Source organism: Klebsiella sp. BIGb0149, assembly GCF_004362605.1.
In the GTDB taxonomy this organism is placed as follows: domain Bacteria; phylum Pseudomonadota; class Gammaproteobacteria; order Enterobacterales; family Enterobacteriaceae; genus Klebsiella; species Klebsiella terrigena.
Genome location: NZ_SNYG01000002.1, coordinates 397,952 through 510,698, shown reverse-complemented (window position 1 = coordinate 510,698; position 112,747 = coordinate 397,952). Strand labels below are relative to the sequence as shown.

Annotated in this window: 109 protein-coding genes, 6 tRNA genes and 5 pseudogenes (1 of these 120 only partly in view); 80 read left to right on the top strand and 40 right to left on the bottom strand. The window is 53.5% G+C overall.

Features of this window, described 5'->3' with window-relative positions; translation table 11 throughout:
* Positions 1-111: 111 nt before the first annotated feature.
* The gene (locus EDF75_RS09245; RefSeq protein WP_133598697.1) at positions 112-357 is read right to left on the bottom strand and encodes a histidine kinase; all 246 of its coding nucleotides are present in this window, start codon (positions 355-357) and stop codon (positions 112-114) included.
* A 182-nt stretch (positions 358-539) separates the two neighbouring features.
* Between EDF75_RS09245 and EDF75_RS09240 the strand changes: the two genes are divergently transcribed.
* On the top strand, positions 540-2,087 hold the full coding sequence (locus EDF75_RS09240; protein ID WP_133599428.1) for an alpha/beta hydrolase: 1,548 nt from the start codon (positions 540-542) through the stop codon (positions 2,085-2,087).
* Here EDF75_RS09240 and EDF75_RS09235 read toward each other — a convergent pair.
* Positions 2,079-3,011 carry a nucleoside recognition domain-containing protein gene (locus tag EDF75_RS09235; protein ID WP_133598695.1) on the bottom strand — a complete coding sequence of 311 codons (933 nt, stop codon included), beginning with the start codon at positions 3,009-3,011 and terminating at the stop codon, positions 2,079-2,081. The genes EDF75_RS09240 and EDF75_RS09235 overlap by 9 nt on opposite strands.
* A gap of 225 nt (positions 3,012-3,236) precedes the next feature.
* On the opposite strand from EDF75_RS09235, the gene pagP reads away from it, so the two are divergent.
* Positions 3,237-3,812, top strand: coding sequence for a lipid IV(A) palmitoyltransferase PagP (pagP, locus tag EDF75_RS09230; protein WP_133598693.1), 576 nt, complete (start codon positions 3,237-3,239; stop codon positions 3,810-3,812).
* Between the two features lie 27 nt (positions 3,813-3,839).
* On the opposite strand, the gene EDF75_RS09225 is transcribed toward pagP, so the two are convergent.
* The 3 genes and pseudogenes from EDF75_RS09225 to EDF75_RS09215 form a co-directional block, all read right to left on the bottom strand.
* Complete coding sequence (locus EDF75_RS09225) at positions 3,840-4,805, bottom strand: acyltransferase (RefSeq protein ID WP_133598691.1); 966 nt, start codon at positions 4,803-4,805, stop codon at positions 3,840-3,842.
* A complete protein-coding gene (locus EDF75_RS09220) occupies positions 4,802-7,864 on the bottom strand; it encodes an efflux RND transporter permease subunit (protein ID WP_133598689.1) in 3,063 nt (1,020 codons plus the stop codon). Before EDF75_RS09220 ends, EDF75_RS09225 begins: the two co-directional genes overlap by 4 nt.
* Positions 7,864-8,933 (bottom strand): annotated as a pseudogene (locus EDF75_RS09215) (efflux RND transporter periplasmic adaptor subunit). Before EDF75_RS09215 ends, EDF75_RS09220 begins: the two are co-directional and overlap by 1 nt.
* A gap of 532 nt (positions 8,934-9,465) precedes the next feature.
* On the opposite strand from EDF75_RS09215, the gene EDF75_RS09210 reads away from it, so the two are divergent.
* Entirely contained in the window at positions 9,466-9,897 is a 432-nt protein-coding gene (locus EDF75_RS09210; protein WP_045859401.1) for a universal stress protein, read from the top strand.
* A 50-nt stretch (positions 9,898-9,947) separates the two neighbouring features.
* Positions 9,948-12,635 carry a cation-transporting P-type ATPase gene (locus EDF75_RS09205; protein ID WP_133598687.1) on the top strand — a complete coding sequence of 896 codons (2,688 nt, stop codon included), beginning with the start codon at positions 9,948-9,950 and terminating at the stop codon, positions 12,633-12,635.
* Between the two features lie 30 nt (positions 12,636-12,665).
* On the opposite strand, the gene EDF75_RS09200 is transcribed toward EDF75_RS09205, so the two are convergent.
* The gene (locus EDF75_RS09200; protein ID WP_133598685.1) at positions 12,666-13,583 is read right to left on the bottom strand and encodes a LysR family transcriptional regulator; all 918 of its coding nucleotides are present in this window, start codon (positions 13,581-13,583) and stop codon (positions 12,666-12,668) included.
* Positions 13,584-13,687: 104 nt separating this feature from the next.
* Between EDF75_RS09200 and EDF75_RS09195 the strand changes: the two genes are divergently transcribed.
* The gene (locus EDF75_RS09195; protein ID WP_133598683.1) at positions 13,688-14,788 is read left to right on the top strand and encodes an aldo/keto reductase; all 1,101 of its coding nucleotides are present in this window, start codon (positions 13,688-13,690) and stop codon (positions 14,786-14,788) included.
* Between the two features lie 91 nt (positions 14,789-14,879).
* On the opposite strand, the gene otnI is transcribed toward EDF75_RS09195, so the two are convergent.
* The 3 genes from otnI to otnK are packed head-to-tail and all read right to left on the bottom strand — an operon-like array spanning position 14,880 to position 17,549.
* Positions 14,880-15,662 carry a 2-oxo-tetronate isomerase gene (gene otnI, locus EDF75_RS09190; RefSeq protein ID WP_133598681.1) on the bottom strand — a complete coding sequence of 261 codons (783 nt, stop codon included), beginning with the start codon at positions 15,660-15,662 and terminating at the stop codon, positions 14,880-14,882.
* Between the two features lie 2 nt (positions 15,663-15,664).
* A complete protein-coding gene (gene otnC, locus EDF75_RS09185) occupies positions 15,665-16,288 on the bottom strand; it encodes a 3-oxo-tetronate 4-phosphate decarboxylase (RefSeq protein WP_133598679.1) in 624 nt (207 codons plus the stop codon).
* Positions 16,281-17,549, bottom strand: coding sequence for a 3-oxo-tetronate kinase (otnK, locus tag EDF75_RS09180; RefSeq protein ID WP_133598677.1), 1,269 nt, complete (start codon positions 17,547-17,549; stop codon positions 16,281-16,283). The genes otnC and otnK overlap by 8 nt, the downstream gene beginning before the upstream one ends.
* 276 nt (positions 17,550-17,825) lie before the next feature.
* Here otnK and EDF75_RS09175 point away from each other — a divergent pair, with 276 nt between their 5' ends.
* From EDF75_RS09175 to EDF75_RS09160, 4 genes are all read left to right on the top strand, one after another.
* Positions 17,826-18,590: a DeoR/GlpR family DNA-binding transcription regulator gene (locus tag EDF75_RS09175; RefSeq protein ID WP_133598675.1), complete on the top strand. Its 765-nt coding sequence runs from the start codon at positions 17,826-17,828 to the stop codon at positions 18,588-18,590.
* Between the two features lie 58 nt (positions 18,591-18,648).
* Positions 18,649-19,623: a LysR family transcriptional regulator gene (locus EDF75_RS09170; protein ID WP_133598673.1), complete on the top strand. Its 975-nt coding sequence runs from the start codon at positions 18,649-18,651 to the stop codon at positions 19,621-19,623.
* A gap of 123 nt (positions 19,624-19,746) precedes the next feature.
* Positions 19,747-21,042 (top strand): MFS transporter, encoded by a 1,296-nt coding sequence (locus EDF75_RS09165; RefSeq protein WP_241723315.1) that lies wholly within the window; start codon positions 19,747-19,749, stop codon positions 21,040-21,042.
* Between the two features lie 102 nt (positions 21,043-21,144).
* A complete protein-coding gene (locus tag EDF75_RS09160; protein ID WP_133598671.1) occupies positions 21,145-22,155 on the top strand; it encodes a 4-hydroxythreonine-4-phosphate dehydrogenase PdxA in 1,011 nt (336 codons plus the stop codon).
* Positions 22,156-22,292: 137 nt separating this feature from the next.
* Here EDF75_RS09160 and EDF75_RS09155 read toward each other — a convergent pair whose 3' ends face one another.
* From EDF75_RS09155 to EDF75_RS09145, 3 genes are all read right to left on the bottom strand, one after another.
* Positions 22,293-22,553 carry a hypothetical protein gene (locus EDF75_RS09155; protein ID WP_133598669.1) on the bottom strand — a complete coding sequence of 87 codons (261 nt, stop codon included), beginning with the start codon at positions 22,551-22,553 and terminating at the stop codon, positions 22,293-22,295.
* 61 nt (positions 22,554-22,614) lie between these two features.
* On the bottom strand, positions 22,615-23,517 hold the full coding sequence (locus EDF75_RS09150; RefSeq protein ID WP_133598667.1) for an SDR family NAD(P)-dependent oxidoreductase: 903 nt from the start codon (positions 23,515-23,517) through the stop codon (positions 22,615-22,617).
* Positions 23,518-23,579: 62 nt separating this feature from the next.
* Positions 23,580-24,317, bottom strand: coding sequence for an SDR family oxidoreductase (locus tag EDF75_RS09145; RefSeq protein ID WP_133598665.1), 738 nt, complete (start codon positions 24,315-24,317; stop codon positions 23,580-23,582).
* Between the two features lie 141 nt (positions 24,318-24,458).
* On the opposite strand from EDF75_RS09145, the gene EDF75_RS09140 reads away from it, so the two are divergent.
* Positions 24,459-25,370, top strand: coding sequence for a LysR family transcriptional regulator (locus EDF75_RS09140; protein ID WP_133598663.1), 912 nt, complete (start codon positions 24,459-24,461; stop codon positions 25,368-25,370).
* A gap of 60 nt (positions 25,371-25,430) precedes the next feature.
* Here EDF75_RS09140 and EDF75_RS09135 read toward each other — a convergent pair.
* Positions 25,431-25,555: pseudogene (locus EDF75_RS09135) on the bottom strand (IS30 family transposase); the annotation flags it as partial.
* Between the two features lie 67 nt (positions 25,556-25,622).
* Here EDF75_RS09135 and EDF75_RS09130 point away from each other — a divergent pair.
* Positions 25,623-26,606 (top strand): alpha/beta hydrolase, encoded by a 984-nt coding sequence (locus EDF75_RS09130; RefSeq protein WP_133598661.1) that lies wholly within the window; start codon positions 25,623-25,625, stop codon positions 26,604-26,606.
* A 395-nt stretch (positions 26,607-27,001) separates the two neighbouring features.
* On the opposite strand, the gene EDF75_RS09125 is transcribed toward EDF75_RS09130, so the two are convergent.
* Together EDF75_RS09125 and EDF75_RS09120 are read right to left on the bottom strand one after the other, a co-directional pair.
* Complete coding sequence (locus tag EDF75_RS09125) at positions 27,002-27,652, bottom strand: hypothetical protein (RefSeq protein ID WP_133598659.1); 651 nt, start codon at positions 27,650-27,652, stop codon at positions 27,002-27,004.
* A gap of 70 nt (positions 27,653-27,722) precedes the next feature.
* Entirely contained in the window at positions 27,723-28,079 is a 357-nt protein-coding gene (locus EDF75_RS09120) for a hypothetical protein (protein WP_133598657.1), read from the bottom strand.
* Positions 28,080-28,700: 621 nt separating this feature from the next.
* Here EDF75_RS09120 and EDF75_RS09110 point away from each other — a divergent pair.
* The 7 genes from EDF75_RS09110 (at position 28,701) to EDF75_RS09080 (ending at position 32,452) form a co-directional block, all read left to right on the top strand.
* Positions 28,701-29,318, top strand: a complete 618-nt coding sequence (locus EDF75_RS09110; protein ID WP_133598655.1) for a dTMP kinase — start codon at positions 28,701-28,703, stop codon at positions 29,316-29,318.
* 447 nt (positions 29,319-29,765) lie between these two features.
* The gene (locus tag EDF75_RS09105; protein ID WP_133598653.1) at positions 29,766-30,617 is read left to right on the top strand and encodes a DUF6387 family protein; all 852 of its coding nucleotides are present in this window, start codon (positions 29,766-29,768) and stop codon (positions 30,615-30,617) included.
* 179 nt (positions 30,618-30,796) lie between these two features.
* Complete coding sequence (locus tag EDF75_RS09100; protein WP_133598651.1) at positions 30,797-31,009, top strand: helix-turn-helix transcriptional regulator; 213 nt, start codon at positions 30,797-30,799, stop codon at positions 31,007-31,009.
* Between the two features lie 35 nt (positions 31,010-31,044).
* A complete protein-coding gene (locus tag EDF75_RS09095; protein ID WP_133598649.1) occupies positions 31,045-31,380 on the top strand; it encodes a hypothetical protein in 336 nt (111 codons plus the stop codon).
* Positions 31,377-31,661 carry a hypothetical protein gene (locus tag EDF75_RS09090; protein WP_133598647.1) on the top strand — a complete coding sequence of 95 codons (285 nt, stop codon included), beginning with the start codon at positions 31,377-31,379 and terminating at the stop codon, positions 31,659-31,661. The genes EDF75_RS09095 and EDF75_RS09090 overlap by 4 nt, the downstream gene beginning before the upstream one ends.
* A 91-nt stretch (positions 31,662-31,752) precedes the next feature.
* Complete coding sequence (locus EDF75_RS09085) at positions 31,753-32,046, top strand: hypothetical protein (RefSeq protein ID WP_133598645.1); 294 nt, start codon at positions 31,753-31,755, stop codon at positions 32,044-32,046.
* Positions 32,047-32,188: 142 nt separating this feature from the next.
* Complete coding sequence (locus tag EDF75_RS09080) at positions 32,189-32,452, top strand: hypothetical protein (protein WP_133598644.1); 264 nt, start codon at positions 32,189-32,191, stop codon at positions 32,450-32,452.
* Between the two features lie 106 nt (positions 32,453-32,558).
* On the opposite strand, the gene EDF75_RS09075 is transcribed toward EDF75_RS09080, so the two are convergent.
* Positions 32,559-33,122, bottom strand: coding sequence for a hypothetical protein (locus EDF75_RS09075; protein ID WP_133598643.1), 564 nt, complete (start codon positions 33,120-33,122; stop codon positions 32,559-32,561).
* 382 nt (positions 33,123-33,504) lie between these two features.
* Here EDF75_RS09075 and EDF75_RS09070 point away from each other — a divergent pair, with 382 nt between their 5' ends.
* The 10 genes and pseudogenes from EDF75_RS09070 (at position 33,505) to EDF75_RS09030 (ending at position 39,565) form a co-directional block, all read left to right on the top strand.
* On the top strand, positions 33,505-34,068 hold the full coding sequence (locus EDF75_RS09070) for a hypothetical protein (protein ID WP_463671423.1): 564 nt from the start codon (positions 33,505-33,507) through the stop codon (positions 34,066-34,068).
* Positions 34,069-34,078: 10 nt separating this feature from the next.
* Positions 34,079-34,372, top strand: a complete 294-nt coding sequence (locus EDF75_RS09065; protein WP_243733522.1) for a hypothetical protein — start codon at positions 34,079-34,081, stop codon at positions 34,370-34,372.
* 3 nt (positions 34,373-34,375) lie between these two features.
* A complete protein-coding gene (locus EDF75_RS09060) occupies positions 34,376-34,651 on the top strand; it encodes a hypothetical protein (RefSeq protein ID WP_133598641.1) in 276 nt (91 codons plus the stop codon).
* Positions 34,652-34,814: 163 nt separating this feature from the next.
* A complete protein-coding gene (locus tag EDF75_RS09055) occupies positions 34,815-35,276 on the top strand; it encodes a DUF4756 family protein (protein ID WP_133598640.1) in 462 nt (153 codons plus the stop codon).
* A gap of 740 nt (positions 35,277-36,016) precedes the next feature.
* Positions 36,017-36,796 carry a hypothetical protein gene (locus EDF75_RS09050; RefSeq protein WP_133598639.1) on the top strand — a complete coding sequence of 260 codons (780 nt, stop codon included), beginning with the start codon at positions 36,017-36,019 and terminating at the stop codon, positions 36,794-36,796.
* A 62-nt stretch (positions 36,797-36,858) separates the two neighbouring features.
* Positions 36,859-37,140 (top strand): annotated as a pseudogene (locus EDF75_RS27575) (hypothetical protein); the annotation flags it as partial.
* 10 nt (positions 37,141-37,150) lie between these two features.
* Positions 37,151-37,426, top strand: a pseudogene (locus EDF75_RS09045) (hypothetical protein).
* A gap of 458 nt (positions 37,427-37,884) precedes the next feature.
* Positions 37,885-38,100, top strand: coding sequence for a hypothetical protein (locus tag EDF75_RS09040; RefSeq protein ID WP_043015951.1), 216 nt, complete (start codon positions 37,885-37,887; stop codon positions 38,098-38,100).
* A 90-nt stretch (positions 38,101-38,190) separates the two neighbouring features.
* Positions 38,191-38,472 carry a helix-turn-helix domain-containing protein gene (locus EDF75_RS09035; protein WP_133598637.1) on the top strand — a complete coding sequence of 94 codons (282 nt, stop codon included), beginning with the start codon at positions 38,191-38,193 and terminating at the stop codon, positions 38,470-38,472.
* Positions 38,465-39,565 (top strand): reverse transcriptase family protein, encoded by a 1,101-nt coding sequence (locus EDF75_RS09030; RefSeq protein WP_133598635.1) that lies wholly within the window; start codon positions 38,465-38,467, stop codon positions 39,563-39,565. The genes EDF75_RS09035 and EDF75_RS09030 overlap by 8 nt, the downstream gene beginning before the upstream one ends.
* Before the next feature lie 76 nt (positions 39,566-39,641).
* Here the strand turns inward: EDF75_RS09030 and mobQ are convergent.
* Positions 39,642-41,143 (bottom strand): annotated as a pseudogene (mobQ, locus tag EDF75_RS09025) (MobQ family relaxase).
* A gap of 818 nt (positions 41,144-41,961) precedes the next feature.
* On the opposite strand from mobQ, the gene EDF75_RS09020 reads away from it, so the two are divergent.
* The 4 genes from EDF75_RS09020 (at position 41,962) to EDF75_RS09005 (ending at position 45,832) form a co-directional block, all read left to right on the top strand.
* The gene (locus EDF75_RS09020) at positions 41,962-42,273 is read left to right on the top strand and encodes a conjugal transfer protein TraD (RefSeq protein WP_133598633.1); all 312 of its coding nucleotides are present in this window, start codon (positions 41,962-41,964) and stop codon (positions 42,271-42,273) included.
* A gap of 248 nt (positions 42,274-42,521) precedes the next feature.
* Positions 42,522-44,033 (top strand): recombinase family protein, encoded by a 1,512-nt coding sequence (locus EDF75_RS09015; RefSeq protein ID WP_133598632.1) that lies wholly within the window; start codon positions 42,522-42,524, stop codon positions 44,031-44,033.
* A 13-nt stretch (positions 44,034-44,046) separates the two neighbouring features.
* Positions 44,047-44,949, top strand: coding sequence for a ParB/RepB/Spo0J family partition protein (locus EDF75_RS09010; RefSeq protein WP_166646152.1), 903 nt, complete (start codon positions 44,047-44,049; stop codon positions 44,947-44,949).
* Complete coding sequence (locus tag EDF75_RS09005; protein WP_133598628.1) at positions 44,942-45,832, top strand: plasmid partitioning protein RepB C-terminal domain-containing protein; 891 nt, start codon at positions 44,942-44,944, stop codon at positions 45,830-45,832. The genes EDF75_RS09010 and EDF75_RS09005 overlap by 8 nt, the downstream gene beginning before the upstream one ends.
* Positions 45,833-46,157: 325 nt before the next feature.
* On the opposite strand, the gene EDF75_RS09000 is transcribed toward EDF75_RS09005, so the two are convergent.
* The 3 genes from EDF75_RS09000 to EDF75_RS08990 form a co-directional block, all read right to left on the bottom strand.
* Positions 46,158-48,122 carry an ATP-binding protein gene (locus EDF75_RS09000; RefSeq protein WP_133598626.1) on the bottom strand — a complete coding sequence of 655 codons (1,965 nt, stop codon included), beginning with the start codon at positions 48,120-48,122 and terminating at the stop codon, positions 46,158-46,160.
* Positions 48,123-48,202: 80 nt separating this feature from the next.
* Positions 48,203-49,477, bottom strand: coding sequence for a tyrosine-type recombinase/integrase (locus EDF75_RS08995; protein WP_130955376.1), 1,275 nt, complete (start codon positions 49,475-49,477; stop codon positions 48,203-48,205).
* 179 nt (positions 49,478-49,656) lie between these two features.
* Positions 49,657-49,732, bottom strand: a tRNA-Asn gene (locus EDF75_RS08990).
* 331 nt (positions 49,733-50,063) lie between these two features.
* Between EDF75_RS08990 and nac the strand changes: the two genes are divergently transcribed.
* The 10 genes from nac to EDF75_RS08940 all read left to right on the top strand — a co-directional run bounded on the left by nac (position 50,064) and on the right by EDF75_RS08940 (position 59,938).
* On the top strand, positions 50,064-50,981 hold the full coding sequence (gene nac, locus EDF75_RS08985) for a nitrogen assimilation transcriptional regulator NAC (RefSeq protein ID WP_045859342.1): 918 nt from the start codon (positions 50,064-50,066) through the stop codon (positions 50,979-50,981).
* A gap of 106 nt (positions 50,982-51,087) precedes the next feature.
* Complete coding sequence (gene cbl, locus EDF75_RS08980) at positions 51,088-52,038, top strand: HTH-type transcriptional regulator Cbl (RefSeq protein WP_041146296.1); 951 nt, start codon at positions 51,088-51,090, stop codon at positions 52,036-52,038.
* 111 nt (positions 52,039-52,149) lie between these two features.
* Positions 52,150-53,094: a L,D-transpeptidase gene (gene ldtA, locus EDF75_RS08975; RefSeq protein ID WP_133598623.1), complete on the top strand. Its 945-nt coding sequence runs from the start codon at positions 52,150-52,152 to the stop codon at positions 53,092-53,094.
* A 505-nt stretch (positions 53,095-53,599) separates the two neighbouring features.
* Positions 53,600-54,565: a serine O-acetyltransferase EpsC gene (epsC, locus tag EDF75_RS08970; protein ID WP_133598621.1), complete on the top strand. Its 966-nt coding sequence runs from the start codon at positions 53,600-53,602 to the stop codon at positions 54,563-54,565.
* Between the two features lie 68 nt (positions 54,566-54,633).
* Positions 54,634-55,539, top strand: coding sequence for a PLP-dependent cysteine synthase family protein (locus EDF75_RS08965; RefSeq protein ID WP_133598620.1), 906 nt, complete (start codon positions 54,634-54,636; stop codon positions 55,537-55,539).
* Entirely contained in the window at positions 55,532-55,960 is a 429-nt protein-coding gene (locus tag EDF75_RS08960) for a M67 family metallopeptidase (RefSeq protein WP_133598617.1), read from the top strand. The genes EDF75_RS08965 and EDF75_RS08960 overlap by 8 nt, the downstream gene beginning before the upstream one ends.
* A 59-nt stretch (positions 55,961-56,019) precedes the next feature.
* Complete coding sequence (locus tag EDF75_RS08955) at positions 56,020-56,310, top strand: MoaD/ThiS family protein (protein ID WP_133598615.1); 291 nt, start codon at positions 56,020-56,022, stop codon at positions 56,308-56,310.
* The gene (gene moeB / locus EDF75_RS08950) at positions 56,307-57,482 is read left to right on the top strand and encodes a molybdopterin-synthase adenylyltransferase MoeB (RefSeq protein ID WP_045859333.1); all 1,176 of its coding nucleotides are present in this window, start codon (positions 56,307-56,309) and stop codon (positions 57,480-57,482) included. The genes EDF75_RS08955 and moeB overlap by 4 nt, the downstream gene beginning before the upstream one ends.
* A 37-nt stretch (positions 57,483-57,519) precedes the next feature.
* The gene (locus tag EDF75_RS08945) at positions 57,520-58,464 is read left to right on the top strand and encodes a family 2A encapsulin nanocompartment shell protein (protein ID WP_041146290.1); all 945 of its coding nucleotides are present in this window, start codon (positions 57,520-57,522) and stop codon (positions 58,462-58,464) included.
* Positions 58,451-59,938 carry a cysteine desulfurase gene (locus tag EDF75_RS08940; protein ID WP_133598613.1) on the top strand — a complete coding sequence of 496 codons (1,488 nt, stop codon included), beginning with the start codon at positions 58,451-58,453 and terminating at the stop codon, positions 59,936-59,938. The genes EDF75_RS08945 and EDF75_RS08940 overlap by 14 nt, the downstream gene beginning before the upstream one ends.
* A 158-nt stretch (positions 59,939-60,096) precedes the next feature.
* Here the strand turns inward: EDF75_RS08940 and EDF75_RS08935 are convergent.
* Positions 60,097-60,172, bottom strand: a tRNA-Asn gene (locus EDF75_RS08935).
* Positions 60,173-60,272: 100 nt separating this feature from the next.
* Entirely contained in the window at positions 60,273-61,073 is an 801-nt protein-coding gene (gene mtfA, locus EDF75_RS08930; RefSeq protein WP_166646151.1) for a DgsA anti-repressor MtfA, read from the bottom strand.
* Between the two features lie 87 nt (positions 61,074-61,160).
* Here mtfA and EDF75_RS08925 point away from each other — a divergent pair.
* Positions 61,161-61,250 (top strand) — tRNA-Ser (locus tag EDF75_RS08925).
* Positions 61,251-61,584: 334 nt separating this feature from the next.
* Here EDF75_RS08925 and EDF75_RS08920 read toward each other — a convergent pair.
* Positions 61,585-62,649 (bottom strand): porin, encoded by a 1,065-nt coding sequence (locus EDF75_RS08920; RefSeq protein WP_133598609.1) that lies wholly within the window; start codon positions 62,647-62,649, stop codon positions 61,585-61,587.
* Between the two features lie 570 nt (positions 62,650-63,219).
* Here EDF75_RS08920 and drpB point away from each other — a divergent pair.
* From drpB to EDF75_RS08900, 4 genes are read left to right on the top strand one after another with little or no spacing between them, the layout of a single operon-like run.
* Positions 63,220-63,501 (top strand): cell division protein DrpB, encoded by a 282-nt coding sequence (gene drpB, locus EDF75_RS08915; protein WP_133598607.1) that lies wholly within the window; start codon positions 63,220-63,222, stop codon positions 63,499-63,501.
* 42 nt (positions 63,502-63,543) lie between these two features.
* Positions 63,544-64,239, top strand: a complete 696-nt coding sequence (locus tag EDF75_RS08910) for a phosphohydrolase (RefSeq protein ID WP_133598605.1) — start codon at positions 63,544-63,546, stop codon at positions 64,237-64,239.
* Positions 64,240-64,295: 56 nt separating this feature from the next.
* Positions 64,296-65,726: a DNA cytosine methyltransferase gene (locus tag EDF75_RS08905; RefSeq protein ID WP_133598603.1), complete on the top strand. Its 1,431-nt coding sequence runs from the start codon at positions 64,296-64,298 to the stop codon at positions 65,724-65,726.
* Positions 65,707-66,171 (top strand): very short patch repair endonuclease, encoded by a 465-nt coding sequence (locus tag EDF75_RS08900; protein WP_133599422.1) that lies wholly within the window; start codon positions 65,707-65,709, stop codon positions 66,169-66,171. The genes EDF75_RS08905 and EDF75_RS08900 overlap by 20 nt, the downstream gene beginning before the upstream one ends.
* A gap of 1 nt (position 66,172) precedes the next feature.
* Here EDF75_RS08900 and yedA read toward each other — a convergent pair whose 3' ends face one another.
* Positions 66,173-67,084: a drug/metabolite exporter YedA gene (yedA, locus tag EDF75_RS08895; RefSeq protein WP_133598601.1), complete on the bottom strand. Its 912-nt coding sequence runs from the start codon at positions 67,082-67,084 to the stop codon at positions 66,173-66,175.
* Positions 67,085-67,268: 184 nt separating this feature from the next.
* On the opposite strand from yedA, the gene EDF75_RS08890 reads away from it, so the two are divergent.
* The 3 genes from EDF75_RS08890 to dgcQ all read left to right on the top strand — a co-directional run bounded on the left by EDF75_RS08890 (position 67,269) and on the right by dgcQ (position 70,209).
* On the top strand, positions 67,269-68,180 hold the full coding sequence (locus EDF75_RS08890) for a DUF808 family protein (protein WP_133598599.1): 912 nt from the start codon (positions 67,269-67,271) through the stop codon (positions 68,178-68,180).
* A 74-nt stretch (positions 68,181-68,254) separates the two neighbouring features.
* A complete protein-coding gene (locus EDF75_RS08885) occupies positions 68,255-68,425 on the top strand; it encodes a YodC family protein (protein ID WP_133598597.1) in 171 nt (56 codons plus the stop codon).
* 116 nt (positions 68,426-68,541) lie between these two features.
* Positions 68,542-70,209, top strand: coding sequence for a cellulose biosynthesis regulator diguanylate cyclase DgcQ (dgcQ, locus tag EDF75_RS08880; RefSeq protein ID WP_133598595.1), 1,668 nt, complete (start codon positions 68,542-68,544; stop codon positions 70,207-70,209).
* Positions 70,210-70,534: 325 nt separating this feature from the next.
* On the opposite strand, the gene yodD is transcribed toward dgcQ, so the two are convergent.
* Positions 70,535-70,759 (bottom strand): YodD family peroxide/acid resistance protein, encoded by a 225-nt coding sequence (yodD, locus tag EDF75_RS08875; RefSeq protein ID WP_045859646.1) that lies wholly within the window; start codon positions 70,757-70,759, stop codon positions 70,535-70,537.
* A gap of 133 nt (positions 70,760-70,892) precedes the next feature.
* Here yodD and dsrB point away from each other — a divergent pair, with 133 nt between their 5' ends.
* Positions 70,893-71,081, top strand: a complete 189-nt coding sequence (gene dsrB, locus EDF75_RS08870; protein ID WP_041146281.1) for a protein DsrB — start codon at positions 70,893-70,895, stop codon at positions 71,079-71,081.
* A gap of 42 nt (positions 71,082-71,123) precedes the next feature.
* On the opposite strand, the gene rcsA is transcribed toward dsrB, so the two are convergent.
* On the bottom strand, positions 71,124-71,747 hold the full coding sequence (rcsA, locus tag EDF75_RS08865; RefSeq protein ID WP_133598593.1) for a transcriptional regulator RcsA: 624 nt from the start codon (positions 71,745-71,747) through the stop codon (positions 71,124-71,126).
* A gap of 468 nt (positions 71,748-72,215) precedes the next feature.
* On the opposite strand from rcsA, the gene yedD reads away from it, so the two are divergent.
* Positions 72,216-72,635, top strand: a complete 420-nt coding sequence (gene yedD / locus EDF75_RS08860; RefSeq protein ID WP_166646150.1) for a lipoprotein YedD — start codon at positions 72,216-72,218, stop codon at positions 72,633-72,635.
* Positions 72,636-72,682: 47 nt separating this feature from the next.
* On the opposite strand, the gene amyA is transcribed toward yedD, so the two are convergent.
* Positions 72,683-74,170: an alpha-amylase gene (gene amyA, locus EDF75_RS08855; RefSeq protein WP_076947299.1), complete on the bottom strand. Its 1,488-nt coding sequence runs from the start codon at positions 74,168-74,170 to the stop codon at positions 72,683-72,685.
* Positions 74,171-74,370: 200 nt separating this feature from the next.
* On the opposite strand from amyA, the gene tcyJ reads away from it, so the two are divergent.
* The 5 genes from tcyJ (at position 74,371) to sdiA (ending at position 79,042) form a co-directional block, all read left to right on the top strand.
* Positions 74,371-75,171, top strand: coding sequence for a cystine ABC transporter substrate-binding protein (tcyJ, locus tag EDF75_RS08850; protein ID WP_041146277.1), 801 nt, complete (start codon positions 74,371-74,373; stop codon positions 75,169-75,171).
* A 162-nt stretch (positions 75,172-75,333) separates the two neighbouring features.
* Entirely contained in the window at positions 75,334-76,320 is a 987-nt protein-coding gene (gene dcyD, locus EDF75_RS08845) for a D-cysteine desulfhydrase (protein WP_133598589.1), read from the top strand.
* 15 nt (positions 76,321-76,335) lie between these two features.
* Positions 76,336-77,004 (top strand): cystine ABC transporter permease, encoded by a 669-nt coding sequence (gene tcyL / locus EDF75_RS08840; protein ID WP_045859290.1) that lies wholly within the window; start codon positions 76,336-76,338, stop codon positions 77,002-77,004.
* Complete coding sequence (tcyN, locus tag EDF75_RS08835) at positions 77,001-77,753, top strand: L-cystine ABC transporter ATP-binding protein TcyN (protein WP_133598587.1); 753 nt, start codon at positions 77,001-77,003, stop codon at positions 77,751-77,753. Before tcyL ends, tcyN begins: the two co-directional genes overlap by 4 nt.
* Before the next feature lie 566 nt (positions 77,754-78,319).
* Positions 78,320-79,042 (top strand): transcriptional regulator SdiA, encoded by a 723-nt coding sequence (gene sdiA, locus EDF75_RS08825; RefSeq protein ID WP_133598583.1) that lies wholly within the window; start codon positions 78,320-78,322, stop codon positions 79,040-79,042.
* Positions 79,043-79,109: 67 nt separating this feature from the next.
* On the opposite strand, the gene EDF75_RS08820 is transcribed toward sdiA, so the two are convergent.
* Positions 79,110-79,334, bottom strand: a complete 225-nt coding sequence (locus tag EDF75_RS08820; RefSeq protein WP_041146272.1) for a DUF2594 family protein — start codon at positions 79,332-79,334, stop codon at positions 79,110-79,112.
* A 460-nt stretch (positions 79,335-79,794) separates the two neighbouring features.
* Between EDF75_RS08820 and uvrY the strand changes: the two genes are divergently transcribed.
* The 9 genes from uvrY to EDF75_RS08775 all read left to right on the top strand — a co-directional run bounded on the left by uvrY (position 79,795) and on the right by EDF75_RS08775 (position 85,978).
* Positions 79,795-80,451: a UvrY/SirA/GacA family response regulator transcription factor gene (gene uvrY, locus EDF75_RS08815; RefSeq protein WP_133598581.1), complete on the top strand. Its 657-nt coding sequence runs from the start codon at positions 79,795-79,797 to the stop codon at positions 80,449-80,451.
* Positions 80,448-82,280, top strand: coding sequence for an excinuclease ABC subunit UvrC (uvrC, locus tag EDF75_RS08810; RefSeq protein ID WP_133598579.1), 1,833 nt, complete (start codon positions 80,448-80,450; stop codon positions 82,278-82,280). Before uvrY ends, uvrC begins: the two co-directional genes overlap by 4 nt.
* A gap of 57 nt (positions 82,281-82,337) precedes the next feature.
* On the top strand, positions 82,338-82,886 hold the full coding sequence (gene pgsA / locus EDF75_RS08805) for a CDP-diacylglycerol--glycerol-3-phosphate 3-phosphatidyltransferase (protein ID WP_045859282.1): 549 nt from the start codon (positions 82,338-82,340) through the stop codon (positions 82,884-82,886).
* A 151-nt stretch (positions 82,887-83,037) separates the two neighbouring features.
* Positions 83,038-83,113: transfer RNA gene (locus EDF75_RS08800), tRNA-Gly, on the top strand.
* A gap of 40 nt (positions 83,114-83,153) precedes the next feature.
* Positions 83,154-83,227, top strand: a tRNA-Cys gene (locus EDF75_RS08795).
* A gap of 13 nt (positions 83,228-83,240) precedes the next feature.
* A tRNA-Leu gene (locus tag EDF75_RS08790) sits at positions 83,241-83,326 on the top strand.
* A gap of 209 nt (positions 83,327-83,535) precedes the next feature.
* A complete protein-coding gene (locus EDF75_RS08785; RefSeq protein WP_133598577.1) occupies positions 83,536-84,471 on the top strand; it encodes a metallophosphoesterase in 936 nt (311 codons plus the stop codon).
* A gap of 176 nt (positions 84,472-84,647) precedes the next feature.
* Positions 84,648-85,223 carry a DUF805 domain-containing protein gene (locus tag EDF75_RS08780; RefSeq protein WP_133598575.1) on the top strand — a complete coding sequence of 192 codons (576 nt, stop codon included), beginning with the start codon at positions 84,648-84,650 and terminating at the stop codon, positions 85,221-85,223.
* A gap of 86 nt (positions 85,224-85,309) precedes the next feature.
* Complete coding sequence (locus EDF75_RS08775) at positions 85,310-85,978, top strand: YecA/YgfB family protein (RefSeq protein ID WP_133598572.1); 669 nt, start codon at positions 85,310-85,312, stop codon at positions 85,976-85,978.
* 29 nt (positions 85,979-86,007) lie between these two features.
* Here the strand turns inward: EDF75_RS08775 and tyrP are convergent, their stop codons facing one another.
* Positions 86,008-87,219, bottom strand: coding sequence for a tyrosine transporter TyrP (tyrP, locus tag EDF75_RS08770; RefSeq protein WP_133598570.1), 1,212 nt, complete (start codon positions 87,217-87,219; stop codon positions 86,008-86,010).
* A 192-nt stretch (positions 87,220-87,411) separates the two neighbouring features.
* On the opposite strand from tyrP, the gene EDF75_RS08765 reads away from it, so the two are divergent.
* A complete protein-coding gene (locus EDF75_RS08765; protein WP_041146266.1) occupies positions 87,412-87,651 on the top strand; it encodes a YecH family metal-binding protein in 240 nt (79 codons plus the stop codon).
* Between the two features lie 36 nt (positions 87,652-87,687).
* Here the strand turns inward: EDF75_RS08765 and ftnA are convergent, their stop codons facing one another.
* Positions 87,688-88,185, bottom strand: coding sequence for a non-heme ferritin (gene ftnA / locus EDF75_RS08760; protein WP_045859271.1), 498 nt, complete (start codon positions 88,183-88,185; stop codon positions 87,688-87,690).
* A 435-nt stretch (positions 88,186-88,620) separates the two neighbouring features.
* Between ftnA and EDF75_RS08755 the strand changes: the two genes are divergently transcribed.
* Entirely contained in the window at positions 88,621-89,259 is a 639-nt protein-coding gene (locus EDF75_RS08755; RefSeq protein WP_133598568.1) for an RpiB/LacA/LacB family sugar-phosphate isomerase, read from the top strand.
* Between the two features lie 38 nt (positions 89,260-89,297).
* Here EDF75_RS08755 and EDF75_RS08750 read toward each other — a convergent pair whose 3' ends face one another.
* Positions 89,298-90,719, bottom strand: coding sequence for an MFS transporter (locus EDF75_RS08750; protein WP_133598566.1), 1,422 nt, complete (start codon positions 90,717-90,719; stop codon positions 89,298-89,300).
* Between the two features lie 198 nt (positions 90,720-90,917).
* Here EDF75_RS08750 and azuC point away from each other — a divergent pair, with 198 nt between their 5' ends.
* Complete coding sequence (azuC, locus tag EDF75_RS08745; RefSeq protein WP_113771133.1) at positions 90,918-91,001, top strand: stress response protein AzuC; 84 nt, start codon at positions 90,918-90,920, stop codon at positions 90,999-91,001.
* Positions 91,002-91,080: 79 nt separating this feature from the next.
* Entirely contained in the window at positions 91,081-91,332 is a 252-nt protein-coding gene (locus tag EDF75_RS08740) for a DUF2766 family protein (RefSeq protein ID WP_041146262.1), read from the top strand.
* Positions 91,333-91,370: 38 nt separating this feature from the next.
* Here the strand turns inward: EDF75_RS08740 and EDF75_RS08735 are convergent, their stop codons facing one another.
* Positions 91,371-92,888: an MFS transporter gene (locus tag EDF75_RS08735; RefSeq protein ID WP_166646164.1), complete on the bottom strand. Its 1,518-nt coding sequence runs from the start codon at positions 92,886-92,888 to the stop codon at positions 91,371-91,373.
* Between the two features lie 437 nt (positions 92,889-93,325).
* Positions 93,326-93,829 carry a non-heme ferritin-like protein gene (locus EDF75_RS08730; protein ID WP_133598562.1) on the bottom strand — a complete coding sequence of 168 codons (504 nt, stop codon included), beginning with the start codon at positions 93,827-93,829 and terminating at the stop codon, positions 93,326-93,328.
* Positions 93,830-94,749: 920 nt separating this feature from the next.
* On the opposite strand from EDF75_RS08730, the gene EDF75_RS08725 reads away from it, so the two are divergent.
* From EDF75_RS08725 to otsA, 5 genes are all read left to right on the top strand, one after another.
* Positions 94,750-95,730: an arabinose ABC transporter substrate-binding protein gene (locus tag EDF75_RS08725; RefSeq protein WP_133598560.1), complete on the top strand. Its 981-nt coding sequence runs from the start codon at positions 94,750-94,752 to the stop codon at positions 95,728-95,730.
* Positions 95,731-95,790: 60 nt separating this feature from the next.
* Positions 95,791-97,305 carry an L-arabinose ABC transporter ATP-binding protein AraG gene (gene araG / locus EDF75_RS08720; RefSeq protein WP_133598558.1) on the top strand — a complete coding sequence of 505 codons (1,515 nt, stop codon included), beginning with the start codon at positions 95,791-95,793 and terminating at the stop codon, positions 97,303-97,305.
* A 15-nt stretch (positions 97,306-97,320) separates the two neighbouring features.
* Positions 97,321-98,301 carry an L-arabinose ABC transporter permease AraH gene (gene araH, locus EDF75_RS08715; protein ID WP_133599420.1) on the top strand — a complete coding sequence of 327 codons (981 nt, stop codon included), beginning with the start codon at positions 97,321-97,323 and terminating at the stop codon, positions 98,299-98,301.
* Between the two features lie 159 nt (positions 98,302-98,460).
* The gene (gene otsB / locus EDF75_RS08710; protein ID WP_133598556.1) at positions 98,461-99,264 is read left to right on the top strand and encodes a trehalose-phosphatase; all 804 of its coding nucleotides are present in this window, start codon (positions 98,461-98,463) and stop codon (positions 99,262-99,264) included.
* Complete coding sequence (gene otsA, locus EDF75_RS08705) at positions 99,239-100,663, top strand: alpha,alpha-trehalose-phosphate synthase (protein WP_133598554.1); 1,425 nt, start codon at positions 99,239-99,241, stop codon at positions 100,661-100,663. The genes otsB and otsA overlap by 26 nt, the downstream gene beginning before the upstream one ends.
* Before the next feature lie 27 nt (positions 100,664-100,690).
* On the opposite strand, the gene uspC is transcribed toward otsA, so the two are convergent.
* Entirely contained in the window at positions 100,691-101,119 is a 429-nt protein-coding gene (uspC, locus tag EDF75_RS08700; protein ID WP_045859253.1) for a universal stress protein UspC, read from the bottom strand.
* A gap of 360 nt (positions 101,120-101,479) precedes the next feature.
* Here uspC and EDF75_RS08695 point away from each other — a divergent pair, with 360 nt between their 5' ends.
* Together EDF75_RS08695 and bglB are read left to right on the top strand one after the other, a co-directional pair.
* On the top strand, positions 101,480-103,063 hold the full coding sequence (locus EDF75_RS08695; protein ID WP_133598552.1) for an MFS transporter: 1,584 nt from the start codon (positions 101,480-101,482) through the stop codon (positions 103,061-103,063).
* Positions 103,064-103,067: 4 nt separating this feature from the next.
* The gene (gene bglB, locus EDF75_RS08690) at positions 103,068-104,207 is read left to right on the top strand and encodes a beta-galactosidase BglB (protein ID WP_133598550.1); all 1,140 of its coding nucleotides are present in this window, start codon (positions 103,068-103,070) and stop codon (positions 104,205-104,207) included.
* A 96-nt stretch (positions 104,208-104,303) separates the two neighbouring features.
* On the opposite strand, the gene argS is transcribed toward bglB, so the two are convergent.
* The gene (gene argS / locus EDF75_RS08685) at positions 104,304-106,037 is read right to left on the bottom strand and encodes an arginine--tRNA ligase (protein ID WP_133598548.1); all 1,734 of its coding nucleotides are present in this window, start codon (positions 106,035-106,037) and stop codon (positions 104,304-104,306) included.
* 229 nt (positions 106,038-106,266) lie between these two features.
* On the opposite strand from argS, the gene EDF75_RS08680 reads away from it, so the two are divergent.
* Positions 106,267-106,836, top strand: a complete 570-nt coding sequence (locus EDF75_RS08680) for a VOC family protein (RefSeq protein ID WP_133598546.1) — start codon at positions 106,267-106,269, stop codon at positions 106,834-106,836.
* Positions 106,837-106,912: 76 nt separating this feature from the next.
* Positions 106,913-107,647, top strand: coding sequence for a copper homeostasis protein CutC (gene cutC, locus EDF75_RS08675; RefSeq protein ID WP_133598544.1), 735 nt, complete (start codon positions 106,913-106,915; stop codon positions 107,645-107,647).
* 210 nt (positions 107,648-107,857) lie between these two features.
* Here cutC and cmoB read toward each other — a convergent pair whose 3' ends face one another.
* From cmoB to EDF75_RS08650, 5 genes are read right to left on the bottom strand one after another with little or no spacing between them, the layout of a single operon-like run.
* Entirely contained in the window at positions 107,858-108,862 is a 1,005-nt protein-coding gene (cmoB, locus tag EDF75_RS08670) for a tRNA 5-methoxyuridine(34)/uridine 5-oxyacetic acid(34) synthase CmoB (protein WP_041146248.1), read from the bottom strand.
* Positions 108,859-109,602: a carboxy-S-adenosyl-L-methionine synthase CmoA gene (gene cmoA / locus EDF75_RS08665; protein WP_133598542.1), complete on the bottom strand. Its 744-nt coding sequence runs from the start codon at positions 109,600-109,602 to the stop codon at positions 108,859-108,861. Before cmoA ends, cmoB begins: the two co-directional genes overlap by 4 nt.
* Positions 109,603-109,641: 39 nt before the next feature.
* Entirely contained in the window at positions 109,642-110,037 is a 396-nt protein-coding gene (locus EDF75_RS08660) for an MAPEG family protein (protein WP_045859239.1), read from the bottom strand.
* A 53-nt stretch (positions 110,038-110,090) separates the two neighbouring features.
* Positions 110,091-110,909, bottom strand: a complete 819-nt coding sequence (locus tag EDF75_RS08655) for a DUF72 domain-containing protein (protein ID WP_123709126.1) — start codon at positions 110,907-110,909, stop codon at positions 110,091-110,093.
* A complete protein-coding gene (locus EDF75_RS08650) occupies positions 110,906-111,472 on the bottom strand; it encodes a hydrolase (protein ID WP_133598540.1) in 567 nt (188 codons plus the stop codon). Before EDF75_RS08650 ends, EDF75_RS08655 begins: the two co-directional genes overlap by 4 nt.
* Before the next feature lie 265 nt (positions 111,473-111,737).
* Here EDF75_RS08650 and aspS point away from each other — a divergent pair, with 265 nt between their 5' ends.
* Positions 111,738-112,747: the 5' portion of an aspartate--tRNA ligase gene (gene aspS / locus EDF75_RS08645; RefSeq protein WP_133598539.1), read on the top strand. 778 nt of this gene lie beyond the right edge of the window; the window shows 1,010 of its 1,788 coding nt (coding positions 1-1,010); the start codon lies at positions 111,738-111,740; its stop codon lies off the right edge, out of view.

The following is a 112,747-nucleotide window of genomic DNA, read 5'->3' as shown; positions in this document are numbered from 1 at the left end:
CTGCTGACGTGTTCGATAGTATGTCACAGACCGAAAAGAGCGAAGGGGAATTTCACCGGCTGAGCGATGAAAATACTGCAAATAGAAACAGTTGGTGATTATTACTGGCGGCTATTCGGCCCTGGAATGCGCGCTATCTGCCCAGCGCTCGGGGCTGAAGTGCGTTGCCTTTTGTACCCTGATAGTCACCGCGGGGTCGTCGTTGATGCGGTAGCGGGCGTTCGCCAGCGGCGTGAGCTTATCGCCGATTTTTAAGCCGCAGCGGCAGGGTTCAATCTCGGCAATGATCAGCAGCTGGCCGCTTTGTAAAACCACGCGGGTCGTTGCGGTGCAGACCTTTTTTACCCACCACTCCATCTCTTTCTCTCTGGCCTGTTATATTCCCGGCGATAATTGTCTTTTGCTCCGCTTCTGACAATAAGAATAGCCTTTCGGTTTAGTCTATGTTTAAAAAGCGTCTCGCAGGCTTTAGTCACACAAACACCAACGCGCCAATGCGCCAACGGTCGTCATATACGGCAAAGAAAATGGACAGCAATATGGCAATGATGCGCTTTACCCGACACCTGAATAAAGCTGGTTTAAAAGTCGCCTCGCTGGTGAAAAAAATCGCCGTGGGCCTGCTTATCGTGATTGGCGTTTTTTTTGCCGGACGTATTTATGAAACCCAGCGCGGGCCTGCGCTGCATTCGTGGCATACCTGGTCCGCCGATGAAATGTCGGCGGCTGAGATTGACCGCACCACCTTTGCCGGATATCTGGCGCGGGAGGGGGCTATTTTTCAGCAGATGAAAACCCAGCTGACGGATGCGCTTCCAGATAATGAAAAAACGCCGCTCAACCGTTTTTATGCCCAAAGCGAGGTCTACCCGGAGAAGTTTCAGCCTAACTGGAACCGCTCCTTCGTGCTGCTGCCGGAGGGAAAGCCGCGCGGCACCGCGGTACTGCTGCACGGGCTGACGGACTCGCCCTACAGCGTGCGCTATCTGGCAAAAGCCTATCAGCAGCAGGGATTCGTGGCGGTGGTGCCGAGGCTGCCGGGACACGGCACCGCGCCGGGATCGCTGACCGCCGTTGACTGGCAGGCGTGGATGGCGACAACGCGCCTGGCGGTGCGCGAAGCGACGCGGCTGGGCGGGCCGCAGGTACCGCTACACGTGATCGGCTACTCCAACGGCGGCGCGCTGGCGCTGAAGTATGCGCTCGACGCGCTGGATGATAACGCTCTGCCCGAGCCGCAGCAGATAGTCCTGCTGTCGCCGATGATCGGGGTGACCGCGTTTGCCCGCTTTGCCGGGCTGACGGGGCTGCCGGCGGTGTTCCCGGCCTTTGCCCGGGCGGCATGGCTGAACGTGGTGCCGGAGTTTAATCCTTACAAGTACAACTCGTTTCCGGTGAAGGCGGCCCGGCAGTCGTGGCTGTTAACCCAGGCGCTGCAGGAGCAGATAGTCCAGGCCTCCCGCAGCCGGCGGCTTGCCGCGCTGCCGCCGGTGCTGACCTTCCAGTCGGTCATGGACTCTACGGTGAGCACCCGGGCGGTGGTTGATTCGCTGTATCGCTACCTGCCGCAAAACGGCAGCGAGCTGGTGATTTTTGATATCAACCAGGCCGCCAACCTGCGGGCGCTGTTTCGTCCCGCGCTCTACTCTGCGGTCAGCGCGCTTCTGCCGCCGGCGCCGCGGCAATATAGCACTACGGTGATTACCAACGCCTCGCCCACTACCTATGAGACGGTGGCACGCACCACGCCGGCAGGAGAAAAAGAGGAGCGGGTGACGCCGCTGAACCTTGCGTGGCCGCAGGATATGTATTCGCTTTCGCACGTGGCGGTGCCGTTCCCGCTGAACGACTCCCTGTACGGCCGCGAGCCGGCGGAGAAGAATCGTTACGGCATCAGCATCGGTACGATTTCGCTCCGGGGAGAGACCTCCAGCCTCAGCGTCGGGCTGGATACGCTGATGCGCGTGACCTCCAACCCGTTTTTCCCGTTTATGATGGCGCGCATTGACCAGCGCATCGGCTGCGGCTTCCAGCCTGATATGCGGGCCTGCCTGCAGCCTGAAGCGCGGGTTGAGGCCTCAAAATAGCGAGACGTGCATCAGGGTGCGAACCGCGATGCCAACCATGGCGCCAGGCGCAACAAAGCGGAACAGGCGGACAAACCGCGAGCTGACGCCAAGAAAAATGCCGATTCCCGGCAGATCGAAGGTTTGAATCAGCAGCCCGGCGGAGGCGTTAATCTGGCTGGCGGTGACCTTGCCCTGCTGAAGCAATTCAGAGATCACGCCAAAGTAGGCCGTGCCGCCGGCCACGCATTTGACCAGCGCCGGCAGGACGAAGTTTTCCGGGATATGCAGCCACAGCAGCAGCGGCATCAGCAGGCGCTGCAGCATATCAATCAGGCCAGCAGCCTGCACCAGCCCGACGATGGTGAGCGACAGGATCAGCATCGGCACCGCGCCGAGGGCCAGACGAATTGCGTCGGAGCCGGCGCTGTTGATAACGGAAATGATCCCCTGGCTAGTTTGCTCCGCGTTGGGTAGCGCCTCCGCGCGGGCGTTTTCGACGGTCGACAGCCGGCGGCCGGTGAAATACCAGGTTGCCGCAGCCGCGCACAGCCCGCCAACAATCGAAATGATTATCGAGGCCATCCAGTGCAGGCCGAAGGGGGCGAGGGGATAGAAGACGTTGCCCTGGCCCATGGCAAAGACCATCGCCAGGGTTGCGGCCATCTGCCGGTCAGAGACACCGCGTTTATCCATAATCGACAGGGTTGCCAGCGGGGCGGCAAAGCTGACGAAATTCATCTGAATCAGGGCAAAAGCGCTCATCCCGGTTAAACCAAACGGCTTGAGCAACGGCGCCACCCAGCGGACGATAACGTCGAGCACCCCGCGAACTTCCAGATACTTCATGATGATCAGCATCACTACCATAATGGGTAGCAGGGTATAAAGCGCGACGTTAACCGAGGATTTCCCCGCCGACATAATAATGCTTATGACATCCATTTATTTTTCGAGCACCGCCTGCAAAATCACTAATTAGCGTCATGATAATCCCCGCTGTCGCGAAATGATACGCTTTGCCGCGATTGGCAACCGCCCTGGCGGTTGTTATATATACTGATCATAAGGTGCGCGTATCACCGGTAAAATGCCGCCACGACATTTGCAAAGCGCGGTTATTATTCTCAGAATGAACACCCAGTGGAAATTATCTATAAGGAAAAGCCTATGCCACGTTGTCGGCTGATAGTATTGGCAGCCCTGATTATTTTTGCCTCTGCGGCGCGGGCTGAAAAGGGCGTTTACGGCGAGCAGCGCATCAGCGGCTGGTGGGACTGGTTAAAAAATGATGTTTCGCAAACCTGGAATGAGCCGCAAAACTATGACCTGTATCTGCCGTTTCTCAGCTGGCACAACCGCTTAACCTACGATAAAGAGAAAACGGATAGCTACAACGAGATGCCCTGGGGCGGCGGCTTCGGCTTCTCTCGCTACCACGATGACGGCGACTGGAGCTCGCTGTACGCCATGATGTTTAAGGATTCGCATAACGAGTGGCAGCCCATCATCGGCTACGGCTGGGAGAAGGGCTGGTATCTGGATAGCGCCCGCGATTTCCGCCTCGGGCTCGGGGTGACCGCCGGAATTACCGCGCGCGATGATTTCGCTAATTACGTGCCGCTACCGATTATCCTGCCGCTGTTTTCCGCAAGCTATCAGCGGCTTAGCGTGCAGTTTACCTATATTCCCGGCACCTATAATAACGGTAACGTCCTCTTTGCCTGGCTGCGCTATGGTTTTTAAACCCGGCGCCAGGCCGGGCCGCAAGGCTTAAAGGGTGATCAACTTTTTGGCGACCGGGTTTGATAGCACCAGCATTGAAATCAATACCGAGGCGACAAACGTCAGGGCAATCAGCATTAATTTTGTGCTCAGCGAACCAATCGGGATAAGGGAGCTCAGGAGATGAAAAACGGAGTAGTGGAGGATATAGACCCCGGTCATCGTTTTGCTGATTGCCGCCAGAATGCTCTCTTTAAACTCGCTGTTTTTACGAAAACGAACGCCGTTGGCCGCAATAACCAGCGCCACCACCAGAATATAAATTTGCGAACCGGTGAGCAGGAACGCATTTCTGTCGGCCTTAAACAGGGCGAAAAAGAAATGGCGCTCGTAAAACCAGGTGAAAAGATAAATAAACGGTATGGCACACATCGCGGCTTTTACCACTTTATCGCGAGTCAGCCAGCGCACGACCATTGGATCGTTAAACAGCTGGCCGGTTAAATAGAACAACAGCCAGGTCCACAGGCGATACTGCGGCGCCAGGCTTAGCACGTGAACGTCGGGATAGAGTGCCGCCAGCAGATCGTAGCTGTAGGAGAACAGCAGCAGGGCAAACACCGCGCTAAAAAAGATCCTTCTGCGCAGGCTTAGCCACTCGACCAGCGGGTGGAAGGTATAGATCACAATAAAGGTGAAGACGAACCACGGCTGAATCAGATAGCCGCGCTGGTAGGGCTCAAAGAGGTAGTAAATCGTCATCCAGAAAAGGAAGACGATCACCACGCTTTTAATTTTGCCCATCTGCCAGCGCTCGCTGTGCCGGGACTGGGCGTCGAGATAGCCCGCCACCACAAAAAACAGCGGGGTGGCGATGGTCGAGACAAACGTCAGAAAGCCGAGGATCCAGTGATAATCGTAATCATACAGATCCCAGGTGTTATAGATGGTAAAGAACGTTACCGCCGTCATGCATCCCAGCGTTTTGATAATATTTAACCCGGTGGTGTTCATTGTGCTTGCTGCATATCCTTAGGGTGGAAACAGGCGTAAATAACCGGCAGAACCAGTAGCGTCAGGATGGTCGCAAAACCCAGTCCAAACATGATAACAACCGCCATGCTCTGGAAGAAGACGTCCAGCAGCAGCGGCGCCAGCCCGAGCACGGTGGTGAAGGCCGTGAGCAGTATAGGGCGTAAGCGCGAGGTTGCGGCATAGATAATTGCCTGGTGCTGCGGCTTTTCCTGCTTCTGCTGTTCAATCTCTTCCACCAGCACGATGCCGTTGCGGATAAGCATGCCGCTCAGGCTGAGTAAACCGATCAGCGCCATAAAGCCGAAAGGTATGCCGGTAATTAAAAAGCCCGGGGTTACGCCGATAAGCGCCAGCGGTACGGTCAGCCAGATGGCGACCGCATTTTTCAGCGAGCTGAACATCAGCACGGTGATGACAAACATCACCAGATAGCCGAGCGGCAGGGTAGTGAAGAGCCCCTGCTGCGCTTCGCTGGAGTTCTCGGCATCGCCTCCCCACTCAATGCTGTAGCCGTGCGGCAGGCTAAGCGCGTTAATCTGCGGCTGCACCCGCGCCAGAATATCCCCCGAGGTTTGGTTGCTCAGAGGGTCGGGGTCGGTCATCACCGTGAGTACGCGGCTGCGGTCGCGGCGCAGAATCAACGGATCTTCCCATTCAAGGGTAAAGTCGCTGACCACGTTGCTCAGCGGAATGTACTGCTGCCGGCTCTGGCTCCACACCAGCACGTTGTTGAGATGGTTAGCATCCTGACGTTCGGCGGCCGGCGGACGGACCACCACCGGCAGCAGATCGGCGCCTTCGCGGTACAGCCCGACGCGGCTGCCGGTGAAGTTCATCTGCAGCGCGCTGTCGATATCCTGTTTATCCACCCCCAGCTCGCGCCCGAGGGTGGTCGAGTACTGCGGTCGGATGGTTTTACTGCGGTTCTGCCAGTCGTTACGTACGCTGCCGGCGGCCGGATCCGCGGAGAGGATGGTGCTCACCTGGCTGGCTATCAGCCGTAATCTGTCGGGATCGGGGCCTTTGATGCGCACCTCGATCGCGCTGTCGCCGGACGGACCGAACATCACCCGCTTGCTGCTGGCGTTGACCTGCGGATAGTTGCGCGCAATATAGGCGTCAACGTGGCGCGTGAGGGCGTCGATGCTGCGCCGGTCGTCCATGCGCACCATAATCTGCGCATAGTTGCTGTACTGCCGCTGGCCGCTGTAGGTGAGGATAAAGCGCATGCTGCCCTGGCCGACGGTAGCGATGGTGGTGACGACCCCGGGCTGGCCGTTAATTGTCGTTTCGATATCGCTGGCCATTTTTTCGGTTGCCGCAATATCGGTACCGTAGGGCAGCCACAGGTCAACGAAGAAGATCGGCGTGTTTGATGAAGGGAAAAAGTTCTGCCGCACCGAACCGAATCCCCAGATAGCGCCGCCCAGCAGCGCCGCCATCAGCACGAGGGTGATGGTTTTGCGCATCAGCAGGGCGTTAAGGATCTGCTGATAGCTGCGGTAAAAGCGCCCGCGGTAGGGGTCGGCCTCGGCGGCCGGCGCCGGGGACGCCGCGCCTTTAAACAGCCACCATTTGATCAGCACCGGGGTGATGGTCAGCGCCGAGAACCAGCTGAGCATCAGGGAAATTAACAGCACCTGGAACAGCGATTTACAGTACTCCCCCGTCGAGTCCTGCGACAGGCCGATCGGCGCGAAGGCGAGGATCGCAATCACGGTCGCCCCCAGCAGGGGCAGGGCGGATCGGCGGATAACGTAGTTAACGGCGGTCAGCAGCGTCGATCCCTGCTGGCGGGCAATCAGCACCCCTTCGACGATGACGATGGCGTTATCGACCAGCATGCTGAGGGCGATAATCAGCGCCCCCAGCGAAATCCGCTGCAGCTCAATGCCCCACAGGTACATAATCAGCAGCGTACCCAGCACGTTAAGCGCCAGCGAGAACGCGATAATAATGCCGCTGCGCACGCCCATGAAGATCAGCAGCACGCCGACGACAATGGCCAGCGCCATCAGGAAGTTGGTGATAAAGCCGCTAACCGAGTGGCCGACTTCGGCCGCCTGATCGTAGAACAGATCGATTTTTATCCCGGCGGGCTTTTCCGCCGACATTTGCTCAAGCCGCGCCTCCAGCGCGTGGCCAACGTCGATGACGTTGACGCCGGGGATGAACGAAACCCCCATCGTCACCGCCTGGCGACCGTTGGCGTGGTAGATGCTGGAGGGCGATTCGCTCAGCCCGCGCGAGAGGGTGGCAATATCCCGCAGCCGGGTCGTTGCCCCGGTACCGTGGGGGTTGATGGGCAGATCGCCCAGCTCGTCGAGATTGTCAAATTCCCCGGTCGGATGCAGGCGAATGGACTCGCTGCCGGATTTGATCTCCCCGGCGCTGGAAACGACGTTCAGGCGGCTGAGAATGGCGGAAAGCTGGTTCAGCGTAATGCCGCGGGCCGCCATTTTGGGCAGCGAGATATCAATATTAATTTGCTGCGGGATCGCCCCGCCGATGGCGACCTTGCCGACGCCGGGTACCAGCACCAGCTCCCGGCGCAGCTGTTCGGCATAGCGGACCAGCTCCGGATTGGTAAAACTGTCGCCGGAAATGGCAAAGAAGAAGCCAAACACGTCGCCGAAATCATCGTTTACGAAGGGGGCAACCACGCCGGGCGGGAAGAGCCGGGCCGCGTCTCCTACCCGGCGCCGCAGCTCGTCCCATATCTGCGGCAGCTCGCTGGAGTGATAGTTCGAGGCGATGTTGACGGTAATCTGCGACAGCCCGTTGGCGGAGATGGAGCTGACGTTATCGAGGTAGGGTAGCTGCTGCAGGGCATTTTCCAGCGGCAGGGTGACCTCCTCCTCAACCTGCTGGGCCGAGGCGCCAGGATAGTGGGTAATGACCACGGCGGTTTTAATCGTAAACGCCGGATCTTCCAGGCGGCCGATATTGAGCAGGGCGAAAATACCGCCCACGCCCAGCAGCAGAATGGTGAGCCAGACGCGAACGGGATTATTAATAAACTGGCGGGATATATCCATTAAAGGCCTCGTTCACGCGTCCAGATTCGAACCGGCTGCTGCGCATGCAGTTCGCTTACGCCGGCTGCCACTACGCGCTCGCCGGCGCTGAGCCCGTCGGTAATGACCACCCCCTGGGTTGTCACCTGCCCGACGCTCACTTTGCGATCCTCAAGATGCAGCTGCTCGCCATCGCCTTTAATCACCCACACGTGCGGCTCGTTGCGCTGGTGACTATCGGGATTGAAGACCGCCTCAACCGGCACCACCAGCGCCTCGCGGCCGGCGTTGGCGGGGAGGTTTGCCAGGTTAACCGTCACGGTGCCGCTGACGCCGCCGACCGTCGGGAAATCGGCCGGGCGTGGCATGGTCAAAATCACCTGCCAGGTGAGGGTGCTATTGTCGCTGCTGCCGGAATGCTCTTTGTACTGCGCGGTGAACTGGCGGTCCGGCAGGGAGTTGATTCTGACGATCGGCCGATACTGGGCGTTGCGAATATCAAAGGCGCTAAACAGGTTTTCCGGGATGCTAAAGACCACGTCGAGCAGATCGGTACGCGTCAGGGTCACCACGGTCTGCCCGGCGGCCACCACCTGATGATTGCGGACCGGGACGCTGGCCGCCACCCCGCTAAAGGGCGGCCGAGCTCTTCGCGGGCAATTTTCAGCGCGGCGTTAGCCGAGTCGCGGCTGGCGCGCTGAACGTCCATTTCCGCTTTTGAAATAGCCTGGCGGCCGGCGAGGGTCTGGAAGCGATCGAACTGCCGCTGGGCGAGCGTGGCGGCGGTTTGTCGTTCATTGACGCGCTGCTGGGCTTCGCGCGCGTTGAGGCGGGCGAGGACCTGCCCTTGCGCAACGTTCGCGCCTTGCCGAACCTCGAGCGACTCTACCTGGCCGCCGCGTTTAAAAGAGAGCTCCGTGGAGTCCCCGGATTCGATGCGTGCGGGGAAAACGCGCTGCTGTGAATCACCTACCGCGGTCACCTCAGCGGCTTTCACCATCCGCGGCAGCGGCGTAACCTGCGGCGCTTTCTGGTCGCAAGCTGTTGTTATTAAAATAACAACAGGAATGAGAGAAAAATAACGGTTCACTGTATTCCCCGCAGAGCTAAGAGATTTATTTTACATATTAGTTACAAACGTCGGACTTATTCAGCCAGGGCAGAGACGACGACATAGGTGAATAATCCTGTAGCCGTACAGGCAATTATTGCCAGGGCGATAAACAGGCTCAGGCGAAACAGACTATAGCCAAACATCGTTCCTCCTTTGGTACTGGTTATATTGTAAGTAGATTCTTATCTACCTAATTACTGGGTGGTTTTCAGAAGCGCCAGGGCCCCTGATAATGAGCATAGTCGTAGAAAAGCGGAAAGGTTAAAAAGAGTAAAAATTGCCCTTATGTCGACGGTTTAGCGGCGTTTTCAGCCGAATTGTCTGAGGCGGGCTATCTCCGTGATATTTTTCAATATATTAATTGGCGGCTTAATCATGTTAACCGTCGTGTGCTACGTTTAATCATACCGACTTCTGTGCCAGCTTTGTTCCTGAGATTTTTTCCTCAACGCGTCTCGTTGGGGAGCTATTCGCGATCTATTCTATTGGTAACAAAAGGATTGTCTGTATGTATAAAAATATTCTGGTCCCGGTTGATGTCTTTGAAATTGGCCTTGCCGACAAGGCGCTATCCCACGCTCAGTTTCTCGCGCAGAGCTCTGCCGGGAAAATTCACCTGGTGCACGTAAATCCTCTATTTTCCCCGGCGCTGACGCGCGGATTTATTTCCGATGCGCGAAAAATGGAAGACTATCTTGTTAAAAATTCTCAGGAAAAACTTGCTGAGCTCGTCAAAAAGTCGGGCCTGGCGGAAGGTGACGTTGAGATTCACGTTCGCAGCGGCAACGTTCGTGACGAAGTGACGAAGCTGGCCGACGAGCTGCAGGCGGATGTGGTGATCGTTGGCTCACGCAACCCCAATATTCAGACCCATTTGCTGGGTTCTGAGGCGGCCAGTATCGTTCGTTATGCTCACGTTCCGGTATTCGTTGTGCGTTAAGGGCGGCCTGATGCTGTTCTGATTTCCGTTACAGGAGTGAGGAGATAACTATGAGTACAGACAAACCGGGCGGCCCGTTCTACAAGCTCTCCGTCGATGAAACCCTGTCCAGCACCAACAGCTCCCCCGAAGGTATTAGCAGCGCAGAAGCGGCATCGCGACTCCAGCAGTACGGCGAGAATGCGTTACCGCAAAAGGCGGGTAAACCCGCGTGGCTGCGCTTCCTGGCCCATTTCAACGATGTTCTGATTTACGTCCTGCTGGCAGCGGCGCTGCTGACCGCGGTCATGGGCCACTGGGTCGATACCCTGGTGATCCTCGGCGTCGCGGTGATCAATGCTCTGATCGGGCATATTCAGGAAAGTAATGCGGAAAAATCGCTGCAGAGCATTCGCAATATGCTGTCCAGCGAAGCGGTGGTGATCCGCCAGGGGAACCATGAAACGATTCCGACCACCGCGCTGGTGCCCGGCGATATCGTGGTCATCCGCGCGGGCGACCGCATTCCTGCCGATCTGCGGGTTATTGAAGCCCACAACCTGCGCGTGGAAGAGGCGATACTCACCGGCGAGTCGACGGTGGTTGAGAAAAGCACCGAGGCGCTGAGCGGTGAACTTCCCCTCGGCGACCGCACGAACCTGCTGTTCTCGGGGACCACGGTGAGCTCCGGCGGCGGTAAAGGCCTGGTGGTGGCGACCGGCGGGGATACCGAGCTGGGCCATATCAACCAGATGATGGCGGATATTGAAAAGCACCGCACGCCGCTGCTGGTGCAGATGGACAAGCTCGGGAAAGCCATTTTTATCATTATTCTGGCGATGATGGCCGCGCTGTTTGTCTTCAGCCTGCTGTTCCGCGATATGCCGGTTTCGGAGCTGATGCTCTCGCTGATTAGCCTTGCGGTGGCGTCGGTGCCGGAAGGGCTGCCGGCGATCATCTCGATTATTCTCTCTCTGGGCGTGCAGACCATGGCCCGGCAGAAGGCGATTATCCGCAAGCTGCCGACCGTTGAGACCCTGGGCGCGATGACCGTCATTTGCTCGGATAAAACCGGGACGCTGACCATGAACGAAATGACGGTCAAAGCCGTCATTACCGCGGACACTATTTACCGGGTCGAAGGGGATAGCTATGAGCCGGTCGGTAATATCCATCCGGTAGATGATTCCGGGCCGGTGGTGGTGGCGCCGGGTACGCTGCTCGAGCGCTATCTGCGGACCATTGATTTATGTAACGACAGCCAGCTCATCAAGGATGAAAGCGGATTATGGAAAATTACCGGCGGCCCGACGGAAGGGGCGCTGAAGGTGCTGGCGGCGAAGGTGGCGCTGCCGGCGGTGGCAACCGAGCTGCGCGGCAAAATTCCTTTCGACTCGCAGTATAAATATATGTCGACGCTCTACCGCATCGGCGACGAGGAGATGATTTTAATTACCGGCGCCCCGGACGTGCTGTTCCGACTCTGCCAGCAGCAGCAGACCGATAGCGGCCTGCAGCCGCTCGATCAGCCGTACTGGGAGGCAAAAATTGAAGAGTACGCGCGGGAAGGGCTGCGCATGGTGGCGGCGGCGTGGAAGCCTGCGGCCAGCGGGCAGACCGAGCTGACCCACCAGGATTTGCAGCAGGGGGTGATTCTTCTCGGCATTGCCGGGATGATGGATCCGCCGCGTCCGGAAGCCATTACGGCGATCGGCGACTGCCTGCAGGCGGGGATCCGCGTGAAGATGATCACCGGCGATCACCCGCAAACGGCGATGAGCATTGGGCAAATGCTGGGCATCGGCAACGCCGGCACCGCCATTACCGGGCGCGAGCTTGAGGTAATGGACGACCAGCAGCTCAGCGAAGCGGCGCAGAAGTTTGATATTTTCGCCCGTACCAGCCCGGAGGATAAATTCCGCCTGGTGCAGGCGCTGCAGAGTAAAAAAGAGGTGGTCGGGATGACCGGCGACGGGGTGAACGATGCCCCGGCGCTGAAGCAGGCCGACGTTGGGATCGCCATGGGCATCAAGGGGACCGAAGTGACCAAGGAAGCGGCCGATATGGTGCTTACCGATGATAACTTCGCCACCATCGCCAGCGCGGTCAGGGAAGGGCGGCGGGTATACGATAACCTGAAGAAAACCATCCTCTTTATTATGCCGACTAACCTGGCGCAGGGGCTGTTGATTATTATTGCCCTGCTGGCGGGGAATTTAATTCCGCTGACCCCGGTGCTGATCCTGTGGATGAACATGGCGACCTCGGCCACGCTGTCGTTTGGCCTGGCGTTTGAGGCCGGCGAAAAGAACATCATGAAGCGTCCGCCGCGCGATCCTAAGCTGCACGTTATGGACGGTTTCGCTATCTGGCGGGTCATTTTCGTCGGCTCGATGATCGCCGTGAGCGCCTTCGTGCTGGAAGCCTGGCTCCAGCCGCGCGGCTACTCGCCGGAGTTTATTCGTACCGTCCTGCTGCAAACGCTGGTCACCGCCCAGTGGTTCTATATGCTCAACTGTCGCGTCGCCGACGGTTTCTCTCTGAGCAAAGGATTACTGGCCAACAGAGGTATCTGGATCGTCAGCGGCGTTCTGCTGGTGCTGCAGCTGCTGATCATCTACGCGCCGTTTATGCAGATGCTGTTTGGTACCGCCGCGCTGCCGTTCCGCTACTGGGTGATCACCTTCATCATCGGCTTTGTGATGTTCCTGATTGTCGAAATCGAAAAACCGTTAACCCGGAAATGGCGTACGTCCTGACGGGCGGAAAGCAGGGTTAAAACGCACCTTTCAACTTAAGGGGGCAGGCCGTTCGGTCGCCCCCTTCCAGCGTAGCGTATCGATGAGCATCCGTAGCGCCGGGCTGACCCGGCGGTTCGGGTAGTAGAGATGACAGCCGGGAATGCGGGGGCACCATTCGTCAAGGACGGAAATAAGCCTGCCGCTCGCCAGCTCCTCCGCCACTTCGTGTTCTAAAAGCATCCCTAATCCTGCTCCCGCTCTTACGGTGGCGGAGGCCAGAACTCCATCGTTAACGATCAGCTGACCTTTAATCCGGGGCTTTATTTCGCCCCCCTGATTCTTAAATACCCATGGCATTATTTTCCCCGTGCTAACAAGGCGGTAGTTAACACAAATATGCTCTTCCAGATCCTGCGGCGACGCGGGCTGCGCATGTCGCGCAAAATATCCCGGCGTTCCGACCACCAGGGCGCGGATATCCGGCTCAATGCGTACCGCAACCATATCCCGCTCCACCGTTTCACCGAGGCGTATACCGGCATCGAAACCGTTAGCTACGATATCGACGAGGCGATCGTCGACGATGACCTCCACCGATATCTGCGGATATTCCAGCAAAAATGCGGGGAGCTTAGAGGCGAGAACGGCGCGCGCGGCGTAGTGAAAAACGCTAAGGCGAATCAGGCCAGAAGGGGTGTCTCGCCCGTGAGCCAGCGTTTCCAGCCCCTCAGCCAGGCTCGCCAGAGCGGGTTCCAGAGTCTGCAACAGCTGCCTCCCGGCGGCCGTGGGCGCCACCGAGCGGGTGGTTCGGGCAAGCAGGACTACGCCAAGCCGCTGCTCCAGTGCGCGCATCGCGTGGCTGAGCGCCGAGGGGGACAGCCCTAGCTCTGCGCCGGCGCGAGTGAAGCTGCCGGTTCTCGCCACGGCGGCAAATGCCGCCAGATCGTCAAGGTCACCGCGCTTCATTGCTGCACTCCTTTCATAAGGCTTTGTCACGTCGGGGGGCTAGTCCTGCCGGCTTTCCCCTTCATACTGTGACTTTTCAGTTGGCATATTGAGGAGAGAATATCATGGATATGACCCGCTACCGCACGCTCGGCCGTTCCGGGCTCGCGGTGAGCCCGCTGGCGCTCGGTACGATGACGTTTGGCGCTGGCCGCTGGGGCGTTGACGAAACCGGGGCGCGGGCTATTTTTGACGCTTACGCCGCCGCCGGAGGAAATTTCGTGGACACGGCAGATGTGTATGCCGGCGGAAATAGCGAAATAATGCTGGGCCGCTTTCTGGCCAACAGCGGCAATCGGGAAAAGATGGTGATATCGACCAAATCCGGCTTCCCGCGACGCCAGGATACGCCTCTCGCCGGCGGTAATTCCGCGCGGAATATCCGCAACGGCATTGAAGGCTCTCTTAAGCGGCTTGGCACTGACTATATTGACCTCTTCTGGACCCACGTCTGGGATATGACGACGCCCGCGCAGGAGGTGCTTCGGGCGTTAACCGATGCCGTGCGGCGCGGCGATATTCTCTACTATGGCTTTTCTAACGCGCCCTCATGGTACGTGGCGCAAATCGCCACGCTGGCCGCCGCGCAGGGGCTGCCGCAGCCTATCGGCCTGCAATATTCATACTCGCTCATCGATCGCGGAGTGGAGCTGGACATACTTCCGGCCGGTAACGCTCTCGGCCTGGGGCTGGTGGCCTGGAGCCCGCTGGGCGCCGGTTTGCTGACGGGAAAATACGGAAGGGAGAAGCTTGCCGATGCGGGGCCCGCCGGTCAGCTGCCTAACCGTTCAGGAGAGTCCAGCGGCGGAAGCAGCGGGCGTCTCAATGGTGATAATCCCTTTGGTGGGCTGCTCTTTACCGAGGCGAACTTCCGCATCGTCGATACGCTGCGCGATGTTGCCGGCGAAGTCGGCAGGCCGATGGCGCAGGTCGCGCTCTCCTGGGTTGTCCGCCGTCAGGGAGTTTCTTCCGTTTTGATCGGGGCGAGCAGGGTCGAGCAGCTTCAGGAGAATATTGCTTCACTGGATATCGTGCTGTCGGCCGACCAGCTCTCGCGCCTGGACGCCGTCGGGCAGCTTCCGGCGCTGAATCCCTATTTCATTTTTAATCTCCCGCGGGAGCGCATCTTCGGTGGGCACGCCGTCGAGCCGTGGCAGGGGCCTTAGAGCTACCGAGGAGCGGTATGCGGGTTCGAAAAGCCTCTGCTGGCTACCGGCCGCCCGTGGTGGAGCATTCGCCCTGAGGAGCCGACTCGCCTCAGGGCTGGCGCCAGGGCGCCAGCCAGCCGAGGCCGCTTTCCGTGCTCGCCCGCGGCTGATACTCACATCCCACCCAGCCGCCGTAGCCGAGGCTATCGAGCAGCGCAAACAGCCACGGATAGTTCACTTCGCCTTCGTCCGGCTCGTGCCGATCGGGTACCGAGGCAATCTGGATGTGGGCATATTGTCCGGCGTAGCGGCGGAGCAAATGGCTCAGATTGCCGTCCACCTGCTGCGCATGAAACAGATCCAGCTGCAGCTTTACGCTGGGCCGGTCGGTCCTGTTAACAATATCCAGCGCCTGATACTGGCTGGAGAAGAGATAGCCCGCGCGCGTTTGGGGGCTGAGCGCCTCAACCAACAGCTGGATATTATCGCCGGCAGCCCGTTCTGCCGCGTAGCGCAGGTTTTCAATGAAGGTATCGATACAGGCGGATGGCGCGCAATCGTCGGGGATGACGCCGGCCATCACGTGCACGGCAGGGCAGCTCATCGCCCGCGCATACGTCAGCGCCCGGTCGATATCGCGTCGCGCTTCGGCTTCCCGGCCGGGCAAGGCCGCGAGCCCCCATTCGCCTTTATCAATAGCGCCCGCGGGGGTGTTAAACAGCACCACTTTCAATCGCGTTCGCCGTAAAACGGCCTGCAGCACGCTGATATCGTAGTCATAGGGGAACAGGAATTCGACAGCCTCAAACCCGGCGCCGGAGGCCGCGGCAAAGCGTTCGATAAACGGCAGCTCTGTAAACATCATTGACAGGTTTGCGGCAAATTTCGGCATCTTCAGCTCCTCAGGGCGGCAATTTCGGCGGGCGTCAGGTAGCGTATTGGCCGATCGCCGAGGGTAAAGATCAGGCGCGCGGTCTCTTCGAGCTCCTCCAGATTATCCGCCGCTTCACGCAGCGTCTTGCCGCTCACCACCGGGCCGTGATTGGCCAGCAAAAAGGCGTTGTGATTGGGCGCCAGCCTGGCCAGATGCTCACCGATTTGCGCGTCTCCGGGACGGAAGTAGGGAACCACGGGGACGTTGCCCATTCTCATCACCACGTAGGGCGTAAACGGGCGGATGCAGCTCTCCGTATCGAGATTTTCCAGGCAGGACAGGGCCGTCAGATACAGGCAGTGCAGATGCACAATTGCCTTGCACTGCGGATTATTCAGGTAAACCGCACGATGAAAGCTGACCTCTTTCGACGGCCTGTCGCCGGAGAGGTGCTCGCCATCCAGCGTCACTTTAGAGAGGCGTTCGGCCTCCAGTTCGCCGAGGCAGGAGCCGGTTGGCGTCGCAAGAATTGTCTGGTCATCCAGCAGTACCGACAGATTACCCGCGGAACCGGTGGCGTAGCCGCGCTGGAAAAACGAGCGCCCCAGGCTGACCAGCGCCGCGCGCGTTTGAGATTCATTCATGGGTAAACTCCTGCTGCGAACGGGCAAAAAAGTTTTCATCGCCGAAGTTGCCGGATTTCAGCGCCAGCGACAGCGGGCGATCGGTCGCTTTCACCCAGGGTATGCCTGGCGAAATCATCGGACCAATGTGCAGCCCCTGGATCCTGAGCGCCTGGGTCACAACCCCGGAGGTTTCGCCGCCGGCGACGATAAATCGCTGAATCCCCTTGTCCGCCAGCAGCGGAACCAGCCGGGCAAAAAAGCGCTCGATGGCCTGGCTGCTTTTCTCGGCACCGTGCTGCTGCTGAATGCGCTGCAGCGTTTCGGCCTCCGAGGTGGCAAATACCATCGGGGCCAGAGGGGATGCGCCCTGCGCTAATACCCACTGGCATACCTCGGCGGCATAGCCGTCGCCGTCCTCCAGGCAGCGGGCCACCTCCAGCGCAAAATAGGGGGCCTGAGGCCGATAGCGGGCAACCTGGGCGTTGGTCATGGTGGAGCACGAGCCGGAAAGCACCACCGCCGGTCCCGGGACGGGCGCGCCTCGCTGCTGGCTCTCTTTTGCCGGATGCGAGGCGGAAAAGCGGCGGGCAACGCCAATCGCCAGCCCCGAGCCGCCGGTTATCAGCCGCAGATCCTCGGTCGCCGCCGCCTGCAGCAGCAGGTCATCTTCGCTGACGGCATCCATAACCACATAGCGGATCTCCTGCTGGCGCAAGCGATCCAGCTGCTGGCGCACGCTTTCGCGGCCCTGGCGCAGGGTAGCCAGCGGGATCAGCCCGGCGCGTCCCGCCGACTGTTGCTCCATCAGGCGGATCAGGCTGCTGTCGCGCATCGGGGTCACGGGATGGTGACGCATGCCGGATTCGGACAGCAGCTGCTGCTGAACAAACAGGTAGCCCTGATACACGGTGCGGCCGTTTACCGGCAGCGCCGGAGAGATAATGGTCTGGGTCTCCTCGAGCTCAGCCAGCAGGGCGTCGGTGACGGGGCCGATATTACCTTCGGCGGTACTGTCGAAGGTTGAGCAATATTTAAAGTAAAAGCGCTGACAGCCCCGCTCTTTGAGCCAGCGCAGCGCGGATAGCGAATCATCGATCGCGCGCTGCGTCGCGCAGGAGCGTGATTTCAGACTAATCACAATCGCATCGACATCGTCCTGCAGGGGATGCCCGGCCGGTATCCCGTTGTACTGAATGACCGACATACCGTTTTGTGCCAGAAAGCTGGCGATGTCCGTTGCCCCGGTAAAGTCGTCGGCAATTACGCCCAGATAGATCATATATCCCCCTGCCGTTAAGCGCGGCTGTCACAGTTTTTTGGCCATCATATGTGAAAAAATACCATTCATCACGCTTATTTTTGTTAAATGTGAACATTGATGCGGGTGTTTTTGCACATTAATCACATTAATTAACATTTTTAGGCGGTCATTTCCCTTGCCGGTGTTAAAGTGCGTAATTACCCGAGTGGCGCAGGCGTAAAGTCTGTATAACTACGCGATGTCATACTGTCGGTAAAACGGCTGTCGGTTTTAAACCTACGGAATTGGGCCAGAATGAGACCCCTTGAGCGACACGATAAAATTTTAGCGCTGGTGGCGGCAATGGACGCCATCAGTATTAACGACTTAGCCACTCATTTGAACGTTTCCCATATGACGGTTCGCCGCGATGTCAGGAAGCTGGAGAAAGAGGGGCACCTGCTGGTGGTTTCCGGCGGCGTGCGCTCCATGCAGCGCCTGCAAAGCGAACCGTCCCATCAGGATAAAATCACCATGCACGGGCCTGAAAAACAGGCGATTGGCTGCTATGCCGCGCTGCAGATCCCCTACAACAGCTGCATTTACCTGGATGCGGGCACCACGACGCTGGCGCTGGCTCGCCAGCTTGGCCAGCGTAGCGATCTGCTGGTGGTGACCAACGACTTTGTCATCAGCGATTTTCTGATAGCCGAGAGCGAATGCCGGATGCTGCATACCGGCGGCATGCTGTGTCGGGAAAACCGCTCATGCGTGGGGGAGGCGACCGCCTTTGCGCTGCGAAACCTCTGTATTGATATCGCTTTCGTCTCCGCCTCCAGCTGGAGCAACCAGGGATTGAGCACCCCCGATGAGAATAAGGTGGCGGTAAAACGCGCCGTTCGCGAGGTGAGCAGTAAATGTATTCTGCTCAGCGACAGCTCGAAATATGGCAAAGTCGCGACCTGGCGCGCCCTGCCGCTGAACGCTTTTGACGAAATCATCACCGATGAGCGTCTTTCCGCCAGCGGGCGGGATGCGCTGCAGCAGGCCGGCGCCCGGGTGGTGATGGTACCGCTATAGCGCCGGCCAAACGTAACGGGCCATCTTTGGCATTGAATCGACTATCAGGGCAAATACTATGGGCAAAAATCTGGCTTTTCCGGTATCCGAAGATCGTAACGTTTATCGGGTCGCCCCCAGCATACGTTTTGATCTGATGACGTTAAGGCTGTTTGTCGCCACGGCGGAGCTCGGCGGCATCACTCACGCCGCGGCCCAGCTGCATCTGGTTCCCGCCGCCGCCTCGCGACGCATTCGCGAGCTGGAGGAGCAGCTCGGCATGGCGCTGTTCGTGCGTTTGCCGCACGGCATGGCGCTGAACGACGCGGGACGGGCAATACTGGCCCACGCGCGTTCGATTCTACACTCCGCCGAACGGATGCAGGACGACATGCAGTCGTTTCTGCAGGGCAACCGCGGCGTCGTGCGCATCGCCGCGTGTACTTCGGCGGTCCTGCAGTTTCTCACCGACGATCTGCGCCGAAGCCATCAGCGCTATCCCAACATCCATATCGATCTGCATGAGATGAACAGCGAAAGCGTTATTCAGGCGGTGCAGCGCGGGGTTGCGGATATTGGCATCTATGAACGCTCCGTGAGCCACGCCGCGCTGCCGGGCGTACCCTACCGTCGGGATCGACTCTGCGTGGTGACGCCGGTTGACCATCCCCTGGCCCGGCTGGTTGCCAACCATCAGCCGCTAACGGCAGCGGAGCTGATTCAGCACGACCTGATTGGGCTGACGGAAGGCGCCTCCATTTCGATTATGCTCGCCCAGCTGGCGCGTCGGCTGGATAAGCCGCTGAAGATGCGTATTCGCGTCGGCAGCTTCGACAGCATGGCTGCGATGATCTCCTGCGGGATAGGTATCGGGCTGATGCCGGAAGCCGTGGCCCGCCAAATTATCTCCACGTCTAAGTTTGCGCACCTATCGCTGCAGGATCCGCTGGCCGACCGCCAGTTCGTGCTGTGCCATCAGCCGCATGAGTCGCTGGCGATGGCGACCGACAGCATTCTTTCGCTACTGACCGGCCTCGGCGAAGCCACGCATTGACGTATTGTTAACGCTGTATATCTAAATTGTTAATAGCCTGAGGGTTGTTGAATGCAGCATAGTTGACGGGCAATAAACCCTACAACGACTACTGCCCCAATAACATAAGATCAGGAGGCAATTTTGAAAACTCAGTCCCACATCAGCAGAAACATGCTGATTATCTTCTGCGCCATGTCGTTTATCCTCTACCTGGATCGCGTCAATCTGGCCGCCGCCGCAGGGCCGCTGAAAGCCGAGCTGGGGCTTACCAATACTGAACTCGGTATCGCTTTTTCCGCTTTTGGATACACCTACGCTATTTTTCAGCTGGTGGGCGGTTGGGTGGCGGATCGCTTCGGCGCGCGTCGGACCATTATCGCCTGCGGGATCATCTGGGCCGTCGCCACGGTCTGTACCGGCCTGATTGGCGGTCTGGTTTCTCTGTGCCTGGCGCGTCTGCTGCTGGGGATTGGTGAAGGCGCCGCGCTCCCGGCGCAGGCCAGAGCGATTACCAACTGGGTACCTAAACCTAAACGGGGTATGGCCCAGGGGCTAACGCACTCTTTCTCTCGTCTGGGTAACGCCGTCGCGCCGCCGCTGGTCGCCATATTGATTGCGTGGCATTCGTGGCGCGCGGCGTTCATCGTGGTGGGGGTTCTGTCAGCGCTGTGGCTGGTGGTATGGCTGGTTTACTTCAAAGAGACGCCTGAAGAGCATCCCGGCGTGTCAGAAGCGGAGCTGGCGCTGCTGCCGCGGCGGGAAAATGTTCAGGAGGGAGGCAATGCGATGCCGCACTCATGGTGGACCATCCTGCGCCGGATGCGCTCAACGATAGCGGTTTATTTCTGCATGGTGTGGTCAAACACGCTGTTTTTCAGCTGGATGCCGATCTTCTTTATGCAGTCGCTGAACCTCGATATTAAAAGCTCCGCGCTCTATTCATCCGGCGTGTTCTTCGCCGGCGTGCTGGGGGATTTGACCGGCGGCGTGGTCAGCGACTTTATTTTAAGGCGCACCGGGCGCCTGGCGCTTGCCCGCCAGGGCGTGATTACCATCAGCCTGCTGGGCGGACTCGTCTTCTTTATTCCGGTTCTGATCAGCCATGACGTCGTGACTATTGCGCTATGCCTGAGCGCCGCGTTCTTCTTCCTCGAGCTGACGATCGGACCGATTTGGGCCGTTCCGATGGACATTGCGCCAAAAACGGCGGGCACCGCCAGCGGCATGCTCAACTTCGGCGCGGCGATGGCCACCATCATTTCACCGATTATTTTCGGTCTGATGATCGATATGACCGGTAGCTGGACGCTGCCCTTCGCCGGCGCGATTGGCTTCCTGATCCTCGGGATTATTTTTACTCAATGGATTCGTCCGGACATCACGGTAGAGCATATTGAGCAACAAAAGACGGCTGAGCCACACTCGCTGGCGGGCTGACCTTTAATTCTTACCCTTTATTCCATTTCCATTTCCATTTCTATTGGCCATTGACGGGCAAGGGGTCGCCTTTGCCCGCGATAAATTGAGGAGCAACAGATCATGACAAGTGAAACAGCCCGTCACCCCTTCGCCGTGACGGATAAACCGCACATCGTGCTGGCGGTAGGCGATGCCGCGGGAATCGGCCCGGAGATCGTTGTCACGCTGCTCTCAGACCCGCAGACCGCGCGTAAAGCGAACGTCACCCTGATCGCCAACATGCCGGCGCTTGAGGCGGCGGCCATCAGCCGGGGCGTCGCGCTGCCCGCGGAGTCTGACTGGCTATCTATTGCGCAGTGGCCTGGCCTGCATCGCCACATTACGCCCGCCGAGGTGAGCGAGGCGAACGGCGTATTTATCCTCGAATCGCTGAAAATCGGCGTTGAGATGGTGGCGACGGGCCGGGCCGACGCGCTGTGCTTTGGTCCGCTGAACAAAGGCGCGATGCGCATGGGCGGCATGCGCCAGGAGGACGAAATGCGCTGGCTCTCCAGCGAGCTTAATTACACCGGCGTGTGCGGCGAATTTAACGTGCTGGACAGGCTCTGGACGGCGCGCGTGACGTCGCATATTCCGCTGTCTGCGGTAGCCGGCCAGCTCAGCGCCGGCAAGGTTGCCCAGGCCATCGGCATGCTGACGCAGGCGCTGAAGGACGCCGGCGTGGCGCAGCCGAAAATCGGGGTTTGCGGCTTAAACCCGCATAACGGGGATAACGGCAACTATGGCGATGAAGAGGGCAGAATCATTACGCCCGGTATCGAACTGGCCGCCGCTGAGGGGAATCCTGCTGAAGGACCTTTCCCGGCGGATACGATTTTCCTGCGCGCCAAAGAGGGCCAGTTTGACGGGATTGTCTCGATGTACCACGACCAGGGGCAAATCGCCACCAAGATGATGGGCTTTGATATCGGCGTTACCGTGCAGGGCGGGTTACCGATCCCGGTGACCACGCCGGCGCACGGTACGGCCTACGAAATCGTGGGCAAAGGCGTGGCAAAAACCACGGCGATGGCCAACGCCTTTGACCTGGCCTGCCGGATGGGGATCGGCCATCGGCAGAAGCGCGCTTAGTTCTCCCGCCGCAATACGTTGGCGTATCTCCGGCCGTTGCGCAGATGAGATACGCCGACGATGGTCCGCTGAAGAGGGGCCAGGGCACGGCTAACGGCATGACGGGACAAGCTTTCGCGTTGTTTTTTTATCGGGCGTTATTTACTGCCAGGCCAGAAGATGACGGCGACCGGAGGCGCAAAGATCAGCAGGAAAATCGGTAGCTCTTCGGCAAAGCCGTAGCCCGCGTGGATGATACCGAGGGCCATATTGGCCGACGCCAGGCCGAACCACAGCAGGGAAAACAGCAGCGCGAGCCTGCCGGCGGCCGGTGGATGAGCCGGCATGAGCCGCCGCGTCAGCAGGCGGAACAGGCCCGCCAGCAGCAGTCCGCTGAGCAGAAAGAGCAGGGTGCGCATAGGCAATTTTCCTCAGCTGCAGGCCCAGCTGCCGACCGCAACTTCCGGCCGGCGGCGGATATCACGCCCGGCGATGGGGAGCCAATAAATCCCCTAATCCGATGCGCTGTAAAAACTCTTTGCGGATGCGGTCGGCGACCGCATTGACAACGGCGGCGCCGTCGTCCGACGGATCGACGTGCAGCCGGAACGGGCGTTTCCCGTAGGGCATATTGACGATATCGACCATGGCGGCGGCGACGTCGGCGACGTTTGCATCCTCCGGCTCGCAGGCGGCCAGCCCTTTCAGCGCCTCCTCACCCAAACCGGCGGTTGGCCCGGCGTCGGTATACTCGCGCTCGCGCTCGGCGTCGGCTGGTTTGCCGGAATGCAGGAAGTGGTTGGTGCCTGTGGTAAACGCGCCGGGCACAATAATAGAGGACTCGATTCCCCAGCGCGCCAGCTCCGCAGCGTAGCTGACGGCGACCGCGTCCATCGCCGCTTTGGCCGCAAAGTAGGGGGCCAGATACGGCGGCGTGCCGCCGCGTGTGCTGCTGCTGCCGACCCACAGCAGCAGACCCTGCCCCTGTTTGCGCAGCTGCGGCAGGGCGGCCCGGTTGACCCGCTGCGTGCCCAGCACGTTGATGTCGTAAAGCTGGGCGAACTGTTCCGGCAGAAACGCTTCCGTCGGCCCGTACGCCATATGCCCCGCGTTATGCACCACCACGTCCAGACGGCCCTGGCTGGCGATAATTTGCGCAATCGCCGCGTCGGCGGACTCCTGGGACTGGACGTCCAGCTCGACGGTGCGTAAATCGACGCCGTGCTGCCTGGCGTAATCCAGCGCGTTTTGCACCTGCGGCGCATTGCGTCCGGCGGTGTCGCGCATGCTGGCGTAGACAATGTGTCCGGAATGGGCGAATGCGCGGGCTGCCAGCGCGCCGAAGCCGCTGGAAGCGCCGGTAATCAGAATGACCTGTTGCATGATGTGCTCCAGAATAGCGGGCGGCGATGCCGCCCGGGCAATGTTAAAAGCAAATGCCGAAATCAGGCGAAGCCGCCGTTAACGCGGATCACCTGAGAGTTGATCCAGCTGCCGTCCGGGCCGGCCAGCGCGGCAACCGCGGCGGCGATCTCTTCCGGCGCGCCGATACGCTCCAGCGGCGCCAGTTTGGCGATGGCGCTGATTTGCTCCTCGCTTTTGCCATTGAAAAACAGATCGGTGCCGGTCGGTCCCGGAGCCACCGCGTTAACGGTGATGTTACGGCCGCGCAGTTCATTCGCCAGCACGTGCACCAGGCCCTCCACGCCCGCCTTGGAGGCGATGTACGGACCGTAGGCCGGGAAGGATTTGGCGATCACGCTGGTAGAGAGTGCAATAATACGTCCCCCGTCACTCACCGTTTGCGCCGCGTTTGCCAGTACGAGGAAGGCGCCGCGCAGGTTGGTGTGAATGACCTTGTCAAAATCAGACAGGCCATCCGGGGTGATTTTTGCCATCGGCATGATCCCGGCGCTGTGCACCACCACGTCCAGCTGACCGGTCACGGCCTTCGCTGCGCTGAACAGGCGGCTGACGTCATCTTCGCTGGCGACATCGGCTTGTATGGCAACGGCGTTCCCCCCGTTGGCAATAATGCTCTGCACGGCCTCGTCAGCGGCGCTCGCGTTTCCGGCGTAGTTAACGATGACGGTAAAACCCTCCTGCGCCAGGCGTTCGGCGATGGCGCGACCGATACCGCGGGATGCGCCGGTAACAAGGGCTGTTTGATTGGTTTTGCTCATGGTGTTCTCCGGAGGCTGATTGTTTATCCGTGCTGGCACGGGTTGCCAGAGATATTAATGTTTTCTCCTAAGAGATAAATGGGGGTATTTTGATATGATAATTCCATTAACATTAATAATAGGTCGCGTGAGAGGTTTCAGATGGATAAGTTCGACACTTTGCTGCTCTTCACCCGCATCGTCGAGCTGGAAAGCTTCAGCCTCGCGGCGGACAGGCTGGGGATCCCCAGAGCCACCGCCAGCAATGCGATAAAAGCGCTGGAGAAAAAGCTGGAGTGCCGGCTGCTGGAGCGGACAACCCGCCACGTGCGAACCTCTCTGGACGGCAAGGCTTTCTACGAACGCTGCGTGCATATTCTCTCCGAGCTCGACGACGCCGAGTCCTCGCTGCGCCACTCCGTTGCGCGGCCGCGCGGTATTTTGCGCATTGACCTGCACGGCGCCCACGCGACGCGGATTGTTCTGCCGCGTATTGATGAGTTCCACGCCCGCTATCCGGATATCGAGCTGGTTATCAGCAGCGGCGATCGGCTGGTCGATCTGGTGCGCGAGGGGATTGATTGCGCCGTTCGCGCGGGAAAACTGCATGATTCATCGCTGATTGCGCGCTATCTGGTCACCATGCCGCAGGTTATCTGCGCCAGTCCGGAGTATCTGCAGCGGCACGGCACGCCGCGTTCACCCAACGATTTGATCTCCCACCAGTGCGTGAATTTTTTCTCTACCAGCCGGGGAACGAACTATCCGCTTGAGCTTATCGTAAATGGCAAGGTGCAGGGCTATCAGCTTAAAGGCTGGATGACGGTAAACGATTCGGAAAACTACGTCATCTGCGCGTTGCGCGGGGCGGGGCTGGTACAGCTTCCCCGCTATCACGTCGCGGATGCTCTGGAAGACGGGCGGCTGGTGGAGGTGCTTGGCGCATGGCAAAGTCCGGGAATGTCGCTTTCAGCGCTGTATCCGCAGCACCGGCAGCTCTCGCCGCGGGTCAGGGTATTTATCGACTGGCTGAGCGCCCTCTACAAAGCGCGTTTTCCCGAGGAGGGGGCGTAATTAGCCGTCCGCTATCTCTTTCCCACGCAGCAGTACCGCTTTTGCTGCACGGTATTGGTTTGCTACCAGCCCTCGGGATATCTCCTCTCTTTCATCAAGCGAAAGCGCTAACCGGTGCCGCTTTCGGACAGGGGACGATATCCACCCGTCTGGGTGATAGTAGGCATGACAGAAGAATGATATCTAATGGAGAGCAGGCCATATTTATAATATAAATTGACCGGGACGCTGAGTTTTACAGGAACATCGCCGATGAATATTACCGCCTCCATTGCCCTTTTGAGCGCTTGCCCATTTGTGAGTCTGGCAGCAGTGCCGGTGACCTTTTCTGAAACTGCCCTGGAGGCCGCTGGGCCAAAAGGCCCTTTGAAAGGTACGTTACTCACCCCAAATTCAAAACCAACCTCCGTTGTTCTTATCGTTCCAGGCTCCGGTCCGACCGATCGGGATGGAAACAACCCGCTTGGGGTGAATGCATCGCCTTACCGACTTCTTGCTGAAGGCCTGGCGGCAAAAGGCTTTGCAACGCTTCGTATCGACAAACGTGGAATGTTCGCTAGCGCAATGGCCGTAGAGGATGCCAATGCGGTGACGATTGCCGACTATGTTGACGACGTTCGATCCTGGGTAGAAGTGCTTAGGCGTCAGATGCATACTCCCTGTGTTTGGGTATTAGGACACAGCGAAGGCGGCGTGGTCGCACTTGCCTCGGCTCAGGAAGAGGAGGTGTGCGGCGTGGTGCTTATCGCAACGCCCGGGAGGCCGATGGGCGAGGTGCTGAGGGGGCAACTTAAGGCTAATCCGGATAACGAAATGTTATTAAAGCAGGCACTGCCGATAATTGATGCTCTGGAGCATCGGCGGCGGGTCGATATGACGAATATGCATCCGGCACTGCAAAATCTCTTTAATCCTGCGGTTCAGGGATTTTTAATCAATGCGTTTTCATATAATCCGGGTCATCTCATTTCGAGTATTTCCAAACCCGTGTTAGTGCTGCAGGGGCAACGCGATCTGCAGGTGGAAGAAACGGATGCAAGACGGCTTAAGGCCGCGAATCCTCGAGCGTCCCTGGTTATTGTGCCCAATATGAACCATGTTCTGAAAGAGGTGACTTCGGACGATCGCAGGGCGAATCTCGCGTCATACGCTGAACCCGCGCTCCCCTTAGCTCCCGGTTTAATCAACGCGATTGAGCATTTCCTGATCCACAATTCACATTTTGCCGAGAAGTAACAGCGGCTCTGGTCCCGGTGTCCTGCCAAAACGATTTACTTTTAAAGAGTTCATGCATGGTTAAAAGCAGTCGTTCGCTCCTCGCTCAGAGCGGACCTTTAGCTCCGTTAGCTTGTCCGCCCCGTGACATAAACGGACATTGATAACATCAGTCTGTGTTAATCATTGAGAGAAGGTTACAACGGATATCTGGCGATCAATGAAGCATCGAAAAAATGGAGTATGCCGTTCCCAAACTATCATCTGGCGATGAGTCGTTTTTATCGAATTCGGTAACTGCCTGAGCGATCACCATTTAACTAATAGGCAGTTACACAGAATTACTGAAAGGCTCAGGTGCCTTACTCAGGCACCTCTTAGCTTTATCAGAAAAAATTTCCGGCAGTTCTTGGGGCCTAACCTGCGCTCTGATTTTTATACAGAGCCGATTTTCGTAACTCATTTTTCAATTTTTGGAACTCGCGGGTCAGTCCCTGTACTCCGAAGTAGCAGAGGGAAAATGTTTCATACATTCCTCTGGCCGTATAAATCAAATCGCTGACATCATTGGGATGTAGTGCAACTGTGTCTGACTTCATGAAAGCTTGCAAAAACTCCCCACGGCCATGTGTAAAGAGCGAGAACTTTTCGTATTGGGCTAGTCCCTTCTTAGTGAACTGTATAAACATTCCCTCTAGGCCATTCTTCCCTTCTTCCCCAAACTTATCGAGTGCTGTGGCCATCTTGAAGAACTTAGGGAATTCCTTTTCTCCGGAAATTAATGGCTTTACATCCGTTTTTTTGGGTTTTTCGATAAATTCCAGATATATAGCTTTGGTATATACCTCCTGAAATGAACGAAGAACGACTATAGCGGGGAAAGGATTGCCGTTGCCGATCATCATTAGAAATGAGTCATAAAAATGTGTACACAGCCTGAAGTAAGCACGATTCAGATTGATATAGTCATCTTCAGATGCTTCTTGCTTACTATTACTTAGTTCCTTGATAAGTAGAAGATTTTTTACAGCTTCATCATATGTTGCCTGCAGTTGTTCAGCGCTCATTCTTGAATCCTTGTTATATTAGGTTGAACGTAATCAGCGAATCCCATAAAATGTAACAACACTTGTATTCTTAGAAATCCCTAATATTTGGATATGAATTTTGTGCAATCGTTAAATTTTTATTCAAGGTGTTTTTTAACTCGGCAACTTCATAATCGATTTTATCAAGTTTATTTACTAATGTTTCATGCTGAGTTGTTGTGAATGTTCCACTTCGGTGATTTGATAGTACTATTAAATCTTCTTCTACGAAAATTCTTGTATATTGCAATGTTAATATTTTAATGTAGTCCTCCAACAGGCTTTTGTATAGATCGTACTCGGCCTGCATAATCCTTCCTTTAGAAAGATCGCGATTCAAATTTCCAATTTTTCTTTTAGTTTGCGTTTTTTTTGATGATAGATTTTTTTTAACACTTGCGTTCATATCTAAGCCTTTGATGTCTGAGTTTATATTGAATTCCCACAGCATACTGCACCATGAATTGATATTTGTAAATTCCTACTACCTTTGCCAGTCGCTCTCTATGCGCAACGTATTTAGTGGCTGTTGCCGATCCTAAAAATACTCCCTCTCAGCGAGTGATGCAGCGATTAGGAATGACCTACAAAGCAATAGAACAGCATCACGATGTGCCCTGCGTGGTTTATGAACCTAGCATTCAGCGCGATCAATAGTAATTGGGATTTTACACAACATCCGCTTCTCGCTCAAAGCTGCCCGTCAACGCCTGTCTGCTGCAAAAGCAGGTTTAGCGTCAGGTATTTTCCGTTTTCTACGCGGATCCCTTAAACTGCATCGCGCAGGTCATGACATAGGGATAGTGACCATCAACGGCTGTAATCCTGGGTTTTTAAACCTGGGCGTTAGCACCACTGCCAGAATGTTCATCAATCTCTGTTTATAAGATCCCTCTATCCGATTCGCGCTGATGCGCCAGGTGCCCCGACGAACGAAGAGGGAGAACAGCTATTCATACGAAGGAAGTCAGATGCTTTTGCCAGATTCAAGCTTTACAAAAAACCTGTATCAATCGTCCTTCGCAGAATGAGTCGCCAGCTGTTTGTTACTCTGGATGGGCCCAAGGGAGCCGGTAAAACCACGCTGTTGGAAGCCATTACGAAAGTACTAAGAGCAGACAACAAGAAGGTCATCCGACTTTGCGAGAAAAAAAGCGATCCCTACAGGGGGGAAACAATGGCCCTCGTTAACAAACTCGCCAGAAACCCCGCCCTGGATTTGGAATGGGAGGTCTGCGAGCGCTTTGCTGATAGCCGTGCATGGATTTCCCGGCAGGTGCTGACTAAACAGCCAGCGGACAGCATTATCCTGATGGATCGCTGGTATCCTTCGGATGCCGCGTTTCGTCGGATGGTGCCGTTTGCCGAGATTTTACAGCTTAATATGGAACGAAACGTGCGCATGCCAGACCTGCACGTCGGGGTTGTTACTGCGCCTGATATCTCATGGGCGAGGGCCGCAGGCCGAGCGCGTGGGCTAAGTAGTACGGTGATTCACAAGCTGGAAGAGCACGTTGCTTGCACCCGCGCGTTCGAGCGAGAAATTGCAAATCACGGCTGGTTTTTATGCCGTAATGAAGGCGCGATCGAAGACGCAACGAGGCTGGTGATTTCTGAGATCTACAGAGTGGCTGGATGCCCATAGCTATCGGTTTTGCAGGCAGGGATCCCGCGACTCTTCACCTCTGTGTGAGCCTCAGATTTGTGTCGCGTCAACAAAATCTGACGCCGTCAAAGATGCAATAATCCCGGATAGCAAAAAACCCGCTTAGTTTCCTAAGCGGGCTTCTTTAATATGGCTCCTCTGACTGGACTCGAACTTCATCTATACCTCCTGTTATTACTGGCTTGGAAAAATCAGGCTGATTTTTTACCATCATATTTACCAACATTTTTAGTCGTGAATCTAAAAAAGTCAATTACTATCAATTAATTATGACAACATTCTTGCTGGGTTTCGCTGAACCTCAACTGCGCGGAGTTAAGATACAATCTCAAAAATCCTTCATTGTACTCAATGGATTAGTGCTATCAGATCCGATATGGTGACTAATAACACATCTGTCCAACAAGTAAAGCCAGAGGTAGCGCTATGACCAAAGCGGAGATTGATAAAGCTGTTAAAGAATGGTTCAACATCGACAGCTACAGCGTGCTCAATCAGCTAACGCTGGAACAGCTTTTTCAAGAGGTAGAGAACAGAATCCGCGTCTATCGGATGAGCAGCCGCCGGGATGAGATGAGTGTTGAGCGCCGGATGAAGCATGATGATTATTACGATGAGCTGATGGAAGGTAAGGTCATTTTTGGTGATGTTTTCAAAGAGCCAGAGAGCGTGCTTTCTTCCAGCTATGCCGTTCAGCCTCTGACACACAAAGGACTATGGGAAGTTGCTGGTTATGTAGCAACGATAGATAAATATATGAATCCGGAGGGGAAACCTTTACCTTCCGTTGAGGTCTCGCGTTACCTGAAGAACGTTGAGGTAAATAATAAAGGCCTGATGCTGGTCCAGATTAATCTGGCAGAAACTTCGTCTGAAGAGATTATCAATCACCTTAAGGTTATGGTGCCAGAGTGGAAGAAGCAGCTTGAGGCACCTGCTCCGGAAGTCAGGAGCTTTCGTTTTGGCGTTAGTACCATCAGGAAGATTCTGGAGTATAACATCATCCCTATAATGGACCTGTTGTACTGGGCGCAAGGGGAAGACGTTCGGATTGGAATGCCTCAGCTAACGAGCTTCCTTTATCCTGATGAGTTTAAGGCTGGTAATCGTGGGCCTGATAACGTCAAGTTAACGGACCATCCGCTGGCGGTCAGCTTTCTGACGGAGCCTGTCTACTACGACTCTTTTGTTGATTTTTCCTTTAAATACAAGGACGAAATGCACCTGAATGTGTGGGAAATGATCAATATGAATCTGCCTAAGCCAGATGGAGAGTAGAGCAACCGTATCAGGGTGATGCGCACACGCGTGTAAAATCACCCATATTCGCTTTTTGCGAATGTATCCTTTTTTTAATCCTGTCTGAAATCTGAGTAAAAACTCCTTTCTGAACGCATCTCTTAAATCACAAGCAAAATCACTACAATTGTCTCCATCGAATAACACAGGAGATAAATATGGTTCAAAACGCTACGTGCCAAAATAAAAAGCTCATTCGCTTACCAGAGGTTATTAAAAGAACCGGTTTTGGGAAAACATGGATTTATGAGCTTATCAGGGCAGGACGCTTCCCTTTACAGGTAAAAATAGGTGAAAGAGCTGTTGCCTTCATTGAAAGCGAGGTTGATGCATGGATAGATAATGCCATTGCCCACTCTCGAGAAGAGTAAAAATAAAATATTATTAACAACAAGAGGAAGTGAAAATGAAAAAAGAAGTTATGCCAAGCCATGCGTTAAATGTCAGTAATACATCAACGGCGTTCTTTCTTATGAGGTCTATAGAGGTTTATAACGAGTATATAAAAAAGATGCTTTTCCTGATGGGGGATGGATTTTATGACAGTATTAATGATAAGCGTTATATGGAGAACATAATCGGTCAGGTGATGGAGAGTGCCAATGAAGGATTTGCTGATTATCTTGCTAAAAATGGGCAGGAGGCTGATGTAGATGATGTTTGTTTTGATGAGGTACGAGTAAATCTAAGAAGGCTACATAATGTTTTATGCAATCAATATTATTCTGGAGGTGCGAAATGAACGAAGAGATGAAACGCATGGAATCAACAAATATCTTTATGTCTTTGGCTGAAGAGATATATCTTTCCAGCCTTAAGGAGATAGCTAAAGTGTATGGGGATGAGCGGGTTGAATATATTAATGGAAGCAAAGATGAAAGGAAGAAGCTTTTACAGCGTATCGTAGAGGTTGTCACCGGGAGCTTTGATGATGATATGAATGGCTTAGGTTGGGAAGGCTGTATTGAGTATGTGGATACAGAGTTTGCTACCCGTTATTTATTCAGGATGTATGGGGTTTAGCTGTATCTTTGGTTTCTGAGGTATCTATCAGGCCCCATTCGGGGCTGGTAAAAAACAAACTTATATATTCATTTAACTATGAGAGGTTTTTATGTCTAAAAAATATAGTGGCAAAAGTAAATCAACCAAGCTGTTCATCAGTCTGGCTAAAAGATCGTTCGATGCAAACTGGAAGTACCTCCAGAGTATGTATGGGGAACAGGTAAGAGATATTCCCAATGATATTGAACTCCTGTCGCCACTCATCATATCCATCATTGGTCATGTCGGTGAAAACTTTGAAATGTTTATAGAAAAAGAAGGTAAAAAAGGATGTCTTAATGAAGTTAATATAGAAACGGTGGCTGAGGCTTTAGTAGAGCATTCAGCTAGGTTTAGAGTCTAACTGATATAGGCTGATTTACCTTAGCCCCGAAAGGGGCTAGGAGTATAAGGTAGGGAATATATTTCGATAACTGCTCTTCTACTTTTTATTAAATTTGAAGTTGACTCCTCTTGTATATTATTATCTGGAGAGGAGGTGTCAGATGATAAAGAATGCCGTGAGAGAACTACCCGATGAGATACTATATTCACTGGAATTGCTGGAAGATTTGATTGGTTTTAGCCGATATAATCTGAAAGGCCTTTCGGTGGAATATTTAATCGAAACTTTGCGCTGGGGATTAGGGCCGACCCGTTTTGCTTTTCTGGAAAATATTAATGAGTATGAGCCTTCATCAGAAGATGAATCTGTTAAATGGCTTTGTACTTTGCTGAGACAGCATTTCTCTGATAGCGAGCGGCACTAAAAATGATGAAAATTTATCGAGTGATAAATAGCCAAAAGCTGTGTTCGGCGGGAGATAGTTGCCTGTAAAGAGAGCAAACAAAGTAGCTTAACTTGCTCTCTAAGCATCAGCGTGGCTTTTTTGAGCCTGAGTCTAACAGGTCTAGCAGCTTATCTTTCTCGGCTTCGTTACACTGAACCAGCTTGATGTTTCTTTCGTCATTGAGCTGTAGAACGGTATCAACACCTTTCCGGACGATGATTTCGAAAAGAGACTGTTTCTCGGCCTCGGTCAAAATGGTGAAGATAGATGCCAGTTTGGTATCGGTTTTTATCAGCGTAGCATCGCTGTAGTTACCGCTATCTGTTTCCCGCATGCTGCTGGTAAGGATGTCAGCAGCTGGCTTTGGCCTGTGTTGTTCAGACGATGGTTCTTTCCCCAGTAGCCAGTCGATGGTTACCCCTTCGAGTTCAGAAATTTTCGCCAGCACCTCATAGCGCGGCACTGACTCCTGCCGCGAAAAGTAGTTTTTCAGGGTGCTAAGGTTGATGCCCCAATCCTTTGCAGCCTGATACTTACTCCTTCCCTTTAACAGCTCGGTAAGGCGTATCTGGAAGAGTCCTGCCGTGGGTGACTCAAAAGAGTCCAGCATCTGTTTTGAGTCCGGCGATTCTTTCTTTTTGTAATTCATTTTTGAATCAATCTGTTAGGTGGTTTTTATGGCGTTCCAAAGCTAAGATTCAAAAAAACACTTGATTGGGTTTTATTTGAGACCTATGATTTGTCACGTAGATAACCGCATCGCTATCTGCGCACGTAACTTTTTAGGATAGAGGAATCATGGGCCGAATAGAAGCTTAGAGTTGCCCGCGTCCTGAGTGATGGTGATTGAAATCCATAAAGATGATTCATCTCACCGGCTGTTTTTTTGAATGAAAGGTTCGCCAGTCCCTACAGATCATAGCAGTAAATTAACGTAGCTCCGGAAATCATATGCCTGATTAAAGCAGGCAGGGGCACCCTTTGCCGCAATCTTCCACGCTCTGAGGCACGATATGAAAGTAAGGATGGTAATGCCGCTGTTGTTGTCCGTCACTGCGCTGATAGGATGCCAGCAGCTCAATGATGGAGTGAGCAAGCTTAATGGAGCGATAAACTCGTCATTGTCTTCATTAAACAGCGCGGTAGATAAAACTCTGGGTGTGTCTTCATCCACTCGAAGCGCCGTACCTGCCTCATCAATCTCTGGCCTTGGCTCCGTGTGTAAAGATTACGAAGAAAACGCAATGGCAGCAGAGAAAAAATGGACGGGGAAGCGGGTTTCAATCACCGGGGCGACAGTGCTTGAGGTCACTAAGGGCAGAAGTGCCAGCGACATGATGAGAGGAATGCCTGAATCAGCCCCGAATTACTATCTGTTGTTTAGAACAGCGGATACCAGCTACTGCGGTGGCATGGTCTGGCTCGACCATTACTCCGGCCTTGATGACGCAGTGCTTACCTACAAGAAGCGTCAGAAGGTCAGCGTCACCGGCACCATCAATAATTTCGAAGTCCGTGGTTTTGCGACGGTAAACAATGCGGACATGCCAGTTCGACTGGTTGTTCTGAGCAGCGGTGTTATTAGCCATCAGTGAGGGATAGTCTATGTCTATGCGTAAGATCTTATTAGCGGTAGGTTTTGCTACGCTATTATCAGGTTGTGGTGATGATGGCATTTACGGGAATTATGTCAATCCGCAATATGGCGTCAGGCTTGATATACAGAAAGATGTAATCAAGTTCAGAGATGGCGTGTTTAATGTCAAAGCGTGGGATGAAAGTCAGAAGCCAATCTATATTGCTAAAACGCAAAACAAAGATATGGGATCTTGGACCTTCCGGATTGAAAAAATTAAAGACGGTGTCGTTTATCAAGGCGCTGTTTTTAAAAAGGACTAAATCATGGGAAACAATACGATCAAATGCCCCTTTTGTTTTAAAGAGAGCCAGCACGGGGTTCATGTTTGCACCGGGTGTCAAGCCTCTGTGCTTTACGGTTCATATCCGGGATGGTACGCTTTTGTTGTTCTCTTGCTGTCCTTTGGAGGATCAATCCTCATTGGAATGTCTACAGGAATGGCAGGTGCTACCATTAGCTTACCAATCATCGCTGCAGTAGGGTTTATTGCTGGTAAGGCTATTTTCTCCGACAATGTTGTTTTCAGACGAAGGATGTAGCCGACAGATCTCTGTTGCTAAATTGATTCCTAATCAGGTGATATTCGATATATATTACCTGATTAATATTGCTACGTTTTTCTCTTTAAATTTAGGATGGTAATTTGACAGTTGTATTACATCTCATATTATATATAAAGTAAATTTATTTTTGAGGTGAGATATGAATGTAATAAAGAAAGATAATAGCGATTTAACTGAGTATCTGAAAGTACTTAAAGCATTAAAACAGTATCCAACGATGGAAGAGTACAGGTATCAATATGCCATGCTTCGCACAAACGGTGATTCTGCGGATGAAGCCGATATGTTTTATTCGGATAATAAGGAGCTTCGTAGACTCGATAAGAAGAGACGTAGTATGCGAGGTGCCTTCATTATGGAGCTTAATCCTGAGGAAAAAAGTAAAAAATCGGCAGAAAGCATACAACGCTATCTGTTGGCACAAAGTTTTCTCGCCGGGAAAAATGATCAGGAGCTTTTCTCCATGATGATAGAGAAAAGAATGGAAGATCTCTCTGAATATCAACGTGCTATTGAACGGAATCTTAATCAACTTTTAGAAGTAAAGTCTGATTTAGAATCAGCTGAAAAGAATGAAAGGCGTCACAATCTTTCTATCTGATTTTTTTAACTCTTTTGAAAAAAACTCATCTAATGAGCTAAAGCTCATAGGCTCCGCCCTTTCAACTTATTATCCTGCTATGTTTTGCGCTGGCGGATAGACAGATCTTTCCTGATTCTGCCAATTATACCCTATGAAGATAGCAGCACGTCGTGATTGTCCAAAACAATCACTCTGCTGAACAGGACTTGTTCCTGTTAATGATTGGATTTATCCAAAAAAGATCGCGACGATAGTCGCCAGAAAATAAGCGTAAAAAAATTTATCCGTGTATAAGGTGTTTGGCAGCGCTTAGTGATTGTCTGAAACAATCACATCGCTGAAAGATGAGTACAAAGTAAATCACAAGAAGAATGAAACCCTATATGGCGATAATAAAAATCGCCCGGTTTCTTTTAATCCTCTTAAGTATTATCTCTTACTTCTTGCAAAATTAAATTAAGGAAAAATCGGGCTGTAGCCCTTGTGGCATAAGGTTTTTAACGAAAATACGCGACTGACTGTATGGTCAGTATTACTGACTCTGTAGTCAGGATTCCTGACTGTACAGTGAGTTTTCCTGACTCTGTGGTCAGTTTTTATGTCATTTCCCACCTTAAAAACGACAGTTCTTTAAATAATCCGCGCTGGAATACTTGCGTTTTTTAAAATGTTTTAGCAAAAAAATATGCGAAAAATTTGATATCTATTTTGTGCATGGTATTTAATTGAATGTAAGTAAAATGAACGGGGGTGATAACATGGTAAATGAGATAGAAGTTGATTTGGATTTAGGCTTGAATCCTTTCTGTTATGAAACAGAGCTAAAGATTGAAACAAGAAAGAGGAATCTGACCGTTTCGAGAGGTACTGAACTTATAGAAAAGGAAAACGCCGGGAAAAGCTATTTTGCTAATATTGTGCATACACAAGAGGTTGATAAAGAAGAGTTTATTAAGCTCTATACATCACAAATAAAAGCATACTTTGACCTTACGAAAACAGCGTATAAGGTGTTTTTTATCTTTTTACGCATTTATCAGGATGCGATAGGGAAGGATCACTTTTATCTGAGTTGCAAAAAAGCGATGTCTCTCGCGGAGAAGATAGACCACTTTGTCTTGTCTGAGTCAATTTTCTATAGGGGAGTAAAGGAGCTTATCGAAAAGCGTATTATCGCTAAAACCAATGAGAAAAACTGGTATTTCATCAACCCGGCTATTGTCTTCAACGGAGACCGTGCTCGCTTCGTTTCAGAGATTATAAAGACAAAGGAAGAGGCGAAGAGTGAAGATACAGGATGGGCTTCCAATAGTAAGGAGAGTATTTCGGCAGCTAAGCATAAGAATCGAACCATTGATAACGCTATAGATGATGTGAGCAGTGAAGAGGACATTGATGCTTTGATAGCGAAGCTTCAGGCCAAAAAGAAATCATCAGTTAATCATTCAGAGCAACCGCTGACGCTGGTTCCTCCTGAAGAGGAGATTGATTGGGATTCACTTGTAGCTGATGGGCTTTTGAGAAATAGCAGGGTGTAGAGGAATGCCAGAAGTTTAGTCCGGTTTTAACTTACCGTTAGCGAATCTTTGTTAAATACTGGGATAACAATACGCTTGGGATAACAGAAGAAGGTAAACAAGCAAAAATCTGGGATACCAAAGAAGGAGCCTATATTGGTCGCCGTGTTGTTGACGAAGTGAAGGAATGGACTGAGCCGGGAAAAGATGGCCCCCAAGTTGCTCGGGTATCCTATACATGGAAATTAACTGATGTTCCATCATGGGTGGACAAAAGCGCGTTCTCTGGTATGAAAAGGATGAGCGGACATGCTGATTGTGCCATGACTCTTGTTAAAACCAGCAACGGCTGGAAAGCCAATTAAGGCGCAAATCATGGAAAGCCGAACTATCCAGTATCCATTTTGATTAAAGGAAAGTCAGAGTGGTGTCCACGTTTGCACCGGCTGCATGGCGACTGTTTTATATGGAACCTTCCTCGGCTGGTATGCTGCCGTAGCTATCTTACTGTCCTTCGGCCTGTCTATACTGATTGGAATATCTACAGGAATGGCGGGAGCTACCATCAGCCTACCAATAATTGCGGCTGTTGGGTTTATAGCTGGTAAGGCGATCTTCTCTGATAATGTTGTATTCAGGAGAAGGATGTAAAACCCCCTTACTGTAGATGCAAAGAAACCATGTCGGCGGATCTGGGCGTGGTTTTTTTTCATAAAAAAATTATTTTATATTCAAAAATAGCATAAAAAAACATGTTGCCTGACAGGCAACAACTAGCTATCATTTGACTATGGACGAACGAACTCGTTTGTCTTTGCTCTTTAAAAACCTCTAGGATCGGTAAAGGACTGAGTGAAACTTTCAGTCAACCATTTCTCCAATACGAGATGTGGCCCATGTCCCTCTTCATTGTGATCGTAGCTTAATGCGAAATGTATATTGCATTCGTATATCTACGATACGGCATTGTTTAATGCTGAAATGGCGGGGTATCCAATCAGTTGTGTTGGATGGGTGTTGGCTGGCTTTGTCTACGGTGTGCAACACGATCCACAAGACATTTTGGCGGGGATGCAAGTTGCATCGTGTTGTTAAAATGAGAGGTTTTTATGAAAGATGTTTTAGATACTTTGCGCCGAGTGCGTGAGAAGAGCAAACACACTGTAGACAATAGCTCTTTGAAAGAACTGGATGATGCGATTCTGACCCTTGAAAAGAGAATCGAGGGTAATTCTAAAGGCCACACAGCCTTAGATTATCTTTCTTATATCGCGAAGATATTTGCTTTAATTAAACTTCTGAGCGGTGATTCTGATTTTCATTGATATCTACCTACTAAGGGGATTTGTTATGTATCCATCTCCATTTTTTGAACGAGCAGCCAGCCATGTCAATCCCATTATCTGAGGTGCACTATGTTAGATATTGGTTCAACCATTAAACTATGCCGTGAAGCACGTAAGCTCACCTTACAAGAACTATCAGATAGAACAGATTTAACTAAATCTTATCTATCCCGTATAGAGAATAATCAAAGAGACCCTACTATTTCAGCGCTAGAAAAAATATCATTAGCGCTACATATCCCTCTAAATATCATCATCCTTCTTTCTGAAAATGAAGATACAAATGATGAGTTTTCTGAAATCAATCATATGCTCAAAAAAACTATAATGGATACATTAGTTAATGCATAAAAATTGGAGTTATTCAAACAGGCCACTTGCTAATCTAGAGTCTCTATTCAAAATGCTGGAAACAAATGAAGAGAGGCTCTCTTATCTTTTAAAAAACAAAAATAGTTATTTCAAAACGGTACCAGTAATAAGAAAAGGAAAAACAAGAACGACGTATAAAGTGGTTGGTGAATTATTAAAAATACATGAGCTTATTAAACAGCGTATTTTTTCAAAGATAACACTGCCTGAGTATATTACTGGCGGTAGGAAAGGAGTCAGCTATATAGATGATTGTATATCTCATCGTAACAAATCAATTATCATTCAAGAAGATATGAAGGATTTCTTTCCTTCTATAAAAGAAGAGCTGATAGCTAAAGCATTTCAATATTACATGAACTTCTCCCCTGAAGTTTCATCATTAATAGCCAATCTATCAACACTTGAAGGCTCACTTGTTCAAGGAACTAAGTTAAGTACTGATATTGCCAACTTAATATTTTTAGAAGAAGAGGCTCTTATAAGTGAGGAAGTCGGAAAATTAGATGGAAATTACACGAGATATGTCGATGACATAACTATTAGTTTCGAATCAGAAGTTAATAATGAAGATATTTCAAAAATAAAAACAATGATTTCGTCAATGGCGCTCAAAAGTGGGGTTAGATTAAATAGGAAGAAATCAAGGGTTTTGAGGAATGGTCAGTCTAAAATTGTACATGGTGTAAAAGTAATCAAAGAGCTTAGACCAACACAAAAAAGAAAAGATAATTTAAGGATATGTCTTTTTAATTTGAAGAAAAAAGTGATTGAAAAAGAAAGTGTTATGGATGTTCTTACGTTGTATTTTAAAATTAGAGGATTAATAAATACATTAAAGCAGCAAGGTGATAAAAACCATGCAGATTATATAAAACAAGCTAATCAGTTAGTAGCTGGTGTTGATAAAAAGGAGGCAATAAAATCAATCAGGAAAATGAGAAAAGTTAAAGATATCAGGAAATTAAGATCGTTATATTCAAAGTTAAAACCATTAGGGTATTCATCTAAAAGTGTTTCTGCCATTTTGGATGTTGAATATAAAACCTGTAAATGTAAAATTAATAACTAACTGATTGTGAAGTTACGGGTAAATCATACTGGATTGTCAGCGATTTATTACGGATTACGATTAATGGGTAATAAAATTATTTATTAACACGATAACTAGATGGTCTCAATTGTGGTGAATTATTTTTTTTGTTTTCATGTATCGACGGATTGAGACCCATGTCTCTATTGGCATTGTTGTGCTCGTTATTCTGACGACTTGGGAAACGGTTGATCTCATCCGATGTTGGTTTATAGTCATCTTGGTTAAACTTGGCTTTTTTCTCATATTCAGTACGAGAGATATGACGGCCTAATACCTCGTCAAAGACGTAGTTTTCAGCAATACGTTTATCATGTTCTTCACTGATAAGATCAATTTGGGATTTGTTTGCTTTAGCCCATACAAACTTCTGCTTGAAAAAATCTATGACAAGAGTTGTGAAGCGTTTAAAAATATTATCCTGACGTGGAATAGCCTGTGTCCTCTTAACGCGTTCAGGGGCGCTTCTGGATGCCCTGTTTGGGTTTTGAGAGGAGGATGTTTTCAGGTTAGTATTTGTTCCAGAATCAGAAATACTGACTGATGGTTTCTTACCAGCAACGACCTTACTGACTTTTGTTTTATCACGGTAAGATTTAACACCACGCATACGAGTATGAGGAGCTGGTGCAACCAATACAGGTCTTTGATTCTCATCAGTAGAAGAGCCGGGGTGTGTTTTAGGTAATACAATATCTTCTGGTTCAGCAAGATGTGTAATCGTAAAGCTTCTGACATCAACGACGATTTCAAGATCAAGTTCGCTGAATGTTTTGTAGACTTCAACTGCTTCCTGCTTGGCAGTATCACGAACAGCTTGTTCTGTGGCTCTTTGTTCCTGAGCCGCCTTACTACGCCATTTGGCACTGTGGATACGTTTCATTGCAGGGCGGTTCGTTTCAGTGGCTTTAGCAAGCCATAGCGCTTTTTCTTCATTATCTAAAGCTACTGCTGCTTTTTCTAAAGCTTCCTCGTGCTGGGCCTGAAGGGAACGATGATCAATACGTTCTGACGAACCAGCGGCAGCAAGATAGCTGTTAGCCATAGCTGACCATGATTCACGCCATAAAACAGACATTTTTCTGTCGTTCCAGCTCCTTTCCTTTTTACCAAAACCTTCTGGTCCTATAGTTTTTAATGTCAACATAACGTGAGCATGTGGGTTGTCGCTATCAAGATCATGAAAAGCGATGTCGGCAATCATGCCTTTATCAACGAAATTATTCTGACAATATTCGAGGACAAGTTTTTCTTGTCGTCATTATTTAATTCAGCAGGGATAGCTACATCGAAATAACGGGCTGTTTGTCCATTGTTCTGGCGCTCAACGCTTTCAACTTCGTTCCATAATGCTGTCGAGTCTTTTACGATATGTTGAGGAGCATTAACTGGTGCTAATATGAAATGCCCGTATAAATCAGTTCGGCGGCTGTAATCATAGGTATCACCTGTTCTTTCATCTGTGATTCTGCAACGAGCGTGATAGGCAGCTTTCGCAACGGAAGATCTGCCTTCACTTCGTTTCACAATTTTAAAATCAAGATGAAAAATAGCCATACAATAAAAACAACCTCACTATAAATTTAAATATCAAACCAAAATATAAATCTCCAATGCGACTATGCTGGTTTTAGTTTTTCGCAAGAAAAACTCTGGTGTTGACGTTGACCTTGGTTTTGCCTTTAGCCTGCGGCAGGCAACCGTCGGTAGACCCCACACGCTCACGAAGTGAGTGTATAGGTGGGCATTGCTTTATTTTTATATCTCCTGACGGAGCTAAAAATAACGACAATGTATTAAGTTTTTCTATAGTTAAATAATAACGCTAGTTTTAATGTCTGTGAAATTAACAGGGTAGGAATCGGATAAACGGCTGAGGTCGGGGGATAATATTGAATATTTGGGTTTAGAGAGCGCCCGTAAGGGCAAATGGAATTCTTTTCTCTGCCGCCGTAAGGCGGGTAAGTGGAAATTAGAAAAATAGTGAAAACAACAAATGCTTTTATGTGTTGCACAATTCACAGGTTAAGGTCAAAAATCAGAGATTAAAAACAACAGGTAAAATGTGTTTTATTGATTCGATAAAATAAGTAACGCGGAGAGTATCAGATATTTTAAGTTAGTGGTTGCACTCGTTTATGTTGCATAATTTTATTTTGAGCTGCTGACATCTTATTTTAAAACCAAAACACCATTTTGTCGGAATAAATCCCATCATTAACAGGGCAAGCCTGTACAGCAAATGATTGTCTGGAACAATCTTCTTGTGCTGCTTAGTTTAATTCAAAATAAAATGATCGACTTCCTCATGTGGTTTGACCTTTTCCTTTTTTAATTGTATTTGATGTTTTTAAAAACTAAAAGGAAAAGTAATTATGAGTACGGATGATAAAAACAGAAAGCCAAGAACAGAAAAAACCATTAAGCAGAAAATAGCATCAGCGCAGATGCGTTTGAATCGCCTCAAGAGCAAAGAGAAATCTCTATCTAAGAGTGCTGAGACACGCCTGAAGATAATCCTTGGGGCAGAAGTAGCTAAAGCTTTTGGCTGTAAAGTAGAAGACGTCGATAAGGAGTTTGTGTTGGGTATATTAATACATTTTCAAAATGTTGGTGCTGAGGATAAGGCAAGGCTGAAATTATGCGGTAAAAGATTTCTTAAGGATATGGTTGGTAGACAGGAATAACGACTAAAAAATATAACATCATGATAATGAAGGTTTTTTTCATTTTCAGCGACAGTTGGGTATTTAGAACTACAGAGATGATTGTTCAAATAGTGTTCGTTTTTGAGATCGTGCTCAAGAAAATCTATGTGCTTTATAGTGTAGTTTAGCTTAGGTGAATTTTCGTTAAAGTATTGTGGAGGAAGGTTTTTTGAAATTTGGCTTTTCCATGAAACCACAATCTTTTTCATTGAGGTGAGGTGGATGTTATGGATGAAGTCAATGTTGCTCAATATTTGAGAATGTCTACAGACCATCAGCAGTATTCAATATTCAATCAATCTCAATTCATAAGTAAATTTGCGTCAGAACATAAGATGAATATCATTCATACATATGATGACTCTGGAAAAAGTGGGGTTACGGCAAACCGAAGACAGGCATTTCAACAGTTAATAGATGATGTGGTTGAAGGGAAAATAAATATTAAAGCAGTTTTAGTTTATGACATAAGCCGTTTTGGGCGATTTCAGAGTATAGATCAATTTGGATATTATACCCATCAACTTCAAATGCATGGTGTTGGCATCATATATTGTGCAAACCCTATCATCGAAGGTAATAGTGATTATGCTGATTTTCAATTATTCATAGATCGAAAAAAAGCTTCTTCTTTAAGTCGAGATTTATCACAAAAAGTCTTTCTTGGACAAGCTAATCTGGCTGGTCGTGGATATCACCAAGGCGGGCCTGCTGGATATGGTTTACGAAGAATGTTGATAGATGAAAACCATAAACATAAAGGGATACTTAAATATAGAGAGTGGAAAAGCATCCAGACTGATCGAATAATTTTAGTATTAGGGCCGGAAAATGAAGTCATAACGGTTAGATGGATATACGATCAATTCGTGAATAACTCTAAGCCAGAGAGGGTCATTGCCTCTGAGTTGAATAGAAGAGGGATTACTGCAGAGCATGGCACTAAATGGACCAGAGGAAAGATACACGAGATTTTAACTAACGAAAAGTATATTGGTCATAATGTCTATAACCGAACCTCTTCGCGTTTAAAGCAGCGTCTTATCCACAACCCACAGCATGAATGGATAATATGTGAAAATGCTTTTGAAGCCATTATTCCTCCTGAGTTATTTTTACAAGCGCAGACTATTATTAGTAATAGAAGTATTCATCTTAGTAATGATGATTTACTTGGTAAACTCTCTGATCTTTTTAAAACAAAAGGGAAACTGTCCGGTATAATTATAGATGAAGATGATGATACACCATCCTCATCTGTTTATAGGAAACGTTTTGGTGGCCTATTACAGGCTTATAAATTAATTGATTATAAACCAAAGCATGATTATGACTATTTGCGAATTAATTCCTTGCTAAGAGAAAAATACCATAGCTTAGTTGAAAAACTCATTTTTGATATTACAGAACAAGGTTGTTATGTTGATTATGATGAGGAGTCTAAATTATTTACTATTAATGATGAAGTTAAAATGTCTGTAGTTATCTCCCGTTGTTTCATGAATAATACGAGAAAACGCTGGAGAATCCGGTTTGAGCGAAAGTTTAGCTATGATATTTGTATCGTTGTTAGACTTGATAGTCAAAACGTGAACACCAAAGATTACTATATATTCCCTTCAATAGAGTTATTAGATAATCAGTTTGTTTTTGAAGAGTTAAATCCTTACCAGTTAGAATTTTATCGATATGATGACTTAATACCTTTTTTGCAAATCCTTAAACGTGATGTTTTTTAAAAGGAATCCACTGATGAATGAATATGAAGAAATAAAGCTTATAGATATCTCAGAGATCAGGATCGTTAATCCACGTTCAAGGAGCAAATCTATTCACGATGAACTTGTTGAAAGTATAAAAAACATAGGGCTAAAAAAACCTATTACGGTTAGGTTATCTGACTCAACCTGTAAGACGTATGTGTACGATTTAATTTGTGGTCAAGGGCGGATTGAGGCTTATGAAATATTAGGTGAAAAACAAATCCCAGCAATAGTAAAGTCAGTAGATCATGAAGATGGTCATATCATGAGCCTTGCAGAAAATATTGCTCGAAGAAAACCACGTTCGAATGAGCTTCTCAACAGCATTATAGAATTAAAGAATAAAGGTTTTTCTGAGTTAGAGATTGCTAATAAAATTGGTCGTTCTAAAAATTGGGTAGCTTCCATTGTATCATTAAAAGAAAAGGGCGAAGATAAATTACTTTCTGCTGTTGAGTCTGGCAGAATCCCGATATATATAGCGGTAGAAATATCAAGAGCTAAAGGAGTTGATATACAACACTTACTTTTAGAAGGCTTTAATTCTGGTGAACTTAACTCAAAGCAGATAGGTGCAATTAAAAGGATCTTATCTCAGAGAGAGACATCCGGTAAAGGAAGTGATAATAATTCTTTTGTTCAGGGGGTAAAAAAGAAACGGATTACTTCTGATGAGTTAAAAGAACTTTATCAAGAAAATGTAAAAAGGCATAAAATTATTCATACAAGATCTGAGTTTACAATATCTAGCCTAATGGTTGTTAAAGAGATAATGGTTAATTTATTGAGGAATAGAGAGTTTTCAGACCTTCTATCTGTTGAGAGCCTGAATTCTGTCCCTGCATTTATTCTGGATAATGTTGACCCCGAACGAGGTCTTGAAAATGAATAAACCTAACTTTGGTAATAAGTATTTTATTATTAATGTTTCTGATCTGCTATATGGTAAAGAGTTGCCTATTAATGTGAAATCAAGCGTAAAATATCATCAGATACTTTCCACGGTGAAAACAGTTGGTATCATAGAACCCATAGTTATTTATATTAATAATTTGTCAGAAAAGATAATACTTGATGGTCACTTAAGAGTTGAAGCATCAAAGGATATAGGACTATCCACTGTGCCTTGTTTGATTTCTGAGGATGAAGAATCTTACAGCTATAACAAGTATGTCAATCGATTACCAGTTATTCAGGAATATCGTATGATATTACAGGCTGTGGATGCTGGTGTTTCAGAAGAAAAAATTAGTCAGTCTCTGAATATATCAGTAGATACACTCAGGGCAAAGTTTAGATTACTTGATGGGATTAGCCCGGAAACTACCGCTTTATTAGCAAATCAACATGTTCCTCAAGCAATATTCGCTATTTTACGTAAAATGAAACCAGAAAGACAACTGGAGGCGGTATCCACGATGATGAGTATAAATAATTTCAGTCGTAAATTTGCTCTATCATTATTACATTACACCCCTGATGATATGCTAATAAATCCGAAAGATTCGAAACTAAAGCAACAAGACATAGCAAAAAATTTTGCCAGAATGGAACGAGAAATGGCTGCTATGGAAATTGAGACTAAACAACTCGAAAATATATATGGAACAAATAATTTAAAGTTGGCAGTGATTATTGGACACATAAAAAGACTACTTTCTAATTATTCTGTATTAAATTGGTTGGTTGATAATAATCCGGATTATTTAGCTCAACTAAAGAAAATTGCTGCTATTGACTCATTGCCAGTGTACGAAGACGAAGAGTTGCGTTGAATGCCATACGTACCACTATGGACAATACATTTTATGTTGTAGTGTGTTGTTCATAGTTGTGCTATACAATTATTTATAAAGATGAAAGTTTCAGAGAAATAAATTTGACAATCGATGTTTAATATTATATTTAATAAGTGTTCCTTGCGAATATTCACTTCATTGAAGTGTCTGATTGCCCCATATATGGGGAGTTGTTTACAGCCCAATCGGCTGATTGCGTTGCCCCAAGTATGGGGATATATATTCTCTCCAATGGAGAGTTCCCTTAACGGGAAAAAGAAAGGGCCGGAAGGCCCTTTTCTAATATTCTGAATAGTTAACCCTAAATTTCAAGTTCGTTAATTTCGGTTGGAATGAACTTGGAGTAAGTTTCTTTTAAGTAATTTGTGGCTGAATCGCGATTAATATCAATATCTAATAAGTTACTAAAAAACATCAGTCTGGAACGTGCTTGCCCTATCAACTCACCCCAAGTATATATCCATATTGATACGTTCCCTTTGGAATACAGCAGTCCATAAGGACGATCATCTTGAGATATTTCATCCTGAACCAAAGAATCTATCTCATTAGATACGGCTACAAAAACCCATTTTGTGTTCTGTTTATCAAATCTGCCATCATTACTAACAGCATAAGCATAACTTTTCACTTGGTTTATAACGGATAAATCTATTTTTTTTGTTGGTCTTTTTAATTCAACAACTAAGTGTTCAAGTTCTCCTTCTCTTGGCTGACGTGCTTTACTAAGTAGTAAATCAACCCTACCTGTCGTACCGTCTTCTCTTACAACAGGTTGCTCTGGATCATAAATGATACCCATTTTATCAGCATGATATTGTAGCACTTGATTAAGGGTATTTTCGCTACGAGATAAATTGAAATCCTCTCTAAATAGCCATGCTTCATTTTCTAGAAGTTTATGAAGTTGATCTCTTTCTAACAGCTTCTTTTTTGTTTTATCATCAAATAAAAGTTGTTCCAGTCCAGTTAAGAAATTTAATCTATCTGATACAACTTGTGATGCTTTAATAATATTAGGGAGAGTTGTTTTTTCTAATAACTTAGCCATTGAATCCTGATCGTCTGAACTCATGACTAATACTTCAGATAGAATTTTTCTAACGGAATTTGGATTATCTTTTAAAGCCTGAGATAGTAATTTAAATGTAAATTTTTTAACGTTATTATTAGATTTGCTAAAAGACGTTAAATAGCTTTCAACATTCACAGCTAAAATATTAAATACTTTTTGTTCTGCTTCCTCTATACTTCCGGGTTGCGGTGTGCGGTCATATGGATAAATATTTTGCTCTTTCCACTCATCCACTATTTTTGTTTTTTGTAAGAACTCCTTGTTGACGAAATGTTTTTTACAAAGATCAATGACTTTATCTTTTAACTCTTTAATACCAGATTCTAAGCTACCAAGCGAAAGAACATTTTCTTCAAACTTTCGCTTGATGAACGGGGACTTTATATATACTGTGAAATCAACACCATATGATCTAACAAGTTTCCCAGCGCTTTCGTTGAAAAGTGAAAACCCATTTTCATCACAGTAATGAATTTCTCGTGGCGTTTTAAATTTCCACTCTATTATTGAAACAGATACATTTTCTTGGGCTGATTCTATCTCAATATCTCCGAGATTGTATTCTTTTTTATCAAGCCATACATCAGAAGGTGTAATATATGCGTTATCATAAAACAACTTTTTATGCGGGTATTCTGTTAAATATAACGCATACTCTTTTGTAATTGATTCTTTTGATGAATCTGTCGCCAGTGATGATGCTTGTTTTGCTAAATTAAATATCTCAACCTGAGTGCCTTTTATGTTATCACTTGATTCTGAAGGTTCACTGATTTCAAATCGTTTGATATTATTGGCATTTCCTTTTATTGAATATCTAAAATATTTCCCTTTATCCTCTACACAGGTTGACCAAACGACTATTTCTCCCAGAGAAAATGCCTTGAAACGACCTTTTCCATATTGACCGTGTAAAGAACGATCTCCATTTTTTTTTGCATCTTTCTTCCAAGATTCACCAAGGCTACCGAACAATGATGATACATTATGATGGGGTATTCCCTCCCCTTGATCTTGAATAGTAACTTTCTCGATGGTATTTGTATTCGAGTATTTATGAAATAGGACTTTAACTATTAATGAATTAGAATCAAAAGCATTCCATATGATTTCTTTTATTGCTGGAATTGGTTTCGCAGAAGAAATATCTTCTAAATGATCTTTCCCAAGGATGACATCAATGTTCTTCATTTTATTATCCCGTATATATTTTGTTGGAAATAGTATACGGGATGATCTGGCGCTTCTACCAGCCTTGGTGAAAAGATAAATTATGTAGCATGCGCAAACTCAAACGGCCTGACCATACCGTTGCTGTTCGCATCCAGATAATCAGCCCACCATTGGAGCATCAGGCGGCGCTGGTCAAGGTGTTTGGCTTTGTGGGTATAAGCGGCACGGACACTATTGCTCTCCTTGTGACTCATTTGAAGCTCTACAGCGTCTTCTGACCACAAACCGGACTCAATTAAGGCACTACAGGCAAGTGTCCGGAAGCCATGACCACAAATGTCCTGTCGGGTATCGTAGCCCATCTTACGTAGCGCCTTGTTGATGGTGTTTTCACTCATCGGTTTAAAGCTGTCATAGCTACCCGTGAAGATAAAACCATCATCATTGCCATCTTCATAGGTGAGCTGTTTAATTTCTTCCAGCAACATGATTGCCTGTCGGCAGAGAGGGATGAAATGTTTACGCTTCATCTTGGTGCCACGGCCTGAATATTTCACCCCTTCGATGACTTCCCGCTGTTCGGGGATAACCCACAGCTTGCTCTTGAAATCGATCTCTGACCATCTGGCGAAGCGTAGCTCACTGGAACGAACAAATACCTGCAGGTTAAGTTGAATCGCCAGTGTGGTGAGTCTGCGGCCTTTGTAGGTATCAATACGTTCAAGTAGCAAGGGAATCTCTTCAAGCTCCAGAGCAGGACGGTGTTCAGTTTCAGGTTTCTGTATGGAGCCTTCCAGATCGTAAGCCGGGTTATAGCGGATAAGCTGCTGTTGGACGGCATAGCGCAGGATAGAGGTCACATATTGCTTAACCCGTGTGGCAACTTCCAGATAACCAAGGGCTTCCACTTTTTTGAGGGGGACTAAAAGATCGCCAGTGGTAAGCCCGGTAACGTCTCTGTTGCCAATGTCCGGGAATATGTAGTTGTCAAGGCGGGTCCAGACAGTGTTCTGGTAATCTTCAGACCATTTCTTTTTGGTAGAAAACCACGCCTTGGTCACGGCTTTGAATGTTCGGGTGTTATCACGCTTTGCTTTAAGCTCTTTAACTTCGGCCTGTTTCTTGGCGTTAGGATCAGTGCCTTGAGCAAGAAGTCTTTTAGCTTCATCACGGCGTTGTCTTGCATCAGCAAGTGAAACAGCAGGGTAGACACCGATGGAGAAGATTTTTTGCTTCCCTTCGAAACGGTAGGCCATCTGCCAGTATTTGGAACCCTTGGGGGTAATGCGAAGGAACATACCAAAGCCATCGGTCAGCTTGTATTCCTTATCGAGGGGCTTGGCGTTTTTTACTTTAGTATCAGTAAGTGGCATAACGGCATCCCCCGTTTGTTGGTAAAAGCGCAATCGAACTACCATTACCAACATTTTTACCAGCAAATGGGTATGGCTTCGAGTGGTTTTTAGTGAACGAGGGTGAACCTGAAGAAGGGGGTAACCAATTGATAGAAATGCAGAAAGCAGACGTCAGTGAACGTCTGCTTCCCTTAAATTGGCTCCTCTGACTGGACTCGAACCAGTGACATACGGATTAACAGTCCGCCGTTCTACCGACTGAACTACAGAGGAATCGTGTGAACGGGGCGCATATTAACGGCGGCGCTCCCCCTTGTCAAAGGCTGAATCATCGGAATGAGTTTGACTGCTGACAATTTCAGCAGTCTGCCGAGGTTCCTCCACTTTTGCGCCGCTGCGCACCGCGATGGTGCAAATGTACCCCTTATGGGGCATATCGTAATCCGCTTACCGGGCAAAAAAATCCCCTGCAGCAATCGGAATCGCTTATTACGCGGCGTCCAGCGGCTTTTGCGCTGGGGATAATAAAACTGGCAAGTAAATTGCAAAACCTACTGTATCTCAACTGCCAGCGTGGGTACTGGCGTTCCTTACAGGAGGCAAAATGAACTTAAGACGACTGAAGTATTTTGTGAAAATCGTCGATATTGGCAGTCTGACTCAGGCAGCCGAAGTCCTGCACATCGCACAGCCCGCGCTGAGCCAGCAGGTTGCGACCCTGGAAGGTGAACTGGACCAGCAGCTGCTGATTCGCACTAAGCGAGGCGTCACGCCGACGGAAGCAGGGAAAATCCTTTATACCCACGCCCGGACCATTCTGCGCCAGTGCGAGCAGGCGCAGCTGGCGGTCAATAACGTGGGCCATATTCTCAGCGGCCAGGTCTCTATCGGGCTTGCGCCGGGAACGGCGGCGTCCGCCATTACGATGCCGCTGCTGCAAACGGTCCGTAACGAGCTTCCTGAAGTGATGGTGTATCTGCAGGAGAGCAGCGGGACTATCCTTAACGATAAGCTGCTCAGCGGTCAGCTGGATATGGCGGTACTGTACGAGCGGTCGCCGGTTGCCGGCATCATCAGCCAGCCGCTGCTGAAAGAGGATCTGTACCTGGTCGGTACCCGAGACTGTCCGGGGCAAAGCGTTGACCTGACGGCGGTCGCCGAGATGAATCTGTTCCTGCCCCGCGATTACAGCGCGGTGCGGGCGAGGGTGACCGAGGCCTTCACGCTGCGTCGTCTGTCGGCAAAAATCATCGGTGAGATCGAGTCGATTACCACCTTAACCGCGGCAATCGCCAGCGGAATGGGGGCCACCGTGCTGCCGGAATCCGCCGCTCGCTCGCTGTGTAGCGCCGCCAACGGCTGGATGGCGCGTATCAGCACGCCGTCAATGAGCCTCTCGCTATCGCTGAATATGTCTGCCAAGGGCAGCCTGTCGCCGCAGGCGCAGGCGGTGAAGGAAATTTTACTGTCGCTGGTGAGCCGCCCTTCGCTGGAGAACCGTGAGCTGCTGCTGGTAAGTTAACGTATATTCCAGAATGGAATAAGTTGCTGGTTTTTATTATTTGTTAGCAGGGACAACAGACTTTAACAATAGAGCATATGTTATGTCTGATAGCCCGGAGGAAAGGGTGAATTTCCAGCAGCTAAAAATAATTCGTGAAGCGGCCCGTCAGGACTACAACCTGACGGAAGTCGCCAATATGCTCTACACATCGCAATCGGGCGTCAGCCGTCATATTCGTGAACTCGAAGAAGAGCTGGGGATCGAAATCTTTATTCGACGCGGCAAGCGTCTGCTGGGGATGACGGAACCGGGTAAAGCGCTGCTCTCGATTGCCGAACGCATTCTTAATGAAGCCAGCAACGTCCGCCGTCTTGCGGACCTGTTTACCAACGACGCCTCGGGCGTCTTGACCATCGCCACGACGCATACCCAGGCGCGCTATAGCCTGCCGCCGGTGATTAAAGCGTTTCGCGAGCTGTTTGCCGACGTTCGCCTGGAGCTGGTGCAGGGAACGCCGCAGGAAATTGAAGCCCTGCTGCATAACGGCGGCGCCGATATCGGTATCGCCAGCGAGCGCTTGAGCAACGATCCGACGCTGGTCGCCTTCCCCTGGTTCCGCTGGCACCACAGCCTGCTGGTACCAAAAGATCATCCCCTGGTCCAGGTGAATCCGCTCACCCTCGAGGCCATTTCTCGCTGGCCGCTGATCACCTATCGTCAGGGTATTACCGGACGTTCGCGTATCGACGAGGCCTTCAATCGCAAAGGGCTGATGCCGGATATCGTGCTCAGCGCCCAGGATTCCGACGTCATTAAAACCTATGTTGAACTGGGTCTGGGGGTTGGGCTGGTCGCCGAGCAGTCGGGTGACGCCAGGGAGTCTGACACCTTCACGCGTCTCGAAACCCGGCACCTGTTCGATGCCAATACCGTCTGGCTAGGCCTGAAGCGTGGGCAGCTGCAGCGTAACTACGTCTGGCGCTTTATCGAGCTGTGCAACGCCGGGCTGTCGCTGGATGAGATTAAACGCCAGGCGATGGAGCCGGAAGAGACGGCGATCGATTACCAAATCTAACCGCGTACCGGCAGTGGACAGGGGAACGTGGCCCACCGCCGTGAGCTGGTATATAAGATTTCGATAATAAAGCTATAATTCATTCACGATTGTCGCGACTGAGGAAGGGAAATGGTGCGGCGTGTGAAACTGCTTTGTTCTCTGTTATTTATCCTGTCAAGCCAGAGCGTTCTGGCCGTTAGCTACCCGTTGCCGCCGGAAGGAAGCCGCCTTGTGGGTAGTCCGCAAACCATCATCGTCCCGGACGGTAATACGCTACCGCTGGAGGCGTTTGCCGCGCAGTACGGGCAAGGGCTGAGCAATATGCTCGAAGCCAACCCCGGGGTAGATGTCTACTTACCGAAGTCGGGTTCGACGCTGATCGTCCCGCAGCAGCTTATTCTGCCCGATACGGTGCGCGAGGGGATTGTGGTTAACGTCGCGGAAATGCGCCTTTACTACTATCCGCCGGAGGGGACCACGGTTGAGGTGCTGCCGATAGGCATCGGCGAGGCGGGCCGCGAAACGCCGCGCAACTGGGTGACCGCGGTGGAGCGTAAGCAGGAGGCGCCAACCTGGACGCCAACGGCCAACACCCGCCGCGAATATGCCAAAAGAGGGGAAAGCCTGCCGGCATTCGTGCCTGCCGGCCCGGAAAACCCGATGGGGCTGTATGCTATCTATATCGGCAGGCTGTACGCCATTCATGGCACTAATGCGAACTTTGGTATCGGGCTGCGCGTAAGCCAGGGATGTATCCGTTTGCGTAACGATGACATTAAGTATCTCTTCGACAACGTTCCGGTGGGGACGCGGGTGCAGATTATCGATCGGCCGGTGAAATATAGCCTCGAGCCGGACGGCAGCCGCTGGCTCGAGGTTCACGAGCCGCTCTCGCGCAACCGCGCGGAATACGAATCGGACCGAAAGGTGCCGCTACCCATGACGACGGGGATCCAGGCGTTTGTACAGGGCGAGGGCGTTGAGGTGAACCGGGCCAGCGAGGCCATGCTGAGTCGTTCCGGAATGCCGGTAAATATCGGCTATTCCGCGCTACAGTCCACGTTCGGCGGCTAGCGCGCCTAAGCGTTAAGAAAGCAAAAGCCTGCTCAGCTTCCTGAGCAGGCTTTTTTTATACCGTCGGCGGCAGGAAGGCACGAACCCGCTTAGGGTGAAACGCATCAAATGGTTATGAGGCAATAGCGAGCGTGAACGGACGGCGTTTCATGCGCGCAATCCTCTGCTGGTTAAAATTTGCACATTCGGCGCTATGGTCGGCCTCACGCCCTCTGCAGCAATCTGACTCCAGGTTATCCACAGAGTTAGGTAGCCACTTTGTGGACAGACTCGGCGCCGTGTCCGCAGGCCAGGCCGGCGCTTTGACCGCTGGTGGAAGCATGTCTGTCATACTGAATGGCGCTGGCTTAAGGCCATTCTGAATTTAGTATCTTGATTCGTAAGTATTTATTCTTTTCAGCTATTCAAAGTCAATAAGGTTATTTGTTTTTAATGTGGGTAATGCATAAAAGTGAGGTAACGCAGAAAACAGATTTATCGATGTGCTGTTAAGAAGGATATTATTATGCCGGAAGCGGGTGAATTGTATCTCCTACCGAAAAGAGAAAATAACTGGCATTTAAATAATGTCGTCGATGAACTGCGTCACGTTCGTCAGGCGTGGCGCGATGAACATTCGAAAAATAACTATCGTAATAAACGCAGTTTACCTTCCCGTGAAAGCGTTAATTCCGTTACCGATACTTTGATAAAAGTGCTTTATCCGATGCGGCTGGGCGATGTTGAATTACGCAAAGAGGGCGAAGATTATTACGTCGGCCACCTGTTAAGCACCTCGCTTGACCGGCTGACCGAAGAAGCGCTTCTGGAACTCTACTATCAGTCCGATGAGCAGGATGAGCAGGGCGCGAGCCACGCGCTGACCCAGGAGGCGGTCAGGCGGGTCCAGCAGTTTGCTAACCGCTTGCCGCTTATCCGCCAGCGCCTCGACAGCGATATCCTCGCCGCCTATCAGGGCGATCCCTCCGCGCGCAGCATGGATGAGGTGCTGCTCTGCTATCCGGGAATTCATGCCGTGATCCACTATCGCCTGGCCCACGAGCTGCATCAGCTCGACCTGCCTCTGCTGGCGCGCATGATAACCGAGAAGGCGCACGGCCAGACCGGTATAGATATTCATCCCGGGGCGCAGATTGATGACGGATTCTTTATCGATCACGGGACCGGCGTGGTGATTGGCGAAACGGCCATCGTCGGTAAGCGGGTGCGTATTTACCAGGCGGTCACCCTGGGGGCCAAACGATTTATTGCCGGTGAAGACGGGCAGTTACTAAAAAACTACCTGCGTCATCCGATAATAGAAGATGACGTCGTTATTTATGCCGGCGCAACAATATTAGGACGAATTACTATCGGCGCGCGTTCGAGTATTGGCGGGAATATATGGCTAACCCGCGATGTTCCGCCGGACAGTAATGTGCAGCAGGCGCGTGCTCAGCAAAAACATTTCAGCGACGGCGACGGAATTTAATTCTGCCGAAAATAAAATGGAATGGCCGGCGCATCGGGATAGATAAAAATAACGGCGTGATAATCATTATGAATTTACTTGAAACGATCGGCGCTACGCCGTTAATAACCTTGCCCTCTTTTACCGCAGAGTTGCCTGGCGTAACGCTGCTGGCAAAGGCTGAATTTATGAACCCCAGCGGCTCGGTAAAAGACCGCGCGGCGAAAGCCATGGTGCTGGACGGGATTGCGCGGGGTTTATTAACGGCGGATAAAACAATTATTGATGCGACCAGCGGCAATACCGGCATTGCCTACGCGATGATTGGCGCGGCGCTCGGATATCGCGTCCGGCTATATCTGCCGCAGAATACCAGCCCGGAGCGCAAACGTATTATTCGCCATTATGGCGCCACGATTGTGGAAACCGATCCGCTTGAAGGCTCTGACGGCGCCTATAGAGAAGTTCAGGCTCAGGTTGCGGCCCACCCGGAACGCTATTTTTATCCCGACCAGTATAACAACCCCGTCAATCCGGATACGCATTTCGCAGCCACCGGCAAAGAGATCTGGGAGCAGAGCGGACGGCAGGTCACCCATTTTGTCGCCGGTATGGGCACCTCCGGCAGCTTTGTCGGCACCGCGCGGCGGCTTAAGTATGAGGATCCGCGGGTGAAAACGCTCGCCGTGCAGCCCGCTTCGCCGTTCCACGGCATTGAAGGGACCAAGCATATGGGCAGCAGCATTAAACCGGGCATTCTCGACGAAACCCTGTTCGACGACGTTATTTCCGTCACCACCGAAGAGGCCTACGCCATCACGCGTCGCCTCGCCCGGCGGGACGGCATTTTTGTCGGCATCTCATCCGGCGCAAACGTTGCCGCCGCCGCCAGGCTGGCCCGCACGCTGCCAGCGGGATCGGTGGTGGTCACGCTGCTGTGTGATGTCGGCTCGCGTTATCTGGCTGACTCTTTCTGGAATGAAACCAATGATTGAATTAACCCGCGATATTGCAAAGCAGATTAGCGCTGAGGGGGAAAAGGCCTACCCCAACGAGTGCTGCGGCGCGCTCTTTGGCCATTTCTCCGCCCAGGGCGATGCCCGCGTGACGGCGATTTTTCCCATCGTCAATGCCCGCGAGTCGGAGGAGCAGTACCACCGTTTTGTCATCACCGCCGACGACTCCCTGCGGGCGGAACGCGCCGCGCTGGCTCAGGAGGTGGACGTGGTCGGCTATTACCATTCGCACCCCGATCATCCGGCTATTCCGTCGGAATTTGACCGCGAACACGCGCTGCCGTTTTACGCCTACATCATCGTCGCGGTTGCGCAGCGGCAGGCGGGGGCGCTCACCAGCTGGCGGCTGACGCAGGACCGCCAGCGCTTTTTGCAGGAGGACGTGCGCACCGTTCCATAACGCGAATAACGGGCAGCACGCTGCCTGAAACCAGAAAAAAACACGGAGAGATTACCACTATGGCATCGACATTACTGATTCCCACCGCACTTCGCGCCTTCACCGACGGCCAGGGGAAAGTGACCCTCGAAGGCCACACCGTTGGGCAGCTGGTCGCCGCCCTGGCGGAGCGTTTCCCTGACATTCAGCCGCATCTGTACGACGACGCGGGGGAGCTGCGCAGCTTTATCAATCTATACGTGGGGGAGAACAATATTAAAACCACCGGCGGGCTGGAGACCCCGATCGGCGAGGGCGCCGAGGTGCTGCTGGTTCCCGCTATTGCAGGCGGCGTCGGGAAGGCGCTATGAGCAGACCGAGCATTATTGCTGACGACCGTCTGGCGGAGCTGACGCATGCGGAAATTGCCCGCTACAGCCGCCATCTGCTGCTGCCGGAAGTGGGGCTGGAGGGGCAAAAGCGTCTGAAAGCGGCCCGCGTGCTGATTATCGGCACCGGAGGGCTGGGGGCGCCGGTGGCGCTTTATCTGGCCGCTGCCGGGGTCGGGACGCTGGGGATTGTCGATTTTGATTTTGTCGAAATCTCCAACCTGCAAAGGCAGATCATTCATAGCACCAAAGATCTCAACCGGCCCAAAGTCGCTTCGGCGAAAGACAAGCTTAAAGCGATCAATCCCGACCTGCAGGTGGTGACCTATAACACCACCCTGAGCAGTAAAAACGCGCTCGAGATTATTCGCGAATACGACCTCGTGGTTGACGGTACGGACAACTATCCCACCCGTTATCTGATCAACGATGCCTGCGTTTTGCTGGGTAAGCCGCTGGTCTACGGCTCCATTTTCCAGTTCGAGGGGCAGGCCAGCGTCTTTTATGCCGGGGAAGGGCCGTGCTACCGCTGTCTTTATCCCGAGCCGCCGCCGCCGGGGCTGGTGCCTTCCTGCGCTGAAGGCGGCGTGGTCGGCGTGCTGCCGGGAATTATCGGCACCATCCAGGCGGCGGAAGCGATCAAGCTTATCGTCGGCGGCAGCGAGAGCCTGATTGGCCGTCTGCTGCTCTTCGACGTGTGGCAAATGAAGCAGCGCGAGCTGCGGCTGGAGCGGGATCCCGGCTGCCCGGTATGCGGTGAGCACCCGTCGATTCATGAGCTGATCGACTACGAAGAGTTTTGCGGACTGAAGCCCGATGAGGCGGAGATTCCGGTTGAAAGCGTCACGGCCAGGGAGCTTCACGCCTGGATAGAGGAGGGGAAACCCCTGCAGCTGATCGACATTCGTGAGCCCCACGAAAGGGCGATTGCCAAATTCCCGCAGGCAAAAGTGATGCCGCTGGGCCAGATAGTCAGACGTATCGGCGAATTCGATCCGACGGTCGATGCGGTGTTTCTGTGCAAGATCGGGCAGCGCAGTATTTTCGCGATTCGGGCACTGCAGCGCGCGGGTTATCAGGGGCGCGTGATGAATTTAAAAGATGGCCTAAACGCCTGGGCGCGGGATGTCGATACCCGTTTGCCGCAGTACTAACCTTCAGCTCCACTATTTTAAACACTAAGGAATCATCATGGCAGAACAAAAAGGCATTAATGCACTGGGGCGTGAAGCCGCGTATCAGTTAGCGAACGTGACCAAAACGGCTCCGCAGTTTGCGGCAATTACCCCGCGCTGGATCAGCCGTTTCCTCGATTATAAGGGCCTGGAGTCGGGGATTTATCGGGTCAACAAGGTCGTGGAGGGCGAAACGCCGCTCGACGCATTGTGCAGCCAGGACCCGACCCGCGTTGAGATACCGCAGGGCTATATCGAGTATCAGACCACGCCGCGTGAATACCAGCTCGATTCTATTGCGACCATTATTAACGTGGATACCAAAATCGCCGATCTCTACAGCTCGCCTTACGATCAGGCGTCAGAGCAAATTGCGCTGGCGATTGAAAGCCTGCGCGAGCGCCAGGAGAGTCAGCTGATCAATAACGATGAATATGGATTGCTGAAAAATATCGCTGATTCGCAGCGTATTCAGACCCGCAACGGCCGCCCGACGCCGGATGACCTGGATGAGCTGCTGTCAAAAGTGTGGAAGGAGCCCTCCTTCTTCCTGGCCCATCCGCGCGCGATTGCCGCATTTCAGCGTGAAGCCACGCGACGCGGCGTCCCGCCGGTTACCGTGAATTTACAGGGCGGCACTTTTATCCTGTGGCGCGGTATTCCGCTTATTCCTTCCGATAAGCTGTTTGTTGATGGTCTGAAAAACCCGAAAGGCCAGGGCGGGAAAACCAATATCCTGCTGATCCGCTCCGGTGAAAGCAAACGCGGCGTGCTGGGGCTTTATCAGGAAGGGCTGCCAAACGAACAGTCTCGCGGGCTGTCGGTACGCTTCCGCGGGATCGACGATAACGGCGTGGCCTCCTATTTACTCTCACTTTACTGCTCCGCCGCGATCCTCGCCGATGACGCCATTGCCGTGCTGGAAGACGTTGAGGTGGGGGAATATTATGACTATGAGTAATCTATTTACGCTTCCCCACGCGCCGGGCGGATGGCCCGGCGAGGCGGGCGAGGCTCCCTCCGCGCGCGATTACGGTCTGCCCGACGCGCGGGATCTGCAGGGGCTGCTGGGCGACACGCCCGCACGCCCGCGGGCCGCCGAGGCCGCCTACGCGCCGCGGGTGGTGCCGCTGGGCCAGGAGAGCCGAGGGGATATCGCGCCTCGCGGATTCGAGGCGCGACCTTCTGTTGGCGCAAAGCCGGCGCCGCCGGCGCGTGTCGGGCAGATCCCGGTTGAACGGATCCGCGCTGATTTTCCGATCCTTGCCGAACGGGTGGACGGTCATCCTCTGGTCTGGCTGGACAATGCCGCGACGACCCAGCGCCCGAAGCAGGTTATCGATCGCATCAGCCACTATTATTTGCACGAAAACTCGAACGTTCATCGGGCGGCGCATGCGCTGGCCGCACGTTCCACCGATGCTTATGAAGCCGCGCGTGAGAAAGTGTCGCGCTTTATCGGCGCCCGCGGTCCGGAAAATATTATATTCGTACGCGGCACCACGGAAGGGCTCAACCTGATTGCCCACAGCTACGTGAAGCCGCTGTTACGACCGGGGGATGAGATTATCCTCACGCTGCTCGAGCATCACGCCAATATCGTGCCGTGGCAACTTATTGCGCAGGAGACGGGCGCGACGATCCGCGTTGCGCCGGTTGATGAGCACGGACAGCTTATCGTTGAGGAATATATTCGGCTATTCAACGACAAAACTCGCTTTGTGTCCGCTACCCACGTTTCCAACGCGCTGGGTACCGTCACGCCGGTTCATGAGCTGGTGCAAATCGCCCATCGGTTTGGCGTGCGCATCGCCATCGACGGCGCGCAGTCTATTTCGCATATCCCGACCAACGTCACGGCGCTGGATGCCGATTTCTTCGTCTTCTCCGGGCATAAAATTTTTGGACCGACCGGGATCGGCGTCGTGTACGGCAAGCAGGACGTGCTGGAGGAGGCGCGCCCGTATCAGGGCGGGGGGAATATGATTGCTGACGTGACCTTTGAACTGACGCGCTATCAGCCCGCGCCGAATAAGTTTGAGGCGGGAACGGGCAATATTGCCGATGCCGTCGGGCTGGGGGCGGCTATCGATTATGTCACTGCCCTGGGGATTGAAAATATTGCGCACTACGAGCATGCCTTACTGGAGTATGGCATTGAGAAGCTGTCGGCTATTCCGGGACTGACGCTGGTCGGCACCGCGGCGAACAAAACCAGCGTCCTCTCCTTCGTGCTGGCGGGTCATGAAAATGAAGCCGTCGGGCGCTATCTGAGCCAGGTCGGTATTGCCGTGCGGTCCGGACATCACTGCGCGCAGCCGATCCTGCGACACCTGGGCTATGAAAGTACCGTCCGGCCGTCGCTGGCTTTCTATAACACACCGCAGGAAATTGATTTTCTCGCAGAGCACGTCGCCCGGTTTGCTTCGCGCTAGCGAGGTGCGGCCCGGTGTTCGGCGATAAAATGGCCTGTAGATTGATCTCAGGCGGCGCCCGGGCGTTGCCTGGTATTTGCGATACCGGCGAGGTGAACCGCCTGGTTGGGGTAAAAAGCAAAAAGCCTGCTTAGTTTCCTAAGCAGGCTTCTTTAATATGGCTCCTCTGACTGGACTCGAACCAGTGACATACGGATTAACAGTCCGCCGTTCTACCGACTGAACTACAGAGGAATCGTGTGAACGAGGCGCATACTACTGGCCCCGCATTTTTGTGTCAATACTAAATTTAACTAACTGATTCAGATGGCTAAATTTAGCTCAACTCGTTGTTTTAGTGCACAGTGCGCGCGTCGTCCGCATCCTGGCGTTCATTATCACGTAATCTCTGCAGCGGGTCCTGGCGGTAAAACTGGCAAAAACGCTGCCAAAGCGCCGGGAAACGCGGGGCGAACAGCTCGGGTGCGCTAAAGAAATATTCTGACAGAACGGCAAAACATTCCGCCGGGTCGGTCGCGGCGTAGGCATCAATACTGGCGGCGCTCTCGCCGACCAGGTCAATCTCATCCTGAATGTTGTTCATCGCCGCATGGAGATCGTGTTCCCAGCCGGCAACCTCGCGTAAAGGTATTAGCGGCACGCCGCTGGCGCGATCGCCGTTGCGGGTATCAAGCTTATGCGCCACTTCGTGTACCACGAGGTTAAAACCAGATGCGTCGAAGGAGTCCTGAATATCCAGCCAGTTAAGAATAATGGGCCCCTGCTGCCAGCTTTGTCCGGATTGCACGACCCGCTGGTTATGGACCAGGCCAATATCATCTTCCCACTCATCGTCGACGACGAACGGGGCAGGGTAGATAAGCACCTCGTGGAAACCGTCCAGCCATTCGATGCCGAGCTCGAGAACCGGCAGGCAAAATAGCATTGCGATGCGCGCGCTTTGCAGCTGAGTCAGCTCCAGCCCCTGCAGGGTAACGAGGCGTTTTTGCTGTAAAAAACGCGCAGCCATCTGCACAAGCTGCTGCTGCTCCTGTGCGGAGAGGTTAGCTAAAACGGGAATGGCGAGCGCCTGCTCCCAGGGTATTTCCGCGCTACCGGACTCTTCATTTGCTTTCCAGGGCCATTTAAACATCATATTGCTCGCAAAGTCGTCACTTGAACGTAATTAAAGAGACAGGAACTATTAAAATGCCAAAGAACCTGGCATTATAGCAACCTCAGCGGAGAGATGCCGGAGCGGCTGAACGGACTAGTCTCGAAAACTAGAGTAGGGGCAACTCTACCGGGGGTTCAAATCCCCCTCTCTCCGCCACTTCATCTTTCTATCTACCCGATTCGAAAATCCTTTAATTAAATCCCTGCGGTTCAGAATACCGTTACCTGTGCCATCTGATGCCGGCGCTTGCTGGACGGGATTGAACGCTCCTCAGGTCCTCATAAGCTATCACTTAGCGATTGTTCAAGGTAGCAGTTTGCCAGTATCTCCTTCATTTTGTGAACTAAGTCGTATGGCGCCATCGAGGGCACGACTCATTTAAAAATGTGCCACGACCGGCGATTGCGCATTAGGTCATCTCTGAATTTACTCTCGGGCGGCTGCTCACAAAAAAGCCCGCGCGAGGCGGGCTTAGGTGGGTGACATCGCATCAGAACTGATAGGTGATGCCGAGTGCGAACTGATCGTCAGTCGCCGCGCCGGTGACAGCGCGATCCTTCTCATCGAGAAGATTGAACTTATAGGCGGTGTAGACGTTGAAGTTTTTGTTGAAGTAGTACCAGGTGCCCAGCTCAAGGTAGTTCATGATCTCTGCGTTGCCGCGCCCGTCGCTGCCGAGATCGTGACCTTTCGCGTAGACGTAACCGAGGGAAGGGCGCAGACCGAATTCGAGCTGGTACTGAACGACGGCTTCAACGCTCTGCGTTTTATTGGCGATGAGGCCATTTTCCATCGGCAGCATATTGCGGGATTCGGCATACATGACGGCGGTATAGAGGCTATTGGCATCATATTTAGCCGCGATGCTCCAGACTTCAGCCGTTTCGCCTTTGCCGTCGGCGGTCTGTTCGTCAGTACGGTCGGAATTACCGTAGGCGGCGGCAAAGCCAAATCCGTCGAGGCTATAGTCAACGGACGCGCTATAGCCGTCGCCGTTCGCTTTCAGACGATCGCGGTTGGTATTTTTACCCTGGTACTGGAGAGCAAAGTTCAGCCCATCGGCCTGGCCGAAAAAGTCAGTATTGCGGTAGGTGGCAACGCCGTTGGTGCGGCCGGTCATAAAGTTATCGGTATGCACCAGACCGTCGCCGCCCCACTCGACCAGCATATCCGTGTAGCCCGCGGCGTCGTATACCGCCCCGTAGTTGCGGCCATAATCAAACGAGCCGTAGTTACCATATTTTAAGCCGGCAAATGCCAGACGGGTTGCGCTGCCCTGATCGCCCTCTGGCTTGTTGGCTTTCATATTGTATTCAAACTGCCCATAGCCGGTCAGCTCGCTGTTGATCTGCGTTTCACCCTTCACGCCGAACCGCGCGTAGGAGGTATCTTCAGAGTTGCGATTGCCTTCGTCGGTATCGGTCATAATATGTTCGCCGACCATTTTGCCGTAGAAATCCACTTTATTACCGTTCTTATTATAGATTTCCGCTGCGCTCGCGGCCCCAGTCATTAATAAGGACGGCAGCAGAATTGCCAGTGCTTTTCTTTTCATTATATATTCCCTTTTATTTATAATTAATGTGAATGTCAAAGAATCTTGCTTAATGCAAAATAAATACTATCTGCGAAGGTTCATTTTTATTTAAATTTAAAATGTAAGTAAATTATATCTAATATTACAAAATGTTTCTTATTGGTTCGTTATATTAATATTCTATCGGTTTGTGGTGAGCTATATTTCTGGTTTATTGGCTTTTATAACAATGGGTTATTTTATTTTCTGGATAATTCAGTCTCGTTATGGGATTGGCGGGATTTATGTTTGGGTTTCACTGATATGTTCGGAGGATAAATATCATGCCTGTCCGCGGCGTAATTTCGCAAGAAAATGGTCAGTAACGAAGAAATATTAAGCCGGCTGCTGATGAGAATATTAGACCAGGCGCGAACGATCGTATCATTACCGGTAGCTGACAAGAGGTGATGCAGGCGGCTTCGATTGCTTCCTGAACCCATCCCGGACGTTGCGGATGCCTGGCGGCAAACTTCGCTGTATAATGTGACGAAAATCACATTTTTGTTTCAGGTGACGTTTCGTTACTGAAGAAAGGAGGGCAGTTAAATGGAAGAGAAAGCGAAGCGAAGCCCCGGCGGGAAGCTGGCGTTATGGGCTTTTTACGCCTTCTGCGGCTATTTCCTGTGGGCGATGGTGCGCTACTGGTGGGTCGTCGGGCATATTCAAAGCGTCCCCGGAGCGGGCATTGACGGGGATCTGGGTTCGACGGCGGGCAAATGGCTGGGCGCGCTGCTGGGGTTTCTGGTCCTCGGCGTCGTCGGGTTAGTCCTTGGGACAATCGCCTGGTATACGCGGCCTGATGCCCGTAGCTATGAACATCAGGATTAAAGTTGCTATGCTCGCAGCCTACCTTCTCTCAAAGGAAAGCGCATGGAACTGGTTGACTGGCAGCAACGATTTGAAACCTGGATGACAGGGCATCATCCGCAGGGCGACTCCGCTCACGACATTTCGCATTTTCGTCGCGTGTGGGGTACCGCCCAGCGGCTGGCCGCCAATCGGCAGGTTGACCGCCTGGTGATCCTCACCGCCTGTTACTTTCATGACATTGTCAGCCTGCCCAAAAACCATCCCGACCGCAGCCGCTCGTCGGTGATGGCGGCGCAAAAGACGCGGAGTATTCTGCAGTCGTCATTTGCCGATTTTCCCGTCGACCGCTATCCCGCCGTACTCCACGCCATTGAGGCGCATAGCTTTAGCGCCGCTATTCCTCCACTCAGCGAAGAGGCGAAGATCGTCCAGGATGCCGACCGGCTCGAGTCCCTGGGAGCGATTGGCCTGGCGCGCGTTTTCGCAGTTTCCGGGGCGCTGAATAATATCCTGTTTGATGCTGACGATCCTTTTGCCGAGAGGCGCGAGCTGGATGACCGCACCTATGCGCTGGATCATTTCCAGTGCAAGCTGCTGAGCCTGCCTGAAACGATGCAAACCGCTGAAGGGAGAGCGATGGCGGAACACAACGCCCGCTTCCTGGTGCAGTTCATGGCGAAGCTCAGCTCGGAGCTGCAGGGTGACCCTACCGCGCTGGATGAGGCGGTTTTGCGCCGCTTTGATCCACAGGCTTAAAACTGCCTGCGCTATTTGTGGTAATCTCTGCGAAAATTGTCCAGCTGGTTGAGGTTATGCCGCAAAATTTATCTAAGGAACATCCCCCGTCTCTGCCGGTAACGCAGGCCGGGGAAGACGCGCAGGCGTTATTGCGCCAGCTGATGGCAATATATGATGTGAAAACGCTGGTGGCACAGCTGGTTGCCGTCGGGGAACAGCACTGGAGCCCGGCGATACTCAAGCGCGTCGCCACGGTGTCCCGGGCGGCTGGTCGCTTAGGCCACCGGGAGCTCGCGCATCTGGCATCGCTGCTGCCGCGGCCGCCGGCGCACCATCCGAATTATGCTTTCCGCTTCGTCGATCTGTTCGCCGGTATCGGTGGCATCCGCAACGGTTTTGAAGCCATCAACGGGCAGTGCGTTTTCACCAGCGAATGGAATAAGCACGCGGTGCGCACCTACAAAGCGAACTGGTATTGCGACCCCGAGCAGCATCGCTTCAATGCCGATATCCGTGATATCACCCTCAGCCATCGTCTTGATATCAGCGATGAGGACGCCGCTCGGCACATTCGCGAGACTATTCCGCAGCATGATGTGCTGCTGGCCGGCTTTCCCTGCCAGCCTTTTTCCCTCGCCGGGGTGTCGAAGAAGAACGCCCTCGGACGCGCCCACGGCTTTGCCTGTGAGACGCAGGGCACGCTGTTTTTCGATGTCGTCAGGATTATAGCGGCCAGGCGGCCGGCAATCTTCGTGCTGGAGAACGTCAAAAACCTGAAGAGCCACGACAAGGGGCGAACGTTTAGCATCATTATGCAAACCCTCGACGAACTTGGCTATGAGGTCTCTGATGCCGGACATCGCGGGGCGGACGATCCCAAGGTTATCGATGGCCGCAACTTCCTGCCGCAGCACCGCGAACGCATCGTACTGGTTGGCTTTCGCCGTGACCTGCAGCTGCACGACGGGTTTACCCTGCGCGATATCTCGGCGCTTTACCCGGCCCAGCGCCCGACGTTTGGCGATCTGCTTGAGCCGACGGTGGATGCCAAATTTATTCTTACCCCGGTGCTGTGGAAATACCTTTATCGCTATGCGCGTAAGCACCAGGCGCTGGGCAACGGTTTCGGCTACGGGCTAGTCGATCCGCGCAACCCGCATAGCGTGGCGCGCACGCTGTCGGCTCGCTACTATAAGGATGGCGCCGAAATTCTGATCGACCGCGGCTGGGATCGCCCTCTGGGCGAGAAGGACTTTGACGACCCGCAAAACCAGCAGCGTCGCCCGCGCCGGCTCACGCCCCGCGAATGCGCGCGCCTGATGGGCTTTGAGTCCCCGCAGGGATACCGCTTCCGCATTCCCGTCTCCGATACTCAGGCGTACCGCCAGTTCGGTAACTCGGTGGTGGTGCCGGTGTTTGCCGCCGTCGCCAGGCTGCTGCAGCCGCGAATTGCGCAGGCGGTGGCCCGCCGCGATCCCGAGGATGATGATGGACGTTCACGATAAGGCCACCCGCAGTAAAAATATGCGCGCCATCGGCACATTCGATACGGCGATAGAGAAACGACTGGCCGGACTGCTCGCGCAGGCCGGTTTTTCTTTTACCGCTCAGGAGGCCGCGCTGCCGGGGCGCCCGGATTTTGTGGTGAACGATTACCGCTGCGCTATCTTTACCCACGGCTGCTTCTGGCATCATCATGACTGCTACCTGTTCAAGGTGCCGGCAACCCGCACGGCGTTCTGGCTGAATAAAATCGACGGCAACGTGGCGCGAGACCGGCGGGACGAGGCGCTGCTGCTCGAACAGGGATGGCGGGTGCTGATCGTCTGGGAGTGCGCGCTGCGCGGGAAGAAAAAACTTAGCGATGAAGCGCTGAGCGAACGCCTGGAGGAGTGGATCTGCGGCGGCGGCCACCGCGCGCAGATTGATACTCAGGGGATCGGGCCGTAGCTTACTTTTCAACCTTACAGGGCGTGGCTTCGCTGCGGGCGGGGAACAGATACTTGCCGAGCGTCACCAGCACCACCGCAAAAATAATAACGCCGAGCGCCGTCCACTCGGTAAGCGACAGGCTCTCCCCGGCGAACCCGGTGCCTAATAACACCGCGACGACCGGGTTAACGTAGGCATAGCTGGTGGCTACGGCGGGAGTGACGTTACGGATCAGGTACATGTAAGCATTAATCGCAATCAGCGAGCCGAAGATGGCCAGGTAGGCGACGGCAATAATTCCCGACCATGAGGGCATCTGCGTCAGCTTTTCACCGGTCAGGGTAGAGGCGACCATCAGCACAATTCCCGCCGCGAGCATCTCAATCGCGCCGGCCATCATGCCGGTGGGCAGCTCAATTCTCGAACCATAGACTGAGCCAAACGCCCAGCTCATGGAGCCGATCAGGATCAGCAGCGCGCCCCAGGGATTGCCGCTTAAATTGCCGCCGCTGTTGAGCAGAATAATACCCGCCAGGCCGATGGCGATGCCCAGCCACTCGATTTTACGCGTGGCGATACCGAAGAAGCGGCTAAAGCACAGGGTAAACAGCGGGACGGTGGCGACCATCACCGCCGCAATCCCGGAGGGTACGTGCTGATGCTCTGCCAGGGTGACAAAGCCGTTGCCAACGGCAAGCAGCAGGATACCGATCAGCGCCGCGTTGAGCAGCGGTCTGCGCGCCGGGAGCCTGTGGCCGGTAGCCAGCAGGTAGACGATGAGCAGCCCTCCGGCAGAAAGAAAGCGAATACCGGCCATCATCAGCGGGGGCCAGCTGGCAACGCCAATGGCGATAGCAAAATAGGTGGATCCCCAGATGATATATAGCGCAAACAGCGCCCCGATAAGCGGTAATAACTGGCGGGTAGACATACGTCCTCACGGCGGTACAAAAATAGGAAGGGGGCATATAGTAAACGTGAAAACTACCTCGCTGGCGAGCGCTTTAATTTTCCGGTGATTGTTAATTTTTTGTTGACTATTTGCTTTGCTGGGCGAGACGCGGATTTTGCCCCATACTCTATGTTTAATAACCATAAAATGAAGGAATGGTATTTTGGCGGGAAGTAGTCTTTTAACCTTGTTGGACGATATTGCCACGCTGCTCGACGATATCTCGGTGATGGGTAAGCTGGCGGCGAAGAAGACGGCGGGCGTGCTCGGGGACGATCTTTCCCTCAATGCCCAGCAGGTGTCCGGCGTGCGTGCGAACCGCGAGCTGCCGGTGGTATGGGGGGTGGCGAAGGGTTCGCTGGTCAATAAGGTGATCCTGGTTCCGCTGGCGCTTTTAATTAGCGCATTTATTCCGTGGGCGATTACGCCGCTGCTGATGCTTGGCGGGGCCTTCCTCTGTTTTGAAGGCGTCGAGAAGGTGCTGCACAGCGTGCAGGCCCGCAAACACAAAGAGGACCCGCAGGCCCGGCAGCAGCGGCTGGAAGCGCTGGCCGAACGCGATCCGCTGGCGTTTGAACGCGATAAGGTGAAAGGCGCCATTCGCACGGACTTTATTCTCTCCGCCGAAATTGTCGCTATCACCCTCGGTATCGTGGCGGATGCGCCGCTGCTAAACCAGATAATGATCCTTTCCGGGATTGCCCTGCTGGTGACCGTTGGCGTCTACGGCCTGGTCGGTATTATCGTGAAGCTGGACGATATGGGCTACTGGCTGGTGGAGAAAGAGAGCGTGCTGGCCCGCGGGGTCGGCAAAGGCCTGCTGGCGGTGGCGCCTCGGCTGATGAAAGTGTTGTCGGTTGTCGGGACCCTGGCGATGTTCCTGGTCGGTGGCGGCATCGTGGTCCACGGCATTACTCCGCTGCACCACGCGGTGGAAAATCTGGCCAGCGGCATGTCCGGGTTCACCGCTTCTCTGCTGCCGACGGGCGTAAACCTGGTGCTGGGCTTCATCATTGGCGCCGTGGTGGTGGCGGGCGTGAAGGCCGTTTCCGCGCTTCGTCGCGCGGTAAAGTAATCCGCCGGCGGTTATGCAAAATGTCTCAGCTTCGTCTAAGGTGAAACAGTTTCTCCCGGATTACGGAGCGAAAAATGGTATGGTTCATCAGCGATGAAGTCAGACGGAAAAGCGGCGGGCCGCGCATGGTTGTGACCGGTTTTGCCAATGGCATGGTTGAATGCCGTTGGTATGACGGCTATGCCGTTAGGCGCGAGGCGTTCCGTGAAGATGAGTTGGTTCGTGGGGGAGGGGGCGCGGAATAGCTCTCCCGATCCCAATAACGCCCGGCTTATACCGGGCGTTTTGTCATTGTATGGCCCGGCTTTCCGACAGGTCGCGTGGATGGCGTTTGTTTCTATGATGGTACTGCGAGAGCACAATGAATAAGCCGCTGTGGGGGAGAAAACTTCGCCGCCTTTCGAGCCCGGGACACGTGGTAAATTTTTGTTTTGTTGTGGTGCTATTTTTTTCTACGCTACTGATATGGCGAGAAATAATGGTGCTGGAGGAGGCGTATGTCGATAACCAGCACAACAACCTCGAAAACGTCGTTCATGAAATGGATGGCCTGCTGCAGTTTAACACCGACCGGATGATCTTTTTCCGCAACGGGATGCAGTCAGCGCTGGAAACGCCGTTAGATTTTATGATCCTGCGTAAGGCCGAGCAGGAGTACATCAGCAGGCGCCATGAAGCGATATGGTCGGTGGCGTTACACAATCGGCGTACGCTGCCGGTCTACGGCGTATCCGATACTTTCGTCGATAAAGCTCCGACCCTGTCCCGAGACAATGCCCTTTCCGGCAACGAGCTGATGGCTGCGCTTGAGCTGGGCTATCTGCTGCGCCTGACCAACAATAACCGTGGCTTCACCGAGCGTATGCTGTACGTATCGCGCAGCGGCTTTTTTGTGAGCACCGAAGCGCTAAAAAATACCGCCCAGGCGCTGGCGCTTTATAGCGCTGCCACCCGCTCTCCGTGGTTTACCCGTCAGGCCCAGCGAACGAATCCCGGACGCGGCGTAGTCTGGCAAACCTTTCCCGAGGAGGGAGCGCTGGGCGATGCCCAGGTGGTGACCGCCTCCATACCGCTGGACTTCCGCCACTACTGGCACGGCGTGCTGGCGATGGACTTCTCGGTTCGCGAAATGAAGGCCTTTCTGGTGAACGCGGCGAAGGGCGGGCAGGACGGCGAATATCAGCTGTACGACAACCGGCTGAACCTGATTGCCTCTTCCGCACCGGGCAATGTGCTCACTCTGCTCTCGCCCCGCGAGCAGGAGACGCTGAGCTACGCCTTCTTGCACGACAACAAGGGCGGCATTCGTCTGCTAACCCGCTATATCAGCTGGGAAAAACTGAATAATTTTGATGGCGTCCTGCTGCGTATCCACACCCTGCAGGAAGGGGTCCGCGGTGAGTTTGGATCGATTACCATCGCGCTGATGCTGATGTGGCTGCTGTTTACCTCAATGCTGATTATCTCCTGGCTGGTTATTCTGCGTATGGTGCGCAATATGAGCGAGCTGCAAACGTCGCTGGAGTGGAGGGCGTGGCACGACGCATTAACGCGGCTGTTAAACCGCGGCGGGCTGTTTGAAAGAGCCATTGCCGCTGCCGGAGAGTGCGAGCGCGGGAAGCGCCCGTTCGCCGTGATCCAGCTCGATCTGGATTACTTCAAGCGGGTGAACGACCTCCACGGTCATCAGTCCGGCGATCGGGTGCTGTCGCTGGTTGCCAGCACGATAGCCAGCAACATCCGCGAAGGCGATCTCGCCGGGCGCGTGGGCGGGGAGGAGTTTTGCGTGGTCATGCCGGATACCACCCTGCAGGAAGCGACTGCGATAGCGGAGCGTATCCGCGTTCGCATTAACAGCCGCGAAATACTGCTCTGCAACAATACGAGCCTGCGCATCAGCGCCTCGCTGGGCGTCAGCAGCAGCGACGATTGCGCGGAGGTTAACTTTGAAAACCTGCAGTCGATAGCCGATCGCCGGCTCTATCTTGCGAAACAGAATGGCCGCAACCGGGTCTGTTCTGCGGGGTAAGCGTCCGGAGCTGGCCGTCTTCATCCGTTCACCGCGGCGCGGTAAAGTACTGATATGAGATTTATCTTAAAAGAGGGCGGGGGTGAAACGCGATTTGTGGCGCAGGGGCATCAACGAAGCCTTCTGCCACCTGGGTTATCCAGGGGCCCGGCGTTATTGACTATGTGTCTCAATTATTTTCTTCATCAATAGCTCTTGTCATGCAAAATAATTGAGGATAATGTTTTCCACGCATCGGATCTCCCGGTGTAACGAATTTTCAAGTGCTTCTTGCATTAGCAAGTTTCATCCCGACTCCTGCGAGTCGGGATTTTTTTGCCTGCGCCTAGCGGTTGACTTCGGTGACGCTAAAGTCGTGGATATCGAGCTCAAAGGCTTCCGCTAGCTCGCGCCAGGTATGGTAATCGCGACCATCAATGCTCACGTGATGGGGATCGTCGCGGGTGCGCTGCACTTCGCTTTCGCTAATTTCATTAATTGCCGCCAGCAGGGCGTCAACATTGACGCTACCCCCGCCGCTACCCAAACTGCTCTCTTTGGCGGATTTCATCATCGCTACCTCGCTTGGCTCCGACAGTGCCTCTTCAAGTATAGACCGTCTATAAAAACAGCGCTCATCGGGCGGGACGCTGCGCATCCGCCGGTTTTGTTCTACACTGGCTCAAAAATAGAGGAGACGAGTTATGCAGGTGAACGATCGTGTCACGGTAAAGACCGACGGTGGCCCACGTCGATCGGGGGTAGTACTGGCAATAGAGTCGTTTAGCGAAGGAACAATGTATCTGGTTTCGCTGGAAGACTACCCGCTGGGGATCTGGTTTTTCAACGAGAAAGGGCATCCGGACGGCGTCTTTGTTGAGAAGGTTGACTAGGCTGTCGGCAATCAAAACTGGCGGTGACTGCCGCCAGTTCTTTCATCGCATGTTGACGTAAATCCCTGAGGTAATGTTTTCCGTCAGACGGACAATATGGTAAATCACCTGTTTATTGTGGGTCTGGATTTTCTTTTTAATATTGCCTTTGTGCGACGATACGGTCTTAGCCTTGATGTTCATCTGCGTCGATATTTGCGATGTCCCGTGCCCGGCCATCCACATTTGCAGCATATTTGATTCGGCCCGGCTTAATGACAGCGTGGGAATATTGATGCGTCCGGCGCTGAAGCTATCGTATTTCAGATGATTACCCAGAATATCATCAAGGTCTTTTGGCGTAAGCGACTTCGAGCTAATAAGTAAATTTTTGCGCACCAGCAGATAGTGGTCAAAATGAACGTTAGCCAGCGCCATAAAGATGATAAATAGCGTTCCGGGATAATCCATAATGATTTGTCGGATAAGCTGATTACTATCTTCGCGATGAATAAAGCAATCTTCGTTGAGAAACACCACCGCCGGGCGGGACGATTCGCAGCTCTCTTTCAGGCTTGCCGCCGTTTGCACTTCGCTGATGTCACGCTTTCTTATTCCTCTGCTTGTCAGATACCCGGTCAATCCCAGTCGGGTATAGCTGCACAAATCCATGATAATCGTTGACATGACCCATCCTCAATCAACACGTAACGATAATTCATCCTTCGCCGGTGAGCGCGATGAAGTCCATTTAAGTGGGTAATAAAACAAGGTACAGTGTGGAAACCATTAAGTAACCTGAACTATTCCGTAATATTGCCCATAATTTGCCAGGAATACTCCCAAAGTAAAGGCGTGCATCATGTTACGTCGGGGAATTAAAAGCAAAAACTTCCAGTTACAGATAAGGTTGCCGGCCGGGAGTTATTCTCTTTTCGGATTATCCTTATGCTGGCTGGATAAATTCTCACCTCACCAATATGGCCGTTTCATCAAAAACATTAATTAATAGCCGAATAAACCGAACGCCATTTAGCGCTACCGGCGATCGGCCTGGATTGACGGCCGCTGGGCGCCGCTTTTCGCCCGCTGCAAGAGAGGTGGCAGGCTTAACGCTTTAATGCCACAATACTTTTTTATCGGTGTGTGGGATGAATGATGAAAAAGATAGTAATTGCTGGCGCGCTGTTGACTCTCGCCGGATGCGTGCAGGTAGATAATTACAACGAGGTTGTCAAAGCGCCAGCGCCCGCCGGGTTAGAGGGATACTGGCAGTCAAAAGGTCCGCAGAGCGAAATGATGAGCCCGGATGCGATTGCCAGCCTGATTGTGACCAAAAATGGCGATACGCTCGATTGTCGTCAGTGGCAGCGGGTTATCGCCACGCAGGGTAAATTAATGCAGCGTGACGATCGGGTTTACAACGTGACCTCAGGTCTGGATATCTATCCTGTCGAACGCACCGGTAATACCCTGGAGTATGACCGCATGACCCTGACTCGCGTCGATCGCCTCACGCCTGAGTGCGAGCAGGCGTGGAATAAAGCCGCCGCCGCGACGAAAAGCGCGCACTAGGGCACCGACGGGCTGGCAGCGCGTCCAGCCCGCGATACGCACCTGATTTATAACGTCTCTTCGATAACCCACACGCTGACGCTCCCGCCGCGGCAGGTAAACGTCGCGCAGCCTTCGTCGTCGGTTTCCACCTGTTCCTCCCGGTTGCCGAGAAAATCTTTCCAGCGCTTATTGCCGTAATTGGCGCCAAGAGTCAGCGATTTCTCACCGTCATCACCGTTCGACAACACCACCACGCATCCCGGATCGTCATCGGTGCCGCTGCGGCTGAAGGCGATACAGTTCGGATGATCGAACCACAGCGTCTGCACGCCGTGGGCAAAGCGCTGGCGGGCATCAATCAGCTCGTGCAGCTGTTCGATAACCGGCATCTCGATAGCGTAAGTCTGGCCATCTCCGCCGGTATCTTCATAGCTGGCGCCGAAGAGATCGGCATAAAAGACCGACGGCACGCCGTTCTCGCGCAGCAGAATAAGCGCATAGGCCAGCGGCTTAAACCACGGCTCAACCGGCGCCTCCAGCGCCTGCAGCGGCTGCGTATCGTGGTTGGTCACCAGGGTGACGGCGTGGAACGGATCGGCTTCAACCAGCGTACCGCTAAAGATCTGGCTCATATCGTAATCGCGGCCCTGGCGCGAGGCCTCGTGAAACTTCATCTGCAGAGGAGCGTCGAACAGCAGCGTATTGCCATCAACCATCGCGATATACTGCTGCAGCTTTTCAACTTCGTGCGACCAGTATTCCGCGACGATAAACAGCGGCTTTGTCGCCACTTCCTGGACGTGATCGATCCACTCCTTATAAAACCAGGCCGGAATATGCTTCACCGCGTCGAGGCGAAAACCGTCGCAGCCGGTCTGCTCCATCGCCCAGCGTGCCCAGTATTTGAGCTCTTCGGTAACCGCATGATTGCGGAAATCGATATTCTCGCCCATCAGGTAGTCGAAGTTGCCCATCTCATCATCGACCTGATCGTTCCAGCCTTCGCCGGTATAGTCGTTAACGATTTTAAAAACGCCGTCTTCGTCCGGGTTCTCAATATGATCGATGCCGCTAAAGCATTTATAATCCCAGACGAACTGCGAATATTTACCGGCACGGGCGGGGAAGTCGTAGCGGGTCCAGGCCTCGCACTCCACCACCTCTTCGGCAATTTGCGTACGATCCTGCTCGTCCACGCGCTGAACGCGGATGCTCTCTTTTTTATCGGCGCCCATTTTGTGGTTGACTACCACGTCGAGCAGGACGGCGATGTCGTGCTGTCGCAGCGCGGCAATGGCCGCCAGCAGCTGCGCCTTGTCGCCGTATTTGGTGGCGATGGAGCCCTTTTGGTCGAACTCGCCAAGGTCAAAAAGATCGTAGCTGTCGTAGCCGACGGAGTAGCCGCCGGAAGCTCCTTTATACGCGGGTGGGAGCCAAATCATATTGACGCCGATTTCGTTCAGGTTAGGTGCCAGCGCCTCGACTTCACGCCATAACTCGCCGCCGGTGGGGTAATACCAATGAAAGCACTGCAATAACGTGGGGTTTTTCATCTTCCGTGCTCCAGACGTCATCAAGCTGACTCTTGCAGTATGAGAGATCTCCAGCAAATACGATCAATTTTGCGCGCGTTTTTCACTATGCCATAAACGGCATCGTATATAATAAATTGGAATAAGATGTAGCGGATAGATGTTGGTCCATCCGCATAAACGCCTTACACTACAAAAAAATATCACTCTGTGGGGTCTCTATGAAATTAGCACTTCTGGGCCGCCAGGCGCTGATGGGCGCAATGGCTGTGGTTTTGATGACTGGCGTTAGCGTAAAAACGTTTGCAGCAGAAAACCTGTTTAACCAAATTAAAGAGCGCGGCACGCTGCGCGTGGGTCTGGAAGGCACCTATCCTCCGTTCAGCTATCAGGGTGATGACGGTAAGCTGGCCGGTTTTGAGGTCGACTTTGCCAACGAGCTGGCGAAGCATCTGGGAGTGAAGGCCGATCTGAAACCGACCAAATGGGACGGAATGCTGGCCTCGCTGGACTCTAAACGCATCGACGTGGTGATTAACCAGGTCACCATTTCCGACCAGCGTAAGAAAAAATATGATTTCTCCACGCCGTACACCGTCTCTGGCGTGCAGGCGCTGGTGAAAAAGGGCAATGAAGGCGTTATCAAAACGGCGGCCGACCTGAAAGGTAAAAAAGTCGGCGTGGGTCTGGGCACCAACTACGAAGAGTGGCTGCGTCAGAACGTGCAGGGCGTGGATATCCGTACCTATGATGACGACCCGACTAAATATCAGGATCTGCGCGTAGGCCGCATCGACGCCATTCTGGTCGATCGTCTGGCTGCGCTGGATCTGGTGAAGAAAACCGGCAATACCCTGGCCGTCACCGGCGAAGCGTTCTCGCGTCAGGAGTCCGGCGTGGCGCTGCGTAAAGGTAACGAAGATCTGCTGAAAGCGGTGGATGGTGCGATTGCCGACATGCAAAAAGACGGCAGCCTGAAAGCGCTGTCGGAAAAATGGTTTGGCGCTGACGTGACGAAATAACGGCCGGCGGTGAAAAAAGGCGCTCATCGAGGCGCCTTTTTTTATTTCGTCGGCAACTACGTGCATAATAAAAACAAAGGGCCTGTTTCGTCAGGCTATTTTATGGGCCAGTTTGCCTGGAATAATAACGCCTGAGGGATTGGCTCTCAGTCAGGAGATATCATGTCACTGCAAAATTTAACGCGTTTCCCGCGCCTGGAGCTGATTGGCGCGCCGACGCCGCTGGAATACCTGCCGCGCCTGTCGGATCATCTCGGTCGCGAAATTTTTATCAAACGCGACGACGTGACCCCGCTTGCTATGGGCGGCAATAAGCTGCGCAAGCTGGAGTTCCTGGCGGCCGATGCGCTGCGGGAAGGCGCCGATACGCTGATCACCGCCGGCGCAATTCAATCTAACCACGTTCGTCAAACCGCGGCGGTGGCGGCTAAGCTTGGCCTGCACTGCGTGGCCCTGCTGGAAAACCCGATTGGCACCCGTGCGGAAAACTACCTGACTAACGGCAACCGCCTGCTGCTGGATCTGTTCAATACCCAGGTCGAGATGTGCGATGCGCTGACCGACCCCAATGCGCAGCTGGAAGAGCTGGCGACGCGTATCGAGGCGCAGGGCTATCGGCCGTACGTGATCCCGGTCGGCGGCTCCAATGCGCTAGGCGCGCTGGGCTACGTTGAAAGCGCGCTGGAAATCGCCCAGCAGTGCGAAGGCGCGGTAGAGCTGTCGTCCGTCGTGGTGGCATCCGGCAGCGCCGGCACCCATGCCGGTCTGGCGGTGGGTCTGGAACAGCTGATGCCGGGGGCCGAACTGATTGGCGTCACCGTGTCGCGCAAGGTGGCGGACCAGCTGCCGAAAGTCGTTGCCCTGCAGCAGGCGGTAGCGAACAGCCTCGAGCTGCAGGCAAAAGCCGACATTACGCTGTGGGACGACTATTTCGCGCCAGGCTACGGCACGCCGAATGACGAAGGCATGGAAGCGGTAAAACTGTTGGCACAGCTTGAGGGTATCCTGCTGGATCCGGTCTATACCGGGAAGGCGATGGCCGGGCTGATTGACGGTATTCAGCAGAAACGCTTTAAGGATGAAGGGCCGATCTTATTTATACACACCGGCGGAGCGCCGGCGCTGTTTGCCTACCATCCTCATATCTAAAGCAGAACAAACAGAATGCAAGAGAGTATCCAACTGGTTTTTGATTCCGCACCTTTTCTCCTCAAGGGGGCGGTATTTACGCTGCAGCTGAGCATCGGCGGCATGTTCTTTGGCCTGGTGCTGGGCTTTATCCTTGCGCTGATGCGGATGTCGCCCCTTTGGCCGGTAAAGTGGCTGGCGCGGGTCTATATTTCTATTTTCCGCGGTACGCCGCTTATCGCCCAGCTGTTTATGATTTACTACGGCCTGCCGCAGTTTGGTATTGAGCTGGATCCCATTCCGGCGGCGATGATTGGCCTGTCGCTGAACACCGCGGCGTATGCCGCCGAAACGCTGCGCGCGGCGATTGCCTCTATTGATAAAGGGCAGTGGGAAGCGGCGGCAAGTATCGGCATGACGCCGTGGCAGACTCTGCGTCGGGCGGTGCTGCCGCAGGCCGCGCGCGTCGCTCTGCCGCCGCTCTCTAACAGCTTTATCAGCCTGGTGAAAGATACGTCGCTGGCGGCGACTATCCAGGTACCGGAACTGTTCCGCCAGGCGCAGCTTATTACCTCCCGTACGCTGGAAGTTTTCACCATGTATCTGGCCGCATCGCTGATTTACTGGGTGATGGCGACGGTGCTGTCGACGCTGCAAAACTATTTTGAAAATCAGCTGAATCGCCAGGAGCGTGATCCAAAATGAGTGCCATTGAAGTCAAAAACCTGGTGAAAAAGTTCCACGGACAGACGGTACTGCACGGTATTGACCTCGAGGTGGCGGAGGGCGAAGTGGTGGCGATTATCGGCCCCAGCGGCTCCGGTAAAACGACCCTTCTGCGCAGCATCAACCTGCTGGAACAGCCGGAGAGCGGCACCATTCGGGTGGGCGACGTCACTATCGATACCGCGCGCAGCCTCAGCCAGCAGAAGGGGCTGATTCGCCGCCTGCGTCAGCACGTCGGCTTCGTCTTCCAGAACTTCAACCTGTTCCCGCACCGCACGGTAATGGAGAACATTATCGAAGGGCCGGTTATCGTCAAGGGTGAAGATAAAAACGAATCGATCGTCCGGGCGCGCGAACTGCTGGCGAAGGTTGGGCTAAACGGGAAAGAGAATAGCTACCCGCGCCGTCTTTCCGGCGGCCAGCAGCAGCGCGTGGCGATTGCCCGCGCGCTGGCGATGCGCCCGGACGTCATTTTGTTTGATGAACCTACGTCCGCTCTGGATCCTGAGCTGGTGGGCGAAGTGCTGAATACCATTCGCCAGTTGGCACAGGAGAAGCGCACCATGGTTATCGTAACCCATGAAATGAGCTTTGCCCGCGACGTGGCCGACCGGGCTATCTTTATGGATCAGGGACGCATCGTCGAGCAGGGCAAGGCTAAGGCGCTGTTTGCCAATCCGCAGCAGCCGCGCACGCGCCAGTTCCTCGAAAAATTCCTGATGCAGTAACGGCTACCGGACTGCGGTCGCGGGATCCGGTGAAAAGGGCGGGGGGCCAGGCTACCGGCGTTCCCGCCAGCCGCAAAGAATAGCGCAGGCGTTTGGCCAGCCCGAGCGCCTGGGCCGCGAAGTGGAAACCTTTCTGAACGATCGGGGCGATAGCGCTGAACGATAGCGTCCTGTGAGAGATCAGAACTATTAAACGCTGCTTATCGATTGGTATTTTTATATTCAGCCGCGCCGGGCGTTTTCCCGAAACAATCCCTTTTTCCGCCGTCGGTGGAGGCCAGCCTGCGGGAACGATACGTCGTATCTTATCGCTGAGGGTAAGACAGCGGCGCTTGAGAGAAGGCAATATCGGCAGCAGGATTGGCGCTAAACGCCTCCTACAATTGAGAATATATCGTCGGCAGAGATAAATCATGCGACATTCTCTTCTTCCATCATCGCTGAATAGCACCAGTAACGATCTAATATGTGCGCTGTATACGATATTTTATACATATAAATAAGATTTATGTGTTAGTTTTTGTATTTGTAATAATGATAATTACTCAGGAGTTATTTGGTCGGTTATGAGGGACAATGATTTTTTCAGCTGGCGGCGGGAAATGCTGCAACAATTTCAGGCAATTTCGGCGGGAGAGGGGGTTTATAATCTCCTGCAGCAGCAGGCGGAAGAGCTGGAATATGACTATTTTGCTCTCTGCGTGCGCCATCCCGTGCCCTTTACGCGCCCTAAGGTGACGCTGCAGACGACCTATCCGCAGGCGTGGATGGCGCATTATCAAGCCGAGAACTATTTCGCCATCGATCCGGTGCTGCGCCCGGAAAATTTCCTTCGCGGTCACCTGCCGTGGAACGACGGGCTATTCCGTGACGCCCCGCAGCTCTGGGACGGCGCGCGCGATCACGGGCTGGTGAAGGGGATTACTCAGTGCCTCACCTTACCCAACCACGCGCAGGGCTTTCTCTCTGTCTCAGGGCAGAATCGTAGCGTCGGGCCCTATCCGGCAGACGAATTAGAAATGCGTTTGAGAATGCTGATTGAGCTCAGCCTGTTGACGCTGTTACGCCTGCAGGACGCGATGGTGATGCCGCCGGAAATGAAGTTCAGCCGGCGTGAGCTGGAGATTTTGAAATGGACTGCGGAAGGGAAGACCTCGGCAGAGGTCGCGATAATTCTGTCTATCTCAGAAAATACCGTCAATTTTCATCAAAAAAATATGCAGCGAAAATTCAACGCACCAAATAAAACGCAAATAGCCTGCTATGCGGTTGCCACTGGCTTAATTTGAGCTAGCCCATCGTTCTGCGTGCCAGACGTGAAACCGGCTGTCAGTTATACTTCCAGCCGGTTTATTGTTACTGACGGTAAGCCTGTTTAATTTGCTTAACGGTGCTGGAGAATACGGCAGCCTGAGCCTCATCTTCCATCTGCGTGATTTGCCTTTCCATCTTAATAATCACCCGACCCGCATCGGCCTGGCCCATGGCCTGGAGCATCAGCGTCAGCAGCGTTTTCAGGCAGGTCACTTCCTGCGCCAGTTCTTGATTATTTTCTGCAGTGGAAAAATCTGGTGTGCTCATCGATATCCTCGTTTGCTATCGGCGCTTTTGCGCAATACTAAATCTTAAAGCGGCGCAGTATACCACAAGCGGCAGAAAAAAAAGGAGCGCGTAATTTGCGTTCTCTGATCGGAGCTGTGAGGGGTTTAATTGCCTGAATAAAGCCCGCTGCGGCGCCCGCAAATTGTTAATTTTTGGTATGATTTTTAGAGTTAATTATTGTTACATATTTTCTTTCGTATTTTATCAACTACGTATTGTGTTATGTTTATTACGTTTTCTGTATGACGAATGTTAAAAATACCACCTTATACAACTCTCTGTTATGTATGGGTTTCCACCATGTGTGCAAACAACTTGCCATAAAGGACAGATAAATCCTCTGAAGAACACTTTTGGCTTTTAAAATTACGCCAAAACCCGGTAATATGGGTTCGATAAACTATCCGTTGTGTTATCCCTAATTCTGGAGATTATTCCTTTGATCAACGTCCTTCTTGTTGATGACCACGAACTGGTGCGCGCAGGGATACGACGCATTCTGGAAGATATAAAAGGGATTAACGTCGTGGGCGAATGTTGCTGCGGCGAGGATGCCGTTAAATGGTGTCGGGCGAATCCCGTTGACGTTGTCCTGATGGACATGAATATGCCCGGGATCGGCGGTCTTGAGGCAACGCGTAAAATTGCGCGAGCCATTGTCGATACCAAAGTCATTATGCTCACCGTTCATACTGAAAACCCGCTGCCGGCGAGGGTGATGCAGGCAGGCGCTGCGGGCTACCTGAGCAAAGGCGCCGCGCCGCAGGAAGTGGTCAATGCGATTCGCTGCGTGGCATCAGGTCAGCGCTATATCGCTTCGGATATCGCCCAGCAGATGGCGCTCAGCCAGATCGAGCCGGAAAAAACGGAATCGCCGTTTGCCAGTTTGTCTGAACGAGAATTGCAGATTATGCTGATGATCACTAAAGGTCAGAAGGTCAATGAGATCTCAGAGCAGCTGAATCTGAGCCCCAAGACGGTGAACAGCTATCGCTATCGGATGTTCAGTAAATTAAACATCCACGGTGACGTTGAGCTGACCCACCTGGCAATCCGCCATGGCCTGTGTAATGCGGAGTCGTTAGCAAGTCTGTGAGTGATGTTTTTGATGCCAAAGCTTTCCTGAAGACAGTAACCAGCCAGCCGGGCGTCTATCGGATGTACGATGCTGGCGGTACCGTTATCTACGTTGGTAAAGCAAAAGATCTGAAAAAGCGGCTAAGCAGCTATTTTCGCAGCAACCTGGCTTCGCGTAAAACCGAAGCCCTGGTGGCGCTGATAGCGCAAATAGACGTGACGGTAACCCATACCGAAACGGAAGCCCTGCTGCTTGAACATAACTATATCAAGCTGTATCAGCCGCGCTACAACGTGCTGCTGCGTGATGACAAATCCTACCCCTTTATTTTTCTCAGCGCCGATACCCATCCGCGGCTGGCGACCCATCGCGGCGCTAAGCACGCTAAAGGGGAATATTTCGGTCCTTTCCCGAACGGCTATGCGGTTCGCGAAACCTTAGCGCTGCTGCAAAAAATCTTTCCCGTTCGCCAGTGTGAAAATAGCGTCTATCGCAACCGCTCGCGTCCGTGCCTGCAGTATCAGATTGGCCGCTGTCTGGGCCCCTGCGTAGCGGGGCTGGTTAGCGAAGAGGAGTATGCCCAGCAGGTTGAATACGTGCGGCTGTTCCTTGCCGGCAAAGACGATCAGGTTCTGACGCAGCTTATTGCCCGCATGGAGAAGGCCAGCCAGGCGCTGGAGTTTGAAGAGGCGGCGCGCATTCGCGATCAGATCCAGGCCGTGCGTCGGGTGACGGAGAAGCAGTTTGTCTCAAATAGTGGCGACGATCTGGACGTTATCGGCGTCGCCTTTGATTCGGGCATGGCCTGCGTTCACGTGCTGTTTATTCGCCAGGGGAAAGTGCTGGGTAGCCGCAGCTATTTCCCTAAGGTCCCCGGCGGTACCGAGCTCGGGGAAGTGGTGGAGACCTTCGTCGGTCAGTTCTATCTGCAGGGGAGCCAGATGCGCACCCTGCCGGGGGAGATTCTGCTCGACTTTAACCTTGGCGATAAAACCCTGCTCGCCGACTCGCTCTCAGAGCTGGCGGGGCGGCGCGTGAATGTGCAGACGAAACCCCGCGGCGATCGCGCGCGCTATCTTAAGCTGGCGCGCACCAATGCCGCGACGGCGCTGACGACCAAACTGTCCCAGCAGTCCACCATCCATCAGCGCCTGCAGGCGCTGGCGACGCTGCTCAGGCTGCCGGCGGTGAAGCGCATGGAGTGCTTTGATATCAGCCACACGATGGGCGAACAGACCGTCGCTTCGTGCGTGGTGTTTGACAGCAACGGGCCGCTGCGCGCCGAGTATCGCCGCTACAATATTACCGGGATCACGCCGGGGGATGACTATGCGGCGATGAATCAGGTTCTGCGTCGGCGCTACGGTAAAGCTATCGAAGAGAACAAGATCCCTGACGTTATCCTGATAGATGGCGGTAAAGGGCAGCTTGGGCAGGCGAAAAGCGTGTTTGCCGAGCTGGACGTGGCCTGGGATAAACATCATCCTCTATTATTAGGGGTAGCAAAAGGTAGCGATCGTAAGGCGGGCCTGGAAACGCTATTCTTTGAGCCCGAGGGCGAAGGTTTTAGCCTGCCGCCGGACTCTCCCGCGCTGCACGTCATTCAGCATATCCGCGATGAGTCGCACGATCATGCCATCGCCGGGCATCGTAAAAAGCGGGCAAAAGTGAAAAGTACCAGCACGCTGGAGACTATCGAAGGAGTAGGGCCAAAGCGTCGGCAGATGCTGCTGAAGTATATGGGCGGTCTGCAGGGGCTACAGAAAGCCAGCGTCGAAGAGATAGCCAAAGTACCGGGTATATCTCACGGTCTGGCAGAAAAGATCTTCTACTCGTTGAAACATTAGGGGCTCTGTAGCAACATAGGGCTAATTTTTACTTCTAACAGATAGTTACCCGTCACTATGCAATTTAATATCCCTACATTGCTTACTCTGTTTCGCGTCATCCTGATACCGTTCTTTGTGCTGGCGTTTTACCTTCCCGTGGTATGGGCACCGTTTGCCTGTGCGCTGATCTTCTTTGTCGCCGCGGTAACCGACTGGTTTGATGGTTATCTGGCGCGCCGCTGGAATCAGAGCACCCGTTTTGGCGCGTTTCTCGACCCGGTAGCGGATAAGGTTATGGTGGCAATTGCGATGGTGCTGGTTGCCGAGCATTACCACACCTGGTGGGTCACTCTGCCGGCGGCGACGATGATCGCCCGTGAAATCATTATCTCTGCGCTGCGCGAATGGATGGCCGAGCTGGGTAAACGCAGCAGCGTAGCGGTTTCCTGGATCGGTAAAGTCAAAACGACGGCGCAGATGACGGCGCTGGTGTGGATGCTGTGGCGGCCAAATGAGTGGGTTGAAGGGGCTGGGATCGCGCTGTTCCTCGTTGCGGCGGTGCTGACTCTGTGGTCGATGCTGCAATATTTGAACGCGGCGCGCGGCGATTTGCTTGATCAGTGATCGTTTCGGCGTAATTTTCAGCAAACGACGCAAGGTTTTAAAAAATATCGTTGACTCATTGCGCCAGGTAAGTAGAATGCAACGCATCGAACGGCAGCACGGCTTGCCAGACGATAACAAAATCAAGTGATTAGCAAATTAGCTTGATAATGCGGGAATAGCTCAGTTGGTAGAGCACGACCTTGCCAAGGTCGGGGTCGCGAGTTCGAGTCTCGTTTCCCGCTCCAGTTTAAAAGCATCGGCAGTTGCGGGTGTTGCAGCATTAAAGGCGCGTTAGCAAAGCGGTTATGTAGCGGATTGCAAATCCGTCTAGTCCGGTTCGACTCCGGAACGCGCCTCCAATTTACATCCCGAGCCCGGATGGTGGAATCGGTAGACACAAGGGATTTAAAATCCCTCGGCCATAGGCTGTACGAGTTCAAGTCTCGTTCCGGGTACCATTGGGATAAAAGCAGAATAATCAAAGCAATAAGCAGTGTCGTGAAACCACCTACGGGTGGTTTTTTTGTGCCTGCAGCTCGCCATTCATAATATCACCTCATCATATTATCCTGCCCTTCAGCCGATTCCCTCGTTGCGCGAGGCTTCGCCCGGCAACCCTGTTACTATCCGTAAGGCCGCATCCACTACAAAAGCACAAGGAATTCTGATGCCCGCTTCAGGCCAGACTAAGAGCCGCAAAATATTTATTGGTGATATTCATGGCCAGTACGGCAAGCTTTCCGCCCTGCTGGCTCATTTGCGATCCCGGGAAGATCTGCATCGCAGCCTGCTGATTTTTGTCGGCGATCTTATTGATAATCAGCCGGGGAGCCACATCGACCATCCGTCGGTGCTGGAGCAGGTGAGGAGAGAGGTTGCCGAGGGTCGCGCCATTTGCCTGATGGGCAATCACGAATTTAACGCCGTTGGCTGGCTGATGCGCCATCCGCAGACGGCTCAGCCCCTGCGTCCGCATACGGCCAATAACCGCCGTCAGCATCAGGCCTTCCTCAACGACGTCACGGAAGACAGCGCTCAGCACCTGCTGTGGGTCGAGTGGTTTAAAACCCTGCCGCTGTTCGTTGATTTTGGCGATGTCCGCGCGGTGCACGCGTGCTGGGACGAGAACGCTATTGCCCGGCTTCGCCCGTGGCTCGACGAAGAAAACCGGCTGAAGCCGGAGAGTTGGGTACACGCCTTCGATAAACAGCACGTCCTGTTCCACCTGCTGGAGACGATACTCAAGGGGCCAGAGCTGGCGCTGCCTGCGGGCTACAGCTTCGAGGATAAAACCGGGATCGAGCGGCGCCATATTCGCATCCGCTGGTGGCTTAACGAGGCCACAACCTACCGGCAGGTTGCCCAGGTTCAGCCCGAGATGGTTAGCAGCATCCCGGATATCGCGCTGGGAAAAAGCGCTTACGTTTTGCCCGAGGTTCCGGTTGTCGTTGGGCACTATACCCTATCTGGCGAACCGGCGGCGCTGAGCGAGCGGGTAGTGTGCGTTGACTATAATGCGGCAAAAGCGAACCATCCGCTGCGGGCGTGGATCTATGACGCCGGTCAGACGGAAGTGGCAAACGGACGCTTCGTCAGCGTATGAGGCTGGTTTGCCGCATTATCGTCATGGCGCCTGGCGGTCAAGCCCTCAGTTTTCTCCGGCACATTTCGGGAAAACTGCGGTAAAATAGCGCTCCGGCGCGCGCCTGCGGCCGGATAAACCGCCTTTGGGACAATATGCCGTCACGGCAATAATAATTATTTTTAATGAGGGATCTTATGGCCACGTTGCTTGAAAGCTACGGTAACTGTTTTCGCAAATATGCCACCTTTCGCGGCCGCTCGGCGCGCAAAGAGTACGCCGTATTTACCGTCGCTAACTTTGTGCTGTCCGCGGTACTGGGGCTGATCCCGGTTATCGGCGGGCTGTTTAGCCTGATTATTATTATTCCTGGTATCGCGGTGGCGGTACGACGCCTGCACGATCTGAACAAATCCGGCTGGTGGCTGCTGGCGCCTTTCCTGATCCTGATTATCGGCCTGATTGGCGTTGCCGGCACCGTTGAAGAAGGCGGAGCGGCAGCATGGGTATGGCTGATGGTCGCTGGCGGAATCATGTCGCTGGTGATGTCCATCTGGCTGCTGTTTGCCCGAGGAACCGACGGGTCTAACCGCTTTGGCGACGTTCAGCAGGATAACGACGGCAGCGCACCTCCCGGCGCGCAGAGCGCCCCGGTTTCTTCCGCCGAAGATGTCAGAGCGCGCCTGGCCCAGGCAACAAAGATGCGCGATGACGGTACGATCAGCGAAAGTGAATATGAAACCATGCGCTCGAGCATTATTAAGGATATTTAACCCGCGCAGAATGCCCGCGCCGGGTGGTTTTCTCCCGGCATTTCCGCTACTGTATGCGCCATTTTTCTAAGACGACGAGCCTGTTTATGAAAACCGGACCCCTGAACGAAAGCGAACTTGAATGGCTGGACGATATCCTGTCGAAATACGCCACCGACGGCGCCATCCTTGATGTCTCCGAGCTTGATGGCCTGCTGACGGCGATCCTCTCCGGGCCAGCCGAGATTGAACCCGCCCAGTGGCTGCTGGCTATCTGGGGCGGTGCCGGCAACGTACCGCGCTGGGCCAACGATCGCGAGCGTGACCGCTTCGTTAACCTCACCCTGCAGCATATGAGCGATGTTGCCGAGCGCCTGGACGACTATCCGGAGCAGTTCGAGCCGCTGTTCGGCACGCGGGAAGAGGAAGGCCAGGAGCTGACTATCGTTGGCGAGTGGTGCTTTGGCTATATGCGCGGCGTCGGCCTGGGCAACTGGCCCGCTTTACCTGCGGAGCTGCAGGCCGAGCTGGATATCATCGCTTTGCACGGGACGGAAGCGCAGTTCCCGGCGGTTGAAGCGCTCTCTGTCGATGATTTTCTCGCCAGCGTAGAGCGTATTAAACCCGCGGCGCTGGCGCTTTATCAATACTGGACGGAGCATGCGCAGCCGGCAGAGGTGCCGCAGCCGATCAGAAATGATGCCAAAGTTGGACGGAACGATCCCTGCCCGTGCGGCAGCGGTAAGAAATATAAGCAGTGCTGCTTAGCGAAATAAAATAAGGGGCCGACAGGCCCCTTACTCTTTTATCCGACGGCAGGCAAAACGCCGATCGCGATACAAACCTGAATCAACACGATAGCGATACCGCACAGCAGGACCAGCCACAGCGCCGGCGTTCCGCCGATAACCCGCCACGTCGCGTGCGGATGCTGCTGACGACTCTTCATGACCAGCAGCGCAGGCAGCATCAGCGCCAGCACGGCGAGGGCAACGCCCGCATAGCCCAGCGCCATTACGAAGCCGCGAGGGTAGAACAGCGAGAAGGCCAGCGGCGGTACAAAGGTGATGACGCCGCTTTGCACGCGCCCGCCCGGCGTATTTTTACGCTGAAACAGGTCGGCCAGATAATCAAATAACCCCAACGCGACGCCGAGGAACGACGTGGCCAGCGCCAGATCGGCAAACAGATGCACCGCCAGCTCAACGTGCGGTGAGGCGACGACTTCTCTGATAGCCTCCAGCAGGCCGTTCAGCCCTGCATGCTGTCCCAGAAGGGCGGCAAAGGTTGGAGAGCTAATGCTGCCCAGCGTCGCCAGCTGCCAGAAAATATAGGCCACCAGTGGGATAAAGCTGCCGATGATAAACACCCGCCGCAGCTTACGAATATCGCCGTTAAGGTAGCTGACGATGCTCGGCACGCTGCCGTGAAAACCAAAAGAGGTAAAGATAACCGGGATCGCCGAGAGCGCCAGCCCCTGCTGAAGCGGTAGGGTCAGCAGGTTTATCTGATGAATGTGCGGCAGCAGCAGGGCCAGCATAATGGCGAGAAAAATAATCTTGGCGCTGAATAAAAAGCGGTTGAACAGATCGACCAGCGAGGTCCCGAGGCAAACCACCGCTCCGCCAATGCCGGTAAACAGCAGCACCCCGCCCGCCGGCGGAAGGTTCCACTGCAGCCACTGGTTCAGGCTGGAGGCCAACAGCTCTCCCGCACCGCTGATGTAGGCGGCGGTCAGGGCGTACATCAGGAACAGCATGCAAAAACCGGTGATCCACTGCCCGTAGCGCCCGAGGTAGCGGGCGGCGAGCGAGCCCAGCCCCATATCCGCCGGGACGTGCTGGTAGACCTCCAGCAGCAGCAGCGCGGTATAGCACATCAAAGCCCACAGGGCGATCAGCAGCCCGAGCGTGACGCCGAAGCCGACCCCAGCGGATGCCAGAGGCATTGCCAGCATCCCTGCGCCAATAGTGGTCCCTGCCACGATTAAAATACTACCTAGAGTGCGGTTCTTCACGTTTCTCTCTATCCATGAAGGAATTAACAATAAAATATGTCGCGCAGAGTATGTGAAATCAGCAGATTCGTCAAATGAGGGTTACAGCTCTTGTCAGTAAAACTTTACAGTCCGGGAGCCGCGCTAATGCTGCGCTGGCGCAAAGCCTGAAACCATAAGGTGGTTTATCGTGGATGCTTTACAGGAGGAGTTATGCAATCTATTCACGGTCATGAAGTACTGCAGATGATGATCGCTTCGGGCGAACCCTACAGCGTTGCCAGCCTGGAAGCGGCGATAGTCGCTCGCTTTGGCGACGAGGCCCGTTTTCACACCTGTTCGGCGGAAAACCTCACCGCTGGGGAGCTGGTGATATTTCTACAGAAGAAGGGCAAGTTTATTGCCGCAGACGCCGGGTTTAATACCAGCGAAAGTAAAATCTGCCAACATTAGCGGGGCGACAATGCCGAAGCATCGTCGCCGGCATAATTATTTCTGCGTATCGAGCGTTGCCAGATCTTTATCAATAAAGTACAGACCTTCACCGCTTTTACCGGCGAGGGTCAGTTTATCAATAACGGATTTAAACAGTTTCTCTTCTTCGTGCTGCTCGGCAACATACCACTGCAGGAAATTAAAGGTCGGATAGTCCTGTGCAGACATCGCGGCGTGGGCCAGGGCGTTAATTTGCTGCGTAATCAGCTGCTCGTGTTCGTAGGTAACGCGGAACAGCTCATCCAGCGATGCGTACTCGGCAAACGGCGAGGCAATGGCGTTGATGCAAGGCAGGCTGCCGGTGTCGGTGAGGTAGTCGAACAGGCGCTGCATATGGGTCATCTCTTCCTGAGCGTGACGACGAAGAAACGCCGCCGCACCTTCGAAGCTATGGTAGCTGCACCATGCGCTCATTTGCTGATAAAGCAAAGAGGAATAGAGTTCAAGGTTCATCTGTTCATTGAGCTTATCGATCATTTCTGTTTTCAGCATAGCGCGTGCTCCGAAAATATAGGTAATTAAGATTATTGTGCTCTCACTATAATTTGTTATTTATTTATTTGCAAAAAGTAAATTAAAAACTTTATTTATTAAAAATGCAAATGGGAATAAAACGCATTGGCAATTTAATAATTAATGAGAATGGTTTTAATTGATATTTAATAAATAGCGCCGGGTCAGCTCAATATGTGCAACCGAATGACGAGCGGCTGAGGGCCTCGCGCGGGTTTTGCCGATCGGGGAGCGGCAGGGAAGCGGAGGCGCAAAGAGCGGGGGACGGGGTTGGATGGCAAAAGTGTGAAGCGCTACGTAATTTATAAAACAACTTTTCATAAAATTTGAAAGTGCGTTTGTTAAGTAGTAATGTCATACCAACGTTAACGACCTATCGCGGAAGTACCCGCAAAGCATTCAGGAGAGTAAAGCATGAAAATTGCACTGATGATGGAAAACAGCCAGGCAAACAAAAATGCCATCATCCTCAACGAGCTCAACGCCGTTGCCGACGAGAAAGGCTTCCCGGTTTACAACGTGGGTATGAGCGATGAGCACGATCATCACCTGACCTATATTCATCTGGGCATCATGGCCAGCATTCTGCTGAATTCCAAAGCGGTGGACTTCGTGGTCACCGGCTGCGGCACCGGCCAGGGCGCACTGATGTCTTTGAATATCCATCCGGGCGTGGTGTGCGGCTACTGTATCGATCCTGCCGACGCTTTCCTGTTTGCCCAGATCAACAACGGCAACGCGCTCTCTCTGCCGTTTGCGAAAGGTTTCGGCTGGGGCGCAGAGCTGAACGTGCGCTTTATTTTCGAAAAAGCGTTCACCGGCCGTAACGGGGAAGGCTATCCGCCGGAGCGTAAAGAGCCGCAGGTGCGCAATGCCGGTATTCTGAATACGGTGAAAGCGGCGGTGGTGAAAGAGAATTACCTCGACACGCTGCGCGCTATCGACCCGGAACTGGTTAAAACCGCCGTCTCAGGTCCGCGCTTCCAGCAGTGCTTCTTCGAGAATTGCCAGGACAAAGAGATCGAAACGTTCGTTCGCCACATTGTCGGTTAATCCTCGACAAGGCCAGCCGCGGCTGGCCTTGCTTTCGCTTACGTTTTCTTGTTCGACACGCTGCTTCCGGCATCCGCCGTCAGCTTCAGGCTATCCACCATTCCCACCAGACAAATCAGCGCAATAAACACAAACGAGAGTCGAAAGCTGATGCCGGGCAGATTCGACAGGCTTAGCCATTCGCTCAGCTTTTCCCCGATACGAATACCTATCGCGCCAAGCGTTATCCCTAAACCAACCGCCAGCTGCGACGCGGTGCTGAACAGGGTGTTGGCGTAGCTCATCTGCGGGGAGGGCACATCGGCAAAGGCCAGCGTGCTGATGCCGGTGAACTGAATCGATCGGAAAACGCCGCCGAGGAACAGGATCAGCAGGATTAACCACACCGGCGTTTGCGGAGTCAAAAATGCGCAGGCCAGTAGCGACAGAACGTTGAGCGCGCCGTTAATCAGCAGCAGGCGGCGAAAGCCGAGCCAGCGGATAAGCGGCGTGGTGGCGGGTTTAATCGTGAAGTTACCGACGAACACGGCGAGCACCAGCAGCCCCGAGTGGAACGGATCCATGCCGAATCCCACCTGGAACAGCAGCGGCAGCAGGAAAGGCACGGCGCTGATGGAGGCGCGAAACAGCGAGCCGCCGTACATGGTGACCCTGAATGTGGGGACCCGCAGCGCATCGAGGCGCACCATGGGCCAGGCGGCGCGGCGGAAGTGGCGCAGCGAGAACAGCATGCAGCCGATCCCAAGCCCCAGCAGCGCCAGGGTTTGCCAGCCCTCGGGCCGGTTGTCGCCGAGGATCTCCATGGCGCTGACCAGGCTGACCATGGCAACAGAGGTGGCCAGGAAGCCGGGAAGGTCGAACGGGCGCCGCTCCTCCTCGCGAATATCGGGAATAATGCGCAGCGACAGCGCCATCGCCGCGAGACCCAGCGGGACGTTAATAAAGAAAATCCAGTGCCAGCTGGCGTAGCTGGTAATAAAGCCGCCCAGCGGCGGGCCAATAATCGGCGCCACCAGCGCGGGCCAGGTCAGCGTCGCAATGGCCTTAATCAGCTGGTGCTTGGGGGTGGTACGCAGCACCGCCAGCCGGCCGACCGGGACCATCAACGCGCCGCCCATTCCCTGCAGAATACGCATGGCGACGAAGGTATCGACGCTGGTGGAAAGGCCGCAAAACACCGAGGCAAGGGTAAAAATCGCCAGCGCGAGGGTGAAGACCCTGCGCGCGCCGAAGCGATCGGCTATCCAGCCGCTGGCCGGGATCAACACCGCCAGCGTAATCAGGTAGGCGCTGATCCCGATATTGAGATCCACCGCCGCCACGCCAAAATCTTTCGCCATGTCCGGTAGCGCGGTGGCGATCACCGTTCCGTCGAGAAACTCCATGAAAAAGGCCCCGGCGACCAGCAGCGCTGGCGCCGAGAACGCCCGGTCTTCCCGGGCGGAGATGTTTGTCGTCATTATGTTGTTGCCATAGCATGCTGAGATCGTGAGCAGGAGAGGGGGAAGGCTCCGGCTCCGCTCGTTTTTTGTTAAATTTAAAATTCAGTCTGCAATTATTTTTGTGATTTGGCGCACATTTAAATTGATTTTTGTGATGGCGGTCATATTATAGTCGAGCGAGCATTAACACCTGCATAACAAAAACGGAGTGACGTCATGAAGCTGCGCAAGATTCTGAAAAGCATTTTTGACACCTACTGCAAGACCTTCAAAGATGTGCCGCCAGCCGGCATGTTCTGATAAAAAAACCTGCTGCGGCAGGTTTTTTTATCTCAGCAGATTTAGGGTACTATTACGCTCCTGCAAAAAGGAGCAAAAAATGTCTCAACACCTTACCGAACAAGACGAGCTGGTTTCCGACGTGGTTGCCTGTCAGCTGGTTATCAAACAGATCCTCGATGTCATTGACGTTATCGCCCCTGTAGAGGTCCGCGAAAAGATGGCGACTCAGCTTAAAGCGATTGATTTTTCAAGCCATCCTTCATCGTCCGACCCGGTTACGATGCGTGCGGTGCAAAAAGCGATTGCCCTGATTGAGCTGAAGTTCACCCCGCAAAGCGAAGCCCACTAATTGGTTTTACCCCGCCACGCGTGGTGGCGGGGTGTCCATCAGGCCTGGTGGGAGACTGCGGAACGGGCCGGGGTCGCCTCTTCACTCCTAAACAGCTTGCTGTTACCCCAGCACTCTTCGTAGCGATGGCCGACGAGATCCTCAACGACAACCCGTACCTCCGGCGCGATATCGCCGATTTTGCCTCCTGCTTTAATCCGTGCAACCTCCTGTAAGACCACCATATGGGCTTTGCGATCCAGCTTCATCTGCTTGCTGAATACGATCGCGGCCAGAGCCAGCAGCACCACTCCGCTACAGAACACCACGGCAATCGCCGTAACCGCGCTTTCCGGCTGGGCGTGCGCCTTCGACTGGAAGCCGTAGAAGCTGAGAATAGCTCCCATGGTGAAGACGATGATAGAGCGCAGTATTTTCCCGGAGAAGGTCATGGCGCCGGCATAAATTCCCTCGCGACGGCGGCCGGTGTAAATCTCATCTACATCGGCAAGGAAGGTATAAACGGTCCATGGGATGTAGTACACGCCGCCGGTTCCGAGGCCAAACAGGACGGTGATCCCGAACATCAGCACGGTAGCGAGGTGCGCCGGAAGATGGAAAAACCACAGCGAGGTGTAGAGCAGTACCGAGAAAATAACCACGCTCAGCGCGAGGATATAGGGCTTGCTGAAGCCTTTTTTCACGCACAGTCCGATGAACAGCGCGGTAGAGACCAGCTGCAGAATCGAGTTCAGGCTGTTCAGCCCGGCAACCATCGCCGGATCGTGCTGCAGAACGAAGATAACAAAATAGGTAAAGATGGAGGCAAACAGCCATTCCGCGCCAAAACCACACAGGTACATGCCGAGATGCTTGCGGAAGACGCGTAAATAAAAAGTCGAACGCATATCTTTAGCCAGCAGCAGCAGCGTATTGAGCAGCCCTCTCTTCTCGCTGACGCTGCTCTCCTCTTCCCGCGGACGCTCCCAGCTGCAGTACCACAGGCAGGAGATAGCGACGATCAGAATGATGCCGTAGGTCAGGCCGGTCAGGAAGAACGGGGTGGCGGAATCCTTGCCGTACAGCAGGATGAACTGGCCCGGAATAAAGGCCGCGAGGAAGTTTGCCAGCTTGCCAAAAATGGCTTTATAACCGGTGAGCTTAGAACGTAATGAGAAATCGTCGGTCATTTCGGTGGCCAACGTTTCGTAAGGTACCATGATTGAGGTATAAATAATCTCGAAGATCACGTAGGTGCTGAGGTAGTACCAAAAGCCGAGACCCTCTACCCACAGCAGCGGGTAAAACATCATCAGCGGAATGCCGATGAGCAAAAAGAAGCGCCGCCGGCCAAAGCGTTTGCCGAGCCGGGTTTTACCGAAGTTATCCGTAAGATAGCCCATTAACGGGTTACTAATGGCGTCGATAATGCTGGCGATCGAGAAAATTAGCGAGGCCTCGATCAGCGTCAGCCCGCAAAATGTCGTATAAAAATAGAGTAACCAGGCGCCGCTGATTGCCAGCGCGCCGCTCCCCAGTAAGTTGCCGCCGCCGTAGGCGAGCTGATGGCGTAACAAAATCGGTCTTCCCTGCAGCCCTTGCGAGGCTGAAGCCGCGTATCTTGCCATTAATATAAACCTCTTGTTTTAAATTTTTGAAACAGCGTTTTTATATTATTAACTCACGGCTTAAAAAGTGATCCCCGTCACTAATCATCGGTCAGGCGATTTAGCTGCGCAGTAATGCGATCGGCTTAAAAGTTTTTAATGCTTTTTAGGAATAACAAACGGCTGCGAAGCGCCAAAATGCCGGGGCGGGGGAGCGTGCGGGCCATGCGGGAGGAGGCCTGAAACGATGCCGAAGGCTGGCCGCTGGGTTCTCAGACGGGACTGGCGATAGCAGAACGGAGCGGGAGGTGAATTATCGGGCACCTTTCATTAATAGCCTGAACGGTGCCCTATAGCGGTGGTTCCCTCTGACTTTAGCCAGCCTGAAGGCGTTTACCTAAGCCGGATTAATGGCGCTGCTGCGCCACCAGATCCATCAGGCGGCGGTCGGTTTGCTGCAGACAGATACCGGCTTTATCGGCGCTACGCACTTCATCGAGAACGGTTTGCAGGAGAATGCCGTCCTGCTGCTGCTCTTTCTCTAAGAGGGTCAAAAAGCGCCAGGTGGAATCATCGCTTTGCGCTTTAGCTTCTTCTGCCAGACCGGCGAGCAGGCTGCTGCGCTGTTCATAGTCGGCAAGAGTCTGGGTAAACAGATCTTCGAGGGAGCTGCACTCCTGATGATAGGTCCCTTCGGCCTTCACGATAGGCCACTCGCCGCCCTTTTTCATAAATTCGAATACCCGCATCATCAGCGTGACGCAGGACTGCGCCTGGGTGCGGAGAAACGTCGCGGTGCCGTTCAGGCGCTGCTGTGCACACCACTCGCTCAGATGCAGATACGAGTTCGACGCGCGGAACTCAAGATTCATCTGGTTATTCAGCTTTTGAGCCATTCCTGCAACTACCATAAAATATCCTTATTAATCTGGAAGGGGGTCTTCGCGGGTTAAGAGCTTTCGCCCCCAACAGCTTCATTACGAGACCTTCACACGAAAGTTTACTGGCGGAATAATATAATTCCGCGCTCTCCATGAGTGGCCAGAAATGATATTTCCGATATCCACAAATATAGAATACTCTCAGAATTTACTTAAGAAAACTCTTAACCGGAAGGATTTACGTTTAGTTACACCATCCGCTGATAGCAGGCTATTTATTAGCATATTTATTAAATTGAGTGTCATTTAAGGTGTTGATTATATTTGATTTTTATCGGATTATTCGTCAGTCTTATCAAACCCTTCAGTCATATTACGTAGTTGTATGATATTTACATGAGCAGCGCTTAATTAAAATAAACGCGTCGCATGTTTAACTGCGTCATGTAATTGTCACGGTTCTGCTGGCGCAACATTGCGCTGGATCATTTTTTAATTTTTATTGCTGAACACCGTGAAATAATATTTCAAGGCAATGACGATTGTGTCAATAAATCGTGATGTCGTGCGTAGCGCCTGATATCGCCGGGAGGAGGGGGCCGGGGGAGGGCAACCGCTGGCGTCGATTGCGGTTCCGCATGCCGGGCGCGCTGCGCTAAATGCGTCACAGGGATAACTCTGCTGGTGATATGGATAATACTGCTTATGACTGCACTAATTGTCTGACAATTAGCGCTTTTTTTATGTCATTTTTCGCTGAATTTATGCACTCAATTACTGTAATTCCGCGATGTGATAATGCTCTCGTATGGAGAATTGATTTCCGGCTATTACTATTTCAACAACGGCATCGTTGGATGAGATTTTTCTAATACCTTGTTTTAAGTCTGATAAAAATTTTTAGATCCGATATTTCCCTACATAAAAGCGAATTTAAGCTGGAGTTTACCATGCACAAATTTACTAAAGCGCTGGCGGCGATCGGTCTCGCTGCGGTTATGTCACAATCAGCTATGGCGGAAACGCTTAAGCTCGGTTTTCTGGTCAAGCAGCCGGAAGAGCCGTGGTTTCAAACTGAATGGAAATTTGCCGATAAGGCCGGTAAAGATTTAGGTTTTGAGGTTGTTAAAATCGCCGTACCGGACGGCGAAAAAACGCTTAACGCGATCGACAGCCTGGCCGCCAGCGGCGCGAAGGGGTTTGTTATTTGTACGCCGGATCCGAAGCTCGGGGCGGCGATTGTCGCCAAAGCTCGCGGCTATGACATGAAGGTCATCACCGTCGACGATCAGTTCGTTAACGCCAAAGGCAAGCCGATGGAGAGCGTTCCGCTGGTGATGATGGCGGCCAGCGAGATTGGCGCTCGTCAGGGCCAGGAGCTCTATAAGGAGATGCAAAAACGCGGCTGGGAGGTGAAGGATACCGGGGTGATGGCGATCACCGCCGATGAGCTCGATACCGCGCGTCGCCGCACCACCGGTTCGCTGGATGCCCTGAAAGCCGCCGGCTTCCCGGATAAACAGATCTACCGCGTGCCGACGAAATCCAACGATATCCCCGGCGCCTTCGATGCCGGCAACTCGATGCTGGTCCAGCACCCGCAGGTCAAACACTGGCTGATCGTCGGGATGAACGATAACACCGTCCTGGGCGGCGTTCGCGCTACCGAAGGGCAGGGCTTCAAGGCTCCGGATGTGATTGGTATCGGTATTAACGGCGTGGATGCGGTCAACGAGCTCTCCAAGGCGCAGGCCACCGGCTTCTACGGCTCTCTGCTGCCGAGCCCGGATATTCACGGCTACAAAACCAGCGAGATGCTCTACAACTGGGTAACCAAGGGCGTCGAACCGCCGAAATTCACGGCGGTCACCGACGTCGTGTTGATTACCCGCGATAACTTCAAAGAAGAGCTGGCGAAAAAAGGGCTGTAAGGCCTGCTAACCATGCCTCCCGCAGCCGCGGGAGGCTGAGCGCAGTAGAGCGGAGTCGTTATGCAACAGTCTACCCCTTATCTCTCATTTCGCGGCATCACCATGACTTTCCCGGGCGTTAAGGCGCTGTCCGATATTAGCTTTGACTGCTATGCCGGCCAGGTTCACGCCCTGATGGGAGAAAACGGCGCCGGAAAATCCACGCTGCTGAAGATCCTCAGCGGCAACTATATACCAACCGCGGGCAGCCTGGAGGTTCGCGGCCAGCAGATGGCGTTTAGCAACACCACCGAGGCGCTTAACGCCGGGATCGCCATTATTTACCAGGAGCTGCACCTGATACCGGAAATGACCGTCGCGGAAAATATCTACCTCGGCCAGCTTCCGCACAAATACGGCATGGTGGACCGCAAGCTTCTTAACTACGAAGCGCGGCTGCAGCTGGAGCATCTGGGGCTGGATATCGATCCGCAAACGCCGCTGAAGTACCTCTCCATCGGCCAATGGCAAATGGTGGAGATCGCCAAGGCGCTGACGCGCAACGCCAAGGTTATCGCTTTTGACGAACCGACCAGCTCCCTTTCCGCCCGTGAAATCGACAACCTGTTCCGGGTTATTCGCGAGCTGCGTGAGGAGGGGCGGGTCATTATTTACGTCTCGCACCGCATGGAGGAGATCTTTGCCCTGAGCGACGCGATCACCGTTTTCAAGGACGGCCGCTATGTGCGGACCTTCGACGATATGCAGACGGTGAACCACGATGCGCTGGTGCAGGCGATGGTGGGGCGCGATTTAGGGGACGTCTACGGCTGGAAGCCGCGCGAGTACGGCAGCGAGCGCCTGCGCCTGGAGCAGGTAAAAGCGCCGGGCGTAAGAACGCCGGTGAGCCTGGCGGTGCGCAGCGGAGAAATCGTCGGCCTCTTTGGCCTGGTGGGCGCCGGGCGCAGCGAGCTGCTGAAAGGTCTGTTTGGCGGAACCCGCATCACCGGCGGTCAGGTCTACATCGACGGGGAAGCCATCGATATTCGTAAACCGGCGCAGGCGATTCAGGCCGGGATGATGCTGTGTCCGGAGGATCGTAAAGCCGAAGGCATTATTCCGGTGCACTCGGTGCGCGACAATATCAACATCAGCGCCCGACGTAAGCATATTCACGCCGGCTGCCTGATCAACAACGGCTGGGAGGCGCAGAACGCCGACCGCCATATTCAGTCCCTTAATATTAAAACGCCGGGACCCGAGCAGCTGATTATGAACCTCTCCGGCGGTAATCAGCAGAAGGCGATTTTGGGGCGCTGGCTCTCCGAGGAGATGAAGGTGATCCTGCTCGATGAGCCGACCCGCGGGATAGACGTCGGCGCCAGGCATGAAATTTACAACGTCATCTACGCGCTGGCGGCATCCGGCGTGGCCGTCGTCTTTGCCTCCAGCGATTTACCCGAAGTGCTTGGCGTTGCGGACCGCATCGTCGTGATGCGCGAAGGGGAAGTGGCGGGTGAACTGCTGCATGAAGATGCGAATGAACAGCAGGCGTTAAGCCTTGCGATGCCAAAAGTGAGCCAGGCGGTCGCCTGAGTAAAGGAGTCAATGATGTCCTCTGTTACCACCTCAAATACCCGTCGATCCGCCTTCAGCTTTGCCCGTGTCTGGGATCAGTTTGGAATGCTGGTCGTCTTTGCCGTGCTGTTTATCGGCTGCGTGATTTTTGTGCCGAACTTTGCCTCTTTCATCAATATGAAAGGCCTCGGGCTGGCGATTTCGATGTCCGGCATGGTGGCCTGCGGGATGCTGTTTTGCCTGGCATCCGGCGATTTCGATCTCTCGATTGCGTCGGTTATCGCCTGCGCGGGCGTGACCACCGCGGTGGTTATCAACCTCACCGAAAGCATGTGGATCGGCATTGCCGCCGGCCTGCTGCTGGGGGCGTTAAGCGGCCTGGTCAACGGTTTTGTTATCGCCCGGCTGAAAATCAACGCCCTGATAACCACCCTGGCGACGATGCAGATTGTTCGCGGGCTGGCCTATATTATCTCCGATGGCAAAGCGGTGGGCATTGAAGATGAGCGCTTCTTCACCCTCGGCTACGCCAACTGGTTCGGCCTGCCGGCGCCTATTTGGCTGACCGTGGGCTGCCTGATAATCTTTGGTCTGCTGCTGAACAAAACCACCTTTGGCCGTAATACTCTGGCAATCGGTGGCAATGAAGAGGCCGCGCGTCTGGCAGGGGTGCCGGTCGTGCGCACCAGGATTATTATCTTCGTTATCTCCGGTCTGGTTTCTGCCGCGGCGGGGATTATTCTGGCATCGCGAATGACCAGCGGTCAGCCGATGACCTCGATTGGCTATGAGCTGATTGTGATCTCCGCCTGCGTGCTGGGCGGCGTGTCGCTAAAAGGGGGGATCGGCAAGATTTCGTACGTGATCGCCGGGATCCTGATCCTCGGCACCGTCGAGAATGCGATGAACCTGCTCAATATCTCGCCTTTCTCGCAGTATGTGGTGCGCGGCGTGATCCTGCTGGCGGCGGTTATCTTCGATCGTTACAAGCAGAAGGCAAAGCGTAGCGTGTAAATACTCCAACCTTTCAGTTTAATCCTGGAATATCACCGGCGCCCGCTGCGCTGGTGATTACTATCAAAAATGGCGAGCTCCGTCACACTGTCTATACTTACATGGCTAACAATTCGTTAACAGCCAGCGAAACGCTGGCCATGAAAGGAGGAGTTCAGGGTGGCTGACCAGATATCTGTACCGCCTGTACCAAGCGAAAATTGCGCATTTTTCTTTGACCTCGACGGTACTCTTGCCGATATCAAACCTCATCCCGATCAGGTTGTTATCCCGGTTAACGCTCTTCAGGCGCTGCGGCAGCTCGTGCAGCAGCAGAGTGGGGCGGTGGCATTGATTTCAGGGCGCTCAATGGCTGAGCTCGATGAGCTTATCCGTCCTCACCGGCTGCCGCTGGCCGGCGTCCACGGAGCTGAGCGCCGTGATATCAATGGGAATACGCATATCGTTTCTCTGCCGGATGCGCTGCAGAAGGAGCTTCACGGCCGGCTGGCGCTGGCGCTTGAGGCGCTGCCGGGCTGTGAGCTCGAGCATAAAGGGATGGCTTTTGCGCTGCACTACCGTCAGGCGCCGCGGCATCAAAGTGCGGTGCTGACGCTGGCCCAGGAGGTGGTGAAGAGCTATCCGCTGCTGGCGCTGCAGCTGGGCAAGTGCGTGGTCGAGATAAAACCGCGCGGAGTGAACAAAGGCGAGGCGATCGCCGCCTTTATGCAGGAGGCGCCGTTCGCAGGACGCAGGCCGGTATTTGTCGGTGACGACTTAACCGATGAAGCGGGTTTTGGCATCGTTAACCAGCTGGGCGGCGTTTCGGTAAAAGTCGGCAGCGGCGACACCCAGGCACGCTGGCGTTTGCCGGACGTCGCGGCGGTGCACCAGTGGCTAAATAATATTGCGAATAATGGACAGCAACCAGACGCGCTAACCGACAGGAGAGATGGCTATGAGTCGCTTAGTCGTAGTATCTAATCGTATTGCTCCCCCGGATGATAAAAAGGCCAGCGCCGGTGGCCTGGCCGTGGGGATTATGGGGGCCTTAAAAGCGGCCGGTGGGCTGTGGTTCGGCTGGAGCGGGGAAATTGGCGACGATAGTCAGCCGCTGAAAAAGGTCACTCAGGGAAACATTACCTGGGCCTCCTTTAACCTCAGCGAGCAGGACCACGACGAGTACTACAACCGCTTTTCCAACGCGGTGCTGTGGCCCGCGTTTCACTATCGTCTCGATCTGGTCGATTTTCAGCGCGACGCCTGGGAGGGCTATCAGCGCGTAAACGCGACGCTGGCGGATAAACTGCTGCCGCTGATTGAGCCTGACGACATAGTGTGGATCCATGATTACCATCTGCTGCCCCTGGCGCACGAGCTGCGTCAGCGCGGAGTTAATAATCGGGTCGGCTTCTTTTTACATATTCCCTTCCCGACCCCGGAAATATTTAACGCGCTGCCGCCGCACGCCGAGCTGCTTGAACAGCTCTGCGACTACGATCTGCTGGGCTTCCAGACCGAGAGCGATCGGCAGGCGTTTCTTGACTGCATCGCGGTACAGACCCGCCTGACCACCCGCAGCGGAAACGCTCATGTCGCCTGGGGCAAACCGTTCCAGACCGAGGTCTACCCGATTGGCATCGACCCCGATGAGATCGCGCGTAGCGCAAAAGGGCCGCTGCCGCCGAAGCTGGCGCAGCTCAAAAGCGAACTCAAGAGCGTGCAGAATATCTTTTCCGTTGAGCGGCTGGACTACTCGAAAGGGCTGCCGGAGCGCTTCCTGGCCTATGAGGCCCTGCTGGAGAAATATCCCCAGCATCATGGCAAGATTCGCTACACCCAGATTGCCCCGACCTCGCGCGGCGATGTCCAGGCCTACCAGGACATCCGCCACCAGCTGGAGACCGCCGCCGGGCGCATTAACGGCCAGTATGGTCAGCTGGGCTGGACGCCGCTCTACTACCTGAATCAGCATTTTGAACGCAAGCTGCTGATGAAAATCTTCCGCTATTCCGACGTCGGGCTGGTGACGCCGCTGCGCGACGGGATGAATCTGGTGGCGAAGGAGTTTGTTGCCGCCCAGGATCCGCAGAATCCCGGGGTTCTGGTGCTGTCGCAGTTTGCCGGCGCGGCAAACGAGCTGCCGACGGCGCTCATCGTCAATCCCTACGATCGTGATGAGGTCGCCGCGGCGTTGGACACCGCGCTCACCATGCCGCTGGCAGAACGTATTGCGCGCCACTCGGCGATGCTGGCGGTGGTTAAGGACAACGATATCCACCGCTGGCAGGAGCGGTTTATCGCCGACCTAAAGCGGATAGAAGCGAGAAATGAGGAGAGTCACCTGCAGCGTAAGGTGGCGACCTTCCCCAAACTGGCCTAGTTCGGCCCTCAGGCTGGCGCTTCGGCGCTAGCCTTTCTCCAGCGATACCAGCAGCACGTCAACGCCGCTGCTGCCGACGATACTTTTCGCCGAGCAGGTGGCGCGGGAAAACAGGCTGTGGTTGTGGTTGCCGCAAATCACCAGATCCACCCGATGCTGCTGACAAAAATCCTTCACGTGATGGCCAAGTTCGCCGCTGGCGATGGTGATTTTCTCAATCGGATAGCCGGCATCCTGAGCCAGACCGTTGAGAAAGCCGCGGGTTTCTTCATACATCAGATCCCGCAGGTTCTCTAACATCGGCGCCGCAAACTGGTTATACATTTCCGGGTCCGTTGCCAGCGTTATCAGGCTAATTTTGGCCTCAAGCGGGCGCGCGATAGAGACCGCCTTGTTGATAAGCGTCCGACTTTCCGGCGTTGGGGCAACGGCTACAAGCAGATGTGAGTAGGGCATCAAGCCTCCTTAAGATACGCAAAATAACCCTTCTTCTTTTCTTTACTCCGATTTCCCTGTTCCCGCAAGGGCTATTGTTTGCTACCAGGCCCGCCGCTGCGCGGGGCGCGAAATAGCGATTCTGGCAGCTCTCTCGCAAAAATGGTCTTTGGTTTTGCCATAAAAGAAAAGCTGTTTTATAAATCGGTGATGCGCGTTCACCCTCTCTTTGCGTTTTTGCCATTGCCGGGTCAGGGCTGGCAAAAATGAAAAGGTAACCCCGTTTCCATCCTTTTACTGTAGCCAGGTACCTACTCCCTTTTGGCCTGGCCAGAAAGATTGTCGGAGTTCACTAAAAATAACGACACAGGATTTACGGCGATGAAAACACGTAAAATCGGTTTGGCTAACTACCTTGCCTATGGATCGGGCGATTTCCTTGGCGCAGGAACCACCGCGCTCACCGCGGCATGGCTGCTCTATTTTTACACCACCTTTTGCGGCCTGTCTCCGATTCAGGCAACCCTTATCTTTGCCACCGCCAGGGTTCTGGATGCGGTCATTAGCCCGCTGATGGGCTTCCTGACCGATAACTTTGGCACCACCCGGCTCGGCAAACGCTTCGGCAGACGAAAGTTCTTTATCCTGCTGGGGATCCCCTGCGTATTCAGCTACTCAATGATGTGGGTAGGCGATATGGGGTTCTGGTACTACCTGCTCACCTATCTGCTGTTTGATATGGTCTACACCATGATTCTGGTGCCGTACGAAACTCTGGTTCCGGAAATGACCGATGATTTTAAACAGAAAACAAAATTCTCCGGGGCGCGTATTTCGATGGCGCAAATGTCGGCAATCCTCGCCTCATTCCTACCGGGCGTGCTGCTTACCCACTTTGGTAAGGACAATGCCGTCTCCTTCTTTTACGCAAGCCTGGTGTTCTCGGTCCTGTGCGCGGTGATGCTGACGTTCGTCTGGTTCTTTACCTGGGAACGCTCTCGCGATGCGTGGTCGGAGACGGCGCTGCGGGCCGAGGAGGAGAAGCGTAATCTCTCGCTGGCGCAGAGCCTCAATCGCCTGTTTATCGAGCTCACCTCGACGCTGCGCATTAAGATCTTCCGCCAGCATCTGGGCATGTATCTTGGCGGCTATATTGCTCAGGACGTGTTTAACGCCGTCTTCACCTACTACGTCGTCTTCGTGCTGATGCAGGAAGCCGCGGTGGCATCCAACCTGCTCGGCACTATGGCCATCTTCCAGTTTATTGCGGTCATTGCCATGATCCCGCTGTGCATCCGCTTTGGGCCGGCGCCGTCCTATCGGATGGTGGTTATCCTGTTTGGCCTCGGCTCGCTCTCCTATGCGCTGCTTTACTACGCGGGGCTGAGCGACGTTTATTCGCTGCTGCTGCTGGTTTCCGCCATTGCCGGCCTCGGCCGCGGCGGGATCAACTATGTTCCGTGGAACACCTACACCTATATTGCCGACGTCGACGAGGCGATCACCGGCCAGCGTCGGGAGGGCATTTTCGCCGGCATCATGACGCTGACCCGCAAGGCCTCTCAGGCCGGGGCGGTGATGCTGGTGGGCATCATTATGCAGCTCTCCGGCTTTGTCTCCGGGCAGAAAATGCAGCCCGACGAGGTCAGCCACACCATACTGCTCATTCTGAGCGTAGGCACGCTGGCGGTGCTGGCCTGCGGGTTCCTCGTCTCCCTGCGCTTTAAGCTCAACCTCGAGACCCACGGCGTGCTGCAGGCCGAGACGCGCAAAATGCGCCAATCGGGCCGGGCGCAGCCGGAGCTCACCTGTGCCGAGGATCGGGCGGTGGTGGAGATGCTGGCCGGTATGCCTTACGCATGCCTGTGGGGAAATAACAACATCGGCTATCTGAATCGTAATAAGCCTGCCGCGCCGTCCCTCAGGCAGGGTGCTGAAATGAACTCAACATGGAACAGAGGTTAATAATATGAAGGTTTGGCCTGTCAAACAGAGTCCCTTACTGCGTCAGCCGGAGCGCTTTATTGCGCGCAACGAGCTGCAGGCGCTGATCGAGAAAGTGACCGACAATCTGGTCAATATTAAGGATGAAACGGGCGCGTTTCTGCTACGGCTGGACGATGGGCGGGTCATTGATACCAAAGGGTGGGCCGGCTGGGAGTGGACCCACGGCGTCGGTTTATACGGGATCTATCAGTACTACCAGCAGACCGGAGATATCGCGATGCGCGATATTATCGACAGCTGGTTTGCGGACCGCTTCGCTGAAGGCGCGACCAGCAAAAACGTCAACACCATGGCGCCATTCCTGACCCTGGCCTGGCGCTATGAGGAGACCGGCAGGCAGGAATATCTGCCGTGGCTCGACGGCTGGGGCGAATGGGCAATGCACGAGATGCCGCGCACCCGTCACGGCGGGATGCAGCACATCACCCTGGCGGAGGAGAATCATCAGCAGATGTGGGACGACACGCTGATGATGACCGTGCTGCCGCTGGCGAAAATCGGTAAATTGCTCAACCGGCCGCAGTATGTGGAAGAGGCGACATACCAGTTTTTACTCCACGTGCAGAACCTGATGGACCGGGAGAGCGGGCTGTGGTTCCACGGCTGGAGCTATGAGGGCCAGCATAATTTCGCCCGCGCCCGCTGGGCGCGCGGCAACAGCTGGCTGACGATGGCGATCCCGGACTTTCTCGAGCTGGTGGATCTCCCCGAGCACAGCGCGGTGCGGCGCTATCTGCTTCAGGTGCTGAATGCGCAAATTGCGGCGCTGGCAGCGTGCCAGCACGAGAGCGGTCTGTGGCATACGCTGCTGGACGATCCGGATTCGTATCTGGAGGCGTCGGCAACCGCCGGTTTTGCCTACGGTATCCTGAAGGCGGTACGCAAACGCTACGTGAGCCGGGAGTATGAGCGCGTCGCGGAGCAGGCCATGCGCGGGATCGTGCAAAATATCTCCCCGCAGGGGGAGCTGCTGCAAACCTCATTCGGCACCGGAATGGGCTCGAATCTCGACTTCTATCGCCAGATCCCGCTCACCTCGATGCCCTACGGGCAGGCGATGGCGATCCTGTGCATGACGGAATATCTGCGCCGGTATTTCTGACGGCGAACTTTACCGGCTCTGCGTCGCGCGGCCGGAGGAGGGCGCAAAAAAAGAAACCGGCATAAGCCGGTTTCTTTATCGTTTATCAGAGCGGTATTACATCCGCTCGACGGTTTCAATACCTAAGGTATCCAGACCGGTCTTCAGGGTTTTGGCGGTCAGCTGCGCCAGTTTCAGGCGGCTGTTGCGCGTCTCTTCGCTTTCCGCGGAGAGGATCGGGCAGTGCTCGTAGAAGCCGGAGAACAGGCCGGCCAGATCGTACAGGTAGGCGCACATGACGTGCGGGGTCCCTTCGCGGGCAACGACGGTCAGCGTCTCTTCAAACTGCAGCAGGCGTGCGGCCAGCTGCGCTTCGCGATCTTCGGTGATGATGACCGGCGCCGCGGCCAGCGCGCTTTCGTCGATCTCCGCTTTACGGAATACTGACAGCACGCGGGTATAGGCATACTGCATGTAAGGCGCGGTGTTGCCTTCGAACGCCAGCATGTTGTCCCAGTCGAAGATGTAGTCGGTGGTGCGGTTCTTGGACAGATCCGCATATTTTACCGCCCCGATCCCAACCGCGTTAGCCAGCTTCTCCAGCTCGTCGGCAGGCATATCCGGGTTTTTCTCGGCAACCAGGCGACGCGCGCGCTCCAGCGCTTCGTCCAGCAGGTCGGCAAGCTTCACGGTACCGCCGGCGCGGGTTTTAAACGGCTTACCGTCTTTACCGAGCATCATGCCAAACATATGGTGCTCCAGCGGGACGGAACCCGGCACGTAGCCCGCTTTACGCACGATGGTCCACGCCTGCATCAGGTGCTGGTGCTGGCGGGAGTCGATGTAGTAGAGCACGCGATCGGCGTGCAGGGTTTCGTAGCGGTATTTTGCGCAGGCGATATCGGTGGTGGTGTAGAGATAGCCGCCATCCTTTTTCTGGATGATAACGCCCATCGGTTCGCCGTCCTTGTTTTTGTACTCATCAAGGAATACTACGGTGGCGCCTTCGCTCTCAACGGCCAGGCCCTGCGCTTTCAGATCGGCAACGATACCCGGCAGCATCGGGTTGTACAGGCTTTCACCCATTACGTCGTCGCGAGTCAGGGTCACGTTCAGGCGGTCATAGGTAATCTGGTTTTGCGACATGGTAATGTCGACCAGCTGGCGCCACATCTGGCGGAAGTACTCGTCGCCGCCCTGCAGTTTAACCACGTAGCTGCGGGCGCGCTCGGCGAAGGCTTCGTCTTCGTCGTAGTGCTTTTTCGCTTCACGGTAAAAGCCTTCGAGGTCCGCCAGCGCCATTTCGCCGGCATTTTCCTGCTGCTGCTTTTCGAGCCAGGCGATCAGCATCCCAAACTGGGTGCCCCAGTCGCCGACGTGGTTAGCGCGAATCACCTTGTGGCCGAGGAACTCGAGGGTGCGCACCGCGGCATCGCCAATGATGGTGGAGCGCAGGTGGCCGACGTGCATCTCTTTTGCCACGTTGGGCGCAGAATAGTCGATGACAATAGTCTGCGCCTGCGGCTGGGCAACGCCAAGGCGCTCTGCGGACAGCGCCTGGCTAACGTTGGCGGCTAAAAACGCCGTGTCGAGGAAAATATTGATGAAGCCAGGCCCGGCGATTTCGACCTTACTGGCAATGCCGTTCAGATCGAGATGAGACAGCACCTGCTCTGCCAGTTGTCGCGGTGCCATACCCAGTTTTTTAGCGACCGCCATCACGCCGTTGGCCTGATAGTCACCGAACTGGATTTTTGCTGACTGGCGAACCTGCGGTTCGCAATCGGCAGGGGCGCCTGCCGCGATCAGGGCGTGGCTGACTTTTTCTGAGAGAAGAGCCTGAATATTCACCGGAATACCTTACGTTTAAGGCGCCGTAACCCCTGCAGGGTGGCGCCGGAATGTGGACAAATTAGGGCAGGAGTATACTGCATTTGCACCCCTGCGTCAGCCCTGCGCGCGCGTTGCCGGGCGGCGTGCTTAACGAATAACCAGCGCGGGCAGGATAAAGAAGATTGCGGGTTGGTCGCCGCCGGGAAACGCGATAAATTAGCCCCTTTAGCGAGCGTCGAGGTCAAGAATGGCGAACTGGCAGCAAATTGATGAACTTCAGGATATTACCGCGGATCTGCCGCGCTTCACCGAGGCGTTAGGCCAGCTGGCCGCGCGGCTCGGGCTGGATATTGCGCCCCTGTCTGCGGACCACATCTCGCTGCGCTGTCATCAGAATACAACCGCGGCGCGCTGGCGCCTCGGGCTTGAGCAGTGCGGCACGCTGCTGTCGGAAAACACCATTAACGGTCGGCCAATCTGCCTGTTTAAGCTGGATGAACCTGTCATCGTGGCGCACTGGCGCTTTAGCGTGGTTGAGCTGCCGTGGCCCGGGGAAAAGCGCTACCCGCACGAGGGCTGGGAGCACGTTGAGATTGTGCTCGCCGGCGAGCCGGAAACGCTTAATGCCCGCGCGCTGGCGCTGCTCTCCGACGACGGCCTCAGCCAGCCGGGGATCTTCGTCAAAACCAGCTCGCCGAAAGGGGAGAACGAACGCCTGGCAAATCCGACGCTGGCGGTGACGGACGGGAGCGTGACGATCAAGTTTCACCCGTGGTCCATCGAGCAAATTATCGCCAGTGAAAAAACGGATGCGTAACAGTGTGAAGCTACGCGGTTTCTGAGCGGAAAAATCGTGACATGCTGTGTTGCCCGCGGCGTGAATGGAGAATGGAATGACGCTACTGGAAGTATGTTGTTACAGCACGGAGTGCGCCGAGGAGGCGCAGCAACGCGGTGCAGACCGCATCGAACTGTGTGCTGCGCCGCAGGAGGGAGGGCTAACGCCGTCGCTGGGCGTGCTCAAAGCGGCCCGCAGGGCGCTGACCATCCCGGTGCATCCGATTATTCGCCCGCGCGGCGGTGATTTTTGCTACACCGAGGGCGAGTTTGCGGCGATGCTCGACGACGTGGCGACGGTACGGGAACTGGGTTTTCCGGGCCTCGTGACTGGCGTTCTGGACGCCGACGGTCGGGTTGATACCGCGCGGATGCGTAAAATTATGGCCGCGGCGGGACCGCTGGCGGTTACCTTCCACCGGGCTTTCGATATGTGCGCAAACCCGCATCAGGCCTACGCTGCGCTGGCTGAATTAGGCGTTGCGCGGATCCTGACATCCGGCCAGCAGGCGAGCGCAGAAAAAGGTATTTCATTAATTTTGGAACTTATTGCCCTGGGCGATACTCCAATCATTATGGCCGGAGCAGGGGTGCGGGCAGCGAACCTGTCGCAGTTCCTGGAAGCCGGCGTAAAAGAAGTGCACAGTTCCGCCGGCCAGTGGCTGCCTTCGCCGATGCGCTTTCGTAATTCCAGGCTGTCGATGTCTACGGATGCCGAAGCAGATGAATATTCACGCTATGCCGTTAACGGCGCAGCGGTGGCGGAAATGAAGAGCATTATTTCCGCCTGAGTGCCCGCGTTGTTTGCACCCAGCCTGCGGGCTGGTCAGCACAACGGCCGTGGGCAGAGAGAGAAAACCGTTTTTTGCTGCACATCATGTCGCCCAATATGATGATTGCCCGTACCAGGCCCCTGCAATTTCAACAGGGGCCTTTTTTTATGCAAAATTTGGCGACCGATCGCCGGGGCGCGATGCCCGAGCGATCCTGACCGGGCGGCGTTAGCGCGCTTTTTTTGCCAGCGACTGCTGCGTTTCGGGCCTGGTGGCGATAATCACCGCGCGCAGCGGCGCGGGATAGCCTTCGAGGGTTTTGCTGCTGTCGTTCGGATCGAGGAAATCCGCCAGCGATTCGGTGGTCATCCATTCGGTGCGGCGCTGCTCTTCGGTACTGGTCACGCAGACGTCAACGATCCGCACGTCGACAAAGCCGCATTTTTCCAGCCACATTTTCAGCGCAGCCGCCGAAGGAATAAAGTAGACGTTGCGCATTTGCGCGTAGCGATCGCCCGGTACCAGCACGGTATTTTCGTCACCTTCAACAACCAGCGTCTCCAGCACCAGCTCGCCGCCCTCAACCAGCTGATCTTTGAGCTGCCACAGATGGTCGAGCGGGGAGCGGCGGTGGTAAAGCACGCCCATTGAAAATACGGTGTCAAAGGCGTTCAGCGCCGGCAGCTGCTCAATGCCCAGCGGCAGCAGATGGGCGCGCTGGTCGTTGCCCAGCAGCTTGCGCACCGCTTCAAACTGACATAAAAACAGCTGCGTAGGGTCGATACCCACCGCCAGATGCGCGCCGGCGCCGATCATCCGCCACATGTGATAGCCGCTGCCGCAGCCGACGTCGAGGATCGTTCGACCGGTCAAATCGGAAAGATGCGGCAGAACGCGATCCCACTTCCAGTCAGAGCGCCATTCGGTGTCGATATCCACGCCATACAGCGACCACGGGCCTTTGCGCCACGGCATCAGGTTGCGCAGCAGGTTTTCAATCCGCAGCCGATGCCCTTCGCTCAGCGGGACTTCGCTTTCCGCGGTCACGCTGTGCAGCAGGTCGAGACGATAGGGCGAAAGCTCAGGGAGAAACTCAACGGCCCGCTCCCATTCACGGTACTTACCGTGCAGGGCCTCGCGCTGCCAGGCGGCAACCTGGGCGGGAAGCGTCTCCAGCCAGTGGGATAGCGGACCTTTGGCGATACGCTGATAAAAATTGCTGAAATCGATCATGCCTTTTCCCCGGACTTCACCGCCACCAGCGAGCCAAAGTTAAAGCACTGGAACCACAGTTCGGCGTGTTCGAATCCGGCCTTGCGCAGCCGCGCTTTATGGGTTTCTACCGAGTCGGTGAGCATAACGTTTTCCAGCATGCTGCGCTTCTGGCTGATTTCCAGCTCGCTGTAGCCGTTGGCGCGCTTAAAGTCGTGATGCATGTTAAACAGCAGTTCGCCGACGTTGGCATCTTCAAAGCTGAATTTTTCCGACAGCACCAGCGCGCCGCCCGGGTTCAGCCCCTGATAGACCTTATCCAGAATCGCCTGGCGTTCGTCGGGCTCAAGGAACTGAATGGTGAAATTGAGCACCACCATTGAGGCGTTTTCGATGGTGACGTGGCGAATATCGCCTTCCACCACCTCAACCGGCGTCGGCGCCTTGTAGGCGTCGATATGGCGGCGGCAGCGCTCAACCATCGCCGGGGAGTTATCCACGGCCACAATCCGGCAGCCGGCGTGGGAAATATTACGCCGTATCGAGAGCGTGGCTGCGCCAAGGGAGCAGCCGAGATCGTAGACCTGAGTATCAGGCTGCACAAAGCGCTCGGCCAGCATGCCAATCATCGAAATAATGTTGGAGTAGCCAGGAACGGAGCGCTGGATCATATCCGGGAAGACTTCAGCAACCCGTTCATCAAAGGTCCAGTCGCCGAGGCTGGCGATCGGCGCGGAAAAAAGGGTATCGCGGTGAGACATAAGGTTAAACCCGAAAAAACGAAAACGGCGTATTGTGCGCTAATGTAAGGAGAAAACCAACTCCCAGGGCATATACCACAGGTTCGCGAGCACCATCAGCACCAGCGCGCACCAGGTGGCGCTCATGCCGGAACGACGCCAGCTGTAGAGCCGGTGATGGAAACCGTAAGAGTGCATCAGCCGGCCGGCGATAAGCAGGATACCGCAAAGGTGCACCATCCAGTTCTGCGCGCCGTCCATCTCGACAAACAGCAGCAGGATAAGCCCGATCGGCAGGTACTCAACCGCATTGCCGTGCACGCGGATAGCGACCTGTAGCTCGCTAAAGCCGCCGTCGCCGTATCCGACGTGGTACTGCGTGCGCAGGCGTACGACGTCAAAAGAAAACTTGATTAACAATAACGCACCCAGGACGGCATACAGCGCGCTGACCATACAAAAAACTCCCTTTCACTGTGTCAGATGGCTCCGACTATCATAGCAGGATATCAGAAAAGAGAGGTCTGCTGAGGAATTGACGGTGCCGGGCCGACGTCGGGCAGCACCGCGCGTAAATCGGCCCACAGGGTGTCGACCAGCGCCGGCGCGTGGGCGATATCCGGCGTATGCAGGAACAGGTAGGGCGTGGTCGATTGGCTCCACTTCGGCAGCGTCTGCAGCCAGATGCGAAACAGCTCGTGGTTCTGCGCCATATCGTCGCTGCCGATGAAGCGCACCAGCGGATGATGGGCGGTGACCACCGCGTGGACCGGGAGCCGCGGCTTTTTACGCTGCGCGTCGAGCGCGGCCGGGCTGCGGGCGGTCACGCTGTGCACCGGACGGCTATCGAGGATCACCCGGTTAACGGCGCGCTGGTGCAGGCCGCGGTTGAGCTGCTGCTCGTCGTCGCCCTTGGCAAAAAACGCCGGATGCCGTACCTCGACGCCGTAGGTGAAGCCGGCGGGCAGCGCGTCGAGAAACTGCCACAGGGCGGGGAGGTCGCGCGGCCCGAAGGTCGCAGGCAGCTGCAGCCAGTACTGGCCGATACGCGTCTCAAGCGGCGCGAGCCGGGTAAAAAACTCGCGGCTTAAATCGCCGCAGTTGCGCAGCGCCGCCTGATGCGAAATGGTGGCCGGAAACTTAAAGCAGAAGCGAAAGTCATCGTGGGTTTGCTCGAACCAGCGGGCCACTATCTCGGCTTTCGGCAGCGCGTAGAGGGTCGTATTCCCCTCCACGCAGTTAAAGTGGCGAGCGTACTGTTCCAGACTGGTTATGCCAAGGCGCACCCATTTCGGATGCGACCATTGCGGGAGCCCAATATAGATCATAGCGCGGCGAGAATGTCCTCAGTGCTGCGCACGCGGGCAATGCGCGGGAAGATGTTCGTCATGCTGCCCTGGTGCTGCTCGGCGGAGGCCGCGCTGCAGGCGTCCTCGGCGATCAGCAGATTGAAGCCCAGCTCCCAGGCGTTGCGTGCGGTGGATTCAACGCCGATATTGGTTGAGATCCCGCACAGAATAATGGTGTCGATACCGCGGCGGCGCAGCTGCAGTTCGAGATCGGTGCCGTAAAACGCGCCCCACTGACGTTTGGTGACTTCGATATCGCCATCCTGTTTGCCCAGCGCAAGCGGCCAGGTCCACCAGTTGTCCGGCAGCGCGTGCGCGCCCGTCTGCGCATCAACCGGCTGTTTTAACGCTTCGCCAAAGTCGGCAGACCAGCCGACGCGGACCATGATCACCGGCGAGCCCTGCTGACGACATTTCTCCGCCAGACGAGCGGCGCGAGCGACTACCTCATCGGCGCGGTGTGGGCCGCCGGCGAACGGCAAAATGCCTTCCTGCAGGTCGATGACCACAAGCGCCGTTTTTTTCGCATTGAGTTCTGGCATAGTATCCCCGTATCTTCTGTAGTTTGGCCGTTACAATACCGTTGCCATTCGCGCTCCAGGGTAACAAATTTTGTTAATTTTTGTGAGCGTAGCCAATAAGCGCGCAGCAAAGCAACGTACAAACTGCGTCGGGCTTATCGTGCGGCAGAATTTCCAGTATAATAGCCGCCTTTTTTCATTCAGTTGTGACATTCAGCTAAAGCCGCAACTTCGTGGCCTGCAGAGCAGGCAACAATCCGCCAGTGGCTAAGTTAAGGGATATCTCATGCGTACAGAATATTGCGGGCAGCTGCGTCTGTCCCACGTGGGGCAGCAGGTGACTCTGTGTGGTTGGGTCAACCGTCGTCGTGATCTTGGTAGCCTTATCTTCATTGATATGCGTGACCGCGAAGGCATCGTACAGGTGTTTTTCGATCCGGAACGTGCGGATGCATTAAAGCTGGCCTCCGAACTGCGTAATGAGTTCTGTATCCAGGTGACGGGCACCGTGCGTGCGCGTGACGAAAAAAACGTCAACGGCGATATGGCTACCGGCGCCATCGAAGTGCTGGCTTCCGATCTGACCATCATCAACCGCTCAGAAGCGCTGCCGCTGGATTCCAACCACGTCAACACCGAAGAAGCGCGACTGAAATACCGCTATCTGGATCTGCGTCGTCCGGAAATGGCCCAGCGTCTGAAAACGCGGGCAAAAATCACCAGCCTGGTCCGTCGCTTTATGGACGAGCACGGTTTCCTCGATATCGAAACCCCGATGCTGACCAAGGCCACGCCGGAAGGCGCGCGCGACTATCTGGTTCCGAGCCGCGTGCATAAAGGCAAATTCTACGCGCTGCCGCAGTCTCCTCAGCTCTTCAAACAGCTGCTGATGATGTCCGGCTTCGACCGTTACTATCAGATCGTCAAATGCTTCCGTGATGAAGACCTGCGCGCCGACCGCCAGCCGGAATTCACCCAGATCGACGTGGAAACCTCCTTCATGACCGCACCTCAGGTGCGCGAAGTGATGGAAGCGCTGGTTCACGAGCTGTGGCTGAACGTGAAGGGCGTGGATCTGGGCGAGTTCCCGATCATGACCTTTGCCGAGGCCGAGCGTCGCTACGGTTCCGATAAGCCGGACCTGCGCAACCCGCTGGAGCTGGTGGATATTGCTGACCTGGTGAAAGCGGTTGAATTTGCCGTCTTCTCCGGCCCGGCAAATGATGCCAAAGGTCGCGTTGCCGCACTGCGCGTGCCGGGCGGCGCGGCGCTGACCCGTAAGCAGATCGATGAATA

What these genes read in the sequence shown, in the direction of transcription:
- EDF75_RS09245 (WP_133598697.1), bottom strand. Translation starts at nt 357, where the DNA reads ATGGAGTGGTGGGTAAAAAAGGTCTGCACCGCAACGACCCGCGTGGTT.
- EDF75_RS09240 (WP_133599428.1), top strand. Translation starts at nt 540, where the DNA reads ATGGCAATGATGCGCTTTACCCGACACCTGAATAAAGCTGGTTTAAAA.
- EDF75_RS09235 (WP_133598695.1), bottom strand. Translation starts at nt 3,011, where the DNA reads ATGGATGTCATAAGCATTATTATGTCGGCGGGGAAATCCTCGGTTAAC.
- pagP (WP_133598693.1), top strand. Translation starts at nt 3,237, where the DNA reads ATGCCACGTTGTCGGCTGATAGTATTGGCAGCCCTGATTATTTTTGCC.
- EDF75_RS09225 (WP_133598691.1), bottom strand. Translation starts at nt 4,805, where the DNA reads ATGAACACCACCGGGTTAAATATTATCAAAACGCTGGGATGCATGACG.
- EDF75_RS09220 (WP_133598689.1), bottom strand. Translation starts at nt 7,864, where the DNA reads ATGGATATATCCCGCCAGTTTATTAATAATCCCGTTCGCGTCTGGCTC.
- EDF75_RS09210 (WP_045859401.1), top strand. Translation starts at nt 9,466, where the DNA reads ATGTATAAAAATATTCTGGTCCCGGTTGATGTCTTTGAAATTGGCCTT.
- EDF75_RS09205 (WP_133598687.1), top strand. Translation starts at nt 9,948, where the DNA reads ATGAGTACAGACAAACCGGGCGGCCCGTTCTACAAGCTCTCCGTCGAT.
- EDF75_RS09200 (WP_133598685.1), bottom strand. Translation starts at nt 13,583, where the DNA reads ATGAAGCGCGGTGACCTTGACGATCTGGCGGCATTTGCCGCCGTGGCG.
- EDF75_RS09195 (WP_133598683.1), top strand. Translation starts at nt 13,688, where the DNA reads ATGGATATGACCCGCTACCGCACGCTCGGCCGTTCCGGGCTCGCGGTG.
- otnI (WP_133598681.1), bottom strand. Translation starts at nt 15,662, where the DNA reads ATGCCGAAATTTGCCGCAAACCTGTCAATGATGTTTACAGAGCTGCCG.
- otnC (WP_133598679.1), bottom strand. Translation starts at nt 16,288, where the DNA reads ATGAATGAATCTCAAACGCGCGCGGCGCTGGTCAGCCTGGGGCGCTCG.
- otnK (WP_133598677.1), bottom strand. Translation starts at nt 17,549, where the DNA reads ATGATCTATCTGGGCGTAATTGCCGACGACTTTACCGGGGCAACGGAC.
- EDF75_RS09175 (WP_133598675.1), top strand. Translation starts at nt 17,826, where the DNA reads ATGAGACCCCTTGAGCGACACGATAAAATTTTAGCGCTGGTGGCGGCA.
- EDF75_RS09170 (WP_133598673.1), top strand. Translation starts at nt 18,649, where the DNA reads ATGGGCAAAAATCTGGCTTTTCCGGTATCCGAAGATCGTAACGTTTAT.
- EDF75_RS09160 (WP_133598671.1), top strand. Translation starts at nt 21,145, where the DNA reads ATGACAAGTGAAACAGCCCGTCACCCCTTCGCCGTGACGGATAAACCG.
- EDF75_RS09155 (WP_133598669.1), bottom strand. Translation starts at nt 22,553, where the DNA reads ATGCGCACCCTGCTCTTTCTGCTCAGCGGACTGCTGCTGGCGGGCCTG.
- EDF75_RS09150 (WP_133598667.1), bottom strand. Translation starts at nt 23,517, where the DNA reads ATGCAACAGGTCATTCTGATTACCGGCGCTTCCAGCGGCTTCGGCGCG.
- EDF75_RS09145 (WP_133598665.1), bottom strand. Translation starts at nt 24,317, where the DNA reads ATGAGCAAAACCAATCAAACAGCCCTTGTTACCGGCGCATCCCGCGGT.
- EDF75_RS09140 (WP_133598663.1), top strand. Translation starts at nt 24,459, where the DNA reads ATGGATAAGTTCGACACTTTGCTGCTCTTCACCCGCATCGTCGAGCTG.
- EDF75_RS09130 (WP_133598661.1), top strand. Translation starts at nt 25,623, where the DNA reads ATGAATATTACCGCCTCCATTGCCCTTTTGAGCGCTTGCCCATTTGTG.
- EDF75_RS09125 (WP_133598659.1), bottom strand. Translation starts at nt 27,652, where the DNA reads ATGAGCGCTGAACAACTGCAGGCAACATATGATGAAGCTGTAAAAAAT.
- EDF75_RS09120 (WP_133598657.1), bottom strand. Translation starts at nt 28,079, where the DNA reads ATGAACGCAAGTGTTAAAAAAAATCTATCATCAAAAAAAACGCAAACT.
- EDF75_RS09110 (WP_133598655.1), top strand. Translation starts at nt 28,701, where the DNA reads ATGAGTCGCCAGCTGTTTGTTACTCTGGATGGGCCCAAGGGAGCCGGT.
- EDF75_RS09105 (WP_133598653.1), top strand. Translation starts at nt 29,766, where the DNA reads ATGACCAAAGCGGAGATTGATAAAGCTGTTAAAGAATGGTTCAACATC.
- EDF75_RS09100 (WP_133598651.1), top strand. Translation starts at nt 30,797, where the DNA reads ATGGTTCAAAACGCTACGTGCCAAAATAAAAAGCTCATTCGCTTACCA.
- EDF75_RS09095 (WP_133598649.1), top strand. Translation starts at nt 31,045, where the DNA reads ATGAAAAAAGAAGTTATGCCAAGCCATGCGTTAAATGTCAGTAATACA.
- EDF75_RS09090 (WP_133598647.1), top strand. Translation starts at nt 31,377, where the DNA reads ATGAACGAAGAGATGAAACGCATGGAATCAACAAATATCTTTATGTCT.
- EDF75_RS09085 (WP_133598645.1), top strand. Translation starts at nt 31,753, where the DNA reads ATGTCTAAAAAATATAGTGGCAAAAGTAAATCAACCAAGCTGTTCATC.
- EDF75_RS09080 (WP_133598644.1), top strand. Translation starts at nt 32,189, where the DNA reads ATGATAAAGAATGCCGTGAGAGAACTACCCGATGAGATACTATATTCA.
- EDF75_RS09075 (WP_133598643.1), bottom strand. Translation starts at nt 33,122, where the DNA reads ATGAATTACAAAAAGAAAGAATCGCCGGACTCAAAACAGATGCTGGAC.
- EDF75_RS09070 (WP_463671423.1), top strand. Translation starts at nt 33,505, where the DNA reads ATGCCGCTGTTGTTGTCCGTCACTGCGCTGATAGGATGCCAGCAGCTC.
- EDF75_RS09065 (WP_243733522.1), top strand. Translation starts at nt 34,079, where the DNA reads ATGTCTATGCGTAAGATCTTATTAGCGGTAGGTTTTGCTACGCTATTA.
- EDF75_RS09060 (WP_133598641.1), top strand. Translation starts at nt 34,376, where the DNA reads ATGGGAAACAATACGATCAAATGCCCCTTTTGTTTTAAAGAGAGCCAG.
- EDF75_RS09055 (WP_133598640.1), top strand. Translation starts at nt 34,815, where the DNA reads ATGAATGTAATAAAGAAAGATAATAGCGATTTAACTGAGTATCTGAAA.
- EDF75_RS09050 (WP_133598639.1), top strand. Translation starts at nt 36,017, where the DNA reads ATGGTAAATGAGATAGAAGTTGATTTGGATTTAGGCTTGAATCCTTTC.
- EDF75_RS09040 (WP_043015951.1), top strand. Translation starts at nt 37,885, where the DNA reads ATGAAAGATGTTTTAGATACTTTGCGCCGAGTGCGTGAGAAGAGCAAA.
- EDF75_RS09035 (WP_133598637.1), top strand. Translation starts at nt 38,191, where the DNA reads ATGTTAGATATTGGTTCAACCATTAAACTATGCCGTGAAGCACGTAAG.
- EDF75_RS09030 (WP_133598635.1), top strand. Translation starts at nt 38,465, where the DNA reads ATGCATAAAAATTGGAGTTATTCAAACAGGCCACTTGCTAATCTAGAG.
- EDF75_RS09020 (WP_133598633.1), top strand. Translation starts at nt 41,962, where the DNA reads ATGAGTACGGATGATAAAAACAGAAAGCCAAGAACAGAAAAAACCATT.
- EDF75_RS09015 (WP_133598632.1), top strand. Translation starts at nt 42,522, where the DNA reads ATGGATGAAGTCAATGTTGCTCAATATTTGAGAATGTCTACAGACCAT.
- EDF75_RS09010 (WP_166646152.1), top strand. Translation starts at nt 44,047, where the DNA reads ATGAATGAATATGAAGAAATAAAGCTTATAGATATCTCAGAGATCAGG.
- EDF75_RS09005 (WP_133598628.1), top strand. Translation starts at nt 44,942, where the DNA reads ATGAATAAACCTAACTTTGGTAATAAGTATTTTATTATTAATGTTTCT.
- EDF75_RS09000 (WP_133598626.1), bottom strand. Translation starts at nt 48,122, where the DNA reads ATGAAGAACATTGATGTCATCCTTGGGAAAGATCATTTAGAAGATATT.
- EDF75_RS08995 (WP_130955376.1), bottom strand. Translation starts at nt 49,477, where the DNA reads ATGCCACTTACTGATACTAAAGTAAAAAACGCCAAGCCCCTCGATAAG.
- nac (WP_045859342.1), top strand. Translation starts at nt 50,064, where the DNA reads ATGAACTTAAGACGACTGAAGTATTTTGTGAAAATCGTCGATATTGGC.
- ldtA (WP_133598623.1), top strand. Translation starts at nt 52,150, where the DNA reads ATGGTGCGGCGTGTGAAACTGCTTTGTTCTCTGTTATTTATCCTGTCA.
- epsC (WP_133598621.1), top strand. Translation starts at nt 53,600, where the DNA reads ATGCCGGAAGCGGGTGAATTGTATCTCCTACCGAAAAGAGAAAATAAC.
- EDF75_RS08965 (WP_133598620.1), top strand. Translation starts at nt 54,634, where the DNA reads ATGAATTTACTTGAAACGATCGGCGCTACGCCGTTAATAACCTTGCCC.
- EDF75_RS08960 (WP_133598617.1), top strand. Translation starts at nt 55,532, where the DNA reads ATGATTGAATTAACCCGCGATATTGCAAAGCAGATTAGCGCTGAGGGG.
- EDF75_RS08955 (WP_133598615.1), top strand. Translation starts at nt 56,020, where the DNA reads ATGGCATCGACATTACTGATTCCCACCGCACTTCGCGCCTTCACCGAC.
- moeB (WP_045859333.1), top strand. Translation starts at nt 56,307, where the DNA reads ATGAGCAGACCGAGCATTATTGCTGACGACCGTCTGGCGGAGCTGACG.
- EDF75_RS08945 (WP_041146290.1), top strand. Translation starts at nt 57,520, where the DNA reads ATGGCAGAACAAAAAGGCATTAATGCACTGGGGCGTGAAGCCGCGTAT.
- EDF75_RS08940 (WP_133598613.1), top strand. Translation starts at nt 58,451, where the DNA reads ATGACTATGAGTAATCTATTTACGCTTCCCCACGCGCCGGGCGGATGG.
- mtfA (WP_166646151.1), bottom strand. Translation starts at nt 61,073, where the DNA reads ATGATGTTTAAATGGCCCTGGAAAGCAAATGAAGAGTCCGGTAGCGCG.
- EDF75_RS08920 (WP_133598609.1), bottom strand. Translation starts at nt 62,649, where the DNA reads ATGAAAAGAAAAGCACTGGCAATTCTGCTGCCGTCCTTATTAATGACT.
- drpB (WP_133598607.1), top strand. Translation starts at nt 63,220, where the DNA reads ATGGAAGAGAAAGCGAAGCGAAGCCCCGGCGGGAAGCTGGCGTTATGG.
- EDF75_RS08910 (WP_133598605.1), top strand. Translation starts at nt 63,544, where the DNA reads ATGGAACTGGTTGACTGGCAGCAACGATTTGAAACCTGGATGACAGGG.
- EDF75_RS08905 (WP_133598603.1), top strand. Translation starts at nt 64,296, where the DNA reads ATGCCGCAAAATTTATCTAAGGAACATCCCCCGTCTCTGCCGGTAACG.
- EDF75_RS08900 (WP_133599422.1), top strand. Translation starts at nt 65,707, where the DNA reads ATGATGGACGTTCACGATAAGGCCACCCGCAGTAAAAATATGCGCGCC.
- yedA (WP_133598601.1), bottom strand. Translation starts at nt 67,084, where the DNA reads ATGTCTACCCGCCAGTTATTACCGCTTATCGGGGCGCTGTTTGCGCTA.
- EDF75_RS08885 (WP_133598597.1), top strand. Translation starts at nt 68,255, where the DNA reads ATGGTATGGTTCATCAGCGATGAAGTCAGACGGAAAAGCGGCGGGCCG.
- dgcQ (WP_133598595.1), top strand. Translation starts at nt 68,542, where the DNA reads ATGAATAAGCCGCTGTGGGGGAGAAAACTTCGCCGCCTTTCGAGCCCG.
- yodD (WP_045859646.1), bottom strand. Translation starts at nt 70,759, where the DNA reads ATGAAATCCGCCAAAGAGAGCAGTTTGGGTAGCGGCGGGGGTAGCGTC.
- dsrB (WP_041146281.1), top strand. Translation starts at nt 70,893, where the DNA reads ATGCAGGTGAACGATCGTGTCACGGTAAAGACCGACGGTGGCCCACGT.
- rcsA (WP_133598593.1), bottom strand. Translation starts at nt 71,747, where the DNA reads ATGTCAACGATTATCATGGATTTGTGCAGCTATACCCGACTGGGATTG.
- yedD (WP_166646150.1), top strand. Translation starts at nt 72,216, where the DNA reads ATGATGAAAAAGATAGTAATTGCTGGCGCGCTGTTGACTCTCGCCGGA.
- amyA (WP_076947299.1), bottom strand. Translation starts at nt 74,170, where the DNA reads ATGAAAAACCCCACGTTATTGCAGTGCTTTCATTGGTATTACCCCACC.
- tcyJ (WP_041146277.1), top strand. Translation starts at nt 74,371, where the DNA reads ATGAAATTAGCACTTCTGGGCCGCCAGGCGCTGATGGGCGCAATGGCT.
- dcyD (WP_133598589.1), top strand. Translation starts at nt 75,334, where the DNA reads ATGTCACTGCAAAATTTAACGCGTTTCCCGCGCCTGGAGCTGATTGGC.
- tcyL (WP_045859290.1), top strand. Translation starts at nt 76,336, where the DNA reads ATGCAAGAGAGTATCCAACTGGTTTTTGATTCCGCACCTTTTCTCCTC.
- tcyN (WP_133598587.1), top strand. Translation starts at nt 77,001, where the DNA reads ATGAGTGCCATTGAAGTCAAAAACCTGGTGAAAAAGTTCCACGGACAG.
- sdiA (WP_133598583.1), top strand. Translation starts at nt 78,320, where the DNA reads ATGAGGGACAATGATTTTTTCAGCTGGCGGCGGGAAATGCTGCAACAA.
- EDF75_RS08820 (WP_041146272.1), bottom strand. Translation starts at nt 79,334, where the DNA reads ATGAGCACACCAGATTTTTCCACTGCAGAAAATAATCAAGAACTGGCG.
- pgsA (WP_045859282.1), top strand. Translation starts at nt 82,338, where the DNA reads ATGCAATTTAATATCCCTACATTGCTTACTCTGTTTCGCGTCATCCTG.
- EDF75_RS08785 (WP_133598577.1), top strand. Translation starts at nt 83,536, where the DNA reads ATGCCCGCTTCAGGCCAGACTAAGAGCCGCAAAATATTTATTGGTGAT.
- EDF75_RS08780 (WP_133598575.1), top strand. Translation starts at nt 84,648, where the DNA reads ATGGCCACGTTGCTTGAAAGCTACGGTAACTGTTTTCGCAAATATGCC.
- EDF75_RS08775 (WP_133598572.1), top strand. Translation starts at nt 85,310, where the DNA reads ATGAAAACCGGACCCCTGAACGAAAGCGAACTTGAATGGCTGGACGAT.
- EDF75_RS08765 (WP_041146266.1), top strand. Translation starts at nt 87,412, where the DNA reads ATGCAATCTATTCACGGTCATGAAGTACTGCAGATGATGATCGCTTCG.
- ftnA (WP_045859271.1), bottom strand. Translation starts at nt 88,185, where the DNA reads ATGCTGAAAACAGAAATGATCGATAAGCTCAATGAACAGATGAACCTT.
- EDF75_RS08755 (WP_133598568.1), top strand. Translation starts at nt 88,621, where the DNA reads ATGAAAATTGCACTGATGATGGAAAACAGCCAGGCAAACAAAAATGCC.
- EDF75_RS08750 (WP_133598566.1), bottom strand. Translation starts at nt 90,719, where the DNA reads ATGACGACAAACATCTCCGCCCGGGAAGACCGGGCGTTCTCGGCGCCA.
- azuC (WP_113771133.1), top strand. Translation starts at nt 90,918, where the DNA reads ATGAAGCTGCGCAAGATTCTGAAAAGCATTTTTGACACCTACTGCAAG.
- EDF75_RS08740 (WP_041146262.1), top strand. Translation starts at nt 91,081, where the DNA reads ATGTCTCAACACCTTACCGAACAAGACGAGCTGGTTTCCGACGTGGTT.
- EDF75_RS08730 (WP_133598562.1), bottom strand. Translation starts at nt 93,829, where the DNA reads ATGGTAGTTGCAGGAATGGCTCAAAAGCTGAATAACCAGATGAATCTT.
- EDF75_RS08725 (WP_133598560.1), top strand. Translation starts at nt 94,750, where the DNA reads ATGCACAAATTTACTAAAGCGCTGGCGGCGATCGGTCTCGCTGCGGTT.
- araG (WP_133598558.1), top strand. Translation starts at nt 95,791, where the DNA reads ATGCAACAGTCTACCCCTTATCTCTCATTTCGCGGCATCACCATGACT.
- araH (WP_133599420.1), top strand. Translation starts at nt 97,321, where the DNA reads ATGTCCTCTGTTACCACCTCAAATACCCGTCGATCCGCCTTCAGCTTT.
- otsA (WP_133598554.1), top strand. Translation starts at nt 99,239, where the DNA reads ATGAGTCGCTTAGTCGTAGTATCTAATCGTATTGCTCCCCCGGATGAT.
- uspC (WP_045859253.1), bottom strand. Translation starts at nt 101,119, where the DNA reads ATGCCCTACTCACATCTGCTTGTAGCCGTTGCCCCAACGCCGGAAAGT.
- EDF75_RS08695 (WP_133598552.1), top strand. Translation starts at nt 101,480, where the DNA reads ATGAAAACACGTAAAATCGGTTTGGCTAACTACCTTGCCTATGGATCG.
- bglB (WP_133598550.1), top strand. Translation starts at nt 103,068, where the DNA reads ATGAAGGTTTGGCCTGTCAAACAGAGTCCCTTACTGCGTCAGCCGGAG.
- EDF75_RS08680 (WP_133598546.1), top strand. Translation starts at nt 106,267, where the DNA reads ATGGCGAACTGGCAGCAAATTGATGAACTTCAGGATATTACCGCGGAT.
- cutC (WP_133598544.1), top strand. Translation starts at nt 106,913, where the DNA reads ATGACGCTACTGGAAGTATGTTGTTACAGCACGGAGTGCGCCGAGGAG.
- cmoB (WP_041146248.1), bottom strand. Translation starts at nt 108,862, where the DNA reads ATGATCGATTTCAGCAATTTTTATCAGCGTATCGCCAAAGGTCCGCTA.
- cmoA (WP_133598542.1), bottom strand. Translation starts at nt 109,602, where the DNA reads ATGTCTCACCGCGATACCCTTTTTTCCGCGCCGATCGCCAGCCTCGGC.
- EDF75_RS08660 (WP_045859239.1), bottom strand. Translation starts at nt 110,037, where the DNA reads ATGGTCAGCGCGCTGTATGCCGTCCTGGGTGCGTTATTGTTAATCAAG.
- EDF75_RS08655 (WP_123709126.1), bottom strand. Translation starts at nt 110,909, where the DNA reads ATGATCTATATTGGGCTCCCGCAATGGTCGCATCCGAAATGGGTGCGC.
- EDF75_RS08650 (WP_133598540.1), bottom strand. Translation starts at nt 111,472, where the DNA reads ATGCCAGAACTCAATGCGAAAAAAACGGCGCTTGTGGTCATCGACCTG.